Origin of the sequence: Barnesiella sp. An22 (genome assembly GCF_963931395.1) — a bacterium.
Taxonomy (GTDB): Bacteria; Bacteroidota; Bacteroidia; order Bacteroidales; family Barnesiellaceae; genus Barnesiella; species Barnesiella merdigallinarum.
The window spans coordinates 3,357,466-3,443,102 of the sequence record NZ_OZ007014.1 but is presented as its reverse complement, the minus strand read 5'-3'; the positions used below and the strand labels follow the sequence as shown (position 1 = coordinate 3,443,102).

The window sequence follows — 85,637 nt, the reverse complement described above, 5'->3', positions numbered from 1 at the left end:
GGCCTTCTTGCCGTCGCTCACCCTCTCGCCGCAAGGCTCGATAAGCAGCACCGATGGAGCCAAGGCGGTGAAGAGCTACGAGATTCCGGTGCAGGCCAGTTGGGAGATAGACCTATTCGGCAACCTGCTCAACGCCGCGCGGGGTTCCCGCTCCACGCTGTTGCAGCAGGAGGCGTATCGGCAGGCGGTGCAGTCGGAGGTGATAGCCACGATTGCCAACGACTACTACACGCTGCTGATGCTCGACGAGCAGGTCGAGCTGAGCCGGTCGACCCTGGAACTGTGGAAAGAGCAGGTGCGCATCATGGAGTCGCTGTTGAAGGTGGGCGAGGAGACCGAGAATGCTGTCACCCAGGCGCGGGCCAACCTGTATGAACTGGAGGCCACCCACAACGACCTGCTGCGGCAGCAGCGCGAGGCCGAGAATGCCCTTTGTACCGTGCTGGGGGTGACACCCCGGACCATCGAGCGGGGGCAGTTGGCCGGGCAGCAGTTCCCCGAGATTTTCAACGTGGGGGTACCGTTGCGGTTGCTCTCGAAACGGCCCGATGTGCGTGAAGCCGAGATGACCTTGGCCAGTGCCTACTACACGACCAACCAGGCCCGCTCGGCCTTCTATCCCAACCTCACCCTCACGGGCAGTGCGGGGTGGACCAATGCGCTGGGACAGGTGGTGACCAATCCCGGCGGATGGATTCTCTCGGCCGTGGCCTCGCTGACCCAGCCGATTTTCAACCGGGGAAAACTGATTTCGAACCTGCGGGTATCGAAAGACGAGGAGCAGATTGCCTTGCTCAACTACAAGCAGACGCTGCTCGATGCCGGGCAGGAGGTGAGCGACGCGCTCTATGCCGTCGAGTCGGCCCAGCGCAATCTGGAGATTCACCGGAAGCAGTGCCGCGAACTGGAGCGCACGGTCGAAACTTCGGAAGCTCTCTACAAAACGGGCAATGCCACTTACCTCGAACTGCTCACGGCCCAACAGTCGTTGCTGAATGCCCGGCTGAACCTGGTGTCGGACAGTTTCACCCACTGTCAGTCCATCATCACCCTCTACAACGCCTTGGGGGGTGGCAGCAACTGACGGTGACAGACCCGCAGAGGGTTGAGGGGGAGCCTGTTTGAGTGCCCCCGCTTTCGATAGAGCTGTTTTAGTGATGATTGATAAAAAGGTGGTGCAGCGACAAACCGAGACTTGTGCTCTCGTTTGCCGCTGCACTTGTTTTATCGGGAGGTCGCACGCAGGAGCGAGGCCGTCACTTGTTTTTTTCGGTGAGGTATTTCCAGTATCGCACGGGCATGTCTTTCCGCTGTTTGCGGGGATTGAGCCGGTCGCGTATGCAGACGGCCTTGAAGTAGGTGCGCCACAGCTCCTGGAACAGTTTTTCGTCTTCGGCCATGAGCGACTCGTCCAGCTTGCCGGTGACGAAGTGGGGCAGGCTCTCGTCGAAGGTCACCAGGGTGACCTCGTGCTGGTCGTAGTAATAGCCGTAGTGGCGCCTCTTGTCGTAGAGGACAAAGGGTTGGTCGGCAAAGCGGTCCTTGAAGTGGGCTATGGCCAGCGGCAAGACGTTGTATTGCGGCTCCATGATGCCGAAGTAGGTGCCGTCGGCCGCCTTCTGGAAGCGGATGAACTGCATCATGCGCAGACGCTCGTACAGCACCTTGCGGAAGGTGTTGGTGACAAACAGAATGTCGTCGTCGGCCAGGTTGTTCTCGAGGCTTACGGGGCTGTCGATATTCTTGCAGATGTAGCGAAACAGGTGCAGGTCCAGTTCGGGCAGCTCCGAGAGGTAGCTTACGGTGAGGCACGAGAGAGCATCCTTCGACAGCTTCTTCTCGAGCGCCTTCCACACCCGGCCGGCCTTTGCTTCGTCGGTGATGACCGGGTGCACCTCGTCGTAGAAGAGTGGGAGCGGCTCGTCGGTGCCCTGAATCACCTGCGGGAACGAACGGCGGGCGTAGGCGTCGAACACGACGGTGAGCATGCCGTCGAACGTGCGGTCGTATTGAAAGATAATCAGGGGCACGGCGGAGTATCGTTAATCGTGGAACAGGGGTAGTTGCAACTGGTGGTCGTCTCGCCGCTTCGAGGTCGACGGGGTGAGCAGTCGCCTTACGTTCTCGGGGCGGAGTTCGTTGACGGTAGGTGACGTCAGCTCGCCGCAGGTGATGAAGTATTTGGCCTTCTTCATCACTACCCCCATCTTCTTCAGGTGCGAGCTGTTGATGCGATTGAAGCGGCGGGAGTTGACGATGAGCGTGGCCGACTTCACCCCGATGCCGGGAACCCGGAGGATGAGCTCGTAGGGAGCCTTGTTGATGTCGACCGGGAAGACCTCGGGGTGGCGCAAGGCCCACGCCAGCTTGGGGTCAATCTCGAGGTCGAGGTCGGGGTTGGCATCGTCGACAATCTCGTCGACCTTGAACTGGTAGAAGCGCAAGAGCCAGTCGGCCTGGTAGAGGCGGTTTTCGCGTACCAGAGGGGGCTGCTTCAGCATGGGGAGCCGGGTGTCGTAGGTGTTGACATGGATATAGCCCGAGTAGTAGACACGTCGCATGGTGGGACGGGCGTAGAGGGCCGACGACAGCCGCAGGATGTCGCGGTCGTGGTCGGGGGTAGCCCCCACAATCATCTGCGTGCTCTGCCCGGCCGGGACGAAACGAGGGGCGTGCCTGAAGAGTTTGCGCTCCTCTTTCGAGGCGAGGGTCTGTTGCTGGATGTAGGCCATGGGCTCGTAGACGCTCTTGAAATCTTTTTCGGGGGCCAGCAGTTTCAGCGAGCATTCGTTGGGAATCTCGATGTTCACGCTCATGCGGTCGGCATACTTGCCGGCCTCGTTCACCAGTTCGCGGCTGGCTCCGGGAATACTTTTCAGGTGGATGTAGCCGTTGAACCGGTGGATGGTGCGCAAGTCTTTCACGACGGCCACCAGACGCTCCATGGTGTAGTCGGGGTTACGCACCACGCCCGAGCTGAGGAACAGTCCCTCGATGTAGTTGCGTCGGTAAAATTCGATGGTGAGCTCCACCAGCTCCCGCACCGAAAAGGTGGCCCGTGGAATATCGTTGCTCCGCCGGTTGATGCAGTAGGCACAGTCGTACATGCACGAGTTGGTGAGCATCGTTTTCAGCAGCGAGATGCAACGACCGTCGTCGGCAAAACTGTGGCATATACCTATCCCGCCCACCGTATTGCCCAATCCTCCCCGGGTGTTGGACCGCACGGTGCCGCTCGACGAACACGATACATCGTATTTTGCCGATTCGGTAAGTATCTTCAGTTTCTTCAGCGTCTCTTCGGTCATGGCGACAGATGAGTATAAGTTGGTTACATCGTTGTGAATCAATGGGATGACGGTGGTTTTTTAAAAAGAATAAGCCAAACGGCATCGCCCCGATTGCTGCAACTTTCCCGGAGGATAAAGTTGGGACAGTCGTTTAATTCCGTCATTATGAGTCAATCGGCAGACTGTCCCGGTAATTTTTCCGATCGAACTCATCTTTTTATATTTTCGGCTCCGTTTCGGAGCCCCTTTTTTCATTTTTGGACCCAACTGGAGCCAATACTCCAGTGAAAGGGCCGTTTCTCACTCACCTCGAACATCAGGCAGCCTGAGCAATTTCGTTGACTTCCCGCCGGACGAGCTGTACTGCATTCGCCGTGTGGATGCCAAAGAAGATGTACAGGATTTCGGTCAACTTCGTCCTTGCCTTGATGCGTTTCAGGCCATAGTGTTCCTTCTGCGTTCCGAACGAGCCTTCCATCCTCGTTGCCCTCACCCTCGCCAGCTCGTTGCGGATGATGTCGTTCTCTTTCTTTTCCAAGGACGGACGGCCACGCTTGACGAATGACGTCTGTATTCCTCTATCCTTGCAGTACCCCCTGTTGGCGCTGCCGGCATAGCCTGCATCTCCTCCAACCTTCTTCGCGTCCACACCGAAGAGCTTTCGGTGCATCTTCAGGCAGTGCGTAAGCCTGGTTCCCTCGTTGAAGGCATTGAATGACAGCTTCTCGATGAATGAGAGTCCGTCAACCTGGATGTTGTTGCACTTCGCACCGAACTCTACGCTCTTCACTTCCTTGCCTCTCACGATTGGCCTCACATACGGCTTGCTGATGCTCACTATCCTGTCCTTGACACTCTCGCGAGGATTGTTGTTCTCGAAGTGGGCCTTCTGCTGGCGGTACACTCTTGTGATGATTTCAATATCGCTCTTCTGTCTGGCTGTCAGCAATTTCTCCGCGCCTGCATTCTCCCTCTCCAGTGTGCGGGTCTCCTTCAGTATCTTCCCCAAAAGGTTGAGCAGGCGTCTGGTCAGTTTCCTGGTCTGGACTTTCGTATGCCTGCGCCGCTTCCTGTACGACAGGTTGGCCTTCTCTACGTCTACGTACTTCGTCCTCGGACGGTGCACATTCAGCTTGGCACTCAGAGTGCACATTATCTCATATGACTTCTCTATTCCTTCCCACAGAAGCTTCGCATCCGTAGGATAGCGCATCTCGCTCTCGTAGCAGGTCGCATCCGTATACATCGTATCCAGGTCCTTCATGTACGGTTTCCAGGCTCTTGCCAGTATCTCCTGCTGCTGTTGGATCTTCAGCCCGCGGGCCAGCTCCGAAAACACGTCGTCCAGAAGTTTGTAGTTCGTCAGAGGATGCATCGGGTCTATTCTCACATCGCAGAAGAGCTGATAGTGGACGTTGCCGTTAAGATGCTCCATCAACTTCGGGCTGCTCAGACCTGTGTACATCTTCAGGAACATCAGCGCAACCTTGCCCTCCGGGGTGAAGTATGTTTTTCGCCCTTTCTTCGCTCTCATGCTCTTGCTTATCAGTCCAAAGTTCTCTGCCATCTCACCAAGCGGCAGCCTCTTCCTGATTTTTCCCAGCTCGCTAGTCTCGAACGTCCGCCTATACAATTCATAAAAATCGAACTCCGTGAAAGGAAGATCGGGTGATATTTCAGAGAAATTTTGTACCTTAGCCATGCAGATTAATTTTTGCGATACCTCCAAATTTGGCTTTTCTAGGGCAATTGGAGGTATTCTTTTTATCTTTAGCTAAGATACAAATTTTATATTACATTGGCAATCAATTCGTTATAAAGTTTTATTCTTTTTACGACAGTCCCTAAAGTTACACCGTTTTTGCCGTATCGGCGACAATTTTAAGAAAAGAATTTATAATTGGGATGGGGAAAGATAAACGCATGGCTTCTGTCTTGATAGAAGCCTGATTGGCTATCGAAGATTTATGACAGAAGGAAGGTCAGGATGGTTGAGGGGAGTATCGAATAGAATAAAAAAATCCCACCAATCTGGCAGGATTTTCTGTCTATTTCCTTATTTCCAAATTATACGAATTTTATTCCCCCGATTTCGTGGGCAAATTCATGCAGGGATTTCTCAATCTTTTCGATGGTTGTTTTTGAGGGCTTCCTTCGGCCTGTTACATAATGACTCAACTGCCCTTGATTGACACCCGTGATACGAGCCAAACCTGCCAACGAAAAGGCGTAGGCATAGTAATTAAGGAAAGATGCTATGTCATAAGTAAAATTAAACTCTACGTCAGGAAACTTTTTCCCATTCATTTGATAAACTTCTTTCATCTCATCAACGGCTGCCAAAAAATCATTTTTGGTTTCTTCAACGCTTTTTCCTTCTCCAATGCAACCGAATTCGCAGTTGTTGTCAGGAATGAATGCTGAATAGGTGCCGTCAACTCCCCGTTCAATAACAACGCTGATTTCTTTCTTTGCCATATTCTTGTATTTTACCTTGATAACTGACTGATTTATCAAGTATAGTAATTAAAAATAGTAAAATATATATAGTGTAAGATATGGGTTACTCAATCCCCGCATCCCTTTTAATGCTTTTCAATGTACCCGGTTTCACTTCTTCTGATTTATGGTGGCTTGTTTGAAAATATTTTCCTGTTTTGGGGCTATACCATGTTGGGTGAGCTCCATTATTTTTTATCAGTTCACAACCGGCTTTTTTTAGAAGTCGTTCAAGTTCATTGTATTTCACTCCAACCTCCTTTCTTTTGTGATATTGAGCATATAATCGTCATACACAACATGCGATAGTCACAATGCAAAGATACGAATATCAATATCATTTGCAACCTTTTTGATATTATTTTTAATATCATTTTTGACTTTTTCCTTTGTCTCTATTCCGCATAGATTACATTATGTACAAGTAGCAGTGCATTATTCCCGTTTTTCTCATATATATGAGATATGCTTCAGTATAAAAATCAAGTGAGTTTGTTTTTCTATTTTCGACTTTCGTTATATTTGTAACGATGAAACCGACAAGCATAGCCATAGTGGTGCCCGTCTATAATCGGGAGAAGGAGTTGGTGCGGACGTTTGCCTCGATTGTAGCGCAGACCTACCGGCCCCTGCATGTCGTGCTGGTCGATAACGGGTCGACCGACGGGTCGCTGGCGCTGTGCCGGGAGCTGAAAGCCCGTTACGAGAGCGACAACTTCGAAGTGACGGTGACCCAGGAGGCGAAGCGGGGCCCTTCGGCGGCCCGCAACCGGGGGTTGTCGTGCGTGCGGGAGGAGTTTGTCTCGTTCTTCGATAGCGACGATACCTATGTGCCCGAGGCTATTGCCCGGTATATGCAGGCTTTCGACAGCCATCCGCAGGCCGACATCGTGGGGTGTACGGTCGAGATGGTGCCCGAGGCAGGTAGTCCCTATCGGGCCAAGGCGGTCTTTTCCAATCGGGTGGAGCCCCATCTGTTTCATTGCACGCTGGGTACACAGCGTTATGCGGTGCGCACGGCATTGGTGCGGGCCGTAGGCGGATGGCGCGAGGAGTATATGCGTTGGGAAGATTGGGAGCTGGGGCTGCGTCTGTTGCTCGCTACTGACCGGGTGGTGTGGATCGAGCGGCCGCCGCTGGTCCATGTCTATCTGCATGCCGACAGCATTACCGGCTATCGCTATGCCCCCAACAGTGACGATATTTTGCAGGCTATTGCCCATGCCCATGCCGATGTGGAGCAGAGCAACCATCCCGACAAGCGTCGTCTGCACCGGCTCTTGCTCTACAAGCAGATGGTGGTGGCCGGTCTGTGTCGTCGCGAGAAGAGCCCGCGAGGGCCCGAAATTTATCACTGGACCCTCGACCAGGTTCGCGACGACAGCACCTTGCGGTGGTTTCTGCCGCTGGTCTATCGTTATGTGTCGTGGGGAGGACGCGGTTCGGCTATTCTGGCCGAACGGCTGTTACACTGATTTTTTTCGAATTGCAGGTTGTCGAGCAGACAAGTGTAGAGCTCGATGGCTTCGCGTATCTCGTCAAGGAGGATATACTCGTCGGCCGTGTGGGAGCGCGACGATTCGCCCGGTCCTATCTTGACCGAAGGGAAGGGCATGAGCGCCTGGTCCGAGAGGGTAGGCGACCCGAAGGGTTCGCGTCCGGTGAGTACGCACCGTCGCACGAAGGGGTGTCGTGGCGATATGGACGACGAGTTGAGCCGCAGCGAGCGGGGGGTGAAGGTCACGTCGGGGAAGTTCTCGCGCAGGATTTCGACCGCTTGGGCGTTGGTGTAGCAATCGGTAGTGCGCAGGTCGATGACGAAGTTGCAGCGGTCGGGCACCACGTTGTGCTGCGTGCCGGCCTCTATCTGGGTGACGGTGAGTTTCGTCCGTCCCAGCCACTCCGAGACGAGGGGGAACTCGAATCGCCGCAGTCGTTCGATAGCCTCGGTGGCTTTGTAGAGGGCGTTGATTCCCTCTTCGCGGGCAGCGTGTCCCGACCGCCCGTGCGTGGCACAGTCGAGCACCAGCAGCCCCTTTTCGCAGATGGCCGGTTGCATGGCCGTAGGTTCGCCCACGATGGCCAGATCGACAGGGGGCAGCTCCTGCAAGGCCCGGGCGATGCCGTTCGCTCCCGAAACCTCCTCTTCGGCCGAAGCCAGGAAAATCAGGTTGTAGGGTTGCTCGCTGTCGGCCAGGAACAGGAAGGCGGCGAGCAGCGATACCAGACTGGCTCCGGCGTCGTTGCTGCCCAGACCGTAGAGGCGACCTTCCTCTTCGGCAGGTTCAAAAGGGTTGCGGCTCCAGCTGGCCACCGGTTTCACGGTGTCGATGTGCGAGTTGAGCAGGAGGGTCGGTTTCGCCGGGTCGTACTTCCCGGCCAGGGTCCATACGTTGTTGCCGATGCGGTGCGGGGTGAATCGGTTTTTTTCGAGCGTTTCGCACAGGAGTTGGGCTGCCTGTCCCTCCTCCCGGCTGACCGAAGGGGTGGCAATGAGCCGGTGCAGCAGGTCGGTGGCTATGTAGTAGAGTTCGTCTTTCGAATACATGGTGGTTACGAGTTTATGCAAAAGTAGTTTATTTTTATCTCTTTCAGTAACTTCTTGTACAAATTGTAGGGAAAGGTCGAAAAAACGGGGATAAAATATTAACAGTAATTAACTATTTGAATTTGAGGGGATAAATCGTCCGAAATGTTGATAAATAGATAGGAAGTCTTGCGTTTTTGCTATGTCGAGTTGGCAAAATGAAAGTGCCCAATCTGCTTAAAACTTATTAAAATGGTCATAGAGTCAATATAATGCGTAACTTTGCAGCGGATTTATAACTGAATTTATGGTAAATCAACTTACCGCTTTGGTTCGCAAACAGGCTGCCAAATACGGAAACCGTGAGGCGTTCAGCCATAAGGACTATGAGCACAATCAATGGGTTCCTACCTCTTGGAACCGTTTCTCTGAACAGGTATCGTACATAGCGCAAGCTATGGTTCTCTTAGGTATTCGCGAGCAAGAAAACATTTCGACATATACACAAAACAAACCCGAAGGTCTCATCGTGGATTTTGCGGCATTCGACAACCGTGCGGTAGTCGTTCCGCTCTATCCCACCAGTTCGCTCGACCAGATTAAGTACATCATCGACGAAGCCGAGGTGCGCTTTCTGTTTGTGGGCGGGCAGGTGCAGTACGACAATGCCATTGTGGCCCTGCGTGAGTGTCCTACGCTCGAGAAACTCATTCTTTTCGACCCTGCCATCAAGCGGACTGCCGACGACCATACGTCGATCTATTTCGATGACCTCATGGAGCAGGGCCGTCTGGCCGGTGCCGATGTGGTAGCCGAGGTAGAACGCCGTCGCAATGCCGGTACGCCCGACGATTTGGCCACGCTCATCTACACCTCGGGTACGACCGGCGAGCCCAAAGGGGTGATGCTGGCTCACTCGAATTACGACGAGGCCATGCGCATTCACCTGCAACGGTTGGTGACTTGCTCCGACAGCGACGTATCGCTCTGCTTCCTGCCGTTGACCCACGTCTTCGAGCGGGCTTGGTCGTACTACTGCCTGACGGTAGGCATGCGCATTGCCATCAACGTAGACCCCAAGGATATACAGAATACCATTCGCGAGGTGCGTCCTACCATCATGTGCAGCGTGCCCCGTTTCTGGGAGAAGGTCTACTCGGCCATCCAGGACAAACTGTCGAAGACGAAGGGGATGACCCGTCGTCTCACCGAACGGGCTTTTGCCATCGGACGCCGTCGCAATGTGGAGTATCTGCGTGTAGGGAAACGGGTTCCGCTGTGGCTCGAGTGTCAGTACAAATTCTACGACAAGTTCGTATTCTCGAAAATCCGTCGGGCCGTAGGGGTGGAGAACGGCAATATCTTCCCCACCGCCGGGGCTCCGCTCTCCGATACCATCAACGAATTTCTGCACATCTGCGGCATCAATATCGTCTATGGCTATGGTTTGTCGGAGACGACGGCCACGGTGAGCTGCTTCGACCTGACCGGCTACGAGTTCGGTACCGTAGGCTCGCTCATGCCCGATATTCAGGTGAAGTTGGGCGAGAACAACGAGATACTGGTGAAGGGCAAGACCGTGATGAAGGGCTACTATCGCAAGCCCGAGGAGACGGCCCGCGTCTTTACCGAGGACGGCTGGTTCCGCACGGGCGATGCCGGCAAGATAAACGACGAAGGGGCTTTGGCCTTGACCGAGCGTTTGAAAGACCTCTTCAAGACTTCGAACGGGAAATACATTGCCCCGCAGGCTCTGGAGACCCGCCTGGGCGAAGACAAGTATATCGATCAGGTAGCCGTCATCGGCGACCAGCGCAAGTATGTGACGGCCATCATTATCCCGGCCTTCGAGGCCCTGAAGGAGTATGCCGCTCAGAAGCACATACAGTACCGCACCCTCGAGGATCTGGTGAAGAACCAGAAGATTCATGCTCTTATCTCGGAGCGTATCGACGCGCTGCAAAAGAACTTTGCCCGCTTCGAGCAAATCAAGCGTTTCACGCTGCTGCCGAGAGCCTTCAGCATGGAGAAAGGCGAGTTGACCAACACGCTCAAGATACGCCGGTCGGTCATCAACCTGCTCTACAAGGAGGAGATAGAGGCGATGTATGCCTAAAAACGAAAACCGAAATTTGGTAAATAGCACAAGGGTGTATAATTTTGTACACCCTTTTTTCGTATAACAGAAACAAGTGATAAAGATATGATTACACAAGAACAATTAAAAGAGACAGAAGAACGCAAGTTGGCGTTGAGGAGGTATCTTTGACATCGATTCGAAGAAAATCGAGGTAGAAGAAGAGGAGTTGCGCACCCATGTGCCCGACTTCTGGGAAGACCAGAAGAAGGCCGAAGCGCAGATGAAAAAGGTAAAATCGTTGCACTTCTGGATAGACAGCTATACCGAAATCGAGAAATCGGTCGAGGAGTTGAAGCTGGCCTTCGACTTTGTAAAAGAGGGTATCGTTTCGGAAGAGGAGGTCGACGAGATTTATCACCACACGATGACGCTGATTGAGAATCTCGAGTTGCGCAACATGCTGCGTCGCGAAGAGGACAAGTTGGGCGTGGTATTGAAAATCAACTCGGGTGCCGGTGGTACCGAGGCGCAAGACTGGGCTTCGATGCTCATGCGCATGTACTTGCGCTGGTGCGAACAGCACAACTACAAGACCTCCATCTCCAATATTCTCGAGGGCGATGAGGCCGGTATCAAGTCGGTGACGATACAGATCGAGGGCGACTATGTCTACGGTTACCTGAAGAGCGAAAACGGCGTGCACCGTCTGGTGCGGGTATCGCCCTACAACGCTCAGGGCAAGCGCATGACCTCGTTTGCATCGGTATTCGTGACACCGCTGGTCGACGATACCATCGAAATCAACATCAACCCCGCCAACATCTCGTGGGATACTTTCCGTTCGAGCGGTGCCGGTGGACAGAATGTGAACAAGGTGGAGTCGGGCGTGCGGTTGCGTTACCAGTTCAAAGATCCCTATACGGGCGAAGAGGAGGAGATTCTGATCGAGAATACCGAGACCCGCGACCAACCCAAGAACCGAGAGAACGCCATGCGCCAGTTGCGCTCTATCTTGTACGACAAGGAGTTGCAGCACCGTATGGCCGAGCAGGCCAAGATTGAGGCCGGCAAGAAGAAAATCGAGTGGGGGTCGCAGATACGCAGCTATGTGTTTGACGACCGCCGGGTGAAAGACCACCGCACCAACTACCAGACCTCCGACGTGCAAGGCGTGATGGACGGCAAGATCGACGGTTTTATCAAAGCCTATCTGATGGAGTTCGGCGGTGACGAAAGCAACGCATAAACCGGTATGGAGAAACTCACGCTGATAAAAGTGGGCGGTAAGATTGTGGAGGAGCAGGCTACGTTGAGTCGCCTGCTCGCCTCGTTTGCCGCCATACCCGGCCGCAAGGTGCTGGTGCACGGAGGCGGCCGATCGGCCACGGCCATGGCGTCGCGGCTGGGCATCGAGAGCCGCATGGTGGGCGGTCGCCGCATCACCGACAAGGTCATGCTCGAGGTGGTGACCATGGTCTACGCCGGCCTGGTGAACAAGAATATCGTGGCTGGCCTGCAGGCTCTGGGTGTGAATGCGCTGGGCATGACGGGGGCCGACATGAATATCCTGCTGTCGGATAAGCGTCCGGTGGGCGAGGTCGACTATGGTTACGTGGGCGATGTGCGTCGTGTCGACGCTGCCGCCCTGTCGGCTCTCATCGAGATGGGTGTCGTGCCCGTGATTGCACCGCTTACTCACGACGGGCAAGGATCGATGCTCAACACCAATGCCGATACCATGGCCGGCGAAACCGCGAAGGCGCTGGCTTCGCGTTACGAGGTATCTCTGGTCTACTGTTTCGAGAAACGGGGCGTGTTGCGCGACGAGAACGACGACAACAGCGTGATTGCCGAGATGACCCGACAGCAGTTCGAGACCTACCGGGCCGAAGGCGTGGTGCAGGGCGGTATGATACCCAAACTCGAAAATGCCTTCGATGCCATTCGCCACGGGGTGCGCGAGGTCATTATTACCCGGGCCGATGCTATCGGGCAGCCTCACGAGGGTACCCGCATCGTGGAGTAAAAGACGATTTTATTGATAGAGAATAAAATACGAGGGCTGCCCGAGAAAGGGCAGCCCTCGCTGTAGGATAGGTTCGTTTATTTAAATTTGCCCCCTCTGTGCTTGTTATTGACCTATCCAGTTCCATCCGGCTGGGGTATATTCCGACGATAAGATGACGACACCCTTCTGGTTCCCCAAAAATTCGATTACCCGGAAATAACCGCAGTGGTTCTGAATGCGAGTTTCGCTTTCCCAAGCCTGGTGCACGAAATAGAGGTGTCCCAGTTCCGGAACACAGAACGACTCGCCCTCTTCGGGTACGCCGAAGGCACTCAGGTCGATTGTCTCGGTGCGTTGTACTCCCAGGTCGGTGAAGGTGGTCATGCGGCCTGCTACACCTTCGATTTTCCCCTCGTTCCAGGTGATGGCAATGTTTTTGTTGAGAAATTCAAAGCCCTCTTCGTAGTTAACCAGTCCCCTTGTCCATATGGTATCGACATTGGTGGGTTGATCTTCTTCGCAAGCGGCGAATGCGAATACCATGCACATGAGAAGCACGATACGAAATGTTGAATACTTCATAGTATAAAATGTTGATTAAAATCCGACCGGTCCCAAAATCGGAATGTTTATGTGTGTGTTACAGACGAATATAAAAGAGCGCGGACCCAAACTTTTTCATTCTTTAAAACCTTAGAAAATCGTATAAAAACCACGATATTAAGTCGGAACGGGCGCAATAAGTGCACAGAACTTTCTCTCTGCGGTATGCCCGAATTTCTCAGATCTGTAGAAACAAAAAGTTAACGCTGTTTTATAAATGTCTTATTGAATGTTGTCCCCTTGTTTATATGTCCCCTTATATAATCATTTTGGTTTTGTCATTAGTTATTTGCAAATATAAATAAATTCTTTTGACAAATCGAAACTTATGGCAAGATATTTTTCCCTTTCGTGTCAAATAGGTATGTATGGGAGGATAGCGGTTGTCGATTGGGAAAAATTTCCGGGATTGTCGTGAGTCGTGCAAAGGTCCTCGAGTGCGGACCGTAAAGATATGAGAAAGCCTGGGAGGATGGCCCGTTGCCGAGCTCTCTTTCTCCCAGGCTTCCGATAGTGTTATTGCTTGATGAATTTGGCCTTTTCGCAGCCGCCATCGGCATATTGGGCTACGGCAACGTAGATGCCGCTCTCCAGGTCGATGTCGAGCGAGGTCGTTCCGCTTGTCGAGAGGTCGGCAGTAACCAGGTTTATCCCCTGCATGTTGTAGACAGCCAGTTTGCCGGTTCTATTTTGGGCGTGGATAAATTCCAGTTCGCCCGATGTGTTGGCTACATAAAGTCCGCTCAGTATCGAGGCCGAGGTGATACCCGAAACGTTTTTGTCCTGAATGATTTCGATGGTAATCGGGTCGGCATAGAGGGTCTCTACGGTCAGCGTTGTCGTGCGTTGCGAGGTTCCCTCGGGGAGAGCTTCGAATGTAATGGGTATCGAGATTTCGGTTGAGGCACCGTCGACTGGAGTTCCCGGTGTGAGCCACGAATCGGCTGCGGTGCAGTCGATACCGTCGGCCATGAACAAGGTCGAGTAGACCGTGACAGACGAGCTGCCTGCCGTTCCGGGAATCTCGACGGGGCTTTCGCATCCGAGGCTCGACATGGAGGCATTGCACAGCGACATGGCCAGAGAATAGCTGCCCATCGAGGAGATGTCGACCATATCCTCTTCACCCTCTTTGGAAAGGAGACGGTATACATAGGCACCGGCGTCGAAGGTTTGTTCGACGCTGTTCGAAACCACGCCGACAACTACGTCGTCGCGGTCAAATCCGTCGAAAATATAGGCCATAGGTTCGTCGATGAGGAGCCGTTGCGGCATGGGGGTTCCGTTCACCTCTTTGAGAAACTCGAAATGCATGCCATATCCATAGTATCCACCCAGTTCGGTAGCCTCTACGTCGGAGGCTTTGAGCGAAGCGATAGCCAGTGTGTCGCCCAGCTCCCCTGTTTCGGTAAGAGCTACGGCTCTCAGGAAGAACTCGGCATCGTCGGGTGCCTCGAAGGTGGCCAGAATGAGGTCGACACCCGAGATGAGCATCGGGGAGCAAGGTTTCTCAAAGATGTTCATCACGGCCTTGGTGGTGATGTGGTAACCTCGCATATCGAGTTCGCAACTGCCGAAAACGTAGTTTCGGGGAGCCGGCACGTCGTTATAGGAGAGCACGGTGAGCCGGTTGTTATTGACATCGAGATTGCCGATGGTCATGGCCCGGCCTGCCGTTAGAGTGCCGTTCCAGGTGTAGAAACTTTGGCGCGAACCGGACGTAGCGGTGAGAGAGGGCACCGAGTGTGTGCCTATGGAATAGTTGGCCGTGTAGGTCGGGGTGTCGTAGTTTTCGCCGTCGCAATCCCATTGATACGACAAGGCTTCGTTGGAGTAGTTGTTCCACACGAGATCTTTGAATGCGGGTGCAAAAATCGAGGTTGTCGAGAAGGCTTCCCACTTGTAGTTGACACCCGAGAGGAACGTTCCTTGCGGACGGTTGTAGATGGCGGTAGGCAGCATGGGGCGTACATACACTTCGTCGAGTTGCATCGAGTCGCCGTATACTCCTTCGTATTGGAAAGCGATTAATACCGTCTTCCCTGCATAATCGCTGATGTCGATTCTGAACCGGCGGAAATCGGAGATTTCCAGTTCTTCGTCGGTATATTCCAGGTCGGCCACATCGAGCAGCAAATCCCATGATTCACCGCCGTTGTCCGAGATTTTTATCTTCATGGTGGCGGCGATACCGTCGTCTTTGTTATAGAAATTATAGAATACGTAGCAGGGGAGGTAACTCAAATCGAAGAAGAGATAGTCTTCTTCTTTGACGGTGATGGGCTTGGTGATAAGCCACTCGTCCGACTCTTCGTATTCGTCGTATTGGATATAGGCAATGTATTGGCTTTCGGGGTTCAGCGGAAGCCCTTTTGCGATGCTGGGTTCGGTGATGTACCAACTGTACCAGAGTGCATCGGGGTCGTCGTAGTTGGGGTGTGTATTGATGCTGGTCCAGCCTTCGGGCAGCCATTCGAGCGCATCGGGGTCGTCGATATGGTTGGCAAATTCTTCAAAGCCTTCGGCCAAGGTATATTCTTCGTCGGCAGCCGGCATCGCCTCTTTTTGAGCGGTATATACAGGAGCCAGGTTCTCTTTCCGATTGGCAAAGGCCTTGAAGCGGCGTTTGCCGTCGAGAGTCTCTTTTACTGCGATTTTACGCCCGTTTTGCTCATAGGTTTTCAAAGTTCTGGCGGCCTCGGAGCGTATGCTCTTTCTAGCGGTCTGAATTATTTCGACTCTTCGTTGAGCCGGGTTTTCATCGAAAGATTGTGCGGCTGTCGAGGGTAACAGCGTGAGGGAGCACAAGGCTCCGACAAGTAGTAAATTTTTCATGCTTTTCCGATTAAAGGGTTAAAGGTGATATGATTGCTTTGAAAGTTTCGTCGCCGACACGTATGATGAACAGACCGCTCGGCAACGTGAGAGAGAGGGAATCGGCGGTTAATTGCCGTTTCAGGAGAACTTGTCCGGTCATCGATACGATGGTTACCGGGTCGCCGGGTTGACCGTATATATGCAGTATATTCCGATTTGTAGCGATATGGCGCATGCCCGACGTCTCGATCTTGTCGATTGCGGAGGTGTTGCCTACCTTGAATTTTATCGATTCGTCGGAGCGGGTGTAGGTGTTTTGGGCTTGTATCTTGAAGAGGTATTTGCTCTGTCGGTTCAGCCCGGTGAACGAATAGTGATTGTCGGTGACCCCGGTGATGATTGCAGGCTCTGCATGAGAGGCGACCGGTTTTTTGGGCGCTGTCGATTTTTCGCCCGAATAGAGCGAGAGGTTCGACAACGCGAGGTTCGAGAGACTCTCGATTTTGAGGTATCCCGAGTCGATTGACGTGTTGAAAGTTTGGGAGATGAGAGTCTTTGAGGTAGGGCTTTTCAGGGAGAAGATGATTTTTTCTCCTGTGAAATCGGCGTTTTCGCAAAGTGTGATAACGAGCCCGTCGTAGTAGCTGCGGGTGGTTTGGGCCTCAAATTCGAGAGTGAAAGTTCCGTCGCCGCTGAAATCGAGCCGGGGCGAGACCATGTATCCCTTGGCTTTGATACAGCAACGTCCGCCGCATTGGCCTATTCGCTCGCCGGTCCAACCCGGTTGTTGTGTGTAGGAGTCGAGGCTTTGTGAAATTTCGGTCGTGTCGGGCATCAAGTAAGTACCGCTTGCGAAACCCGAGAACGACTCGCCTAACAGCAAGGTATTCAGGGGGTATTGTTCGGACAAAGTTACGGTGTAGGAATCGGCTCCGTCGATTGCGCCCCAAGTAGCCGTGAAACCGTCGTCGGTCACGTCGGTTACGCCCAGTTGGTCGGGGGTGGCCAGTCGGTCGATCATGAAATGGAAATAGACGGTGTCGTTCGATTCGCGAATGTCGATAATCGGTTTGTTCAAAGCTCCTTCGCTATACAATTCGGGTGCGGGATTACTGTCTTCGGTAAAATAGGTATTGTAGGTTGTGCCGGGGAACAGGTCGCCTTCCGGGTTGGTGAAATTGCCGTCGGCCGGTACGATTTGCACCCGTTCGTGTCCTTCGGTGTTGTTGACGGTGTTGTTATCCCAGGCCACAGGGTCATAGTCGATGTGTACAATCATGAGTCCGTGCCCGGCGGCATATCGGTCCCAGCCTGTCTGTTGCCGGTTTTCGAGGGTGAAAAATTCGTTTTCGTTATGGGGCGACCGCATGAGACAGGCCCGATTCGAGCGGTTGAGCGGCGGGAGGGCGATGTGGGCTTGTGGCTCTTGCAGTTCTTGCAGGTCGAGCCAGCCGCAGCTGTATCGTTCGAAAGCCGAGTAGCCTACGGGAGTTTTGCTGTCGTTGTTGTAGCTGCCCATGTCCATGAGGCTCCAGGTTCCCATGCCGAAGGTGTCGCCATACTCGGTGTTGTAGATGTCGGGGAGTCCCAGACAGTGGCTAAATTCGTGGCAGAAGGTTCCTATTCCGCTCAGGATTTCGCCTGTTTCTCCACTTAGTTCCGAGGAACAGGCAAAGGTCGAAATCTTTTTCCCGTCGAGGGTGAGGGAGTGACCAAACTCGTCGAGGGTACCGGCAGCGGGCCAAATGGTGTTCTCGTCGGCTCCGTTCGATTCGGCATGTCCGGCATAGATGACATATACCAAGTCGACTGTACCGTCGTTGTCGAAATCATAATCGGCAAAGTTGACATCGCATTTTTCGTGAGCTTCGGTACAGGCCTCGGTAATCATGGCCGCCAGGTTGAGGTCGTTCCCGTAAAAATCGTTCTCTCCGTAGTATTTCATGTCGTGAGAGAGGGTGACCGGCCCTACCACATCGAACGAGGGCATGAATACACCGTTCGACTGGTCTATAAAGTAGTCGCGGGCGCTGCCGGTGGCTCCGTTTTCGGCATAGCCCTTTTGGTTCATTTGGGCCTCGAAAGCCTCGCGTGTACCCACCGGCGAGAATTTTATGTCGGCATATTGGGCCAAAATGATGAGGCCCCGCACTTCGCCCCGGTTGGGAAAGTCGAATGCCCGGGCTAAACGTTGGCGTCTGTTGATGCGTTTTTGCTGTATAGCCTGGCGATATGAGCTTTTTGTGCGAAGACTGTCGACGAACGCCTTTTCGCGAGGCGTGCGATTCTGTGGATTGCGAGCAATGAAAGTTTGCCGGAGGGTATTCCCCCTCAGGTCGAGGTATCGGTAGAAGCCATCGGCGCTTTTCCCGACAGGGATTTTGTCGAGGGTTTGGTAGTAATGCCCATGCTCGTCGCCTGTGAGCGAGAGGGTGAGTACAGTCCCATCGGGTTGGGTATAGTCGATGGTATGAGGGTAAGCCGGTATCGCTTGTGCGTCGTGAGATAAAAACCAAAACAGTACCCCTAAAATAATCTTGAAGGTTTTACTTTGCATAGATATGATGATTCTATTGCAAAAATATTATTTTCCACGATTATTTGTACAAAGAGGGCACTGTTTTTTATAATTTAAATTGATTCTATTTTGTGAACTGTCATTTCAACTGTTCTGCCTGGTTGTAGATAGCTTCGAAAATAGTCTTGTCGGCTTCGGTGAGCGAGCGTCCCCGACGGGCCATCATTTTCTCGGCAATGGCGTAGAATTTAGGTAGTTGCACGTCGGTGAAGCCGGCCGTGCCGCCCTCGCTGAACGAGGCGACGAAGTTGCGGGGGAACCCGGCACCGTGAATGTTGACTCCCACGCCTATCACCGTAGCGGTGTTGAACATGGTGTTGATGCCGGCCTTGGAGTGGTCGCCCATGATGAGGCCGCAGAATTGCAGGTGGGTGCGCAGGAAGCGGCGGGTGGGGTAGTTCCACAGTTTTATTTCGCTGTAATCGTTCTTGAGGTTCGAGGCTACGGCGCCGGCGCCCAGGTTGCACCATTCGCCGATGACGGCGTTGCCCAGGAATCCGTCGTGTGCCTTGTTGGAGAAGCCGAACATCACCACGTTGTTCAGTTCGCCGCCCACCTTGCAGTAGGGTCCCAGGGTGGTGGCTCCGTAGATTTTGGTACCCATGTTGACAAACACATGTTCGCAGGCGGCGAAGGGGGCCCGTATGCAACTGCCCTCCATCACCTCGCTGTCGGCACCCAGGTAGATGGGGCCGTTGGTCACGTTGAAGATGGCGCACTCGGCCTTGGCTCCGGGCTCGATGAATATCTTGGGGGTTCCGTCGGCAAAGCAGGGGTCGCCGATGACGCGGTTCGACGGGCTGAGCGGCTGGCTGGTGCGGCCGCGGGTGATGAGTTTGAAATCGGCCTCGAGACACTCGCCGTTGAGCAGGAAGATGTCGTAGAGGTGGTGAATGTAGCGGGGCTCTTGCTCGCAAGCGAGCGTGGCGGTGTGACGCCCTTCGCGGAAGTCGGTTTCGCTGCCCCGGAAGGCGATGACCGTATCCTGGTCGACCAGCGCCTCGCCCGGCTGCAACCGGTCTATCTGGGCAACCAGTGTATCGTCGGGGATGAGGTGACCGGCGATGAAGAGGTTGTCGGGGGCGATGACGGCCGGATATTTCCCGGCCATATATTCGGGGGTGATATAGGAGTAGCTGCCGGGCAGCAGGCGTTCCCACTTTTCTCTCAGGGTGAGGATACCCACGCGTATGTCGGCGACGGGGCGGGTGAAGGCCAGGGGCAGCAGCTCGAGATGCTGCTGGGGTGTGTCGAAGAGAATGATATTTTTCATAATCGTGTATAATGGATTGATAGACCAAAGGTAATGTAAATCTTATGGAAAATCAAAATCTGGGGCGAGGTATTGCCTCGAGGATGATGGATTGAACAAATGGACCGGTGTGGTCGTTTATGGAAAAAAAGAAGGATATGGAGAAAAATCGCTTTGTGCAACTGGTCGCCGGTATGCTGTACCGGACGAATCGGGACACGCTGACGTTGGATACCCGTTATAAAGGGTTGAAGGAGTGGAATTTTTTGTTTGAAGTCTCGTTGGCCATGATGCTCGAGGAAGAGTATCATGTGGAGGTGACCCCCGAGGATTTCTCGAGTACGGGAACCCTCGACGAACTGTTTCAACGGGTGTGTGCCCCCGGTCTGGCCGGCAAGGAATAAAACGAGAGCAGGGAGGCGAACGGATATGAGTGGCTTGTCGGGAATTGTAGGAGAGGTAGATCAGTTGGAACAGGTATTGCGACACATGTCGGAGGCCCAGAATCATCGGGGAAGCGAGACGCCGGTGGGGTGGGTCTCCACCTTTGTCGATGCCCGGGTGGGATTGATGCACAATCGCATGAACACCATCGACCCGGCCCGGGCTCCGAGTCAGCCTTACGAAGATGCCGATACGGGGCTGGTGGTGATGCTCGACGGCGAGATATTCAACTACGCCGAGGTGCGTGACCAACTGGCCAACTATTACACTTTTGCCACCGGGTGCATGTGCGAGGTGGTGGCCAAGGCTTACGACCGTTGGGGCGATAGCAGCTTCGATCGCTTCGAGGGCTATTTTGCCCTGGTCGTTTACAATCGGTTTTCCGAAGAGTTGTTGCTGTGTCGCGACCGTTTCGGCATCAAGCCGCTCTACTATGCCACCCGGTGGGGAAATCTTTATTTTGCATCGGAGGTGCGGGCCCTGTTTGCCGGGGGTGTCAGGCCCCTGCTGTCGGCCGAGCGGTGGGCCGGTTATCTGTCCTACTCGACTTATGGTTCGCCCTATGAGACCTTTTGGGAGGGGGTGCACCAGTTGCCGGCCGGTTTTTTGCTGCGCTACAACGGTTATTCGCTGGTCGAAAAGCGTTGGTACGAATTGGAGAATCGGGTCGAAGCCTGGCGCAACGAATCGCCCGAACGTAGAGCCGAAGCCTTTCGAGAGCAGATGCGCCGCAGTGTAGGGTATAGCCTCATGGGCGAGATGCCCAAGGGCCTTTCGCTCGATGGAGGCATGGAGTCGGCCCTCTTTATAGCCTTGATGAAAGGGACGGGGACCCCTCGCTATCTGAAGAGTTACATGCCCTATCGCGGGAAGTTGCACCAGAGCGGAGTGCTGTGGGGGGCCGAGCAACTGTCGGCTACAGCTGTGCCGCTCGAACAGGTTTCCATTACCCCTGCGATGTTGTTGAAGGAGCTCGATTTTCTGTCCCGTTGGCAAGAGGAACCTGTCGACGGAATGGAGATGGTGGCTCGGTCGGCCTTTCTCCGGGTGATGCGCAAGCGGGGGCTGGCGGTGGTCAGTGGCGGTTGGGGGTTGGCCCACTTTCTGGGCGATGCCGTTCTGCCGGGCGACCGATATACGTCGCTGGTACCCTCGGAGGTATTGTCGGCCGACTTTCGGCAACTGGCCCGCAAGCCTCGGTACCGGAGGCTGTTCGAGTCGGAAAACAGCCATTTGAAGTTTTGCGACTTGTGCTATGAGCGCATTCCCCACCTGTTGCGGTGTGTCGACAAGATGAGCATGTATTATGGCGTGCAGATACGCAATGCCTTTTTGAACCACAATCTCATAGAGATAGCCTTTGCCTTGGCCGGCGACGGCCCTTCGGGACGGGCGCGCAGGCAGTGGTTCGACCACGAGGTGGTAACCCCTTTGCTTTCGGGAGAGGTGAGGCTGGCGCCAGAGAGCGAGGCGGAGGAGCCGATGCTGCCTGCCGAGATGAAGCGGTGGGCCGACGAGGTAGTGCTCGACCTGCGTTACGGGCGGGTATCGGAGTGGTTCGACCACACTCGTCTGGAACGGGCCTGGCGACACGAAGAGGATGAACTCTTTGCCGACCCGGCGAAGGTGTGGAAACTGCTTTCGCTCTGCCTGCAGCTGAAGAGTCTGGGCTGACCGATGGCCGGGCGGGCAGGAGAGGCGATTGGCACCGCCGCAGGCGCGCAAAAATAAATGGCTCCGTCGTAACTCTTTTTCTTGACTTTCACTACCTTTGCATCCAAAATCAATCGTGATGAAATTTATAGAGCAAAAGTTAAAGGGAGCCTTCGTCATCGAGCCGCAAGTGTTCGGCGACAGTCGGGGCTATTTTATGGAGAGTTACAAAAAGGAACTTTTCGACCAATATGTAGGACCGGTCGATTTCATACAGGATAACGAGTCGCGGTCGAGTTACGGTGTGTTGCGCGGTCTCCATTTCCAAAAGGGTGAATATTCGCAAGCCAAACTGGTGCGGGTGACTCAAGGTCGTGTGTATGACGTGATTGTCGACCTGCGCCGCTCGTCGCCCACCTTCGGCCAGTACATCGGGGTAGAACTCTCTGACGACAACAAGCGCCAGCTCTTCGTGCCGCGTGGATTTGCCCACGGCTTTACCGTATTGAGCGAGACAGCCCAGTTCTGCTACAAGGTCGACAACGTGTATGCCCCTGAGCATGAGGCTACATTGCTCTACAACGACCCGCATGTGGGTGTGGTGTGGCCGGTGAAGCCCGAAGATATGCTACTCTCGCCGAAAGATATGAAGGGGCTCGGGTTCGATGAAATCGAGACATTCGAGTAACAGGCGGGAATATAAATCACTGTTGTCGGTCGTTTGTGACTTGACTGAAGAATCCAAATCAAAACGCAACGTTTTTCGAGTAAGGAAGGAACAAGAACTATGAAAAACACTGCGGGGGAAGCCATAGCGGCGGGGGCGCAAAGCCCCTGAGAGCGTCCAACAGCAATACAAAAAAGGGAGACCGAAATCTCCCTACGATTAATTAATTTTGTATTGCCATGTCAAATCAACTAATCGAAGCCCAAAGATATGAAATATATCTTGGTCTGAAAAGGAAATGGAGCCGTTCTCGCATAGCAGAGGAAATAGGAGTATCAAAATCGACAGTCAGTCGGGAAATCAGGCGCAACTCAAAGCCGGAAGGAGAGTATATATGGAAATATGCTCAGAGGCAGTGTGATAGCCGCAAGCACGGATTTAAGGGCCATCACAGGAAACCGGAAGATCTATGGTGGCGAATTGAGCGCATGATCGAAGAGGAGGAATGGTCTCCGGCCCAGATAGCGGGAGTACTCAGGAAAGAAGGTATCCACATCGCCAAGCAGACCATCTACAACCATGTCCATGCCGATACGACCGGGAAACTGGCTCTGCATATGCCTCATGGGCTCAAATACAAAAAGCGAGGCAAAATCCTGTGTCCGACAAAAGCGACCAATATACCCAACCGCACAAGCATACACGAGCGCCCCAAGGAGGCAGACGGAACCCGATTCGGCGATTGGGAAATGGACACCATCATCGACTCCTGCGGTCATGCCATCGTCACCCTAACCGAACGTTCGACCAATTTCATACTCATGGAAAAGTTGCCTCAGGGACGGAAAGCCCTACCGACGGCCCGGGCGGTCATCCGACTGCTGTTCCCATATAGGCAAACGATACATACGATTACCACCGACAACGGTTGTGAATTTGCAGCACATCAGGAGATAACCAAACAACTCAGCCTCAAAGGTAGGCCGCCAGTTAAGGTTTATTTTACGGATGCTTATTCAGCCTGGCAGAAAGGAGCCATTGAGAATGCAAACAAGCTTATTCGGAAATATATCCCAAAAAAGGCCAACTTTCAGGATTTCTCCGACTGGAAAATCAAAGAGATACAAAAGAAATTGAATCGAAGACCTCGGGAAAAACTTAATTTTGATTCGCCCAAATACAGATTCTTCATAAACGTTTTGTAGTTTTGCATTTGCTGTTGGACTCTACCGTTTGTGACTTGACGATAAAATGGTGAAAAATAATCCGAATATATTTGGTTTTTAGTGATTTAGTGCTTATCTTTGCACCACTTTTGATGCTGTAAAAGGTCGAAGCGTTTATATAATCGATTGATTATGTGAAAGCTATGACCAATTTTAGCGTCTTGGACAGAGAGAATAAGAAGGAAAATTATAAGTAAAAAGATTTTTAAAAAAAGTTCTAAGAAATGCCTACGATTCAACAATTAGTAAGAAAAGGACGGGTTGTATTGGAAGACAAGAGTAAATCTCCTGCATTGGATTCATGTCCGCAAAGACGTGGTGTATGCGTGAGAGTTTACACGACGACTCCTAAGAAACCTAACTCTGCCATGCGTAAAGTTGCTCGTGTACGTTTAACCAACGGTAAAGAGGTGAACTCTTACATCCCGGGTGAAGGTCACAACCTGCAAGAGCACTCTATCGTACTCGTTCGTGGCGGTCGTGTGAAAGACCTCCCTGGTGTACGTTATCACATCGTACGCGGTACGTTGGATACTGCCGGTGTAGGTGGTCGCACGCAACGTCGCTCGAAATATGGCGCCAAGAGACCTAAAGCAGGAGCTGCACCTGCCGCAAAAGGTAAGAAATAATCGATACCTTTGAGAAAAAGCCAGCAAAGAGATTAAAAAGAATTAGTGTCAAACACTGGTTCGCGTTTATTGGATAGGCTGATTGGGTTGAGTAAATGAAATCGGCGGATTTCGTTGAAGATGTAAAGAACAGCAACCAAAAACAAGAACGACAATTTATTGTAAAAAATGAGAAAAGCAAAACCAAAGAAACGGGTTGTATTACCAGATCCCGTATTCAATGATGTAAGGGTTTCGAAATTTGTGAACCACTTGATGTATGATGGCAAGAAAAATACTGCCTACTCTATTTTCTACAGCGCACTGGAGATTGCGAAATCGAAGTTGCCCAACGAGGAGAAATCGGCCCTCGAAATCTGGAAGAAAGCCCTGGAAAATATTACACCTCAAGTAGAGGTTAAGTCTCGCCGTGTGGGTGGTGCTACTTTCCAAGTACCTACGGAAATCCGCCCCGATCGTAAGGAATCTATTTCAATGAAAAATCTTATTATCTATTCTCGTAAGAGAGGTGGCAAAACGATGGCCGACAAACTGGCTGCCGAAATTGTCGACGCTTTCAACGAGCAGGGTGGTGCATTCAAACGTAAAGAAGACATGCACAAGATGGCCGAGGCCAACCGTGCATTCGCTCATTTTAGATTTTAATTGAATAAAATAAGGAATAAAGAAAATGGCAAAATCTGACGCTCATTTGAAATATACCAGAAATATTGGTATTATGGCACACATCGATGCCGGTAAGACAACGACTTCGGAACGTATTCTGTACTACACGGGGTTGACGCACAAAATCGGCGAGGTGCACGACGGTGCCGCTACCATGGACTGGATGGAGCAGGAGCAGGAGCGCGGTATCACGATTACGTCGGCCGCCACTACCGCTTTCTGGAACTATAAAGGCGAGAAATACAAAATCAACCTGATTGATACTCCGGGGCACGTCGACTTTACCGTAGAGGTAGAGCGTTCGTTGCGTGTGCTCGACGGTGCTGTGGCTACATTCTGTGCAGTAGGTGGTGTTGAGCCCCAATCTGAAACCGTATGGCGCCAGGCCGATAAATACAATGTACCGCGTATCGGTTATGTAAACAAGATGGACCGTTCGGGTGCCAACTTCTTTGAGGTGGTTCGCCAGCTGAAAGATGTACTGGGTGCAAACCCCTGTCCCATCCAAGTACCTATCGGTGCTGAGGAGACTTTCAAAGGCGTAGTCGACCTGATTCGCATGAAAGCCATCTACTGGCACGACGAAACGATGGGTGCCGACTACAGTCTGGAGGAAATTCCCGACAGCTTGAAAGCCGAGTGCGACGAGTGGAGAGACAAGATGCTCGAGAAAATCGCCGAGTGCGACGACGAGCTGATGGAGAAATACTTCGCCGATCCTTCGACGATTACCGAAGACGAAATCATCCGCGCTATCCGCAAAGGTACGCTGGCCATGCAAATCGTTCCTATGATTTGCGGTTCGTCGTTCAAGAACAAAGGTGTACAACCGCTGCTCGATGCCGTTTGCGCATTCTTGCCCAGCCCGGTAGATACGCCGGCCGTGGTAGGTCACGACATGAACGACCCCGAGAAAGAAGTGGTACGTCACCCCTCCTTCTCTGAGCCTATGTGTGCATTGGCCTTCAAGATCGCAACCGACCCCTATGTAGGCCGTCTCTGCTTCTTCCGTGTATATTCGGGCGAAATCGTTGCCGGTTCTTACGTACTCAACTCCCGTTCGGGTAAGAAAGAGCGTGTATCGCGTCTGTTCCAAATGCACTCGAACAAACAGAACCCCAAAGAGTCGATCGACTGCGGCGATATAGGTGCCGGTGTAGGTTTCAAGGATATCCGCACGGGCGATACGCTCTGCGCCGAAGACGCTCCTATCGTACTCGAGGCTATGGACTTCCCCGCACCTGTGATCGGTATCGCTGTTGAGCCCAAGACTCAGAAAGACCTCGACAAGCTGGGTATCGGTCTGCAGAAACTGGCCGAAGAGGATCCTACCTTTACCGTAGCTACCAACGAGGAGACGGGACAAACGGTTATCAGCGGTATGGGTGAGCTCCACCTGGAGATCATTATCGACCGTCTGAAACGTGAGTTCAAGGTAGAATGTAACCAGGGTCGTCCCCAAGTTACCTACAAAGAGGCTATCACCAAACCGGTTGAGCTCCGCGAGGTATTCAAGAAACAGACGGGTGGTCGTGGTAAGTTTGCCGACATCATCGTACGCGTAGAGCCCTCGACTCGCGAAGAGGCCGGTCTCGAATTCGTAGATGAAGTAAAAGGTGGTAACATCCCCAAAGAGTTCATCCCCTCGATTCAGAAAGGTTTCACTACGGCTATGAAGAACGGTGTATTGGCCGGCTTCCCGGTAGACAGCCTGAAGGTAACCGTACTCGATGGTTCGTTCCACCCCGTAGACTCTGACCAGTTGTCGTTCGAACTCTGTGCCATCCAGGCCTTCAAGAAAGCCTGCGAAAAAGCCGGACCCGTATTGCTCGAGCCTATCATGAAGATCGAGGTAGTAACCCCCGAAGAGAGCATGGGTGATGTAATCTCCGACTTGAACAAACGTCGTGGCCAAATCGAAGGTATGGAGTCGAGCCGTTCGGGCGCCCGTATCGTGAAAGCAACGGCACCTCTGGCCGAGATGTTCGGTTATGTAACCGCCCTGCGTACCATCACTTCGGGTCGTGCCACCTCGACGATGTCGTTCTCGCACTATGCCGAGGTAAGCTCGTCGATTGCCAAGAATGTGTTGACCGAAGTAAACGGTAGAGTAGATTTATTGTAATTTGTAATTAAACCATCAAATATCAATATGAGCCAAAAAATCAGAATTAAATTGAAGTCTTACGACCACAACTTGGTTGACAAGTCGGCCGAGAAAATCGTAAAGACGGTGAAAGCTACGGGCGCAGTAGTGAGCGGGCCTATACCTCTACCTACTCACAAACGTATCTTCACGGTAAACCGCTCGACTTTCGTAAACAAGAAATCGAGAGAGCAATTCGAGTTGTCTTCGTTCAAGCGTCTTATCGACATCTACAGCTCGACGGCCAAGACCGTAGACGCCTTGATGAAATTGGAGTTGCCCAGCGGCGTGGATGTAGAAATTAAAGTGTGATTCAACAAAAATTAAGTAGAAATGCCAGGATTATTAGGAAAAAAAATCGGAATGACATCCGTTTTCAGTGCCGAGGGTAAAAATGTACCATGCACTGTTATCGAAGTTGGTCCTTGCGTGGTTACGCAAATCAAAACCGTTGAAAAGGATGGTTACGAGGCAGTACAAGTAGGTTTTATCGACAAGAAAGATAAACACACTACGAAGCCCGAAGCCGGCCATTTCAAGAAAGCAGGCGTAACGCCCAAGAGACACTTGGCCGAGTTCAAATTCGATACCGAATACAAATTGGGCGACACGATTGCCGTCGATTTGTTTGAAGGTGCGGATTACGTAGATGTAATCGGCGTATCAAAAGGTAAAGGTTTCCAAGGTGTAGTTAAGCGTCATGGTTTCGGCGGTGTAGGCCAGACCACTCACGGTCAGCACAACCGCTTGCGTGCCCCCGGTTCTATCGGTGCATGTTCGTATCCTGCCCGTGTGTTCAAGGGTACTCGTATGGCCGGCCAGATGGGTAACAGCCGTGTAACCGTGCAAAACCTTCAAGTGTTAAAAGTAATACCCGAGCACAATCTTTTGCTCATCAAAGGATCGGTACCGGGCAGTAAAGGTTCAATCGTAATAATTGAGAAATAATGGAACTGAGCGTATATAACATTAAAGGTGAGGACACCGGTAAGAAGGTTGTTCTGGACGACTCCGTATTCGGAATCAAGCCCAACGATCACGCCGTATATCTCGATGTGAAACAATACTTGGCCAACCTGCGTCAAGGAACTCACAAATCCAAAGAAAGAAGCGAAGTATCGGGTAGTACCCGCAAACTGAAAAGACAAAAAGGAACGGGCGGCGCTCGTAGCGGTGATATCAACTCGCCGGTTATGATCGGTGGTGGTCGTGTATTCGGTCCCAAACCCCGTGACTACCGTTTCAAACTGAACAAGAAAGTGAAAGAACTCGCCCGCAAGTCGGCATTGACTTACAAGGCTCAGGAGAATGCCATCGTAGTGGTAGAGGACTTCTCTTTCGATGCCCCCAAGACCAAGGAATTCGTAAACTTGCTGAAAAATTTGCAAGTTGCTGATAAAAAGTCACTTTTGGTTTTATCGGAACAAAATAAAAACGTATATTTGTCGGCCCGTAATCTTACGGGAACAAATGTGGTAACGGTTTCGGAGCTCAACACCTACAAAGTATTGGACAACAAGGCTTTGATTTTGACGGAGAGCACGGTAGCCGCTATCAATAACTTTTGATGTAAGGAGGCTTAAATATGGGAATTATTATTAAACCTATCGTAACAGAGAAAATGACGGCCATGGGCGAGAAATACAATCGCTATGGTTTCCGTGTGGACCCGAAGGCCGACAAGTTGCAAATCAAGAAAGCCGTAGAAGCGATGTACAACGTGACGGTCGTATCGGTAAACACGATGAACTATCGTGGCAAAAACAAAAGCCGCTACACCAAGACCGGTCTCATCTCGGGTAAGACGGCCGCTTATAAGAAAGCCTTGGTTACATTGAAAGAAGGAGAAACTATTGATTTTTATAGCAATATCTAATTAAACAATGGCAGTAAGAAAATTAAAGCCCACAACACCGGGGCAAAGACACAAAGTTATTGGTGCATTTGATAATATCACTGCTAGCGCGCCAGAAAAATCTCTTGTAAGAGGTGTCAGAAAATCGGGTGGTCGTAACAATGAAGGGCATCTGACGATGCGCTATATTGGCGGCGGTCACAAGAGAAAATACAGATTGATCGACTTCAAGAGAAACAAAGACGGTGTACCCGCTACTGTAAAGACGATCGAATACGACCCGAACCGTTCGGCCCGTATCGCTCTCTTGTTCTATGCAGACGGTGAAAAACGTTACATTATTGCACCCAACGGCTTGGAAGTTGGAGCAACCTTGATGTCTGGCGAAAATGCAGCTCCTGAGGTAGGAAATGCGTTGCCCTTGAAAAACATACCTATCGGTACTGTTATTCACAACATCGAGTTGCGTCCGGGTCAAGGAGCCTTCCTGGTTCGCTCGGCCGGCACGTTTGCTCAGTTGACTTCGAGAGAAGGCGATTATGCAATTATCAAATTACCTTCTGGAGAAACCAGAAAAATCCTCGCAACCTGTAAAGCCACGATCGGCAGCGTAGGAAACTCGGATCACGCCCTCGAACGCTCGGGTAAAGCCGGACGCTCGCGCTGGTTGGGCCGTCGTCCTCGCAACCGTGGTGTCGTGATGAACCCTGTAGATCACCCGATGGGTGGTGGTGAAGGTCGTGCATCAGGTGGACACCCCAGATCGAGAAAAGGCTTGTATGCAAAAGGTTTGAAGACCAGAGCTCCGAAGAAACACTCTTCGAAGTATATAATTGAAAGAAGGAAAAAGTAATCTGATAAATTGACAACAACATGAGTCGTTCATTAAAAAAAGGCCCATATATCAGTGTGAAGCTGGATAAAAAAGTTGCCGCCATGGAGGCATCAGGCAAAAAGTCTGTGATCAAAACATGGTCGCGTGCATCTATGATTTCACCCGAATTCGTAGGGCATACTTTTGCAGTACACAATGGTAATAAATTTATTCCCGTATACGTTACCGAAAACATGGTAGGCCACAAGCTCGGCGAGTTTGCTCCTACGCGTACATTCCGCGGCCATGCAGGTAACAAGAAAAAATAAGGCCTGAGGGAATGCGAGTTTTAATACAATTAAAGAATTGAAAAATGGGTGCAAGAAAAAGAGAATCAGCCAATAGAAGGAAGGAAGCTCTGAAAACTCAATATTTCGCCAAGTTGAACAATGTTCCTACCTCTCCCCGTAAAATGCGCTTGGTAGCCGATATGGTAAGAGGTATGGAGGTATTCAAAGCCTTGGGCGTATTGAAGTTCTCGAACAAGGAAGCTTCGCAAAGACTGGAAAAACTGTTGCGTTCGGCCATTGCCAACTGGGAGCAAAAGAACGAGCGCAAGGCCGAAAGCGGAGAACTGTACATCTCGACAATCTATGTAGATTGCGCAGCAATGTTGAAGCGTCTTCGTCCGGCTCCGCGAGGACGAGGTTACCGGATTCGCAAACGTTCGAATCACGTAACATTGTTTGTCGATACAATAAATAAAAACAATAACAAAAACTAATTGCTGGATGGGACAGAAAGTAAATCCGATAAGTAACCGTTTGGGAATCATCAGAGGTTGGGATTCCAATTGGTATGGCGGTAAAAACTATGGTGACAGGTTGTTGGAAGACAGCAAGATCCGGAAGTATTTGAATGCCCGTCTTGCAAAAGCCAGCGTTTCACGCATAGTTATAGAACGTACGTTGAAGTTGATCACTATTACCGTGTGCACGGCTCGTCCGGGTCTGATCATCGGTAAAGGCGGTCAAGAGGTAGACAAGCTCAAGGAAGAGTTGAAGAAGATTACCGACAAGGACGTACAGATCAATATCTACGAGGTAAAACGCCCCGAACTCGACGCCGAAATCGTGGCCAGCAACATCGCTCGCCAGATCGAAGGCAAAATCGCTTACCGTCGTGCCGTGAAGATGGCCATCGCTTCGACGATGCGCATGGGCGCCGAGGGTATCAAAGTACAAGTGTCGGGTCGTTTGAACGGTGCCGAAATGGCTCGTTCCGAAATGTACAAAGAGGGAAGAACCCCCCTGCACACATTGCGTGCCGATATTGACTATGCCTTGGTAGAAGCTCTTACGAAAGTAGGCATCATCGGTATCAAGGTTTGGATCTGCCGTGGCGAAATCTACGGAAAGAAAGACCTGGCTCCCGCGTTCACCAACAACGCCAAAGAGGCACGTGGTGGAAACGGAGGACCGAAAAAGGGCTTCAGAAAACCCAAAACTAACCGCTAAACGAAAATTGAACTATGTTACAACCGAAAAAAACTAAATTCAGAAGACAGCAAAAAGGTCGCCAAAATGGCAATGCCCAAAGAGGCAACCAGCTGGCTTTCGGCTCTTTCGGCATCAAGTCGTTAGATACGAAATGGATTACAGGTCGTCAAATCGAGGCCGCTCGTGTTGCTGTAACACGTTACATGCAACGTCAAGGTCAGATTTGGATCCGTATATTTCCCGATAAACCTATTACTAAGAAGCCGGCCGATGTACGTATGGGTAAAGGTAAAGGTAATCCCGAGGGATTCGTATTCCCCATCACGCCGGGTCGTGTTATTATCGAGGTAGAGGGTGTACCTTATGAGATCGCCAAGGAGGCTCTGCGCCTGGGTGCCCAGAAACTCCCGATTACTACTAAGTTCGTTGTTCGTCGTGACTACGACGCCAGTCAAAATGTGTAAGTTATGAAAAAAGCAGAAGTAAAAGAATTAGGCTCCAAGGAATTGCAAGAGAGATTGGATGCAGCCGTAGCCGCACTCAACCAGATGGAGATCAACCACAGCATCTCGCCGTTGGACAGTCCTGCTAAAATAACTCACGAACGCAGGATGATTGCGCGCATGAAAACCGAGTTGCGCAAACGTGAACTTAATAAAAAATAATCAGCCACATATCTAAGATGGAAAGTAGAAATTTAAGAAAAGAGAGAGTCGGTGTGGTTTCCAGCAACAAGATGGAAAAGACGGTTACCGTGACCGTGAAATGGAAAGAGAAACACCCGATCTATGGTAAATTCGTGAACAAGACGAAGAAATACCATGCTCATGACGAGAAGAACGAATGCAACATCGGTGATACCGTGCGGCTGATGGAGACTCGTCCTTTGAGCAAAACAAAGAGATGGAGAGTAGTAGAAATCATCGAAAGAGCTAAGTAATTATGATACAACAAGAATCAAGACTTACAGTAGCTGATAACAGCGGAGCTAAGGAAGCTCTTTGTATTCGCGTGTTGGGTGGTACCGGCCGTCGCTATGCGTCGGTAGGCGACGTGATTGTCGTAGCGATCAAAAGCGCTATCCCCTCGAGCGATGTGAAAAAAGGCGCCGTATCGAAAGCCATTATCGTGCGCACGAAAAAGGAAATCCGTCGTCAAGACGGCTCGTATATCCGCTTCGACGACAATGCCTGTGTATTGTTGAACAATGCGGGTGAGTTGCGCGGTAGCCGTATCTTTGGCCCGGTAGCCCGTGAGCTGCGTGCCGTAAATATGAAAATCGTGTCGTTGGCACCCGAAGTACTTTAATCGAATAAAGCGAAAGATTAAATGAGCAAGTTACATATCAAAAAGGGAGATACAGTCTATGTAAACGCCGGTGAAGACAAAGGCAAGACCGGTCGTGTACTGAGCGTGTTGGTAAAAGAGCAACGTGCCATCGTAGAAGGTATCAACATGGTATCGAAGAGTACCAAACCCAATGCCAAAAACCCCCAGGGAGGTATAGTGAAGAAAGAAGCTCCTATTCATATTTCGAACTTGAATCCTCTGGATCCGAAGAGCGGAAAAGCTACCCGTATCGGCCGGAAGAAAAATGAAGCAGGCGTTTCAGTACGTTATTCCAAAAAATCAGGAGAGGAGATTAAGTAATGAACAACACCGCAAATCTGAAGAAAGAATATCTTGAAAGAATCGTGCCCGCCTTGCAGAAGGAGTTCAACTACTCGTCGATCATGCAGGTGCCTGTTTTGAAAAAGATCGTGATCAATCAAGGTCTTGGCGAAGCAACGGCCGACAAGAAAATCATCGAAACCGCCATCAACGAGTTGACGGCCATCACCGGTCAGAAAGCAGTGGCAACCCTCTCGCGCAAGGATATCTCGAATTTCAAGCTGCGTAAGAAGATGCCCATCGGTGTGATGGTAACCCTCCGTCACGAGCGCATGTACGAGTTCCTGGAGCGTCTGGTACGCGTGTCTCTTCCCCGTATCCGCGACTTCAAAGGTATCGAAAGCAAACTCGATGGACGAGGCAACTACACCCTCGGAATTCAGGAGCAAATCATTTTCCCTGAAATAAATATCGATAGTATTACCAAAATTATGGGAATGAATATTACCTTTGTAACCTCAGCCAAAACCGACGAGGAAGGGTATGCTCTTCTCAAAGCATTTGGCTTACCTTTTAAAAACGCAAAAAAAGACTAAGATATGGCAAAAGAATCGATGAAAGCTCGTGAAGTGAAGAGAGCCAAGCTGGTTGCCAAATATGCCGAAAAGAAAAAACAACTCAAGGCAGAAGGCAATTACGAGGCCCTTCAACTGCTGCCGAAAAACGCATCGCGTGTACGTCTGCACAACCGTTGCAAGATCACCGGTCGTCCCAAAGGATACATCCGTCAGTTTGGGATTTCCCGTATACAATTCCGCGAAATGGCTTCGGCAGGTCTTATCCCGGGTGTAAAGAAAGCAAGCTGGTAATTATTTTTAGTGTTAAATATTGTCCGGAGACTCCGGATCAATTTAAACAAATTTTTATATGACAGATCCAATAGCAGATTATCTGACAAGATTGAGAAACGCCATCAAAGCTCATCACAGAGTAGTTGAAGTGCCTTCCTCGAGATTGAAAAAAGAAATCACGAAAATCCTTTTTGAAAAAGGCTACATTCTCAATTACAAGTTTGTAGAAGACGGTCCCCGAGGCACCATCAAGATTGCCTTGAAGTACGACCCCGTAAACAAAGTGAGCGCAATCCAAAAGCTGATTCGTGTATCGAGTCCGGGTTTGCGCCGTTATACCGGCTACAAAGACATGCCGCGTGTATTGAACGGTTTGGGTATTGCAATTCTCTCCACCTCGAAAGGCGTGATGACCAACAAAGAGGCCAGCGACCTGAAGATCGGCGGTGAGGTATTATGTTACATTTACTAATTAAAAGGAGGTATATATTATGTCAAGAATAGGAAAATTGCCCATAGTAGTACCCGCCGGAGTTACCGTTACTATCTCCGGAAATGAGGTAAAGGTAAAAGGACCCAAAGGGGAGCTGTCGCAGACCGTATCGCCCGAAATTAAAGTTGAAATGGTAGACGGGGCTATCCACGTGACCCGGCCTAATGATGAGAAACAAACCCGTGCCCTCCACGGTCTCTACCGTGCTCTTATCCACAACATGGTGGTAGGTGTTTCCGAAGGGTATAAGAAAGAGATGGAACTGGTGGGCGTAGGCTACCGTGCCCAAAGCCAAGGCCAGGTGCTCGAGCTCTCGCTGGGCTACTCGCACGCCATCTTCTTGAGACTTCCTGCCGAAATCAAGGTAGAAGCCAAATCGGAGAGAAACAAAAACCCGTTGATTATTCTCGAATCGTGCGACAAGCAACTGATCGGCCAGGTATGTGCCAAGATTCGTTCGCTGCGCAAGCCCGAACCTTACAAGGGTAAAGGTATCAAGTTCGTTGGCGAGGTAATCCGTAGAAAATCGGGTAAATCGGCAGGTGCCAAATAATCATTAAACAGGTATTATCATGACAACGAAGATAGAAAGAAGACTCAAAATCAAAACCCGCATACGCGGTAAAGTTTCCGGCACGGCCGAGCGTCCCCGTATGACGGTGTTTAGAAGCAATAAGCAAATATATGTGCAATTGGTCGATGACCTCACCGGCAGAACTCTTGCCGCCGCCTCGTCCAGAGGCATGGAAGCCGCTCCCAAAAAAGAGATGGCTGCCAAGGTAGGTGAAGCTATCGCCAAGAAAGCACAGGAAGCCGGTATTACCACGGTTGTATTTGACCGCAACGGTTACCTGTATCATGGGAGAGTAAAAGAATTAGCTGATGCTGCCCGCAACGGTGGCCTTAAATTTTAATCGTCATGACAGGAAAAATAAATAGAGTAAAATCGACAAACGACATCGAGTTGAAAGACCGTCTGGTTGCCATCAACCGTGTAACGAAAGTAACCAAAGGTGGCCGTACGTTCAGCTTCTCGGCTATTGTCGTAGTGGGCAACGAAGCCGGTATCGTAGGCTGGGGCCTGGGTAAAGCGAGCGAGGTAACTACCGCAATCGCCAAAGGTGTGGAAGCTGCCAAGAAGAACCTGGTGAAAGTACCGGTTCTCAAAGGTACCATCCCCCACGATCAGCTGGCCAAATTCGGCGGTGCCCTCGTATATATCAAACCTGCTTCTCCGGGTACCGGAGTAAAGGCCGGTGGTGCCATGCGTGCCGTGCTTGAGAGCGTAGGTATTACCGACGTGCTGGCCAAATCGAAAGGTTCGTCCAACCCCCACAACCTGGTGAAAGCCACGATTGCTGCCTTGTGCGAACTGAGAGATGCGGCTACCGTAGCTCAAAACAGAGGTATCTCTGTAGAAAAAGTCTTTAAAGGTTAATACGGAGGAGAAGCAATGGAAAAGATAAAGATCAAACAAGTAAAGAGCCGCATCAACTGCCCCGCTGTACAGAAGAAGACACTTGATGCACTGGGCTTGAGAAAACTCAACCATGTCGTAGAACACGACGCTACCCCCCAAATCCTGGGTATGGTAGAGAAGGTAAAACACCTGGTGAAAGTAGTTGAGTAATTTTATCCATCGATTAAAAAAAAGTAACAATATGGACTTGAGTAATTTAAAACCCGCCGAAGGGTCAACCAAAACAAGAAAGAGAATCGGTCGCGGACCGGGTTCGGGTTTGGGTGGAACTTCTACCAGAGGTCATAAAGGAGCAAAGTCGCGTTCGGGTTACAAACGCAAAATCGGTTTCGAGGGTGGTCAGATGCCTCTCCAACGCCGTGTTCCGAAATTTGGCTTCAAGAATATAAATCGTGTAGAATACAAAGACATCAACCTCGAGGCTCTGCAATCGCTGGCCGATAGCCAGAAATTGGAGAAGATCGACATCGAAACACTTGTGGCTGCCGGATTTATTTCTTCGAATCAGTTAGTGAAAATTCTTGGTAAAGGTGCTCTTACGGCCAAATTGGAAGTTTGCGCTCACGCATTCTCCAAAACTGCCGAAGCTGCTATCGTTGCCGCAGGTGGAACAGTAGTCAAACTCTAATACAATGAGAGCAATAGAAACTATAAAAAACATTTGGAAAATCGAAGACCTCCGCAAACGTATCATCACCACTATCCTGCTGGTGCTGGTATACCGCGTGGGGTCATACGTCGTGCTTCCGGGTATCGATCCTGCCAATCTGGATGCCTTGCGCAACCAGACGAGCAAGGGTCTGATGCAGTTGCTCGATATGTTTTCGGGAGGTGCATTCTCCAACGCTTCGATTTTTGCCTTGGGAATTATGCCTTATATCACCGCCTCGATTGTGATTCAATTGCTGGGTATGGTGATGCCCTCGTTCCAGAAGCTGCAACGCGAAGGCGAGAGCGGTCGTACGAAACTTAACCAATACACCCGCTATTTGACCGTTATCATTCTGCTCCTGCAAGGTCCCGCCTACTTGGTGAACCTGAAAGTACAGATGGGTTCGGCCTTATTCCCCTCCGGTTGGTTGTTTATAGTTTCTTCTACAATCGTGCTTGCTGCCGGTAGTATGTTTATCATGTGGCTGGGCGAACGTATCACCGACAAAGGTATCGGTAACGGTATTTCGTTTATCATCCTGGTCGGTATCATCGCCCGTCTGCCGCTGGCTTTCGCCGCCGAGTTTACCAGCCGTCTGGCTTCGAAACAAGGTGGTTTGGTGATGTTTCTGGTCGAGATCGTCTTCCTGCTGGCCGTTATCGCCGCAGCAATTCTGCTCGTACAAGGCACCCGGAAAGTCCCCGTACAATACGCCAAACGTATTGTGGGTAACAAACAGTACGGCGGCGCTCGCCAGTATATCCCCTTGAAGGTCAACACGGCCGGTGTGATGCCTATCATCTTTGCCCAGGCCATCATGTTTATCCCCATCACCATTGCCGGGTTCAGCGTGACCAACGCAAGTTCGTTCTGGCAATCGTTCATGTCGATGACGGGATTCTGGTATAACTTCGTGTTTGCATTCCTTATCATCGTCTTCACCTACTTCTATACGGCAATCACCGTGCAACCCACGCAGATGGCCGAGGATATGAAACGCAACAACGGCTTTATTCCCGGTGTGAAACCCGGTAAGAAGACTGCCGACTACCTCGACTCGATCATGTCGAGAATCACGTTGCCCGGTTCTATCTTCCTGGCTATCGTGGCTATCATGCCGGCCTTTGCCCAGATTTGCGGTGTAAGCGCCGAGTTCTCTCAGTTCTTCGGCGGAACGTCGCTGCTCATTCTGGTAGGTGTAGTGTTGGATACTTTGCAACAAATCGAAAGCCATTTGATGATGCGCCATTACGACGGTCTGATGAAATCGGGCCGCATTAAAGGTCGTAGCGGAGCTTATTAAAACAAGGAGTATAGATAATGATTTATCTTAAAACGGACGAAGAGATAGAGTTGATGCGGGAGAGTAATCTCTTGGTGGGCATGACCCTGGGCGAAATGGCCAAGTGGGTAGCCCCCGGGATTACCACCCTCCGGCTCGACAAGATAGCCGAGGAGTTCATTCGGGATCACGGGGCCGAACCCGGGTTCCTGGGTTACGCCGGCTATCCCAACTCTCTTTGCATCTCGGTCAACGAGGTAATTGTACACGGCATTCCCAACAGCTACGCCCTGCGCGAGGGCGACATCGTGTCGATCGACTGCGGCGTAGTGAAAAACGGCTTCAACGGCGATTCGGCCTATACCTTCTGTGTAGGTGAGGTTGCCCCCGAAGTGAAACAGCTGCTCAAGACCACCAAAGAGTCGCTCTATCTGGGCATCGAGCACGCTGTCGAGGGAAAACGCATAGGCGATATTGGCCATGCCATCCAAACCTATTGCGAAGCTCGTGGTTATTCTGTAGTGAGGGAGTTGTGCGGACACGGTGTAGGCAAGCACCTGCACGAAGAGCCCAATGTCCCCAATTACGGACGTCCCGGTACCGGCCCGCTGCTCAAGAACGGCATGTGTATTGCCATCGAGCCCATGATCAACCTGGGTTCACGCAATATCGTCATCGAGCGCGATGGTTGGACTACCCGCACACGCGATCGCAAACCCGCTGCTCACTTCGAGCACACGATAGCAATCAAAGGAGGGAAGGCCGATATACTCTCTTCGTTTGAATATGTAGAGCAAGTTTTAGGAGACAAATCAATTTAACTATAATTTATGGCGAAGCAAGCTGCAATAGAACAAGATGGTGTAATCGTGGAGGCATTGTCGAATGCCATGTTCCGCGTAGAGTTGGAAAACGGGCATGAGATAACCGCCCATATCTCGGGAAAGATGCGTATGCACTTCATCAAGATACTCCCGGGTGATAAGGTGCGGATCGAAATGTCGCCCTATGATTTGACCAAAGGAAGAATTGCTTTTAGATATAAATAAAAAACAACAATATGAAAGTAAGAGCATCATTGAAAAAACGTACGCCCGATAGCAAGATCGTGAGAAGACACGGCCGTTTGTACGTAATTAACAAGAAAAATCCTAAGTATAAACAACGTCAAGGATAAATTTATTATTATTTTTGCAAATTAAAAGATTCTAATATATGGCAATAAGAATTGTTGGTGTAGACCTGCCGCAAAATAAGAGAGGAGAGATCGCCTTGACCTATATCTATGGTATCGGTCGTAGCGCGGCTAATTCCATTTTGAGTAAAGCCGGCATTGACAAAGACATCAAAGTGAAAGATTGGACCGACGACCAGTCGGCAAAAGTACGTGAAATCATCAGTACCGAGTATAAGGTGGAGGGTGACCTTCGTACCGAAATACAGCTGAACATCAAACGTCTGATGGACATCGGTTGCTACCGGGGTATCCGTCACCGTATCGGTTTGCCTGTGAGAGGCCAGAGCACCAAGAACAACGCTCGTACGCGTAAAGGTAAAAAGAAAACCGTTGCAAATAAGAAAAAAGCTACTAAATAATAAGTAAGTATGGCAAAAAAAACAGTCGCAGCAAAGAAGAGGGTTGTAAAGGTTGATGCCGTTGGCCAGGCCCATATCCATTCTTCGTTCAACAACATTATTGTAACACTTGCCAACAGCGAAGGTCAGGTGATTTCGTGGTCGTCGGCAGGTAAAATGGGCTTCAGAGGCTCTAAGAAAAATACTCCTTACGCCGCTCAAATGGCCGCACAAGATTGTGCAAAAGTGGCTTATGACCTGGGCTTGAGGAAAGTGAAAGCCTATGTAAAAGGCCCCGGAAACGGTCGTGAATCGGCTGTAAGAACTATTCATGGCGCTGGTATCGAAGTAACCGAGATTATCGATGTAACTCCGCTGCCGCACAATGGTTGTCGTCCTCCTAAGAGAAGAAGAGTTTAATTTTTCTTTATTTGTAAACAGAGAATCCCGAACAGTGAATAAGATTGCATAATAATCCTCTCTGCAATCGCGGCTGCACTCTTCTCGGTTCGCAATATTTAATAATTAAAAAATTTTAGAAATGGCAAGATATACCGGACCTAGAACAAAAATCGCTCGTAAATTTGGCGAAGCTATTTTTGGCCCCGATAAAGTTCTTACGAAAAAGAACTATCCCCCGGGACAACACGGCATCAACAAGAGAAGAAAAACTTCCGAGTATGGCGTTCAGCTTCGTGAAAAGCAAAAAGCCAAATACACTTACGGTGTATTGGAAAAACAATTTAGAAACCTCTTCGAGAAGGCTTCTCGTACCAAAGGTGTGAAGGGTGAAGTGCTCCTTCAACTGCTCGAAGCTCGTCTCGACAACGTGGTATTCCGTTTGGGCATCGCCCCCACGCGTGCCGCTGCCCGTCAGCTCGTGCTGCACCGTCACATTGTTGTCGACGGCAAAGTGGTGAATATCCCGTCGTATTCGGTAAAACCGGGTCAAGTAGTTGGCGTTCGTGAGAAAGCCAAATCGCTCGAGGTTATAGCCGATGCACTTGCTGGATTCAATCACAGCAAATATCCTTGGTTAGAGTGGGACGAGAGCTTGAAGAGCGGTAAATTGTTGCATTTGCCCGAAAGAGCCGATATCCCTGAAAACATTAAAGAACAGTTGATCGTTGAGTTGTATTCTAAACAATAATTGATTCCATGGCGATATTAGCATTTCAAAAACCCGATAAAGTATTAATGCTGGAAGCGGACAATTTTTTCGGTAAATTCGAATTTCGTCCGTTGGAGCCCGGCTACGGTGTTACCGTGGGTAACGCCTTGCGCCGTATCCTCCTTTCCTCGCTTGAAGGTTTTGCGATTACGTCGATTCGTATCGATGGCGTAAAGCATGAGTTTTCTACGATTCCCGGTGTGATCGAGGACGTGACAAACGTGATTCTGAATCTCAAAAAGGTTCGTTTCAAACAGGTCGTTGAAGAAATCGAGAATGAAAAAGTAACCATTACTGTTTCGGGTACGGACGTGTTCAAGGCAGGTGACATCGGTAAATCGCTTACCGGTTTCGAAGTTTTGAACCCCGATTTGGTTATTTGCCATTTGGATTCAAGCGCAAGTTTTCAAATAGATATCACCATCAACAAAGGCCGTGGCTATGTTCCCGCCGATGAGAACCGCAACCCCGCCGACGATGTGAATGTAATTCCTATCGATTCGATCTATACCCCGATTCGGAATGTGAAATATTCTGTTGAAAATTTCCGCGTAGAACAGAAAACGGACTACGAAAAACTGATTCTTGAGATTACAACCGATGGTTCCATTCACCCCAAAGAGGCGTTGAAAGAGGCTGCCAAAATCTTGATTTACCACTTCATGTTGTTCTCTGACGAGAAAATCACGCTCGAGACCAACGATGCCGATGGTAATGAAGAGTTCGACGAGGAAGTATTGCACATGCGCCAGTTGCTCAAAACCAAACTGGTCGACATGGACTTGTCGGTACGCGCCCTCAACTGCTTGAAGTCGGCCGATGTCGAGACCCTTGGCGATCTGGTGGTATTCAACAAGACCGATTTGTTGAAGTTCCGCAACTTCGGTAAGAAATCGCTCACCGAGCTCGATGAGCTCTTGGCCAACTTGAACCTTTCGTTCGGAATGGATATCTCGAAATATAAATTAGATAAAGAGTAAAACGATGAGACATAATAAGAAATTCAACCACTTGGGTCGTACCAAAGCTCACCGCGACGCTATGTTGTCCAATATGGCTACTTCTTTGATTCTCCACAAAAGAATCTTCACCACGTTGGCCAAAGCCAAAGCGCTGAGAATGTATGTCGAGCCCCTGATCAATCGTGCCAAAGAAGATACTACCGCTTCGCGTCGTGTAGTATTCCGCTACTTGCAGAGCAAACAGGCTGTTACCGAACTGTTCAAAGAGATCTCGGTTAAGATTGCCGACCGTCCCGGAGGATATACCCGTATCTTGAAAACGGGCAACCGTTTGGGCGACAACGCCGTTACTTGTATGATCGAGCTCGTTGACTACAACGAAAACATGCTCAAAGAGAAAGCCGCTAAGAAAGCAACTCGTACCCGTCGTTCGAAAAAGAGCGCCGCTCCTGCTGCTGCCGAGGCTGCTGCTCCCGCTGCTGAAGCTCCTGCAACTCCGGCCGCCGAGGCCCCTGCTGCCGAGGAAAAAGCTGCAGAATAAGAGGATCGATTTATTGCTATATAGTAAAAAGCTCTCCGAGTGTTCGGGGGGCTTTTTATTTTTCTGTCGGGGTGGTAGTGCTTGTCAGGGAAACGGCTGTAGAGATAGGGGCAGACAGTCTTGTCGGGTTTGGGGAGAGGCTGTTGTATAGGATTATTTGGCGGTCATTCGACGGTTGTATGGGGCATTTGCCGACGTTTGGGTGGCGGCTTTGGGGTGATTGGTCTTACGGATATAGGACTAAAACAAGGGCCATACCACCCCGACGTAACGGTTCGGCAGGTACAGCCCTTTGTGGCGGAATCGGTCTCCGTGAGGGAGACCGATTGCAATCGATTATTTCACGATTACCTTTTGCGTAGTTTGTCCCACACGGGCTATGTAGATGCCCGGTGTCAACGACAGGCGATATTCGGGAGCCGCTATCGTCTGCTGGGTCACGAGGCGGCCGTCGATGGTAAATACCTTTACTTGTTTGTTGTCGGCTCCGGCGATAATCATTTCGCTTTGGCCGCCGGCAATGAATACCGAGGCCGATGTGGCTGTTTCGATAGCACTGGCGCCATAGTTGTCGATGCGCAGGTTGTCGATAAAGATATAGGGATAGAGTGCGTGGAGCGAGGTGAACTCCAGTTGTATGGTCTGGCTTTTGTAAGCCTCGAGCGAAGCCTCTACCTTCAGCCATCCCTCTTGGTCGCCGAGGTCGCAAATCTGGAACGATTTTACCTCCTGTGCAGTTCCGTTGGCGATTGCAGAAACCCTCAACGTATTGATGTCGCGATCTTCACCATCTACGATATTGTAGGTATAGAAGGTAAGTGTCGGAGTTTCGAGACCGCTCAAGTCTATTTTGCCGGTTATGAAGGTAGCCGAGTCTTGCAGGTAGGAGCCCTCCGAGCCGAAAAAGCCGTTGTCGCCATCTTGCGATTCGATGCCCGTTTCGTTGGTAAATCCTTTCCAGGTGGCCAGATTGTCGCTGTAAAGTCCTATGATAGTAGCCGGTGTTCCGTTGGCAAATGATTCGACGAACGGGGTTGCATAGGCCGGACCGAGAGGCAGCAACGGGGAGTTCATAAAGTCTGAGATACCGCCTCGGGTCTCGGCTACGAGGGCATATTGCACAAACGATTGTGTCGACACGTCGTCGGTCGCCTGGAAGGTATAGGAGTCGCCGGTAATACCGTCGAACAGGAGTGTGGCCAGGCCGTCGCCGCCGTAGATGCGGTAGGTCACGAAGGCCGGGTCGAGTGTGTTGTTGCGGATGTCGGTGGTAACGGGTGTCCATTTCAGAATCACCTCACCCGGTTTGCTCCCTTCGGTCAGGCTGATTCCGGTGGGATTGGAGGGTTCCAGCACTCCTACGAAGGCGCTTGTTTCGATGGCGGGACTTTCGCCCGAACCGTTCACGGCAATGGCCGAGTAGGTGTAGCGCGAGCATTCGGGCACTTCGTCGACATAGGTAAGTTCTGCTCCGGGAGCCGGGGAGTCAAAGGTGTGTATGAGGCTGTCGTTGCGCATGAGGCGAACACTCTCGAGGCTCTCGAGGGCATCGCCGTTCAGGTCGAGGGTGGGGGCGGTGAGGGCGATGTCGGCCTTTAACTCACCATTGGTGCGGGTAGTTGCTGTCAAGTCCGACGGAGCAGCCGGAGCCGAGGCCCCTTTGGCTTCGCCCACACTCAGGTTTTTCAGACTGATCGAGAGCATATCGGCATCGCTGCACCCGTGTATGCCGATATAGTAGGTACCGCTTTCGCTCGGTGAGAGGGTGCCGCTGTAACTCTTGTAGACGGTGTGTGCGACCTGCATTTTTTCGATGATGGTCTCGGTCATGGATTCGGGAGTATTCTCTTTGCCATACATCACCTCAAAGCTCTCGTTGTAAGAGCCGCTTCCGGTCATTACTTCAATCGAGAAGTTGTAGATTTTTCCCCCTTCGAGGGCCAGAGCCGGGGTTATCAGCCAGTCATTCATGGCCTCATTCGAGTTGTACGAGATTTGAACCGATCCCAGATAGGGGCCCCAGGTTACTCCGTCGTTGTTTACATCGACAATGGTGTAGTCGTTTACGAAAGCATCGTTAGCGAAACTCTCCGCGTAGGGCGGTGTTATTGGTTCGGTTGCGGCTTGCGGTTGAGCAACTGTTGCCAGCGAGAAGGTAGCACATAGCAAAAGTGTAGAAATTTTCATGCGATGAATTTTCATACAGTTTACGGTTTAAGGGTTAGTATTAAGATATTTTGGTTTAGTGTATAATGGATTTGAAGCCTATCTGCACATCTTTTCTACAAATGTATACACATGCAGAGGCAAACGGTTTTGTCGTATAGTTAATAATTGTCAAACAATCCTCCTCCGATAGGGAAAAGTAGAGTAAGGAATGTTCTGTATAAATCACCAATTAAATCAAATGGATATGGAAAAGATTGCAAACATTCAAGCTCGGGAGATTCTCGATTCACGAGGTAACCCCACGGTCGAAGTCGATGTAGTGCTTGATTCGGGTGTTAGAGGCCGTGCCGCTGTTCCTTCGGGCGCATCGACCGGGGCACATGAGGCCCTCGAATTGCGCGACGGCGATAAATCGCGCTATGGTGGAAAAGGTGTGCAGAAGGCTGTGCATCATGTCAACGATGTGATTGCAAAAGCTCTCAAAGGGGCCGACCCTTTCGAGCAGAGTCGTATCGACCGGCAGCTGATCGACCTCGACGGTACCCCCTCGAAGTCGAAGCTGGGAGCCAATGCCATCCTGGGTGTCTCCCTGGCTGTGGCCAAAGCGGCTGCCGCTCAATTGGGTATCCCTCTGTATCGTTATATCGGTGGGGCCGATACCTATGTGATGCCCGTCCCCATGATGAATATCATCAACGGCGGCTCGCATTCCGATGCTCCTATTGCTTTTCAAGAGTTTATGATTCGTCCCGTAGGGGCATCCTCTTTTAAGGAGGGGTTGCGCATGGGGGCCGAGGTGTTCCAGGCCTTGAAGAAGGTGCTGCATGGCAAAGGGTTGAGTACCGCCGTGGGCGACGAAGGAGGCTTTGCCCCTGCCTTGCCGGGTACCGAGGCTGCCATCGAGACCATACTCGATGCCGTGAACCAGGCCGGCTATATGCCGGGGCGCGATGTGCGCATTGCTCTCGACTGTGCGTCGTCCGAGTTTTATGTCGATGGACTCTACGACTATACGCGTTTCGAGGGACCCGGAGGTGTCAAGCGCACGACTCAACAGCAGGCCGAATACCTGCAAGACCTTATCATGCGCTATCCTATCGACTCGATCGAGGACGGCATGAGCGAAGACGATTGGGAAGGTTGGCGTCTCCTCACCGATTTGATTGGCGACAAGTGTCAGCTCGTAGGCGACGACCTCTTTGTGACCAATGTCGACTACCTGGCCGAGGGTATTCGCAAGCATTGCGCCAACTCCATATTGGTAAAACTTAATCAGATAGGCACCCTTACCGAGACGCTTCGGGCCGTACAGTTGGCGCAGCGCAACGGGTACACGGCTGTCATCTCGCACCGTTCGGGCGAGACCGAAGATGCCACTATTGCCGATATTGCCGTAGCGACCAATGCCGGGCAGATAAAAACCGGGTCGCTCAGCCGTTCCGACCGCATGGCCAAATACAATCAACTGCTCCGTATCGAGGAGGAGCTGGGTAGCGTAGCCCAATATGGTTATAAAACGATTGTCTAATTCCGCTCTGTTTTCGTTCCGGGGAGGCAGGCTTTTGGCATAGTCGCAAAAATCGCGAAAAAAAAGTTTGTTTATAACGGAGTGAAAATGGGGAAGTTGAGAGAAAAGTATGTTTTATAGCATAAAAAAGTCCTCAAAAAATTTGGAGGGAATATATAAAAACGCCTACCTTTGCATCGCTTTTCGAAAGAACACCGGGTCAACCGGAGCGAAAACGGAGGGCACAGTTCATTGACAAGACTGAAAAGAAGCAAGTGTAGTACAAGAGAAAAGAGAGAACGAAGTCAATTCGGCCAGGAGTCCTTCGAAGGTATAAAATAAGAAAAACAAGATATACAACGAAGAGTTTGATCCTGGCTCAGGATGAACGCTAGCGACAGGCCTAACACATGCAAGTCGAGGGGCAGCGCGGAGGTAGCAATACTTCTGGCGGCGACCGGCGCACGGGTGAGTAACACGTATGCAATCTGCCTGTAACAGGGGGATAACCCGGAGAAATCCGGCCTAATACCCCATAACGACGAGATCTCGCATGGGGATTCGTCTAAAGAGAGCAATCTTGGTTACAGATGAGCATGCGGTCCATTAGCCAGTTGGCGGGGTAACGGCCCACCAAAGCGACGATGGATAGGGGTTCTGAGAGGAAGGTCCCCCACATTGGAACTGAGACACGGTCCAAACTCCTACGGGAGGCAGCAGTGAGGAATATTGGTCAATGGTCGGCAGACTGAACCAGCCAAGTCGCGTGAAGGAAGACGGCCCTAAGGGTTGTAAACTTCTTTTGTCGGAGAGTAAAGGTCTTCACGAGTGGAGATTTGCAAGTATCCGAAGAAAAAGCATCGGCTAACTCCGTGCCAGCAGCCGCGGTAATACGGAGGATGCGAGCGTTATCCGGATTTATTGGGTTTAAAGGGTGCGTAGGCGGCATGACAAGTCAGCGGTGAAATGCCCGGGCTTAACCCGGGAGCTGCCGTTGAAACTGTCGAGCTAGCGTGCACAAGAGGTAGGCGGAATGCGTGGTGTAGCGGTGAAATGCATAGATATCACGCAGAACCCCGATTGCGAAGGCAGCCTACTAGGGTGCAACGGACGCTGAAGCACGAAAGCGTGGGTATCGAACAGGATTAGATACCCTGGTAGTCCACGCAGTAAACGATGAATACTAACTGTTTGCGATATAATGTAAGTGGTACAGCGAAAGCGTTAAGTATTCCACCTGGGGAGTACGCCGGCAACGGTGAAACTCAAAGGAATTGACGGGGGCCCGCACAAGCGGAGGAACATGTGGTTTAATTCGATGATACGCGAGGAACCTTACCCGGGCTCAAACGCAGGGGGAATATGGGTGAAAGCCCATAGCCGGCAACGGCCGCCTGCGAGGTGCTGCATGGTTGTCGTCAGCTCGTGCCGTGAGGTGTCGGCTTAAGTGCCATAACGAGCGCAACCCCTATTGACAGTTACTAACGGGTCAAGCCGAGGACTCTGTCGAGACTGCCGGCGCAAGCCGCGAGGAAGGTGGGGATGACGTCAAATCAGCACGGCCCTTACGTCCGGGGCGACACACGTGTTACAATGGCAGGTACAGAAGGCAGCCAACCAGCAATGGTGAGCGAATCCCAAAAACCTGTCTCAGTTCGGATTGGAGTCTGCAACTCGACTCCATGAAGCTGGATTCGCTAGTAATCGCGCATCAGCCATGGCGCGGTGAATACGTTCCCGGGCCTTGTACACACCGCCCGTCAAGCCATGGAAGCCGGGAGTACCTGAAGCATGCAACCGCAAGGAGCGTACGAAGGTAATACCGGTAACTGGGGCTAAGTCGTAACAAGGTAGCCGTACCGGAAGGTGCGGCTGGAACACCTCCTTTCTGGAGAAGAGACACCAAAAAGAGGCCGAAGAGAAAGGTTCTCGACTCTTGAACGCACTGCTTCTTTTCATTCATATATAAAAGGAAACAGAGACACCCGCCAGGGCACGATTTGAGACAGTCCTATAGCTCAGTTGGTTAGAGCGCTACACTGATAATGTAGAGGTCGGCAGTTCAAATCTGCCTGGGACTACACCGACTCTCAAGCGAAAGCAACCGAAAAGGAAGCTGAACAGAAAGAAGAGAGTAAAGTGGTAGCGGGGGGATTAGCTCAGCTGGCTAGAGCACCTGCTTTGCAAGCAGGGGGTCAACGGTTCGAATCCGTTATTCTCCACAGAAGATCCTTGACATGTTGGGAAAAAAGAGAACAAGAGCACGAAGCAAACCATATCAACCCAAAACGACAGCTCTTCATTAGTGAAGAGAAGCCGCAAGAAAGTAAGAAAGGGCGCATGGGGGATGCCTAGGCTCTCGGAGGCGAAGAAGGACGTGATAAGCTGCGAAAAGTTACGGAGAGGCGCAAATAGCCCGTGACCCGTAAATCTCCGAATGGGGCAACCCAGTCAGCAATGACTATACCGCATGGCGGTAGGCAAACGCGGGGAACTGAAACATCTAAGTACCCGCAGGAAGAGAAAATAACAATGATTCCGCAAGTAGTGGCGAGCGAACGCGGAAGAGCCCAAACCGACGATGTTACGGCACCGTCGGGGTAGAAGGATCCATGACAAAGACAAGACCGAGCATAGCAGAATACGATGGAAATCGTAGCCATAGAGGGTGACAGTCCCGTAAGCGAAATGCGAAGGAAGTCGAATGGACACCTGAGTAACCCAGGACACGAGAAATCCGGGGCGAATCTGCGGGGACCATCCCGTAAGGCTAAATACTCCCGAGAGACCGATAGCGAACCAGTACTGTGAAGGAAAGGTGAAAAGAACCTCGAACAGAGGAGTGAAAAAGACCCTGAAACCATGCGCCTACAAGCGGTCGGAGCACGAAAGTGTGACGGCGTGCCTTTTGCATAATGAACCTACGAGTTACTGTTGCTGGCGAGGTTAAGCGATTCAGTCGCGGAGCCGAAGCGAAAGCAAGTCCGAACAAGGCGTACAGTCAACAGCAGTAGACGCGAAACCAAGTGATCTACCCTTGGTCAGGTTGAAGGTTGGGTAACACCAACTGGAGGACCGCACTGATAAGCGTTGAAAAGCTTACGGATGAACTGAGGGTAGGAGTGAAAGGCCAATCAAACTTGGAGATAGCTCGTACTCCCCGAAATGCATTTAGGTGCAGCCTCGGGCAAGAATGGCAGAGGTAGAGCGACTGATAAGATGCGAGGGCTTCACCGCCTATCAAGTCTTGACAAACTCCGAATACTGCCATTTGTTACCCGGGAGTGAGGGCATGGGTGCTAAGGTCCATGTCCGAAAGAGGAACAACTCAGACCACCAGCTAAGGTCCCGAAATAAGGGCTAAGTTGAACAAACGAAGTAAAACTGCAGAGACAGCTAGGATGTTGGCTTGGAAGCAGCCATTCATTTAAAGAGTGCGTAACAGCTCACTAGTCGAGGAGTTTTGCATGGATAATAATCGGGCATAAGCCCTTTACCGAAGCTGTGGATGTCGTAAGACGTGGTAGGGGAGCATTCCGTCGGCGGCGAAGGTCAGCCTCGAGGCTGGCTGGAGCTTACGGAAAAGCAAATGTAGGTATAAGTAACGATAAAGGGGGCGAGAAACCCCCTCGCCATAAGACTAAGGATTCCTGATCAACGCTAATCGGATCAGGGTAAGTCGGGACCTAAGGCAAAGCCGAACGGCGCAGCCGATGGAAGAAACGGTCAAGATTCCGTTACTGGTATAAGGAGCGACGTGGAGACGGAGAAGTGACACACCCGCCTGCTGACGGAATAGCAGGTTAAAGGAGGTAGGTATACGTGACCCAGGCAAATCCGGGTCGTGTGCCGAAACTGACAGTATCGAGAGCCCCCGGGCAATCGAATAGCGGTGGTAAGCAGGCTCCCGAGAAAATCCGCTAAGCATATTCTTATATCACCCGTACTCCAAACGGACACACGTAGTCGGGTAGAATATACCAAGGCGCTCGAAAGATTCACGGTTAAGGAACTAGGCAAATTGACCCTGTAACTTCGGGAAAAAGGGTCCCCAGTAAGATGGGGCGCAGAGAATAGGTCCAGGCAACTGTTTAACAAAAACACAGGGCTGTGCAAAATTTAAAGATGAAGTATACAGCCTGACACCTGCCCGGTGCCGGAAGGTTAAGAGGAGACGTCATCGCAAGAGAAGCGTTGAATTGAAGCCCCGGTAAACGGCGGCCGTAACTATAACGGTCCTAAGGTAGCGAAATTCCTTGTCGGGTAAGTTCCGACCTGCACGAATGGTGTAATGATCCGGACACTGTCTCAACCGTGAGTTCGGTGAAATTGTAGTATCGGTGAAGATGCCGATTACCCGCAACGGGACGAAAAGACCCCGTGAACCTTTACTGCAACTTAACATTGCGTTTGGGCATTCGATGTGTAGGATAGTCCGGAGGCTGAGAAGCGGTGACGCCAGTCATCGTGGAGCCGCTGTTGAAATACGGACCTTTGAATGTTTGAACGCTAACTCGCAGGAGCGAGGACACTGTTTGGTGGGTAGTTTGACTGGGGTGGTCGCCTCCAAAAGCGTAACGGAGGCTTCTAAAGGTACCCTCAGGCCGATTGGTAACCGGCCGCAGAGTGTAATGGCACAAGGGTGCTTGACTGAGAGACAGACAAGTCGACCAGGTAGGAAACTAGAGCATAGTGATCCGGTGGTTCCGCATGGAAGGGCCATCGCTCAAAGGATAAAAGGTACTCCGGGGATAACAGGCTGATCCCTCCCAAGAGCTCATATCGACGGAGTGGTTTGGCACCTCGATGTCGGCTCGTCACATCCTGGGGCTGGAGAAGGTCCCAAGGGTTGGGCTGTTCGCCCATTAAAGTGGCACGCGAGCTGGGTTCAGAACGTCGTGAGACAGTTCGGTCTCTATCTGTTGTGGGCGTAGGAAATTTGCGGGGGTCCGACACTAGTACGAGAGGACCGTGTTGGACAGACCCCTGGTGTATCGGTTGTTCCGCCAGGAGCACAGCCGAGTAGCTAAGTCTGGAAGGGATAAGCGCTGAAAGCATCTAAGTGCGAAGCCCGCCCCAAGATAAGATTTCCATGAGGGACGTCAAAGACGATGACGTAGATAGGTCGCAGGTGTAAAGGCAGCAATGCCAAAGCCGAGCGAAACTAATCTCCCGAAACTTTGCAGCGGCGGATAGTCGGGAAGGGCCGATAAGGTAAGTGAAAGTGTAGTAAATTCGAATTTTTTCAAACGTCAAGGATCGAGATATTCAAGGCGGTTATAGCACGGGGGATCCACCTCTATCCATTCCGAACAGAGAAGTTAAGCCCCGTCACGCCGATGGTACTGCGCAAGTGGGAGAGTAGGTAGCCGCCACCTTAAAAGATGAGCCGGAAGGAAGTCGAAGAGACAACCCTCCGGCTCTTTTTTTATGCCCTCCCCAATTCCCCGGAGGGCATGCCGAGTCATCCCGCACTCCGACGCGGGATCCAGGGAATACCCGCTTTTGTCATTCCGCACCTTTGGTAAACATATCCTACACCTTTTTATAATCACCTTTTTTAGTTTACCCAATCGCCTCCGGTGTGGTCACCCAGTCATCCCGCACTCCGATGCGGAATTCAGGAATATCGGCAAAGGTCATCCCGTACCTTTGGTAAACTTATACCGCACTTTTTTATAATCACCTTTTTAGTTTGCTCAATCGCCCCTGATGCGGTCTCCCAGTCATCCCGTACTTTGATGCGGTATCCAGAAATACCGGCCTTGGTCAGCCGCACTTTTGGTAAACACATCCCGCACTTTTTTATAATCACCTTTTTAGTTTGCTCAATCGCCCCCGATGCGGTCACCCAGTCATCCCGCACTTGATGCGGAATCCAGGGAATACCGGCCTTGGTCAGCCGACCTTTTTATAATCACCTTTTTTAGTTTACCCAATCGCCTCCGATGCGGTCACCCAGTCATCCCGCACTCCGATGTGGTTGCCCAGTCATCCCGCGCTCCGACGCGGGATCCAGAGAATACCGGCAAGTTTACTCGTAAGATTCTCTTTCCTGGACCCCGCATCACGTGCGGGGTGACACGGTTCTCGACGCGGTATCCAGGATATACCCGCTGTTTATACCCAAAGAAAACTGCCGGCAGTACCGTCCGGGCCACTGGGGAGCACGGCCTCCCCTTTTCTTTTCCCGCAAAAGAAAAGGGAAAATCAAAAGAAAGCTTCCGGCTGATGTCCGAAAGCTGAAAAATGGCTGCGAGGTCCGGGGAAAAAGAACTCGCCGGGCTCGCTCCGTAGCAGCCGTTCGGCAGGCTATACAGCTCTGGGCTTCCTTTACCGATTCACCTCGGCTCAAACATCTTTTCCCTTGTTCGTCCTTCTCCGCTATTTTTCTTTACGCTTTCTCCCATAGGCCGGACTGGGCTGCGAGCTTCGGTCATCGCCCCCGATGCGGTTATCTGGTCATCCCGCACTCCGATGCGGGATCCAGGAATACCCGCTTTTGTCATTCCGCACATTGATGTGGAATCCAGGAAATACCGGCAGAAGCACTTGCAAAATACACTCCCCTTACGGCCCCTTTCTGGACCCCGCATCGCTGTGCGGGGTGACACGGTTCTCGACGCGGTATCCAAGATATACCCGCTGTTTATACCGAAAGAAAACCGCCGGCAGTACCGTCCGGGCCAAAAGAAAGCTCCCATAGGCCGGACTGGGCTGCGCGCTCTGCTCATTCTGTACGGTAATTCGGTATTCAAGAGGTTCCCGCGTTGTAGTACCCATAAGCAACACTTATCTGTACCCCGCATCATGTGCGGGGTGACACCCTTGGTCATGCGCTCTGACGCTGTATCCATAAATATCTGGGGGGAGAGTCACTGTTGCTATTCCTCTTATGTCATGAACTGGGACCCCGCATCGAGTGCGGGGTGACACGGTGTGCATCACGTGTGGGGAGGAGACATCCTTTGTTATACCGCGCTCTGACGCGGTATCCAGAAAATCCAGGAGAGGGGCCTCGATTTTGCATGGTGGGTGATATGTTTTATCTAATATTGTGATGGTGAAAGTCTTTTACGAAGAAAAAAATCAAAATCTTTTGTTTTTCAAATAAAAAGCGTGTACCTTTGCAGTCCGATTATTACCCAAATTTGAGAAAATTTGAATGGCAGTCGTTATTCCTTTGGCCGGGAATGTATGCACTGCTGTTATTTAAGTGTTTAATTATTAAAACAATAAACGGTGGATACTTTAAGTTATAAGACCATTTCTGCAAACAAAGAGACCGCTAAGAAAGAGTGGGTTGTAGTAGATGCAACCGACCAAGTTTTGGGTCGTCTGTGTGCAAAAGTTGCTAAGATATTGCGTGGTAAATACAAACCGTGCTATACTCCTCATGTAGATTGCGGTGATAACGTGATTATCATCAACGCTGACAAAGTGCAATTGACGGGTAAAAAATGGACTGATCGGGTTTATCTGAACTTTACGGGCTATCCCGGTGGTCAGAGAGAGCTCTCTCCTGCTGTTCTGATGAAAAAAGGAGAATCGAAATTATTCAAACGTGTGCTGAAAGGTATGCTTCCCAAAAACAAACTGGGCGCTCAACTGCTGAGAAATGTATATATCTATGCAGGTAGCGAGCATCCCCACGCTGCACAAACCCCCAAAACAATTGATATTAACACCCTTAAATAAGTAATATGGAAGTAGTTAATGCATTAGGCAGACGTAAAGCCGCAGTAGCACGAGTATTTGTGAGCGAAGGTACGGGTGTAGTAACCATAAACAAAAGAGAGTTGGCCGTTTACTTCCCCTCTTCGATACTTCAATACATTGTAAAGCAACCGCTCGAAAAACTGGGCGTTGCCGAGAAATATGATATCAAAGTAAACCTGAACGGTGGTGGTTTCAAAGGCCAGGCCGAGGCTCTGCGCTTGGCTATCTCGCGTGCTTTGGTAAAAATCAACCCCGAAGACAAGTCGGCCCTCAAAGCCGAAGGCTTCATGACTCGCGACCCGCGTGCTGTTGAGCGTAAGAAACCGGGACGTCCCAAAGCTCGTAAGAGATTCCAGTTCAGTAAACGTTAATATGCGACGGCCCTGTGCCGAAGATATATTTGTGTTTAGTATCCAAATCGCAAGGACTTTACCCTATTGTGGGGTAAGCTACCTTGAGGTTGTATAAGTAGAATGTAAACAAATTAAAATCAAACCAATGTCTATTACAACTTTTGACCAATTATTGGAAGCCGGTGTTCACTTCGGACACTTGAAAAGAAAATGGAATCCCGCTATGGCTCCTTACATCTTCATGGAGCGTAACGGTATCCACATCATCGACTTGTACAAAACCGTAGCCAAAATCGACGAGGCCGCTGCTGCCTTGAAATCGATTGCCAAATCGGGCAAGAAAATCCTGTTCGTAGCTACGAAGAAACAAGCTAAACAAGTGGTTGCCGACAAGGCTTCTGCCGTAAATATGCCGTATGTGATCGAGCGTTGGCCGGGTGGTATGTTGACCAACTTCCCCACAATCCGCAAGGCTGTGAAGAAGATGTCGACCATCGACAAGATGGAAAAAGACGGTACGTTTGACAACCTGTCGAAACGTGAGAAACTGCAAATCTCTCGTCAACGTGCCAAATTGGAGAAGACGCTGGGTAGCATTGCCGACCTGAACCGTCTGCCGTCGGCCCTGTTTGTTGTCGATGTTCTCAAAGAGCATATCGCCGTACGCGAGGCCAACCGTCTGGGTATCCCCGTATTTGCCATGGTCGATACCAACTCCAACCCCAATGACGTAGATTTCGTAATTCCTGCCAACGACGATGCTTCGAAATCGATCGAAGTTATCCTCGACGCCGTTTGCGGTGCTATTGCCGAGGGTCTGGAAGAGCGTAAAGCTATGAAAGAAGATGCTCCTGCCGAAGGCGAGGAGGCTCCTGTAAAGAAAGAGCGCAAAGCTCGTATCTCGCGCAAGAAAGCCGATGATGCCGAGGTTGCCGATGCCGAGGAAGCTCCTGAAGCCGAAGCTAAAGAAGTAGAAGAATAAAAATAATCAAAAGACAAAGAGTGAAGTCAAAGAACCGACTCCACTCTTTGTTTGTTTCTAATTTAAAGAATAGGAGATTAAGTATATGGCTGTTACAATGGCTGAAATCAGCAAGCTGCGTAAACTGACGGGTGCCGGTATGATGGATTGCAAAAATGCATTGACCGAGACCAACGGTGATATTGAAGCTGCAAAAGAGATTATTCGTAAAAAAGGTCAGGCCGTCGCTGCAAAACGCGAAGACCGCGAAGCCTCTGAAGGTTGTGTTTTGGCTGCCGCTAAAGGCGATTTCGCTGCTATCGTTGCCTTGAAGTGCGAAACGGATTTCGTGGCTAAGAACGAATCGTTCGTAGAGTTGACCCGTGCTATCCTCAACGCTGCCATCGATGCAAAAGCTGCCAATATGGACGCTGTAAAGGCTTTGGAAATCAACGGTACTCCCGTTGCCAACCTGATTGTTGACGAGATTGGTAAAACGGGCGAGAAGATGGAACTCGGTTACTACGAGGCTATCTCGGCTCCCTATACCACGGCATACGTTCACCCGGGTAACAAACTGGCTACCATCGTAGGTTTCAATTTGGCCGATACCGACTATCAAGTTGCTCACGACGTAGCCATGCAGGCTGCCGCTATGAGTCCTCTGGCTGTTCGTCGCGAGGATGTTCCTGCCGACGTGGTAGCTAAAGAGCTCGAAATCGCTAAAGAGAAAGCTCGTCAAGAGGGTAAGAAAGAAGAGATGCTCGACAAGATTGCCCAAGGCCGTCTGAACAAATTCTATCAAGAGGTTTGTCTACTCGAGCAATCGTTCGTAAAAGATCCGAAGCACAACATTCAACAATATCTCCAAACCAGCAACAAAGAGCTTACGGCTGTTGCCTTCAAGCGTGTTACTCTGAACGAGGAGTAATCAAGAGATAGGGTTACCGAATATAGAAAACGCCACATCATGCGATGTGGCGTTTTTTTTGTTGTACACAAGTGTACAAGACCGATCAGATTGGATATCTTTATTTATTTCGTTATCTTTGCTTATCATGCGATAGCGGTCTGTATATGGGAATAATGCTGCAAAGCCTCTTGTGGAATCAAAAAAGATAAAAGAGATATAGATGAATTTGTTTTTTGACATGGGGATAAGTAACGGTTATAAAAGTGCTTCGCAAGTTGCGCGTGTCGTTACAGAAAACTGGGTGGTAAGAAATATGTTTTGCCCAGTATGCGGTGCGCCTCTATTGCAGCAATATACGGCGAATAGACCTGTTGCCGATTTTTACTGTGAATCGTGTATGTCCGACTTTGAACTAAAGAGTTATGAGTCGAAAACTGCGAAGGTTAAATCTAAGATTTCAGATGGCGCTTACCACACTATGATAGAACGAATCACGTCGTTTAATAATCCGCATTTGTTTGTGATGTCATACGCGGATATGAGGGTGAATAATCTGATATTGATTCCCAATTTCTTTTTTACTCCTAACATTATAGAACAGCGTGCTCCGTTGAAAGATACGGCTCGCCGGGCTGGATGGATAGGATGTAATATAGAGATAGGCAATATCCCTGAAATAGGGAGAATCATGATTGTGAAAGAGGGTGTGGAGAGAGCTAAATCGGAAATTGTAGAGCAATATCAACAAGTCTCAAGTTTACAAACTTCGGCCCTGAAAAAGCGTGGGTGGATGTTTGATATTATACAGTGTATAGAGCGTATTCAAGAACCGGAATTTTGTTTGAATGACATTTATGCGTTTTCGGAAGAGCTGAAAGACAAACATCCTGAGAATAATTTTGTAAAAGATAAAATTCGACAACAATTGCAATATTTAAGGGATAGAGGTTTTATTGAGTTTACTACACGAGGACATTATAAAAAGATTTGTTTGTGAGCCAGTTTATTTTTTATACAAGTGAAGGGTATACCGAGAGTCCAAGCGGTAAATGTGTTGAGAACTGTCAGCTGCTGGGTGTGGCTGACGGTGAAACCGTAAAAGAGGCATTTGACAATCTGTTAAGAGAGAACTCTTGGATATCAGAGTCGGGCTTCAGTATTGAAGTCGGAGCTATTATAGCCCGTGAGTTATTGAATAAGACGCGATATTCGTTTTAATTGGTAATCTGTTAAGCCTCAGTAGGTTAATCGAATAGACCTGTGGGGCTTTTTATTGTTATCTTTTACTGCTTTCTTGTGAGTGTGACTATCGCACCACCACCTTCACGGTACTGGTCGGTGTCGATACCAGGTAGAAGCCCGCAGGGAGTGGCAGGGAACCGTGGCCGGCGATATGTTGCTCGCTTACGAGAGTGCCGTCGAGGGTATGGATGCGGAGGTTGACAGGCTGTGAGGCTTCGAAACAGAGAGTGCCTTGGATACCCCACAGGCGAGTTGTGGCCTCGGTAGAGGTAGCTGTAACGGCCGACAGGGTGTAGTAGTCGCTGATGTGTATGTTGTCGATGTCTATGCCGTTGGCCGACGGGTCGGTCTTGGCAATCTTGATGCGCCAGGTGCCGGGGCGCATAATCTTGAACTGGTATTCGGTGAGTTCTTTTTCAATGGCAATGCCGGTTTGCACGGTTTCCCAGCTCTCCCCTTGGTCGTTGGAGAGGAAGATGCCGAACGAGGCGGCTCCTTTGTCCTCTTTGTAGCGGGCGGCCCACAGTCGTATGTAGCCTATGCCGTCGGTCTTGTCGTCGAGCATGCAGATATAGCCCGGTTCGCCGCTGGTCGATTGGGTGAGGCGCAGGTGAGCAGCGGCGTTGTCCCACTTCATGTCGTTGGAACTGTCGCCGTAGGTAGCACCCGTGAATTTCCATCGGCAGGTCTCGCTGCTGGTGTAGGTGCCGCCGCTGTACATTTGCTCTCCGGCGGAGATATAGGCTTTTTTCGTCTCGAAAGTCTCGTAGAAATTCCAGTACTGCGACTCGTCGTCGAGCGGTTCGGCCGGGGCAATCCAGTCGGTAAGGTTCTTGATGCCCGGCAGTGTGAAGTAGTCGGTGAGCGTACCTTTCACGGTGAGCTGCTTGCGCCAGTATTGCGGGTTTTCGTCGAGGTTGTAGTTGTCGACATAGTCTTTTATCTGTACGGGCATCATTCGGCTCAGGTCCATCTCGTCTACATCGTCGGCAATCAGGTAGGCCGAAGTACCGTCGAAGGGCGGAGCCAGGTAGTAGAAATGCTTGTTGTTGGAGTAGTCGCGATATTCGCCTACGATATATCCGCTCACGTAGTAGCTTTTCTGGTCGTTTTTCTTGGCGAGGGCCTGCGATACGGTGAGGGGCGATTGGGCCGAACTGCCGTCACCGGCCATAACCGGGAGAATAGAAACGAGTAAGATGATAAACGATAATAGACGAAGTTTCATGGGAAATCGAGTTTTGGTTTAGGTGGGGCAAAGGTACGAAAACCCCTCGATTCCGGCGCAAAAGGTTTAAAACAAAAAAAATTGATTGTCATCACGACAACCAATCTTTGTTAACCTTAATTCTAATACCATGAAAAACACATTGCAAATGTACGCATATAATTTTATATGCAAGCAAAAAGTAGAAAAAAATCGCTGGTATTTAACATTATTTTTACAATCAGGGGTTTTTGTGGCAATATGACAGGCGATTGTTACAAACGTGTTACAAAATGCTTTGCTCTTTGTGCTCTTTCGAGCTAAAATTTTGCATAAAAAGATGACCCATTACCCTCTAATATTGTTATGATGCTGTATAGTCATTCATTCAAAAAAGAGTCTTATGAAGAAAATCTTGTGCAGTTTTATGGTTTTGTTCGCTTGGGTAGCGATGAGTTCTTGCGACGATGACAAGCGGGTAGACTATCAGTATCTGCCGGCTGCCATTCACCAGTTTGTCGACAATTACTTTGCCGATGTGCAGGTGCTCAAGGCCGAGGAGGACGACGATGAGCCCCGCTATAAATTGTGGTTGAGCAACGGTTTTGAGTTGAAGTTTTACCGCGACGGTGGTTGGCAAGAGGTCGACGGCAATCTGCAGGTGTTGCCTTCGGCGTTGCAGATAGGCATCCTGCCGGGCAATCTGCTCACCTATACGGCTACGCAGTACCCCGATGCCGGCATCGTAGAGGTGTCGCGCTACAGTTGGGGATACCAGATTGAACTGAATACGGCGCCCGTCACCGAAGTGAAGTTCAACAACGACGGCGAGGTGACCACGACCGGCGGAGGGCGTTGACCCCCTCTCTTTCGGGCAATTCCTTTGCAGGTTTACCGTTTGCGTCGATAAGTGACAAAGGTGTAGGGGTAGGCGTGCCGTTCGTCGGCAGGCATCTCCTGCACCTCTTCTTTTGTCCAGAGGGCCTCGTCGATTGGGGGGAAGAAGGTATCGGCGTCGGCAAAGGTGTGGTGTATGTGGGTGATGTAGAGGGTGTCGGCCCGATTGATCGTCTCGTTGTAGAGGGTGGCCCCGCCGATGATGAAGATACGTTCGTCGGGCGACAGGGGAGCCACCTCGTCGAGGCTGTGCACCACCTCGACCCCCGGCCACGAGAGCCCGGGATTGTGGGTGAGCACGATGTTGCGTCGGTTGGGCAGAGCCCCTTTGGGCAGCGATTCGAAGGTGCGGCGCCCCATCACCACGGTGTGGCCCGAGGTGAGGGTCTTGAAATGTTTCAGGTCGTTGGGCAGATGGCACAGCAACTGCTGGTTGCGACCGATGGCACCGTTGTCGGCTACGGCGGCGATGAGGGCTATCGGAGTCATGGGCGTCATACAGATACTTTTCCCGCAATGTGGGGGTGCGGATTATAATCGGTAAGTTCGAAATCTTCGTATTTGAAATCAAAAATGCTCTTCACGTCGGGGTTCAGCTTCATCTTGGGGAGCGGACGCGGCTCGCGGGTGAGCTGCTCGTGTACCTGCTCCAGATGGTTGTTGTAGATGTGGGCATCGCCCAGCGTGTGGACAAACTCGCCCGGCTCGAGCCCCGTAACCTGGGCTACCATCAGAAGCAGCAGGGCATACGAGGCGATGTTGAAGGGTACACCCAGGAAGATGTCGGCGCTGCGCTGGTAGAGTTGCAGGCTCAGTTTGCCGCCGGCCACGTAGAACTGGAAGAAGGCGTGGCAGGGGGGCAGATTCATCTGGGGCAGGTCGGCGACGTTCCAGGCGCTCACGATGATGCGTCGCGAGTCGGGATTGTGCTTGATGGTCTCGATGGCCTCGGTTATCTGGTCGATGTGCCCGCCGTTATAGTCGGGCCACGAACGCCACTGGTAACCGTAGATGTGGCCCAGGTCGCCGTTCTCGTCGGCCCATTCGTTCCAGATGCGTACGCCGTGCTCCTGCAGATATTTCACATTGGTGTCGCCTTTGAGAAACCACAGCAGTTCGTAAATAATCGACTTGAGGTGCAGTTTCTTGGTGGTGAGCAGGGGGAACCCGTCGTGCAGGTCGAATCGCATCTGGTAGCCGAATACGCTATGGGTGCCGGTGCCGGTGCGGTCCTCCTTGAGCAGGCCGTGGTCGAGCACATGTTGCAGTAGGTCGAGGTATTGTTTCATGTCGTGTATCTATGCTTATTTGATTTGCAGCAAGCGGCTGAAGCCGAGGCACGAGATGGAGAATCCCAGTTTGCAGCCCCGAATCATGTCGCCCTGTATGGCATTGAAATTCTTGAATTGTTCGCGGTTGATAAAGATTTTGGTCCGAATCGACGCAGTGAATATCTCGCGGTGTCCGCGCCAGAACGAGGGAACCATCGATATGGTGTTGGAGAAGCGGTAGTCGAAGCAGATGCCCGCCGTCCAGTTGAAGTTGGCGTAGGCCAGCGTAGCCCGTTCGTTGCTCCCTTCGGGGATTTTCACCTGATCGGAGTAGCCCGACCAGATGCAGCCGGCGTAGGGCATGAGGGCGAAGTATTTGGTCGAAATCAGTTGCTGGCCCAGACTGAGCGAAATCGAGGTGTAGGAGTTGTGTCCGTTGCGCAGCCACACGTCGTGGATGTTGCCCTTTTGTACCCGTATGTCGCGACGCGTGCGGGCCATACCGGCCGAGAAGTCGCACAACAGGTGGGTATTGATGTAGCCCAGGTCGAAGCCGAAGTGTATCTGCCAGGCGGGGTCCCAATAGTGTTCGATGTCGCCCACGGGCCACGATGCTCCCGTACCCAGGTAGAAGCCGTAGCCGAACCGGCGGGGCGAGATGCGAGGTATCGACGGGGCGGGATTCTCGATGAGCTCTTTGGTTACGTAAAACTCCCACTCTTGCAGTTTCTCCTCGTTTTGTCCGTGCTCGGTCTCCTCTTCGGCCTTCTGGCTTTGCTCCTTGTAGAGGTCCATATACTGGCGGGTGCGGTTGTCGGCCTCAATGCCCACCACGCCCAGGTTCAGCTCGGTCTGCAACCGGCGGCGATAAAACTCGAGCAGGTCGTATTTGAGCTGGAAGAAACGCAGTTGATTGTCGGTGCGCATCGTCGAGTCGGCAAAGGAGTGCCGACGGTCGAAACAGGCTTGGGCCTCGTTGCGTACCGTGCTGGTGTTTCCGTCGCGGTTTTTGGTCTTCTCGATGCGCAGGAAAGCGGTGAAAGCCGCGGGTACGCTTTTGAGACTGAGCGTATCCTGAAAGTCGTCCCAGGTCAGCTTGCCCTCGTTCCAGAACTTATAGTCGGCAAATTCTTCGGCCCGGGTGTATGCCGGGAGCAAGAGTGCTATCAAAAGGAGAATCAAAAACCGTTTCATAGGAGTAGAATTTATTGATTAAAGAGATTCGAGCATGCGTTTCAAAACGACCTCGGCCGAGATTTCGCGGTTGGCCGCTTCGGGGATAACCAGCGACTGCGGGCTCTCGATGACGTCGTCGGTCACGATCATGTTGCGCCGCACCGGCAGGCAGTGCATGAAGTAGGCATGGTTCGTGAGGGCCATCTTTTCGCTGTCGACCGTCCAACTGCGGTCGGTGCTCAGCACCTCGCCGTAGTGCGGGTCGGCATAGGCCGCCCAGTTTTTGGCGTAGATGAAGTCGGCACCTTCGAAGGCTTTGCGCTGGTCATACTCCACGCGGGCCTTCCCCACGAAGCGCGGGTCGAGTTCGTATCCCTTGGGATGGGTGATGACAAACTCGTAGTCGGTCTCGTTCATCCACTCGGCAAACGAGTTGGGTACTGCTTGCGGTAGCGCCTTGGGGTGAGGCGCCCAGGTCAGCACCACCTTGGGGCGTTCGGTCTGCTTGTGCTCCTCGATGGTGATGAGGTCGGCAAAGCTCTGCAACGGGTGGCGGGTAGCCGCCTCCATGCTGAAGACGGGGCGTCCCGAGTATTGGATAAACTGGTTGAGAATCTTCTCTTCGTAGTCGTCGCGCTTGTTTTCGAAGCGGGCAAAGGAGCGTACCCCGATGACGTCGCAGTAGCAGCCCATCACGGGGATAGCCTCGAGCAGATGCTCGGGTTTGTCGCCGTCCATCACCACGCCGCGTTCGGTCTCGAGCTTCCAGGCGCCCTGGTTCACGTCGAGCACCATCACGTTCATGCCCAGATTCATCGCAGCCTTCTGGGTACTCAACCGGGTGCGGAGGCTCGAGTTGAAGAAGATCATCATCAGGGCCTTGTCCTGTCCCAGGTGTTTGTAGGCGAAGCGGTTGGCCTTCACTTCGAGGGCCTCGCGGACGGCGGTTTTCAAATCGCCTATGTCGTGTACGTTGGTGAAGTGTCTCATAATCGTAGTTTATTCGCGGGTTTGTCCGTTGCCGGAAATGATGTATTTATAAGTCGTCAGCTCGGGCAGCGCCATGGGCCCCCGGGCGTGCAGTTTCTGGGTGCTGATACCTATCTCGGCGCCGAAGCCGAATTGACCGCCGTCGGTGAAGGCCGTGGATACGTTGGTGTAGACGCAGGCGGCATCGACCTGCCGGGTAAAGCGGCGCTTGTGTTCCTCGTCCTCGGTTACGATGCACTCGCTGTGTTTCGACGAGTAGCGGGCAATGTGTGCCAGAGCTTCGTCGAACGAGGCGACGGTCTTGATGGCCATTTTGTAATCGAGAAATTCGGTGCCGAAGCTCTCGGCCGTAGCCGGTTGCAACAGTTCGTCGGGGTATCGTCCGGCGAGGGCCTCGTAGGCCTGCGGGTCGGCATAGATGATGACGTGCTTCCCGGCCAGCGGAGCGCAGAGCGCGGGCAGGTCGGACAGCCGCTTTTGATGGACGATGAGGCAGTCGAGGGCGTTGCACACGCTCACCCGGCGGGTCTTGGCGTTGCACACGATGCGGCGTCCCTTCTCCAGGTCGCCCGCCTCGTCGAAGTAGGTGTGGCATATCCCTGCCCCGGTCTCGATGACCGGCACGAGGGCATGTTCGCGCACATAGTTGATAAGTCGGCCGCTGCCCCGGGGGATAACCAGGTCGACTTTACCCACAGCTGTTAACAACTGGTCGGTATAACGGTGGTCGTTGGGTAGTAAAACGGCTGTATTAGAGTCTATTCCATGACTTATCAACACCCTGTTGATAATGTTGATAAGTGCGGTGTTGGAATCGTGGGCGTCGCTGCCACCCTTCAGGACGCAGACGTTTCCCGACTTCATGCAGAGGGCGAAGACGTCGAACGTCACGTTGGGCCGGGCCTCGTAGATGATGCCGATGACGCCGAACGGAACGGACACCTTGTCGATGTGCATGCCGTTGGGCCGGTCGTACGAGGCCAGCGTGCGTCCCAGCGGCGAGGGCAGCGAGGCCACGCGTCGCATATCGGCAGTGATGCCTGCCAGCCGTTCGCGGGTCAGCATCAGCCGGTCGTACTTGGGGTCACTCTCCGACATCCGTTCCAGATCGCGGCGGTTTGCCTGCAGAATGTAGTCGACCTGCCGATCGGCCTCGTCGGCCACGGCACAGAGCACACGGGCTATCGTGGCATCGTCGATGAGGTTCAGCTTGTTGGCGGCCACCCGGGCATTGTCGAGAATATGTGACAGATCGGTAGTCATGGCTGTGATATGTGTATTTGAACAAAAGTAATCTTTTTTTTCGAGTACGGGAATAAGATTGCCGTTAAAGTTGCTCGAGGTAGAGATAATCGCAGTGGACGAGCGGTCGGGCTCCCTGCTTGCCGATGAGCTGGCGGGCCGACTCGCTGTCGAACGCGACACGTCCCACCCCTATGGTGTGGCCGTCGGCATCGACAATGCGCACGATGTCGTCGCGCTCGAAGTCGCCTTCGACCCGGGTCACCCCGATGGGCAGAATGCTGGTCGCCTGTTGTGAGTGAATGGCCTCGACGGCCCCCGCGTTGAGGTGCAGCCGCCCTTTGGCAAACCCCTCGGAGTGGGCTATCCACCGCTTGATGCTCGAGATGGGCGTGGGCGAGGGGATGAATCGGGTGCACACCTCGGTGCTCCCCTCACACAGCAGGAGGGGCAGGATGTTCTCGCGCTTGCCGTTGGCGATGATTACCTCGATACCCTCGTCGGCTACCTTGCGGGCAATGTGGCTTTTGGTCGTCATGCCGCCCCGCCCGAACGACGAGCGGCCCGACTGGATGTATTGCGACAGCTCCTCGCCCGGTCGCACCTCGGTGATGACCCGGCTGCCCGGCTCGCCCGGTGTGCCGTTGTAGATGCCATCGATGTTGCTGAGGATGACGAGCGTCTCGACGTCCATCATGGCCGAGATGAGGCCCGACAGTTCGTCGTTGTCGGTAAACATGAGTTCGGTCACCGATATGGTGTCGTTCTCGTTGACGATGGGGATGACGCGGTTTTCGAGCATCACCTCCATGCACTGCTTTTGGGTGAGGTACTGTTGCCGGGTCGAGAAGTTCTCCTTGGTGGTGAGCACCTGTCCGCAGGCGATGTGATGCTCGCGGAAGAGCTCGTAGTAGCGGTTGATGAGCTTTGCCTGCCCCACGGCCGAGAAGAGCTGCCGGGCCGATACCGAGTCGAGCTTGCGGTCGATGTGCAGCTCGCTGCGGCCCGAGGCCACGGCACCCGACGAGACGACAATCACCTCGAGGCCGGCCTTGTGCAGGTCGGCAATCTGGTCGGTGAGGGCCGACATGCGGGTGATGTCGAGCGTGCCGTCGGGGCGGGTGAGCACGTTGCTGCCTATCTTCACGGCAATGCGTTTGCGGTTGTACCTCATGGCTGTATGGCAAATTGTTGTACGGTCTCGATATAGCTCTTCCACTCGGGGTCGCTCTCGGCTCCTATCCGTATGGGCAGGGGCGGATATTGGGCGAAGGTCTCTTCGACGATGCGGCCGAACTCCTCGGCCGACGTGCCGTAGTATTCGTAACGGGCAGCCCGGTTGCCGATGAAGATGGCGGTGAGTATGGCCGCCTCTTCATCTTCGAGCTTCTGGCGCAACTGCTCGTTGAGCAGGTCGAGCCCCCGGGTCTCCTTGTCGGTCGGCAGCCCCTTGCCGTCGCCGCCGTATGGCCACACGAGGGCGATGCGGGTGGTATACCGCCCCGACTGCCTGAGGGCGTCGAGAAACAGCCGGCCCCGTACGATGAGGGGCATCCCCTCGCTTTCGGCATCGGCCACGAACCATTCGTTGCTTGCTTGCATGGTCTCGGTTTTTATGGGGTTATTGAGCTTTTTCCTTATTGTCCTTGTCGCGAATCTCTACCCGGCGTATCTTGCCGCTGATGGTCTTGGGCAACTCGTCGACAAACTCGATCACACGGGGATACTTGTAGGGAGCAGTCACCCGTTTTACGTGGTCCTGTATCTCCTTGACGAGGGCCTCGCCGGCCTTCTCCTTATAGGCGGCCGAGAGCACGATGGTGGCCTTGACCACCTGTCCGCGTATCTCGTCGGGTACACCGGTGACGGCGCACTCCACTACGGCGGGGTGTGTCATCAGGGCACTCTCTACCTCGAACGGGCCGATGCGGTAGCCCGACGATTTGATAACATCGTCGGCACGGCCTACGAACCAGAAGTAGCCGTCCTCGTCGCGCCAGGCCACATCGCCCGTGTAGTAGATGTTGTCGTGATAGACCTCGCGAGTTTTTTCGGGGTCGCGGTAATACTCCTTGAAGAGGCCCAGCGGCTTGCCGTGGTCGGTACGGATAACGATTTGTCCCTGCTCTCCATCCTCGGCGGGGCGACCGTCGGCCGTGAGCAGGTCGATGTCGTACTGCGGGTTGCGTATGCCCATCGAGCCCGGTTTGGGTTCTACCCAGGGGTAGGTGGCAATGGTAAGGGTGGTCTCGGTCTGGCCGAATCCCTCCATCAGCTTGATGCCCGTGAGGCGCAGCCACTCTTCGTATACCTTGGGGTTGAGGGCTTCGCCGGCGATGGTGCAGTATTGCAGCGACGAGAGGTCGTATTTCGTAAGGTCTTCGCGGATGAGGAAGCGGAAGACGGTGGGCGGCGCGCAGAACGAGGTGATGTGGTAGTTGTGTATCATGTCGAGCACGTCGGCCGGTTTGAACTTCTCGAAATCATAGACGAAGACGTTGGCTCCGGCAATCCACTGTCCGTAGAGCTTGCCCCACACGGCCTTGCCCCAACCCGTATCGGCCAGGGTGAGGTGCAGGCTGCCTTCGTGCAGGTTGTGCCAGAAGGAGCCGGTGATGATGTGACCCAGCGGATAGGTGAAGTCGTGGGCTACCATTTTGGGTTCGCCGGTGGTTCCCGAGGTGAAGTAGAGCAGCGAGATGTCGTCGTTGCTGTTGGGGTGCTCGGGGCGCACGAAGGGGGCAGCCGCCTCGATACCCTTGTGGAAGTCGTCCCACCCTTCGGGGATAATCGGGCCTATCGAGATGCGGTGCTGCAACGAGGGCGAAGCAGGAAGTGCCCGGTCGATATGGCCGAGTACAATCTCGTCGCCGCAGGCTACGATGGCCTTGATGTCGGCGGCGTTGCAACGGTAGATGATGTCTTTTTCGGTCAACAGGTGGGTAGCCGGTATACACACCGCACCCAGCTTGTGGAGGGCGATAATCGAGAACCAAAACTCGAAACGGCGTTTGAGGATGAGCATCACCATGTCGCCGTGGCCGATGCCCAGCGATTGGAAGTAGGCGGCCGTTTTGTCGCTCTCGCGTTTGATGTCGGCAAAGGTAAAGTCGATGCGTTCGCCCCGGTCGTTGGTCCAGAGCAGGGCCTGCTTGTCGGGCTCGATGCGGGCCCATTCGTCTACGACGTCATACCCGAAGTTGAAATTCTTGGGTACCTTTACCTTGAAATTCTGCATGAAGTCTTCCTGCGATGAGAAAGAGGTCTTATCTAAAAAGCGTTCTAACATAATCGTGTATATGAGAGAGGAATGTCCCCTTCGATTTCGTTTTGATGTTTATAAATAAATAGGTCGTTTCGTGGACCGTCAGAAGATGATGGCCAGAAACTTGACCGGCTTTTCGCCAATAGCTTTCATGCCGTGTGGCCGGGTGGAGTCGAAAATGATGCTGTCGCCCTCGTGGAGTACCAGCTCTTTTTCACCGATGCGCAGGTGCATGCTCCCCTCCATCACGATGTTGAACTCCTGTCCCGGGTGGGTGTTGAGGGTGAAAGGCGCTTCGGGAGCCGTAGGCTCTACGGTCACCATGAAGGGGTCGGCCTTGCGGTTGGCAAACCCGGCTGCCAGCGACTGGTACTTGTAGGCTTTGGTGCGCTCGATGGCTACCCCTTTGTCTTTACGGGTGAGGAAATAGGCGTTCATGCGGGGCTCGTATCCAAACATGAGTGCCGGCAATTCCACGCCGTAGTGGCGGGCTATCTGGTGCAGAAAACTCACGGGAATATCTTTTTCGCCCGACTCGTAACCACGGTAGGTCTCCACGTCGACGTGGCAGGCGGCGGCTATCTCTTCGGGCGTGAGGTCGAGTGCATCTCGCAGCCCTACCAGCCGTTCGGCTATCTGTTTTATCTCTTCGCTCATAGTGCAAATGTTTAAAAGAGGATTAAATAACTCTTACAAAATTAGCAAAATGAGAGAGCAAAAAAGAAAAATGCAACAAAAAATAGAAAAGACGATTCTATTTTGTAACTTTTATTAAGAAAAGGTATACAAGGTAATAACCTGGGTTGCGCATTTGCAAAACCGGTGTGCAGGTTCTACTCCTGAGGCTCGGCCTGGGGCACATACTGGTAGGCTCCGATGTCGACCCGGGCGGTACGAAGGTTGCCATACATGTCTTTGTCGAGGGGGGGTACGGCAAATGCCGGGTCGCCCTTGCCGATAGCCTGCGACTCTTCGGAGCCTATCTCGTAGTTGTAGTAATAATGTTCCTCGCCGAGCGCCTTGAAGAGAGGCATGCCGCCCCACACGGTGTTGATGAAGTTGTCGTCGTCGGTACCCATGGAGTTGAAGAGGCACGAGCGGAAGAAGACGTGGCTGCCCATGAAGTCGATGCCCGACACCTCGGAGGTCTTGCCGCAGAGAATCGAGTTGTTGAAGCGGGCCCGCAGCAGGGGCAGACCGCCGTCGATCGAGTCGGCTGCGGCGCAGTAGTTCACCGTGACGATGGGCGAGGAGATGACGTCGTAGAAGTAGTAGTTGACGATGGTGCAGTGGGTGAAGTCGGCTATGCCGCCCGTGAGCGAGAGTACAGCCCCGGCAGCATCGGACAGCTCGCTGTTCCAGCAGTAGAGGCGGCTGTAGTTCGAGGTGATGAGGTTGCCCGACGAGTTGCGTATGCGCGAGTTGGCAATCTCGAGGCGCATCTCTTCGGTGGCACACGAGTCGAGCACGATGCCCGAACTCATGCCCCTCACATAGGCATGGGAGATGACATTGCCCGTGCTTTCGGGGTAGAAGTGTATGCCGCCCCACTGTCCGCCCAGATTGTCGTAGGGCAGGTCGGCAAAGAGGCGGTCGAGCCGGTCGCCCCGTATCTGTATGGGAGCCTGCTGAGTACCCTCGGCCTGCAGGCGTCCCTGCACCAGCAGCGAGGCCCGGTTGTGGAAGTGCAGCCGGGTGCCCGGGTCGAGTTGCAGCGTGGCACCGGGAGCCACCACCAGACTGTCGTAGATGAGGTAGGGGCGGTCGGCCGTGAGCCGGGTGTCGGTAGTGAGGGTCTCACCCCGCTTGATGATGACGTCCTGTCCGTAGGCGGTGAGCTTCACATCCTGCTGCACGCCGTTGGTGAGGAAGACGATGGAGTCGACGATAAAGATGGGGTTGTCCTGGTTGGTGGGGTCAATGTTGGCCTCGACAAAGACATAGAGGCTGTCCTTGCCTCGGATTTCGACATCGGTAAAGTAGTCGCCCGACATGCCGTCGACATTGATGTGGAATCCCGAGTGTTCGGCGTCGGCCAGCTTGATGCTCGAGATGTTGAGCGATTTCTTGTTGGGGTTGTAGATGCGGAACGAGCGGGTCGAGGTACCTATCGTGGTGAATACGGTGTCGAAGGCGACCGTGTCGGTCGAGAACGCAAGCACGTGCGACGGGCTCGTGGTGAAGTCGTCGTCGATGCAGCCGGTCAGCAGCATGGCCGCCAGCAGGCATAACGAAGTGATGGCAACGGTTATCGCTCTCATAGTATTATAAAAACGGGCTTTGTGCGGCTTTATTGCAGGGGCCGGCCTATTTCTTTGAATGGCTCCTGTTTTCGGCCGTAGGCAAAATTCAAATTCGGAAACTTGGTTTCCTGCTGTTTTTTCGCTATATTTACCACATGGATATTTCTGTTTCGAAACAGAGGGGATAAGGGAAAAATCATTTCTATTTTACGGACTGGTTGCACAAGGAGCATAGGAGATAACAGGCTTTGGCAAGAAGGGGCGCGAGACGCTCCGCTGTGGCATTCGGTGTGTGGCTGCAAGGGGGAATCGGGGAGAGGACGAAACGGATAGCCGGTGTAAAATGTAAAACGAATATGTGATGAAAAGTGTATGTTATGGAGCGACCGATGTGGGGCGTTGTCGACAGAACAACGAGGATACCTATCTTCTTCAGCCTGTGGGTGACGACAGTCATCTGTTGGCTGTCGTGGTCGATGGCCTGGGTGGGCACGAAGGGGGCGAAATAGCCGCAGCTCTGGCCGCCAAGTGTATGGTAGACTATCTGGAGGGGCTGTCGGTCGAGGAGTTGGGACTCGATGCATTGAAGCAATCGGTGATATATGCCAATAATTCGATTGTGTCGCAACAGGTCAATCCCCGGTGGTATAACATGGGGTGTGTGCTTACGGCCCTCCTGTTCGACTTCGGGCAGGCGGTCGCCTACCTGTGCCATGTGGGGGATACGCGTTGTTACCAATTCAGAGAGGGGGCATTGACCAAACTGTCGCGTGACCATTCGCTGGTGGGTATCGAGGAGGACGAGGGCCGCCTGACCGAAGAGGAGGCCATGCACCATCCCCGGCGCAATGTGATTACGCGGGCCTTGGGACTGGGGCGGCTGGACTGGACGACCGACTACTTCTGGACGGCCACTATTCCCGTAGAGCCGGACGCGCAATATCTGCTCTGTTCCGACGGGCTGTACGACATGCTCCCTACCAGGGCCATCGCACAGGTGCTTGCCGAACAGCCCACCGCGAAGCAGCGGGTCGAGACCCTGATACGGCAGGCCAACGAGGCCGGCGGGAAGGACAACGTCACCGTGGTTCTGGTAGAGACTCGCCCGTGAGGCGAGGATGGATGCTTGCCGAAACTTGTACATTGTATATCCATGTTCCCGCAATCAGATAACCGGCACGTCCTGCCCGAGAGTTCTCTTTTTCATATCTGCGGGTGTTTTGTTTGTGTTGTTGCAAAAGAGCACTATTTTTGTAGAAGATAATTCTAAAAACAGAGATTATGCTACTGACGACAACGCCCACGGTAGAGGGGCGGCGAATTGTGACCTATTACGGGGTGGTAACCGGCGAGACCATTATCGGTGCCAATGTGATGCGTGACTTCCTGGCCGGCATACGCGACTTTTTCGGCGGCCGCTCGGGCGCCTATGAAGAGGTGCTGCGCGAGGCCAAGAACACGGCGCTCGAGGAGATGTCGCGCGAGGCGCAGAGACTGGGAGCCAATGCCGTGGTGGGTATCGACCTCGACTACGAAACGGTGGGCGGTTCGGGCAGCATGCTGATGGTGACGTGCAGCGGTACGGCCGTGCGCATCGAGTAGAAACAATTATGCTATCGGTTTGTCTATGAAATACTATCTGATTGCCGGTGAGGCTTCGGGCGACTTGCATGCCTCGAACTTGATGAAGGCGTTGAAACGGGAGGACCCCGACGCCGAGTTCCGTTACTTCGGGGGTGACCTCATGGCCGCTTGCGGGGGTACGCTGGTGAAGCACTACCGCGACATGGCCTACATGGGTTTTATCCCGGTGCTGATGAATCTCGACAAGGTGCTGGCCAACATGCGCCTGTGCAAACAGGATATTGCCGCCTGGCGTCCCGATGTGGTGATCCTGGTCGACTACCCGGGTTTCAACCTGAAGATTGCCAAGTATGTAAAGACTCACTTGAATATCCCTGTCTATTACTATATCTCACCCAAGATATGGGCCTGGAAGGAGTGGCGGGTGAAGAGCATCCGCCGCTATGTCGACCGGCTCTACTCCATCTTGCCCTTCGAGGTCGATTTCTATGCCCGCCACCACTATGCGGTGGAGTATGTGGGCAACCCCACGGTCGACGAGCTGGCGGCTCGTCCTCAGGCCGACGAGACGTTCGACGACTTTGTGACCGAGTGCGGGCTGGAGCGCAAACCCATTATCGCCTTGCTGGCCGGTAGTCGGGTCTCTGAAATCAAGGACAACCTGCCTATGATGATCGAGGCGGCCGAGGCTTATCCCGAATACCAGCTGGTGGTGGCGGGGGCTCCCGGTATCGCACCCGAGCTGTATGCGCCCTATGTGCAGGGTCATCGGGTGAAGGTGGTGCAGGGCAAGACCTACCGGCTGTTGCAACAGAGCCGGGCGGCACTGGTCACCTCGGGCACGGCTACGCTCGAGACCGCCTTGCTGCGGGTGCCGCAGGTGGTCTGCTATTGGGTAGGTGGCGGCAAACTGTTCTACAAGACGTTCGAGAAGATTTTGCGGGTGCCCTACGTGTCGCTGGTCAACCTCATTGCCGATGCTCCCGTGGTGTGCGAGCTGCTGGGCTACCGGGCTACGGTCGAGAATCTGCGTCGCGAGTTGGCTTGCCTGTTCGACGAAGAGAATCGCGAGCGCATGCTGGCCGGCTACGATCTGGTGGCCCGTCGGTTGGGTGCGCCGGGTGCGCCCGAGCAGGCTGCCCGCTCCATGGTCTCGGCTCTGCGAGGCTAAATCAATCTTGTTTTTTCAGCCCTTCGATGAGGGCGTCAAAGGTGGTGAACGGCTGCACTCCGGCAGCGGTGCGCAGGGTGAGCGTGTGCGCGTCGCTTACCGTCAGGCGGGGGAGTGAAGAGGTGTCTTCGTCGGGAGCGATGCGGCAGCCGTAGCTGTTGCGGTTGAGGGCGTTGACCGTCCAGTGGAGCAGGGTCTCGTCGGATGCTTCGACCACAATCTCCTTTTCCCATTGTACCGAGGGGTAGTAACTGCCGTGTGCGCGGTCGAAACAGATGTCGCGGCGGTCGAACAGCGTGTCGAGATCGCCGTTGAGGATGAGGTCTTCGGTCACACCGCTGCACAAGCCTTGCCCCTTGCGCAGCAACCACAGCCGGTCGGCCAGCACGAGCGCCTGCTCGATGTCGTGAGTCGACAGCAGTATCGCTTTGTGTTGCGTAGTGGCGATGCGGTGCAGCAAGGTCATGGTCTCGATGCGGCTCACGGCGTCGAGAAAGGCGGTGGGCTCGTCGAGAATCACCAGCGGGCACTCCTGGGCCAGCACCTTGGCAATCATTGCTTTTTGTCTTTCACCGTCGGAGAGTTGCGCCATGTAGGTGTCGGCCTTGTGGGCGATACCTGCGGCCTCGATGGCCTCGTCGACCACCTGGCGGTCGTGGCGGTCGAGCCGTCCGAAGAATCCGGTGTGAGGCTGCCGCCCCAGCGATACCATTTCGTAGACGGTGAGTCCGCCGGTCTGGGTCTTGTCGGTGAGCACCACCCCGATGAGGCGCGAGAGTTCCCGCTCCGAGAGTGTCGACAGGTCGCGCCCCTCGAGTGTGATTGTGCCGGCCAGAGGCGGTTGTGCCGCGGCCAGGGTGCGCAGCAGCGTCGACTTGCCCGACCCGTTGGCACCCAGCAGGCAGGTGAGCTCGCCCCGATGCAGCGCAAAGGAGAGGTCGTGGTGAATCTGCTTCACCCCGTGGTGCCCCGTGCGGTAGCCGATGCTCAACGCTTGAGCCGATAGTATGGCGGTCGTGCTCTCCATCAGTTGAAATATTGTATTTTACGTTGGTTGATAATCACATAGATGATGACCGGGGCCCCCAGCACCGGCGTAATGGCGTTGATGGGCAGGATGCCCGACTCGCCGGGCAGGATGCAGATGAGGTTGCACAGCAGCGTGGTGACGGCCCCGCAGAGCAGCGTGACGGGCAGCAGGGTGTTGTGGTTCGAGGTGCCCAGCAGCAGGCGGGCGATGTGCGGCACGGCCAGCCCGATGAACGAGATGGGCCCGCAGAAGGCGGTGGTCGATGCTGTGAGCAGTCCCGTGACGATGAGCAGCAGGTTGCGGGTGAGCTTGATGTTCACCCCCAGGTTGGCGGCGTAGCGGTCGCCCAGCAGCAGGGCGTTGAGCGGTTTGATGAGTAGGATGGCGATGGCCAGCCCCACCCCCACCGAGAGGGCGAAGTAGGGCAGTTGTTCGCCGGTGACGCCGCTGAAGTTGCCCATGCCCCAGATGGTGTAGGAGTGTACCCCCTCGGCTGTGGAGAAGTAGTTGAGCAGCGAGATGACCGACGAGGTGACGTATCCCACCATGATGCCCACGATGAGTAGCATGATGTTGTTTTTGACCAGAGTCGAAAAGAAGAGTATCGTGCCCAGCACGATGATGGACCCGACGAAGGCCCCCGCGATGATGGCGGTAAAGCCCGTGAGGGTAGTCGATTGGGTGAGCCCCAGGCTTCCTCCGAAGAGGAGCATGACCAGTGCCACGCCCAGACTGGCCCCCGTGTCGATGCCCAGTATCGAGGGCCCCGCCAGCGGGTTGTTGAAGGCCGTTTGCAGCAGCAGGCCCGCCACGGCCAGCGCGGCTCCCGAGAGCAGGGCGGCCACCATTTGCGGCAGGCGCGACTCGAGTACGATGAAGCGCCACACCTCTTTTTCGCTCTCCCGGCCGCAGAGAATATCCCACACCGCCGAGGCCGGTATCTGCACCGACCCGAACCACAGGTTGGCGGCACACAGGGCGACCAGCAGTACGATGAGCAGCCCGATGAGGCGCTTGGCACGTGAGGTATGGCGAGGCTTGTTCATTCGGCTAAGGGTTGGAAGTAACGAAGTTGATAGTGGGGGAAGCGATCGGGGTGGAAGAGGGCCGCCAGCTCCTGCAAGAGCAGGTCGGGACGGAAGGGTGTCTCTTCGTAGTAGTTGCATTCGGCCGTGTTGCACCCGTAGATATTATGATTGCGGAAGGCCTTGAAACGGGCATAGGGAGCATACTCCTTCTGCAGGGCGCGGTAGGAGAGTTGTCCCACGTTGAACGACTTGATGAGCCAGATGTCGGCCTCGCCCGCCCGGTTGAATACCGTTTCGAACGAGAGGGGGATGGAGCCCGACTCGCCGTTGTCGCTCCAGGGGTACGCGCCGCCGGCGTCGGCAAAGAGGCGCGCCATGTAGCTTTTGCCGCCCGGCATGTACCAGGCCGAGCCGCTTTTCAGTTCGCTGATGACCATCGGTCTCGAGCCGCTTTGTTCCAGTTGCTCCTTCAGGGCGTTGTATCGCTGTTCGATTTGGGCAAAGAGCGAATCGGCCTCGGCCTCTTTTCCGTAGAGCAGCCCCAGCAGCTTTATCCACTCGGCGCGGCCCAGCGGAGAAGTTTCCAGATAGTCGGCACACTCGATGATGGGGATGCCCATCTTGCCGATGCGTCCATAGCCCGCATTTTCGAAGGGCGAGAGCAGAATGGCGTCGGGCGAGAGTTCCATCACCCGCTCGATGTCGGGGCTCATGGAGTTGCCGGCGTCGACCAGTTTGCCCTGGCTGGCCCGGTCGAGCAGGGCCGGAGTCTTGATGTAGGCGAGGTCGCACACACCGCCTATCCGGTCGAGCGCACCCAGCAGCTCGAGGGCACTGGCGTGAACCGACGAGTAGACCAGTGTCTTTTCGAGGGGAGTCCTCACCACCGTACCTTGCGGCAGGTTGGCAGGCAGCTCTTCGTCGCGGGGCACGAGCAGATAGCGGTGCAGCAGTCGGGTGGTGTCCCAGGGGTTGGTCACGGCCACGTCGGTAAAGCCGTCGTGACGGGTAATCGACAGCAGGTCGGCGTAGTGCACGAGGGTATCGTTGGCCGCCTCCCCGCCCGACTTTTGAGTCTTGGGGTTGTGGCACTGCACCGTGAGGAGCAGCAGGGTGGCGAGAGAAATCAGTCGAAACAGTCGGTTCATGGCGGGTATCGGTTTTTAACGGGGTTGATAACCTATGTATTTGCCGGTAAGGCCGTTGCTCATCAGGTATTGAGCCGTTTGCAATATCGAGAAGGAGTAGTCGCGCAGCGATTGGCGGGCCGCCGGGTCGGCTATGTCGCCGCTCTGTTCGATGGTCTGTTTGTGGGCGAGCAGCCACTCCTGGTTATCCTTGGGTTTATAGATGTAGAAGAGCGAATCGTTCACGCAGCCTACGGCATCGTCGGAGGTGAAGACCACCGCCGGACGCTTCTCGCGCAGCAGGTCTACGCCGAAACCGTTGTTGACGTAGTCGATTTGCAGCAGCCCCAGCAGCGTAGGAGCTATGTCGGTCTGTCCGCCCAGGTCGTCGATCTGGCGCGGCTCGATGGTCGAGGGGGCATAGATGAGCAGCGGCACGTGGTTGAAACTGAGGGGCATGTCGCTGCGAGGTGTCCCTACCAGCTTCCCGTGGTCGCCCACAAAGACAAAGATGGTGTTGTCGAACCACTCCTCCCGGCTGGCCTGGGTGATGAACTGCTCCAGAGCGTGGTCGGCAAACTCGACGATGCGCAGCTCGTCGGTGTTGTTGCGGGCCTTGAAATCTTTGGGCACCACATAGGGCGGGTGGTTGCTGATGCTCAGCAGGGCGGCAAAGAAGGGTTTACCCTCGCGGGCCGTCTGGGTGAGTACCGGCAGGGCATACTGGTAGAGGAAGTCGTCCTGCACGCCGAAGCTGTTGACCACCTTCTCCTTGGGGTAATCTTCCTGGGCAAAGATGCGGTCGAAGCCGTTGGTGCGCAGGTAGCCGTTCATGTTGTCGTATTGCGACTCGTGCGTCATGAAGAAGAGGGTGCTGTATCCGTTGTCCTGCAGGATGGTGGGCAATCCGGCAAAGAAGGGGATGACGGCCCCCTTCATCGAGTTGCGTTTCATCAGAGCCGGGTAGGAGTACAGCGTGGAGTGGATGGCGTGGTTGGTGTGCGTGCCGGCCGAGAAAAATCGGTTGAAGCAGAGCGATTTCGTAGCGATGGTGTCGAGGAAGGGGGTCAGCTGCCACGGATTGCCGAAGTGCCCCATCAGCTCGGCCGACATCGATTCCATGAAGATAAGCACCACATTCTGGCGGGTCGGTTCGCCCGGGTTCTCTACCCGGCGGGCAATGGGCGACACCTCGGGCAGCGAGTCGGCGATGTGGTATTCCCGGCGCACGCGGGCGATGGCTTCCCGGTCGTCCATGAGCTCAATCTCGCGGTTCTCCGATTTCGAAGCCTCCAGCGAGCTGCGCAGCAGATTGAAGGCCGGGCTCACACCCAACTGATTCAAAAACGTATTGTTGCAATAGTAGGCCGCACTCACCTTGATGGGGTTGTAGCCCACCCGGCCCCGGATGCCGAACATGCAGCCGCCTATCAGCACGATAGAGCCCAGCAGCATGAGCAGCTCGTTGGGCCAGTGAAATTTCTCGTCCGATACCCGATGGATGTCGAGGCAGGTGCGTTGCCGCAACCAGCGGAGCAGAAAGACAAAGAGAATCGAGAGGGCGAGGAAGAGCACGAAGGCGACGATGTAGGAAAACTCGCCGAACATCAGCCCCAACGTGGTACCCGCGTAGCCGAACCAGTTGAATATCGAGGCGTTAATATGCTTGAAGAAGTAGGCAAAGTAGGGTATGTCGGCCGCCGATATGGCAAAGGCCAGCACGTAGAAGAGGGAGAAGAAGATGCCCACGCCCCGGAACAGCGCCTTCCCGTAGTACCCCAGCAGGGCACATATCGATACCACCGTGAGCGGCAGTATCATGATGTAGCAGGCCACCACATTGTCGAGCCACACGCCCCGGGCGAAAGCCTCGGCACGGGTGAGTACCGACAGGTTTTCACCCGCCAGGTAGTCGTAGCCTTGCATGAACAATATCAGGCGGAACGCGGCAAAGAAAAGAAGCCCCAGCAGATGTATCGAAACCAGATAGCGCAGGGCGTACAAATATCGTTTCATCGGTCGTATTGCTTAAACAACGCTGTAAAGATAGTGAAAGGAGAAAGCCGAGGCAAATGAAAACGGAAATTCCTGTGGTTTGTGCCGCCCCCGCACTGGCTGCAGAGCCAGCTTGGGGCGTGGGGAGAAGTCTCTTTTGTTGGCACGATTCCGCATCGTAGCGTGGAACAACCGCACCCACATCCGCGTGGAATATTCGGGCAGCGGAGTCCGGCTCGGAGAGATATGCCGGTCTTACCGGGCCGTAATGTGGAAACAGCCCTGCCGAACCTCGTACTTCACATAGCATTTGTGGTTTTTGCGCAGATCGTAGAGCACCTCGCCCAGCAGCAGGCGCAGGCGGTCGGAGGGGACGAAGCAGGTCGAGTCGGTCACGTTGTAGCGGTTGTAGGCAATGTCGAAGGTGGTGCCGTAGCGGTGGGCCGAGTTTTCGCTGGCGTTGGTGTTGCGCCGGCGCAGCGAGCGGATGGACTCGTCGGAGCGGAGGGCACTGGTGAGGATGATTTGCCGTCCGCCGGCACCGCGGCTCTCGAGCGAATCGTTGAAGTTCTTCCCGATGGTCATCAGCAGCCACTTGGTTCTGGGGGTGAGGTAGGGAATCGAGTGGGTGAGCTTGTCGACCGAGTAGTATTCGCAACTGTCTATTTTGGCCAGCTTCCAGAAGCCCATGCTGCGGGCCTCGTCGAGCGACTCGAGCGGGGCGATGCCGTTTTTGCGGGCAATGGCCAGGTGCTGGTCGTTGAGGTCGTTGAAGAGTTTGCGGAAACTGGTGTACTGGATGGGGCTCTTCGGCCAACCGGTGGGGCGGGGCTGGGTCTGCTGCTTCACCTCGAAGGTGTCGATAAAGGAACTGTCGGGGTAGTCGGGCTCGACCTGCTTGCCTTTGCAGCCGGTGATGAGGAGGGCGAAGATGACGAATATCGGTAGTAAGGTGTGACGCATGAGGTGGGGCTTTTCCGGGGGATTATCGAGCCGGATAGCCGACTGTCTGTGTCAATATTACTTTTTGGCGTTCATTCAGTTTCAGTACCTGGGCCAGATCGGCGGCATCGAACGAGCCGCGCACCACGCTGCCCAGTCCGGCCGAGGCACAATAGAGATAGACGTTCTGGGCTATGAAACCGCAATCGACAAACATCATGTCGTTGCCCGGAGCCTTGTCGAGGTCGGCCACAAAAACGATGTTGAGCGGAGCCGTCTGGGCAAAAGGCTGTTTGCCGGCACTCTTGCGGAAGTCGCCGGCGGCTACCTGAGTCAGCACGTTTTGACGGGCATCGTAGCAGTAAGCCCCTTGGGCGGTGATGACATAGAGCGAAATCTCCTGCCGGTTGAGGGCCGAAGGTGCCGTGCGTTTATCCTCCCGGTTGTATCCCCAGGCGGCCCACAGGAGGTCGGCCATGGTTTGCGGCTCGATGGCCCGGGTGGTATCGAACTGGCGGGTAGAGGCCCGTTGGGCGAGTACCTGCATGAGCGGTTGGCCTCCCTGTTTCTGGGGGGCGGGGAGCTCGATGTTCTGGGCCATGGCCATCATCGGGCTCGCTATGAGGAGCGACAAAAGTAAACCTTTGATTTTCATACTGCTTGGTTTTGAGTGCGACGAACAAAGATAACGATTTATTCGGTAGAGCCCTAAAATAAAAATGTAAAAATTATCAAAGTCGAAGAAAATAAAAGAGTTACCCTTCGGGTGAATCGAGCGGAAAGTTGTACTTTTACACCACATTTTTTCAGGCGATGAAATCGAGCATGTTGATAAAGGTACGATTATTCGTGGCTGCGCTGGTGGCCGCGCTGGCAATGAGTGTACAGGCCCAGGTCGAGAACCGCGACTCCCTGCAGGTGAGTCTGCTCACGTGCGGCCCCGGTACCGAGGTGTACGAGCTTTTCGGGCACACGGCCTTGCGGGTCAGGCAGTTGACTCCCGGCGGATTTGACTATGTGTTCAACTATGGCATGTTCGACTTCAATGCCCCGGCCTTTGTGTGGCGGTTTACCAAGGGCGAGACCGACTATTGCCTGGGTGTGAACGACTTCCGCACCTTCCTGTTCAACTATGTGATGCGCGAGTCGCGGGTCGACGAGCAGATTCTCAACCTCACGCCCGAGCAGAGCCAGGCACTCTTCTACGCCCTGCTGGAGAATGCCCAGCCCCAGAACCGCGTCTACCGCTATAACTTCCTCTTCGACAACTGCGCCACCCGGCCCCGCAACATGGTCGAGGCGACCCTCGGCAATCGGGTGCGCTACCACGAACCCGAGGGCGAGTTGCCCACCTTCCGCGAGGAGATCGACAGCTACGCCGAGCGTTGCCCCTGGCTCATCTTCGGCATCGACCTGGCCCTGGGTGGCAGTCTGGACCGCCCCATGACTTACCGCGAACAGATGTTCGGCCCCGAAGTGCTGAAAGAGGCCTTCGCCCGGGCCGAGATTCAACTCGCGCCCGACTCGGCTGCCGTGCCGCTGGTGAGCCGCACCGAGGTGCTCTACGACCCCGAAGTCCCGGCCCGTCCCGGTGTGACCCCCTTCTACCTCACCCCCCTCTTCGTGGCCTGGTTGCTGGCGGCGATTGTGGCGGTGTGGTCGCTCTGCGACATCCGGCGGGGACGTTGCTCGCGGGTACTCGATACTGTGCTCTTTACCGCCTACGGATTGGGAGGAGTGATTGTCTTTTTCCTCATGTTCGTCTCGGTGCATCCGGCCACCTGGCCCAACTATTCGGCCTTTTGGCTTCATCCCCTGTGGTTGTTGATGGCCCTCTTCATTTGGTTTAAATCTCTTAAAAATATCGTTAGATACTATCATTTTGCTAACTTTGCGGGGCTGTTGATTTTTCTGGTGCTGTGGCACTGGATTCCCCAGCAGTTCAACCCGGCATTCATTCCGCTGGTGCTGGTGTTGATGATGCGTTCGCTCACCTGGCTGTGGGTGGAGCACGGCAAGAAGCGGAATTGAACAGATATGAAAAAAAAGGTATTAGCAACACTTCTGCTCTCTTTGCTGGTTGTACCGCTGGTACAGTCGGCCGACCAGGCACCGCGTCTGGTGGTGGGTATTACGGTCGACCAGTTGCGCACCGACTACCTGATGGCCTTGCAGCATCTTTTCGGAGAGAAGGGCTTCAAGCGATTGATGAAGGAGGGGGTGGTTTGCGAAAACTTGGTCTACGACTATCCCAATGTCGACAAAGCCTCGGCTACGGCCACGCTCTACACGGGCACGATGCCCTTTTTCCATGGCATCCCCTCGGAGCGGTTTTTCAATACCGCATTCCAGCGCGAAGAGTTTATCCTGAACGATCCCTCCAAGATAGGCAACTATACGCAAGAGACCTTCTCGCCCGAGCGGCTCAAGACCTCGACCATCAGCGACGAGGTAAAGATTGTGAGCGGCGGCCTGGGGCGCGTCTATGCCGTGGCTCCCGATGCCCAGCAGGCCATCATCAGTGCGGGTCATGCTGGTAACTGTGCTTTCTGGATAAACGACCGTAACGGCAAGTGGGCCACCACGACCTACTACCGCGATGTGCCGGCCTATATCGAGCAGTTCAACTACGGACGTTCGCTGTCGGCTCGCATCGATACGCTGGCCTGGACGCCGGTCTATACCCCCGACCTCTATACGGCCATACCCTACCTGACCAACGATTTTTCGTTCAAGCGCACCTTCTCGCACGACAACCGCGACCGCTTTGCCCAGTTCAAGACAACGGCGCTGGTCAACCGCGAGATTACCGATGTGGCCGTGGAGTTCCTCGACAAGGGGCTTCTGGGACGCCGGGGCGTGCTCGACATGCTCAACGTCGGCTATACGGCCGGGGTCTACCTGAACAAGACCGTGCAGGAGTACGGCCTGGAGTTGCAGGACACCTACGTGCGCCTCGATCGTGATCTGGCCCGGCTGCTCGACGAGATAGACAAGAAGGTGGGGCTCGACCATACCGTCATCTTCGTGGCCTCGACCGGCTACTTCAAGGGCGAAGCCAAGGAGTCGCCCATCTACAACATACCCTCGGGCGAGTTCTATCCGCGCCGTGCCGTGTCGCTGCTGAATGTCTACCTGATGGCTCTTTATGGCCAGGGCGACTGGGTCATCGGATACCAGAACCGACAGATATTTCTGAATCGCAAACTCATCAAGGAGCGCGACCTCGATGCCGACGAGATGCGCGACAAGGCCGCTTCGTTCCTGATACAGATGGCCGGTGTACAGGATGTGTACACCATGCAACGTCTGTTGCTGAGCTACGGTACCGACCGGCTCGCCGCCATGCGCAACGGCTACTGCCCCAAGCTGTCGGGCGACCTCGTGCTCGATCTTTGCCCCGGGTGGGAGGTGGTGTATGAGGACAATGCCGACACCCGCGAGTATGTGCGCATCAATGCCATACCGGCCCCCTGCTTTATCCTCGCTCCCGATGTGAAGCCGGTACACATTGCCACGCCGGTGCGGGCTACGGCCATTGCACCCACCGTTTCGCGCCTGCTGCGCATCCGTTCGCCCAACGGTTCTTCGTCCACTCCGCTCTCCGAAATTCAATACTAATTTCTTCCTTTTTGTGGAGTTAGCAAAATTTGCACTATTTTTGCAGGGGTTCTATGGGACTCCCTGCGGGGAAGAACCTTTTATTAACGAATAAAACAGACACTTTATATGGGATTTAACGATTTATTGAAAAAGCTGTTCGGCAACAAGTCGCAGCGCGACTTGAAAGAGATAGAGCCTTATATCCAGAAGATTAAGGCCATATCGCCCGAACTCGAAAAACTGACGAACGACGAGTTGCGTCATCGCGTCGATGTGGTGAAGCAGCATATCCAGGATACGGTTGCTCCCGACCGTCAACGCATTGCCGAGCTCAAGGAGCATGTCGAGACGCTCGACTACGACAAGCGTGAATCGACTTGGGAAGAGATTGACAAAATCGAGAAAAACATTCTGAAGAAAATCGAAGATGTGCTCGACGAGTCGCTCCCCGAGGTTTTTGCCATCGTGAAGGAGACCGCCCGCCGTTTCTGCAACAACGAGACTATCGAGGTGACCGCCAACGACTTCGACCGCAACCTGGCCGTAGACCACGACTTCGTGCATATCGAGGGCGACAAGGCCATCTATGTGAACCACTGGATGGCCGGTGGCAACGAAGTGGTGTGGGACATGGTACACTACGACGTGCAGCTCATCGGTGGTGTGGTACTGCACAAGGGTAAGATTGCCGAGATGGCTACCGGTGAAGGTAAAACGCTGGTGGCCACGCTGCCGGTATTCCTCAACGCCCTGCCGGGCAACGGCGTGCACGTGGTGACGGTCAACGACTACCTGTCGAAACGTGACTCGGAGTGGATGGGCCCGCTCTACATGTTCCACGGCCTGTCGGTCGACTGTATCGACAAGCACGAGCCCAACTCCGAAGCTCGACGCAACGCCTACAATGCCGATATTACCTTCGGTACCAACAACGAATTCGGTTTCGACTACCTGCGTGACAACATGGCCAGCTCGCCCCTCGACCTGGTACAGCGCATGCACAACTACGCCATTGTCGACGAGGTCGACTCGGTGTTGATCGACGATGCCCGTACGCCGTTGATCATTTCGGGTCCCACCCCCAAGGGCGACGACCAGATGTTCGAGCAGTTCCAGCCCAAAGTCGAGGAGCTGGTGAAGATGCAGCGTACCCTGGTAACCAAGCTGCTGGCCGAGGCCAAGACCAAAATCGCCTCGGACGACAAGAAGACCCACGACGAGGGTGCCGTGCTGCTCTACCGCTGCTTCAAGGGTCTGCCCAAGAACGGAGCTTTGATTAAATACCTCAGTGAGCCCGGTATCAAACCCCTGATGCTCGAGACCGAGGCTATCTATATGGCCGACAACAACCGCCGTATGCCCGAGATTACCGACGACCTCTACTTCGTAATCGACGAGAAGAACAACAGCATCGACCTTACCGATAAGGGTATCGATGTGATGACCGGCAAGTCGGACGACCCCAACTTCTTCGTGCTGCCCAACATCAGCGAAGAGCTCTCGGACCTCGAGAATCAAAACCTCACGCCCGAGGAGAAACAGAACCGCAAGGACGAGCTGCTGCAAAACTACGCCATCAAGGCCGAGCGGGTTCACACCGTGCATCAGTTGTTGAAAGCCTATACCCTCTTCGAGCTCAACGACCAGTATGTGGTCATCGACAACAAGGTGAAAATCGTCGACGAGCAGACCGGCCGTATCATGGAGGGGCGTCGCTACTCCGACGGTCTGCACCAGGCCATCGAGGCCAAGGAGCACGTGAAGGTCGAGGCCGCCACGCAAACCTTTGCCACCATCACGTTGCAGAACTACTTCCGCATGTATCACAAGCTGGCCGGTATGACCGGTACCGCCGAGACCGAAGCCGGTGAGTTCTGGGACATCTATAAGCTCGATGTGGTGACTATCCCCACCAACAAGCCGGTAGCCCGTATCGATATGGACGACCGGGTATACAAGACCAAGCGTGCCAAGTACAACGCCGTAATCGAAGAGATTGTGAAGATGGTCGAGGCCGGACGCCCGGTACTGGTAGGTACCACGTCGGTCGAGATTTCGGAGTTGTTGAGCCGTATGCTCACCATGCGCAAGATCAAGCACAATGTGTTGAATGCCAAATATCACCAGCGCGAGGCCGAAATCGTGGCCCAGGCCGGACAGACGGGTACCGTGACCATCGCTACCAACATGGCCGGTCGTGGTACCGATATCAAGCTGTCGCCCGCCGTGCGCGAGGCCGGAGGTTTGGCCATCATCGGTACCGAGCGTCACGAGTCGCGTCGTGTCGACCGTCAGTTGCGTGGTCGTGCCGGACGTCAGGGCGACCCGGGTTCGTCGGTATTCTTCGTATCGTTCGAAGATACGGTGATGCGTCTGTTTGCCACCGACCGCGTGGTGAAGATGCTCGACCGTCTGGGTCTCAAGGAAGACGAGATGATCGAACACCGCATGGTATCCAAGTCGATCGAGAACGCCCAGCGTCGCGTCGAAGAGAACAACTACGGTATCCGCAAGCGGTTGCTCGAATACGACGACGTGATGAACGCCCAGCGTAACGTTATCTACACCAAGCGTCACCACGCCTTGATGGGCGAGCGTATCGGTATCGACATCATGAACATGTTTTACGATACCATCGAGTCGCTGGTCGAGGCCTACAACGGCTCCAACGACTACGAACCGCTGTCGATGGAGATGTTCAAGATATTTGCCGTAGAGATGCCTTTCGACGAAGAGAAATTCCGCTCGATGCGCAAGAACGAGATTATCGACAGCCTCTACGAGGCCGTGGTCGCCACCTTCAAGCGCAAGGGCGAACGCATGGCCGAGATTGCTCACATGAATATCAAGCCCTTCGTAGAGATGCGCGGTCTGTCGACCGGCATGATACGGGTGCCCATCACCGATGGCAAACGGGTGTTTGGTATCGCCTGCGACATCAACGAGGCCTACAAGAGCGAGTCGCAGTCGGTGGTTAAGCAGTTCCAGAAAGCCGTATTGCTGATGACTATCGACGAGGCTTGGAAAGAGCACTTGCGCGAACTCGACCAGTTGCGCCAGTCGGTACAGAATGCCAGCTACGAGCAGAAAGACCCGCTGTTGATCTACAAGCTCGAGTCGTTCAACCTCTTCAAGTCGATGGTCGAGGCGATGAACCGCAAGGCTATCGCCATCCTCATGCGGGGTCAGATATACATCCAGGAGCCGCAGGATGTGCGCGAGGCCGCTCCCGAACGTCGCGAGGATTACAGCAAGTACCGCACCCAGAAGGACGACTACCCCGGTCAGGCCCAACAGCCGGCCCAGCAGGGTCAAGCCCAAGCTCAGGCACAGGCCGCCGCTGCACCGCAACAGCCGCGGGTTACCGAGCCTATCAAGGCTGCTCCCCGCGTAGGCCGCAACGATCCCTGTCCTTGCGGTAGCGGCAAGAAATACAAAAACTGTCACGGGAGAGGACTTTAATCTCCCTTTTGCCATACGCACGCAGCAGGCGACTCTCTTCGGAGAGCCGCCTGTTGTATTTTTGTTGAATAGCTTTTAAGGTCGGGGGGAATACCTTAGAAGGGGTAGCCGATAGCCAGGTGGAAGGCGAGGCTGTTTTTGAATGAGGTCATGTTGTAGTACCCTTTGCGGCCGGTCTCGTAGGGGGCGTGGATGCCGATACCCAGATCACCGCGTATCACCAGCATCCCGATGTCGTAGCGCAGCCCCACGCCGGTACCCAGGGCGATGTCTTTGAGGAAGGTGCGACCGTCCAGCTCGCCACCCGGGCGGTTGGGGTCGCGCTTCAGCAGCCAGATGTTACCGGCATCGACAAAGGCGGCGCCGTGCAGGTCGCCCCAGATGGGGAATCGGTATTCGAGGTTGGCCTCGAACTTGAAGGTACCCGTCTGGTCGAAGTATCCGTCTACATCGTCCTGCGGCGGCAGGTAGCTGCCGGGGCCCAGCGAGCGGATGGTGAAGGCGCGTATGCTGTTGGCTCCACCGATGTAGAACTGTTCGCTGTACGGAACCTCCTGCGAGTTGCCGTAGGCATGTTCGGCCCCGATGAACAGGCGGCCTACCAGCCAGTGGTCGGGGCGGAAACGGTGGTAGTAGACCATCTCGGCGCTCCCCTTGACAAACTGGGAG

At 53.1% G+C, this 85,637-nt stretch carries 84 protein-coding genes, 2 tRNA genes, 3 rRNA genes and 1 pseudogene (1 of these 90 running past the window's edge); 61 read left to right on the top strand and 29 right to left on the bottom strand.

All coding sequences use genetic code 11. The features are described from left to right. A partial coding sequence (locus tag ABGT88_RS14460; protein ID WP_346702787.1) for an efflux transporter outer membrane subunit occupies nucleotides 1-1,084 on the top strand: 1,084 nt, incomplete at its 5' end. A 172-nt stretch (nucleotides 1,085-1,256) separates the two neighbouring features. On the opposite strand, the gene ABGT88_RS14455 is transcribed toward ABGT88_RS14460, so the two are convergent. From ABGT88_RS14455 to ABGT88_RS14435, 5 genes are all read right to left on the bottom strand, one after another. Continuing rightward, the gene (locus ABGT88_RS14455) at nucleotides 1,257-2,024 is read right to left on the bottom strand and encodes a TIGR03915 family putative DNA repair protein (protein ID WP_346702896.1); all 768 of its coding nucleotides are present in this window, start codon (nucleotides 2,022-2,024) and stop codon (nucleotides 1,257-1,259) included. Nucleotides 2,025-2,042: 18 nt separating this feature from the next. After that, nucleotides 2,043-3,308, bottom strand: a complete 1,266-nt coding sequence (locus ABGT88_RS14450) for a putative DNA modification/repair radical SAM protein (protein WP_300131906.1) — start codon at nucleotides 3,306-3,308, stop codon at nucleotides 2,043-2,045. 298 nt (nucleotides 3,309-3,606) lie between these two features. After that, on the bottom strand, nucleotides 3,607-4,992 hold the full coding sequence (locus tag ABGT88_RS14445; protein ID WP_346699851.1) for a transposase: 1,386 nt from the start codon (nucleotides 4,990-4,992) through the stop codon (nucleotides 3,607-3,609). Between the two features lie 365 nt (nucleotides 4,993-5,357). Beyond that, a complete protein-coding gene (locus ABGT88_RS14440) occupies nucleotides 5,358-5,768 on the bottom strand; it encodes a type II toxin-antitoxin system HicB family antitoxin (RefSeq protein ID WP_258326822.1) in 411 nt (136 codons plus the stop codon). A gap of 85 nt (nucleotides 5,769-5,853) precedes the next feature. Beyond that, nucleotides 5,854-6,039, bottom strand: a complete 186-nt coding sequence (locus tag ABGT88_RS14435) for a type II toxin-antitoxin system HicA family toxin (RefSeq protein WP_258326821.1) — start codon at nucleotides 6,037-6,039, stop codon at nucleotides 5,854-5,856. A 280-nt stretch (nucleotides 6,040-6,319) separates the two neighbouring features. Between ABGT88_RS14435 and ABGT88_RS14430 the strand changes: the two genes are divergently transcribed. Continuing rightward, nucleotides 6,320-7,264, top strand: coding sequence for a glycosyltransferase family A protein (locus ABGT88_RS14430; RefSeq protein ID WP_346702785.1), 945 nt, complete (start codon nucleotides 6,320-6,322; stop codon nucleotides 7,262-7,264). Here the strand turns inward: ABGT88_RS14430 and ABGT88_RS14425 are convergent. Then, nucleotides 7,207-8,337, bottom strand: coding sequence for a M20 family metallo-hydrolase (locus ABGT88_RS14425; RefSeq protein WP_346702894.1), 1,131 nt, complete (start codon nucleotides 8,335-8,337; stop codon nucleotides 7,207-7,209). The genes ABGT88_RS14430 and ABGT88_RS14425 overlap by 58 nt on opposite strands. 286 nt (nucleotides 8,338-8,623) lie before the next feature. Between ABGT88_RS14425 and ABGT88_RS14420 the strand changes: the two genes are divergently transcribed. From ABGT88_RS14420 to argB, 3 genes are all read left to right on the top strand, one after another. Beyond that, a complete protein-coding gene (locus tag ABGT88_RS14420; RefSeq protein WP_087408008.1) occupies nucleotides 8,624-10,432 on the top strand; it encodes a long-chain fatty acid--CoA ligase in 1,809 nt (602 codons plus the stop codon). 87 nt (nucleotides 10,433-10,519) lie between these two features. After that, nucleotides 10,520-11,642, top strand: a protein-coding gene (gene prfB, locus ABGT88_RS14415; protein ID WP_143240896.1) for a peptide chain release factor 2 whose coding sequence is annotated in 2 segments (ribosomal slippage) — nucleotides 10,520-10,582 and nucleotides 10,584-11,642 — 1,122 coding nt in all. Because the reading frame shifts where the segments join, the coding sequence is not laid out codon by codon here. Between the two features lie 6 nt (nucleotides 11,643-11,648). After that, on the top strand, nucleotides 11,649-12,422 hold the full coding sequence (gene argB / locus ABGT88_RS14410; protein WP_346702782.1) for an acetylglutamate kinase: 774 nt from the start codon (nucleotides 11,649-11,651) through the stop codon (nucleotides 12,420-12,422). A gap of 105 nt (nucleotides 12,423-12,527) precedes the next feature. Here argB and ABGT88_RS14405 read toward each other — a convergent pair whose 3' ends face one another. From ABGT88_RS14405 to ABGT88_RS14390, 4 genes are all read right to left on the bottom strand, one after another. Further along, nucleotides 12,528-12,986 carry a hypothetical protein gene (locus ABGT88_RS14405; RefSeq protein WP_143240897.1) on the bottom strand — a complete coding sequence of 153 codons (459 nt, stop codon included), beginning with the start codon at nucleotides 12,984-12,986 and terminating at the stop codon, nucleotides 12,528-12,530. A 537-nt stretch (nucleotides 12,987-13,523) separates the two neighbouring features. Further along, nucleotides 13,524-15,842, bottom strand: coding sequence for a T9SS-dependent choice-of-anchor J family protein (locus ABGT88_RS14400; RefSeq protein ID WP_143240898.1), 2,319 nt, complete (start codon nucleotides 15,840-15,842; stop codon nucleotides 13,524-13,526). A gap of 10 nt (nucleotides 15,843-15,852) precedes the next feature. Further along, nucleotides 15,853-18,381, bottom strand: coding sequence for a M6 family metalloprotease domain-containing protein (locus tag ABGT88_RS14395; protein ID WP_346702779.1), 2,529 nt, complete (start codon nucleotides 18,379-18,381; stop codon nucleotides 15,853-15,855). 100 nt (nucleotides 18,382-18,481) lie between these two features. Continuing rightward, the gene (locus ABGT88_RS14390) at nucleotides 18,482-19,675 is read right to left on the bottom strand and encodes a putative sugar nucleotidyl transferase (protein ID WP_258326814.1); all 1,194 of its coding nucleotides are present in this window, start codon (nucleotides 19,673-19,675) and stop codon (nucleotides 18,482-18,484) included. 137 nt (nucleotides 19,676-19,812) lie between these two features. Here ABGT88_RS14390 and ABGT88_RS14385 point away from each other — a divergent pair, with 137 nt between their 5' ends. The 37 genes from ABGT88_RS14385 (at nucleotide 19,813) to rplQ (ending at nucleotide 41,871) form a co-directional block, all read left to right on the top strand. Beyond that, entirely contained in the window at nucleotides 19,813-20,058 is a 246-nt protein-coding gene (locus tag ABGT88_RS14385; protein ID WP_087408014.1) for a hypothetical protein, read from the top strand. Between the two features lie 25 nt (nucleotides 20,059-20,083). After that, a complete protein-coding gene (locus ABGT88_RS14380; RefSeq protein WP_346702777.1) occupies nucleotides 20,084-21,772 on the top strand; it encodes an asparagine synthase-related protein in 1,689 nt (562 codons plus the stop codon). Between the two features lie 118 nt (nucleotides 21,773-21,890). Then, the gene (gene rfbC, locus ABGT88_RS14375; RefSeq protein ID WP_087408016.1) at nucleotides 21,891-22,439 is read left to right on the top strand and encodes a dTDP-4-dehydrorhamnose 3,5-epimerase; all 549 of its coding nucleotides are present in this window, start codon (nucleotides 21,891-21,893) and stop codon (nucleotides 22,437-22,439) included. A gap of 218 nt (nucleotides 22,440-22,657) precedes the next feature. Next, the gene (locus ABGT88_RS14370) at nucleotides 22,658-23,623 is read left to right on the top strand and encodes an IS30 family transposase (RefSeq protein ID WP_346699950.1); all 966 of its coding nucleotides are present in this window, start codon (nucleotides 22,658-22,660) and stop codon (nucleotides 23,621-23,623) included. A gap of 245 nt (nucleotides 23,624-23,868) precedes the next feature. Continuing rightward, nucleotides 23,869-24,273: a 30S ribosomal protein S12 gene (gene rpsL, locus ABGT88_RS14365; RefSeq protein ID WP_008862863.1), complete on the top strand. Its 405-nt coding sequence runs from the start codon at nucleotides 23,869-23,871 to the stop codon at nucleotides 24,271-24,273. A gap of 168 nt (nucleotides 24,274-24,441) precedes the next feature. Next, entirely contained in the window at nucleotides 24,442-24,918 is a 477-nt protein-coding gene (gene rpsG, locus ABGT88_RS14360) for a 30S ribosomal protein S7 (RefSeq protein WP_087408017.1), read from the top strand. Nucleotides 24,919-24,943: 25 nt separating this feature from the next. Then, nucleotides 24,944-27,064, top strand: coding sequence for an elongation factor G (fusA, locus tag ABGT88_RS14355; protein WP_346702774.1), 2,121 nt, complete (start codon nucleotides 24,944-24,946; stop codon nucleotides 27,062-27,064). Between the two features lie 27 nt (nucleotides 27,065-27,091). Next, nucleotides 27,092-27,397 (top strand): 30S ribosomal protein S10, encoded by a 306-nt coding sequence (gene rpsJ / locus ABGT88_RS14350; RefSeq protein WP_008862860.1) that lies wholly within the window; start codon nucleotides 27,092-27,094, stop codon nucleotides 27,395-27,397. Between the two features lie 21 nt (nucleotides 27,398-27,418). Continuing rightward, entirely contained in the window at nucleotides 27,419-28,033 is a 615-nt protein-coding gene (rplC, locus tag ABGT88_RS14345; RefSeq protein WP_025278737.1) for a 50S ribosomal protein L3, read from the top strand. Then, the gene (gene rplD, locus ABGT88_RS14340) at nucleotides 28,033-28,653 is read left to right on the top strand and encodes a 50S ribosomal protein L4 (RefSeq protein ID WP_087408019.1); all 621 of its coding nucleotides are present in this window, start codon (nucleotides 28,033-28,035) and stop codon (nucleotides 28,651-28,653) included. Before rplC ends, rplD begins: the two co-directional genes overlap by 1 nt. Nucleotides 28,654-28,670: 17 nt before the next feature. Further along, nucleotides 28,671-28,961: a 50S ribosomal protein L23 gene (rplW, locus tag ABGT88_RS14335; RefSeq protein WP_087408020.1), complete on the top strand. Its 291-nt coding sequence runs from the start codon at nucleotides 28,671-28,673 to the stop codon at nucleotides 28,959-28,961. A gap of 7 nt (nucleotides 28,962-28,968) precedes the next feature. After that, a complete protein-coding gene (rplB, locus tag ABGT88_RS14330; protein WP_087408021.1) occupies nucleotides 28,969-29,793 on the top strand; it encodes a 50S ribosomal protein L2 in 825 nt (274 codons plus the stop codon). Nucleotides 29,794-29,813: 20 nt separating this feature from the next. Beyond that, on the top strand, nucleotides 29,814-30,083 hold the full coding sequence (gene rpsS, locus ABGT88_RS14325) for a 30S ribosomal protein S19 (protein ID WP_025278741.1): 270 nt from the start codon (nucleotides 29,814-29,816) through the stop codon (nucleotides 30,081-30,083). A gap of 44 nt (nucleotides 30,084-30,127) precedes the next feature. Continuing rightward, the gene (gene rplV / locus ABGT88_RS14320) at nucleotides 30,128-30,538 is read left to right on the top strand and encodes a 50S ribosomal protein L22 (RefSeq protein ID WP_346702772.1); all 411 of its coding nucleotides are present in this window, start codon (nucleotides 30,128-30,130) and stop codon (nucleotides 30,536-30,538) included. A 7-nt stretch (nucleotides 30,539-30,545) separates the two neighbouring features. Further along, the gene (gene rpsC, locus ABGT88_RS14315) at nucleotides 30,546-31,271 is read left to right on the top strand and encodes a 30S ribosomal protein S3 (protein WP_087408023.1); all 726 of its coding nucleotides are present in this window, start codon (nucleotides 30,546-30,548) and stop codon (nucleotides 31,269-31,271) included. 14 nt (nucleotides 31,272-31,285) lie between these two features. Next, nucleotides 31,286-31,717 carry a 50S ribosomal protein L16 gene (gene rplP, locus ABGT88_RS14310; RefSeq protein WP_346702771.1) on the top strand — a complete coding sequence of 144 codons (432 nt, stop codon included), beginning with the start codon at nucleotides 31,286-31,288 and terminating at the stop codon, nucleotides 31,715-31,717. 3 nt (nucleotides 31,718-31,720) lie between these two features. After that, entirely contained in the window at nucleotides 31,721-31,918 is a 198-nt protein-coding gene (gene rpmC / locus ABGT88_RS14305) for a 50S ribosomal protein L29 (protein ID WP_087408025.1), read from the top strand. A gap of 17 nt (nucleotides 31,919-31,935) precedes the next feature. Continuing rightward, the gene (rpsQ, locus tag ABGT88_RS14300; RefSeq protein WP_087408026.1) at nucleotides 31,936-32,193 is read left to right on the top strand and encodes a 30S ribosomal protein S17; all 258 of its coding nucleotides are present in this window, start codon (nucleotides 31,936-31,938) and stop codon (nucleotides 32,191-32,193) included. 2 nt (nucleotides 32,194-32,195) lie between these two features. Further along, nucleotides 32,196-32,561, top strand: coding sequence for a 50S ribosomal protein L14 (gene rplN / locus ABGT88_RS14295; RefSeq protein WP_008862849.1), 366 nt, complete (start codon nucleotides 32,196-32,198; stop codon nucleotides 32,559-32,561). Between the two features lie 21 nt (nucleotides 32,562-32,582). After that, nucleotides 32,583-32,903 carry a 50S ribosomal protein L24 gene (gene rplX / locus ABGT88_RS14290; RefSeq protein ID WP_025278746.1) on the top strand — a complete coding sequence of 107 codons (321 nt, stop codon included), beginning with the start codon at nucleotides 32,583-32,585 and terminating at the stop codon, nucleotides 32,901-32,903. Continuing rightward, nucleotides 32,903-33,460 (top strand): 50S ribosomal protein L5, encoded by a 558-nt coding sequence (gene rplE / locus ABGT88_RS14285; RefSeq protein WP_025278747.1) that lies wholly within the window; start codon nucleotides 32,903-32,905, stop codon nucleotides 33,458-33,460. The genes rplX and rplE overlap by 1 nt, the downstream gene beginning before the upstream one ends. Before the next feature lie 3 nt (nucleotides 33,461-33,463). Next, a complete protein-coding gene (gene rpsN, locus ABGT88_RS14280; RefSeq protein WP_008862846.1) occupies nucleotides 33,464-33,733 on the top strand; it encodes a 30S ribosomal protein S14 in 270 nt (89 codons plus the stop codon). 58 nt (nucleotides 33,734-33,791) lie between these two features. Next, on the top strand, nucleotides 33,792-34,187 hold the full coding sequence (gene rpsH / locus ABGT88_RS14275) for a 30S ribosomal protein S8 (protein ID WP_087408027.1): 396 nt from the start codon (nucleotides 33,792-33,794) through the stop codon (nucleotides 34,185-34,187). A 19-nt stretch (nucleotides 34,188-34,206) separates the two neighbouring features. Continuing rightward, the gene (gene rplF, locus ABGT88_RS14270) at nucleotides 34,207-34,761 is read left to right on the top strand and encodes a 50S ribosomal protein L6 (protein ID WP_025278749.1); all 555 of its coding nucleotides are present in this window, start codon (nucleotides 34,207-34,209) and stop codon (nucleotides 34,759-34,761) included. 19 nt (nucleotides 34,762-34,780) lie between these two features. Continuing rightward, nucleotides 34,781-35,122 (top strand): 50S ribosomal protein L18, encoded by a 342-nt coding sequence (rplR, locus tag ABGT88_RS14265; RefSeq protein ID WP_087408028.1) that lies wholly within the window; start codon nucleotides 34,781-34,783, stop codon nucleotides 35,120-35,122. A gap of 5 nt (nucleotides 35,123-35,127) precedes the next feature. Beyond that, on the top strand, nucleotides 35,128-35,646 hold the full coding sequence (gene rpsE, locus ABGT88_RS14260) for a 30S ribosomal protein S5 (RefSeq protein WP_025278751.1): 519 nt from the start codon (nucleotides 35,128-35,130) through the stop codon (nucleotides 35,644-35,646). Nucleotides 35,647-35,661: 15 nt separating this feature from the next. After that, nucleotides 35,662-35,838 carry a 50S ribosomal protein L30 gene (gene rpmD / locus ABGT88_RS14255; protein ID WP_025278752.1) on the top strand — a complete coding sequence of 59 codons (177 nt, stop codon included), beginning with the start codon at nucleotides 35,662-35,664 and terminating at the stop codon, nucleotides 35,836-35,838. Nucleotides 35,839-35,869: 31 nt separating this feature from the next. Beyond that, on the top strand, nucleotides 35,870-36,316 hold the full coding sequence (gene rplO, locus ABGT88_RS14250; protein WP_346702769.1) for a 50S ribosomal protein L15: 447 nt from the start codon (nucleotides 35,870-35,872) through the stop codon (nucleotides 36,314-36,316). Nucleotides 36,317-36,320: 4 nt separating this feature from the next. Beyond that, nucleotides 36,321-37,643: a preprotein translocase subunit SecY gene (secY, locus tag ABGT88_RS14245; protein WP_087408030.1), complete on the top strand. Its 1,323-nt coding sequence runs from the start codon at nucleotides 36,321-36,323 to the stop codon at nucleotides 37,641-37,643. A 17-nt stretch (nucleotides 37,644-37,660) separates the two neighbouring features. Beyond that, nucleotides 37,661-38,443 (top strand): type I methionyl aminopeptidase, encoded by a 783-nt coding sequence (map, locus tag ABGT88_RS14240; RefSeq protein WP_258326810.1) that lies wholly within the window; start codon nucleotides 37,661-37,663, stop codon nucleotides 38,441-38,443. A 9-nt stretch (nucleotides 38,444-38,452) separates the two neighbouring features. Then, on the top strand, nucleotides 38,453-38,671 hold the full coding sequence (infA, locus tag ABGT88_RS14235; protein ID WP_025278756.1) for a translation initiation factor IF-1: 219 nt from the start codon (nucleotides 38,453-38,455) through the stop codon (nucleotides 38,669-38,671). A gap of 11 nt (nucleotides 38,672-38,682) precedes the next feature. Next, entirely contained in the window at nucleotides 38,683-38,799 is a 117-nt protein-coding gene (gene ykgO, locus ABGT88_RS14230; protein WP_008862836.1) for a type B 50S ribosomal protein L36, read from the top strand. Between the two features lie 38 nt (nucleotides 38,800-38,837). Then, the gene (gene rpsM, locus ABGT88_RS14225) at nucleotides 38,838-39,218 is read left to right on the top strand and encodes a 30S ribosomal protein S13 (RefSeq protein WP_087408032.1); all 381 of its coding nucleotides are present in this window, start codon (nucleotides 38,838-38,840) and stop codon (nucleotides 39,216-39,218) included. Nucleotides 39,219-39,227: 9 nt separating this feature from the next. After that, nucleotides 39,228-39,617 (top strand): 30S ribosomal protein S11, encoded by a 390-nt coding sequence (gene rpsK / locus ABGT88_RS14220; RefSeq protein WP_087408033.1) that lies wholly within the window; start codon nucleotides 39,228-39,230, stop codon nucleotides 39,615-39,617. Between the two features lie 121 nt (nucleotides 39,618-39,738). Further along, nucleotides 39,739-40,347, top strand: a complete 609-nt coding sequence (rpsD, locus tag ABGT88_RS14215; protein ID WP_087408034.1) for a 30S ribosomal protein S4 — start codon at nucleotides 39,739-39,741, stop codon at nucleotides 40,345-40,347. 8 nt (nucleotides 40,348-40,355) lie between these two features. Further along, nucleotides 40,356-41,348 (top strand): DNA-directed RNA polymerase subunit alpha, encoded by a 993-nt coding sequence (locus ABGT88_RS14210; protein ID WP_087408035.1) that lies wholly within the window; start codon nucleotides 40,356-40,358, stop codon nucleotides 41,346-41,348. A gap of 4 nt (nucleotides 41,349-41,352) precedes the next feature. Beyond that, nucleotides 41,353-41,871, top strand: coding sequence for a 50S ribosomal protein L17 (gene rplQ, locus ABGT88_RS14205; protein WP_087408036.1), 519 nt, complete (start codon nucleotides 41,353-41,355; stop codon nucleotides 41,869-41,871). 336 nt (nucleotides 41,872-42,207) lie between these two features. On the opposite strand, the gene ABGT88_RS14200 is transcribed toward rplQ, so the two are convergent. Continuing rightward, nucleotides 42,208-44,058, bottom strand: coding sequence for a T9SS-dependent choice-of-anchor J family protein (locus ABGT88_RS14200; RefSeq protein WP_346702764.1), 1,851 nt, complete (start codon nucleotides 44,056-44,058; stop codon nucleotides 42,208-42,210). Nucleotides 44,059-44,284: 226 nt separating this feature from the next. Between ABGT88_RS14200 and eno the strand changes: the two genes are divergently transcribed. The 12 genes and pseudogenes from eno (at nucleotide 44,285) to ABGT88_RS14140 (ending at nucleotide 56,711) form a co-directional block, all read left to right on the top strand. After that, nucleotides 44,285-45,568 (top strand): phosphopyruvate hydratase, encoded by a 1,284-nt coding sequence (gene eno / locus ABGT88_RS14195; protein ID WP_087408050.1) that lies wholly within the window; start codon nucleotides 44,285-44,287, stop codon nucleotides 45,566-45,568. A 335-nt stretch (nucleotides 45,569-45,903) separates the two neighbouring features. After that, nucleotides 45,904-47,435, top strand: a 16S ribosomal RNA gene (locus ABGT88_RS14190). Between the two features lie 119 nt (nucleotides 47,436-47,554). Beyond that, nucleotides 47,555-47,628: transfer RNA gene (locus tag ABGT88_RS14185), tRNA-Ile, on the top strand. 67 nt (nucleotides 47,629-47,695) lie between these two features. After that, nucleotides 47,696-47,769 (top strand) — tRNA-Ala (locus tag ABGT88_RS14180). Between the two features lie 98 nt (nucleotides 47,770-47,867). Beyond that, a 23S ribosomal RNA gene (locus ABGT88_RS14175) occupies nucleotides 47,868-50,734 on the top strand. An 82-nt stretch (nucleotides 50,735-50,816) separates the two neighbouring features. Then, nucleotides 50,817-50,925, top strand: a 5S ribosomal RNA gene (rrf, locus tag ABGT88_RS14170). The 16S, 23S and 5S rRNA genes sit together here with 2 tRNA genes alongside, the layout of an rRNA operon. A 1,864-nt stretch (nucleotides 50,926-52,789) precedes the next feature. Then, a complete protein-coding gene (gene rplM / locus ABGT88_RS14165; protein ID WP_087409122.1) occupies nucleotides 52,790-53,245 on the top strand; it encodes a 50S ribosomal protein L13 in 456 nt (151 codons plus the stop codon). Nucleotides 53,246-53,250: 5 nt separating this feature from the next. After that, the gene (rpsI, locus tag ABGT88_RS14160; protein WP_087409121.1) at nucleotides 53,251-53,637 is read left to right on the top strand and encodes a 30S ribosomal protein S9; all 387 of its coding nucleotides are present in this window, start codon (nucleotides 53,251-53,253) and stop codon (nucleotides 53,635-53,637) included. A 127-nt stretch (nucleotides 53,638-53,764) separates the two neighbouring features. Next, a pseudogene (gene rpsB / locus ABGT88_RS14155) lies at nucleotides 53,765-54,523 on the top strand (30S ribosomal protein S2); the annotation flags it as partial. Between the two features lie 163 nt (nucleotides 54,524-54,686). After that, complete coding sequence (gene tsf, locus ABGT88_RS14150; protein ID WP_087409119.1) at nucleotides 54,687-55,511, top strand: translation elongation factor Ts; 825 nt, start codon at nucleotides 54,687-54,689, stop codon at nucleotides 55,509-55,511. A gap of 202 nt (nucleotides 55,512-55,713) precedes the next feature. Beyond that, nucleotides 55,714-56,490: a DpnI domain-containing protein gene (locus tag ABGT88_RS14145; RefSeq protein ID WP_346702761.1), complete on the top strand. Its 777-nt coding sequence runs from the start codon at nucleotides 55,714-55,716 to the stop codon at nucleotides 56,488-56,490. Further along, on the top strand, nucleotides 56,487-56,711 hold the full coding sequence (locus tag ABGT88_RS14140; protein WP_346702759.1) for a hypothetical protein: 225 nt from the start codon (nucleotides 56,487-56,489) through the stop codon (nucleotides 56,709-56,711). The genes ABGT88_RS14145 and ABGT88_RS14140 overlap by 4 nt, the downstream gene beginning before the upstream one ends. 88 nt (nucleotides 56,712-56,799) lie before the next feature. Here ABGT88_RS14140 and ABGT88_RS14135 read toward each other — a convergent pair whose 3' ends face one another. Beyond that, on the bottom strand, nucleotides 56,800-57,963 hold the full coding sequence (locus tag ABGT88_RS14135) for a DUF6359 domain-containing protein (RefSeq protein ID WP_346702757.1): 1,164 nt from the start codon (nucleotides 57,961-57,963) through the stop codon (nucleotides 56,800-56,802). 382 nt (nucleotides 57,964-58,345) lie between these two features. On the opposite strand from ABGT88_RS14135, the gene ABGT88_RS14130 reads away from it, so the two are divergent. Beyond that, nucleotides 58,346-58,801, top strand: a complete 456-nt coding sequence (locus ABGT88_RS14130; protein WP_346702755.1) for a PepSY-like domain-containing protein — start codon at nucleotides 58,346-58,348, stop codon at nucleotides 58,799-58,801. Between the two features lie 32 nt (nucleotides 58,802-58,833). On the opposite strand, the gene ABGT88_RS14125 is transcribed toward ABGT88_RS14130, so the two are convergent. The 10 genes from ABGT88_RS14125 to ABGT88_RS14080 form a co-directional block, all read right to left on the bottom strand. After that, complete coding sequence (locus ABGT88_RS14125; RefSeq protein ID WP_298662937.1) at nucleotides 58,834-59,328, bottom strand: dihydrofolate reductase; 495 nt, start codon at nucleotides 59,326-59,328, stop codon at nucleotides 58,834-58,836. 5 nt (nucleotides 59,329-59,333) lie between these two features. Then, complete coding sequence (locus ABGT88_RS14120) at nucleotides 59,334-60,128, bottom strand: thymidylate synthase (protein WP_087409116.1); 795 nt, start codon at nucleotides 60,126-60,128, stop codon at nucleotides 59,334-59,336. Nucleotides 60,129-60,143: 15 nt separating this feature from the next. Further along, a complete protein-coding gene (locus ABGT88_RS14115) occupies nucleotides 60,144-61,304 on the bottom strand; it encodes a hypothetical protein (protein ID WP_258326798.1) in 1,161 nt (386 codons plus the stop codon). 18 nt (nucleotides 61,305-61,322) lie between these two features. Further along, on the bottom strand, nucleotides 61,323-62,276 hold the full coding sequence (locus ABGT88_RS14110; RefSeq protein WP_346702752.1) for an N-acetylornithine carbamoyltransferase: 954 nt from the start codon (nucleotides 62,274-62,276) through the stop codon (nucleotides 61,323-61,325). A gap of 9 nt (nucleotides 62,277-62,285) precedes the next feature. Then, nucleotides 62,286-63,539: a glutamate-5-semialdehyde dehydrogenase gene (locus tag ABGT88_RS14105; protein WP_346702750.1), complete on the bottom strand. Its 1,254-nt coding sequence runs from the start codon at nucleotides 63,537-63,539 to the stop codon at nucleotides 62,286-62,288. A gap of 64 nt (nucleotides 63,540-63,603) precedes the next feature. Further along, nucleotides 63,604-64,692 carry a glutamate 5-kinase gene (gene proB, locus ABGT88_RS14100; RefSeq protein WP_258326795.1) on the bottom strand — a complete coding sequence of 363 codons (1,089 nt, stop codon included), beginning with the start codon at nucleotides 64,690-64,692 and terminating at the stop codon, nucleotides 63,604-63,606. Then, the gene (locus ABGT88_RS14095; RefSeq protein ID WP_087409111.1) at nucleotides 64,689-65,120 is read right to left on the bottom strand and encodes a DUF695 domain-containing protein; all 432 of its coding nucleotides are present in this window, start codon (nucleotides 65,118-65,120) and stop codon (nucleotides 64,689-64,691) included. The genes proB and ABGT88_RS14095 overlap by 4 nt, the downstream gene beginning before the upstream one ends. 19 nt (nucleotides 65,121-65,139) lie before the next feature. Next, complete coding sequence (locus ABGT88_RS14090) at nucleotides 65,140-66,807, bottom strand: AMP-binding protein (RefSeq protein ID WP_346702747.1); 1,668 nt, start codon at nucleotides 66,805-66,807, stop codon at nucleotides 65,140-65,142. A gap of 78 nt (nucleotides 66,808-66,885) precedes the next feature. Continuing rightward, entirely contained in the window at nucleotides 66,886-67,440 is a 555-nt protein-coding gene (locus tag ABGT88_RS14085; protein ID WP_087409109.1) for a helix-turn-helix domain-containing protein, read from the bottom strand. Nucleotides 67,441-67,616: 176 nt separating this feature from the next. Next, complete coding sequence (locus ABGT88_RS14080) at nucleotides 67,617-69,044, bottom strand: hypothetical protein (RefSeq protein WP_346702745.1); 1,428 nt, start codon at nucleotides 69,042-69,044, stop codon at nucleotides 67,617-67,619. Between the two features lie 343 nt (nucleotides 69,045-69,387). On the opposite strand from ABGT88_RS14080, the gene ABGT88_RS14075 reads away from it, so the two are divergent. The 3 genes from ABGT88_RS14075 to lpxB all read left to right on the top strand — a co-directional run bounded on the left by ABGT88_RS14075 (nucleotide 69,388) and on the right by lpxB (nucleotide 71,781). Beyond that, entirely contained in the window at nucleotides 69,388-70,137 is a 750-nt protein-coding gene (locus ABGT88_RS14075) for a protein phosphatase 2C domain-containing protein (protein ID WP_300132033.1), read from the top strand. Nucleotides 70,138-70,307: 170 nt separating this feature from the next. Then, nucleotides 70,308-70,628, top strand: a complete 321-nt coding sequence (locus ABGT88_RS14070; protein ID WP_087409106.1) for a heavy metal-binding domain-containing protein — start codon at nucleotides 70,308-70,310, stop codon at nucleotides 70,626-70,628. 25 nt (nucleotides 70,629-70,653) lie between these two features. Continuing rightward, complete coding sequence (gene lpxB / locus ABGT88_RS14065; protein WP_087409105.1) at nucleotides 70,654-71,781, top strand: lipid-A-disaccharide synthase; 1,128 nt, start codon at nucleotides 70,654-70,656, stop codon at nucleotides 71,779-71,781. 1 nt (nucleotide 71,782) lies between these two features. On the opposite strand, the gene ABGT88_RS14060 is transcribed toward lpxB, so the two are convergent. The 6 genes from ABGT88_RS14060 to ABGT88_RS14035 all read right to left on the bottom strand — a co-directional run bounded on the left by ABGT88_RS14060 (nucleotide 71,783) and on the right by ABGT88_RS14035 (nucleotide 78,558). After that, nucleotides 71,783-72,808 (bottom strand): ABC transporter ATP-binding protein, encoded by a 1,026-nt coding sequence (locus ABGT88_RS14060; RefSeq protein WP_346702742.1) that lies wholly within the window; start codon nucleotides 72,806-72,808, stop codon nucleotides 71,783-71,785. Further along, nucleotides 72,808-73,857 (bottom strand): iron ABC transporter permease, encoded by a 1,050-nt coding sequence (locus ABGT88_RS14055; protein ID WP_298662837.1) that lies wholly within the window; start codon nucleotides 73,855-73,857, stop codon nucleotides 72,808-72,810. Before ABGT88_RS14055 ends, ABGT88_RS14060 begins: the two co-directional genes overlap by 1 nt. Beyond that, nucleotides 73,854-74,987 (bottom strand): ABC transporter substrate-binding protein, encoded by a 1,134-nt coding sequence (locus ABGT88_RS14050; RefSeq protein WP_289540105.1) that lies wholly within the window; start codon nucleotides 74,985-74,987, stop codon nucleotides 73,854-73,856. The genes ABGT88_RS14055 and ABGT88_RS14050 overlap by 4 nt, the downstream gene beginning before the upstream one ends. Nucleotides 74,988-75,002: 15 nt before the next feature. Then, nucleotides 75,003-76,982, bottom strand: a complete 1,980-nt coding sequence (locus ABGT88_RS14045) for a sulfatase-like hydrolase/transferase (RefSeq protein ID WP_346702739.1) — start codon at nucleotides 76,980-76,982, stop codon at nucleotides 75,003-75,005. Nucleotides 76,983-77,216: 234 nt separating this feature from the next. Then, a complete protein-coding gene (locus ABGT88_RS14040; RefSeq protein ID WP_258326785.1) occupies nucleotides 77,217-77,924 on the bottom strand; it encodes a DUF5715 family protein in 708 nt (235 codons plus the stop codon). 22 nt (nucleotides 77,925-77,946) lie between these two features. Then, nucleotides 77,947-78,558 (bottom strand): SagB/ThcOx family dehydrogenase, encoded by a 612-nt coding sequence (locus ABGT88_RS14035; RefSeq protein ID WP_346702736.1) that lies wholly within the window; start codon nucleotides 78,556-78,558, stop codon nucleotides 77,947-77,949. A 170-nt stretch (nucleotides 78,559-78,728) separates the two neighbouring features. Here ABGT88_RS14035 and ABGT88_RS14030 point away from each other — a divergent pair, with 170 nt between their 5' ends. The 3 genes from ABGT88_RS14030 to secA all read left to right on the top strand — a co-directional run bounded on the left by ABGT88_RS14030 (nucleotide 78,729) and on the right by secA (nucleotide 84,968). After that, nucleotides 78,729-79,934, top strand: coding sequence for a DUF4105 domain-containing protein (locus tag ABGT88_RS14030; RefSeq protein ID WP_158096870.1), 1,206 nt, complete (start codon nucleotides 78,729-78,731; stop codon nucleotides 79,932-79,934). Nucleotides 79,935-79,940: 6 nt separating this feature from the next. Then, nucleotides 79,941-81,524, top strand: coding sequence for an alkaline phosphatase family protein (locus ABGT88_RS14025; RefSeq protein ID WP_346702734.1), 1,584 nt, complete (start codon nucleotides 79,941-79,943; stop codon nucleotides 81,522-81,524). Nucleotides 81,525-81,632: 108 nt separating this feature from the next. Beyond that, entirely contained in the window at nucleotides 81,633-84,968 is a 3,336-nt protein-coding gene (secA, locus tag ABGT88_RS14020; protein WP_346702732.1) for a preprotein translocase subunit SecA, read from the top strand. A gap of 95 nt (nucleotides 84,969-85,063) precedes the next feature. Here secA and ABGT88_RS14015 read toward each other — a convergent pair whose 3' ends face one another. After that, a protein-coding gene (locus ABGT88_RS14015) for a BamA/TamA family outer membrane protein (protein ID WP_346702730.1) crosses the window boundary here: on the bottom strand, nucleotides 85,064-85,637 show its final stretch. The gene runs 1,742 nt beyond the window's last position; only the last 574 of its 2,316 coding nucleotides appear in the window; its start codon lies off the right edge, out of view; it ends in the stop codon at nucleotides 85,064-85,066.

Excerpts from the sequence above, each read along its gene's own strand:
- ABGT88_RS14450 (WP_300131906.1), bottom strand. The coding sequence starts at position 3,308 with ATGACCGAAGAGACGCTGAAGAAACTGAAGATACTTACCGAATCGGCA.
- ABGT88_RS14445 (WP_346699851.1), bottom strand. The coding sequence starts at position 4,992 with ATGGCTAAGGTACAAAATTTCTCTGAAATATCACCCGATCTTCCTTTC.
- ABGT88_RS14440 (WP_258326822.1), bottom strand. The coding sequence starts at position 5,768 with ATGGCAAAGAAAGAAATCAGCGTTGTTATTGAACGGGGAGTTGACGGC.
- ABGT88_RS14430 (WP_346702785.1), top strand. The coding sequence starts at position 6,320 with ATGAAACCGACAAGCATAGCCATAGTGGTGCCCGTCTATAATCGGGAG.
- ABGT88_RS14425 (WP_346702894.1), bottom strand. The coding sequence starts at position 8,337 with ATGTATTCGAAAGACGAACTCTACTACATAGCCACCGACCTGCTGCAC.
- ABGT88_RS14420 (WP_087408008.1), top strand. The coding sequence starts at position 8,624 with ATGGTAAATCAACTTACCGCTTTGGTTCGCAAACAGGCTGCCAAATAC.
- argB (WP_346702782.1), top strand. The coding sequence starts at position 11,649 with ATGGAGAAACTCACGCTGATAAAAGTGGGCGGTAAGATTGTGGAGGAG.
- ABGT88_RS14405 (WP_143240897.1), bottom strand. The coding sequence starts at position 12,986 with ATGAAGTATTCAACATTTCGTATCGTGCTTCTCATGTGCATGGTATTC.
- ABGT88_RS14400 (WP_143240898.1), bottom strand. The coding sequence starts at position 15,842 with ATGAAAAATTTACTACTTGTCGGAGCCTTGTGCTCCCTCACGCTGTTA.
- ABGT88_RS14395 (WP_346702779.1), bottom strand. The coding sequence starts at position 18,381 with ATGCAAAGTAAAACCTTCAAGATTATTTTAGGGGTACTGTTTTGGTTT.
- ABGT88_RS14390 (WP_258326814.1), bottom strand. The coding sequence starts at position 19,675 with ATGAAAAATATCATTCTCTTCGACACACCCCAGCAGCATCTCGAGCTG.
- ABGT88_RS14385 (WP_087408014.1), top strand. The coding sequence starts at position 19,813 with ATGGAGAAAAATCGCTTTGTGCAACTGGTCGCCGGTATGCTGTACCGG.
- ABGT88_RS14380 (WP_346702777.1), top strand. The coding sequence starts at position 20,084 with ATGAGTGGCTTGTCGGGAATTGTAGGAGAGGTAGATCAGTTGGAACAG.
- rfbC (WP_087408016.1), top strand. The coding sequence starts at position 21,891 with ATGAAATTTATAGAGCAAAAGTTAAAGGGAGCCTTCGTCATCGAGCCG.
- ABGT88_RS14370 (WP_346699950.1), top strand. The coding sequence starts at position 22,658 with ATGTCAAATCAACTAATCGAAGCCCAAAGATATGAAATATATCTTGGT.
- rpsL (WP_008862863.1), top strand. The coding sequence starts at position 23,869 with ATGCCTACGATTCAACAATTAGTAAGAAAAGGACGGGTTGTATTGGAA.
- rpsG (WP_087408017.1), top strand. The coding sequence starts at position 24,442 with ATGAGAAAAGCAAAACCAAAGAAACGGGTTGTATTACCAGATCCCGTA.
- fusA (WP_346702774.1), top strand. The coding sequence starts at position 24,944 with ATGGCAAAATCTGACGCTCATTTGAAATATACCAGAAATATTGGTATT.
- rpsJ (WP_008862860.1), top strand. The coding sequence starts at position 27,092 with ATGAGCCAAAAAATCAGAATTAAATTGAAGTCTTACGACCACAACTTG.
- rplC (WP_025278737.1), top strand. The coding sequence starts at position 27,419 with ATGCCAGGATTATTAGGAAAAAAAATCGGAATGACATCCGTTTTCAGT.
- rplD (WP_087408019.1), top strand. The coding sequence starts at position 28,033 with ATGGAACTGAGCGTATATAACATTAAAGGTGAGGACACCGGTAAGAAG.
- rplW (WP_087408020.1), top strand. The coding sequence starts at position 28,671 with ATGGGAATTATTATTAAACCTATCGTAACAGAGAAAATGACGGCCATG.
- rplB (WP_087408021.1), top strand. The coding sequence starts at position 28,969 with ATGGCAGTAAGAAAATTAAAGCCCACAACACCGGGGCAAAGACACAAA.
- rpsS (WP_025278741.1), top strand. The coding sequence starts at position 29,814 with ATGAGTCGTTCATTAAAAAAAGGCCCATATATCAGTGTGAAGCTGGAT.
- rplV (WP_346702772.1), top strand. The coding sequence starts at position 30,128 with ATGGGTGCAAGAAAAAGAGAATCAGCCAATAGAAGGAAGGAAGCTCTG.
- rpsC (WP_087408023.1), top strand. The coding sequence starts at position 30,546 with ATGGGACAGAAAGTAAATCCGATAAGTAACCGTTTGGGAATCATCAGA.
- rplP (WP_346702771.1), top strand. The coding sequence starts at position 31,286 with ATGTTACAACCGAAAAAAACTAAATTCAGAAGACAGCAAAAAGGTCGC.
- rpmC (WP_087408025.1), top strand. The coding sequence starts at position 31,721 with ATGAAAAAAGCAGAAGTAAAAGAATTAGGCTCCAAGGAATTGCAAGAG.
- rpsQ (WP_087408026.1), top strand. The coding sequence starts at position 31,936 with ATGGAAAGTAGAAATTTAAGAAAAGAGAGAGTCGGTGTGGTTTCCAGC.
- rplN (WP_008862849.1), top strand. The coding sequence starts at position 32,196 with ATGATACAACAAGAATCAAGACTTACAGTAGCTGATAACAGCGGAGCT.
- rplX (WP_025278746.1), top strand. The coding sequence starts at position 32,583 with ATGAGCAAGTTACATATCAAAAAGGGAGATACAGTCTATGTAAACGCC.
- rplE (WP_025278747.1), top strand. The coding sequence starts at position 32,903 with ATGAACAACACCGCAAATCTGAAGAAAGAATATCTTGAAAGAATCGTG.
- rpsN (WP_008862846.1), top strand. The coding sequence starts at position 33,464 with ATGGCAAAAGAATCGATGAAAGCTCGTGAAGTGAAGAGAGCCAAGCTG.
- rpsH (WP_087408027.1), top strand. The coding sequence starts at position 33,792 with ATGACAGATCCAATAGCAGATTATCTGACAAGATTGAGAAACGCCATC.
- rplF (WP_025278749.1), top strand. The coding sequence starts at position 34,207 with ATGTCAAGAATAGGAAAATTGCCCATAGTAGTACCCGCCGGAGTTACC.
- rplR (WP_087408028.1), top strand. The coding sequence starts at position 34,781 with ATGACAACGAAGATAGAAAGAAGACTCAAAATCAAAACCCGCATACGC.
- rpsE (WP_025278751.1), top strand. The coding sequence starts at position 35,128 with ATGACAGGAAAAATAAATAGAGTAAAATCGACAAACGACATCGAGTTG.
- rpmD (WP_025278752.1), top strand. The coding sequence starts at position 35,662 with ATGGAAAAGATAAAGATCAAACAAGTAAAGAGCCGCATCAACTGCCCC.
- rplO (WP_346702769.1), top strand. The coding sequence starts at position 35,870 with ATGGACTTGAGTAATTTAAAACCCGCCGAAGGGTCAACCAAAACAAGA.
- secY (WP_087408030.1), top strand. The coding sequence starts at position 36,321 with ATGAGAGCAATAGAAACTATAAAAAACATTTGGAAAATCGAAGACCTC.
- map (WP_258326810.1), top strand. The coding sequence starts at position 37,661 with ATGATTTATCTTAAAACGGACGAAGAGATAGAGTTGATGCGGGAGAGT.
- infA (WP_025278756.1), top strand. The coding sequence starts at position 38,453 with ATGGCGAAGCAAGCTGCAATAGAACAAGATGGTGTAATCGTGGAGGCA.
- ykgO (WP_008862836.1), top strand. The coding sequence starts at position 38,683 with ATGAAAGTAAGAGCATCATTGAAAAAACGTACGCCCGATAGCAAGATC.
- rpsM (WP_087408032.1), top strand. The coding sequence starts at position 38,838 with ATGGCAATAAGAATTGTTGGTGTAGACCTGCCGCAAAATAAGAGAGGA.
- rpsK (WP_087408033.1), top strand. The coding sequence starts at position 39,228 with ATGGCAAAAAAAACAGTCGCAGCAAAGAAGAGGGTTGTAAAGGTTGAT.
- rpsD (WP_087408034.1), top strand. The coding sequence starts at position 39,739 with ATGGCAAGATATACCGGACCTAGAACAAAAATCGCTCGTAAATTTGGC.
- ABGT88_RS14210 (WP_087408035.1), top strand. The coding sequence starts at position 40,356 with ATGGCGATATTAGCATTTCAAAAACCCGATAAAGTATTAATGCTGGAA.
- rplQ (WP_087408036.1), top strand. The coding sequence starts at position 41,353 with ATGAGACATAATAAGAAATTCAACCACTTGGGTCGTACCAAAGCTCAC.
- ABGT88_RS14200 (WP_346702764.1), bottom strand. The coding sequence starts at position 44,058 with ATGAAAATTTCTACACTTTTGCTATGTGCTACCTTCTCGCTGGCAACA.
- eno (WP_087408050.1), top strand. The coding sequence starts at position 44,285 with ATGGAAAAGATTGCAAACATTCAAGCTCGGGAGATTCTCGATTCACGA.
- rpsI (WP_087409121.1), top strand. The coding sequence starts at position 53,251 with ATGGAAGTAGTTAATGCATTAGGCAGACGTAAAGCCGCAGTAGCACGA.
- tsf (WP_087409119.1), top strand. The coding sequence starts at position 54,687 with ATGGCTGTTACAATGGCTGAAATCAGCAAGCTGCGTAAACTGACGGGT.
- ABGT88_RS14145 (WP_346702761.1), top strand. The coding sequence starts at position 55,714 with ATGAATTTGTTTTTTGACATGGGGATAAGTAACGGTTATAAAAGTGCT.
- ABGT88_RS14135 (WP_346702757.1), bottom strand. The coding sequence starts at position 57,963 with ATGAAACTTCGTCTATTATCGTTTATCATCTTACTCGTTTCTATTCTC.
- ABGT88_RS14130 (WP_346702755.1), top strand. The coding sequence starts at position 58,346 with ATGAAGAAAATCTTGTGCAGTTTTATGGTTTTGTTCGCTTGGGTAGCG.
- ABGT88_RS14125 (WP_298662937.1), bottom strand. The coding sequence starts at position 59,328 with ATGACTCCGATAGCCCTCATCGCCGCCGTAGCCGACAACGGTGCCATC.
- ABGT88_RS14120 (WP_087409116.1), bottom strand. The coding sequence starts at position 60,128 with ATGAAACAATACCTCGACCTACTGCAACATGTGCTCGACCACGGCCTG.
- ABGT88_RS14115 (WP_258326798.1), bottom strand. The coding sequence starts at position 61,304 with ATGAAACGGTTTTTGATTCTCCTTTTGATAGCACTCTTGCTCCCGGCA.
- ABGT88_RS14110 (WP_346702752.1), bottom strand. The coding sequence starts at position 62,276 with ATGAGACACTTCACCAACGTACACGACATAGGCGATTTGAAAACCGCC.
- ABGT88_RS14105 (WP_346702750.1), bottom strand. The coding sequence starts at position 63,539 with ATGACTACCGATCTGTCACATATTCTCGACAATGCCCGGGTGGCCGCC.
- proB (WP_258326795.1), bottom strand. The coding sequence starts at position 64,692 with ATGAGGTACAACCGCAAACGCATTGCCGTGAAGATAGGCAGCAACGTG.
- ABGT88_RS14095 (WP_087409111.1), bottom strand. The coding sequence starts at position 65,120 with ATGCAAGCAAGCAACGAATGGTTCGTGGCCGATGCCGAAAGCGAGGGG.
- ABGT88_RS14090 (WP_346702747.1), bottom strand. The coding sequence starts at position 66,807 with ATGTTAGAACGCTTTTTAGATAAGACCTCTTTCTCATCGCAGGAAGAC.
- ABGT88_RS14085 (WP_087409109.1), bottom strand. The coding sequence starts at position 67,440 with ATGAGCGAAGAGATAAAACAGATAGCCGAACGGCTGGTAGGGCTGCGA.
- ABGT88_RS14080 (WP_346702745.1), bottom strand. The coding sequence starts at position 69,044 with ATGAGAGCGATAACCGTTGCCATCACTTCGTTATGCCTGCTGGCGGCC.
- ABGT88_RS14075 (WP_300132033.1), top strand. The coding sequence starts at position 69,388 with ATGAAAAGTGTATGTTATGGAGCGACCGATGTGGGGCGTTGTCGACAG.
- ABGT88_RS14070 (WP_087409106.1), top strand. The coding sequence starts at position 70,308 with ATGCTACTGACGACAACGCCCACGGTAGAGGGGCGGCGAATTGTGACC.
- lpxB (WP_087409105.1), top strand. The coding sequence starts at position 70,654 with ATGAAATACTATCTGATTGCCGGTGAGGCTTCGGGCGACTTGCATGCC.
- ABGT88_RS14060 (WP_346702742.1), bottom strand. The coding sequence starts at position 72,808 with ATGGAGAGCACGACCGCCATACTATCGGCTCAAGCGTTGAGCATCGGC.
- ABGT88_RS14055 (WP_298662837.1), bottom strand. The coding sequence starts at position 73,857 with ATGAACAAGCCTCGCCATACCTCACGTGCCAAGCGCCTCATCGGGCTG.
- ABGT88_RS14050 (WP_289540105.1), bottom strand. The coding sequence starts at position 74,987 with ATGAACCGACTGTTTCGACTGATTTCTCTCGCCACCCTGCTGCTCCTC.
- ABGT88_RS14045 (WP_346702739.1), bottom strand. The coding sequence starts at position 76,982 with ATGAAACGATATTTGTACGCCCTGCGCTATCTGGTTTCGATACATCTG.
- ABGT88_RS14040 (WP_258326785.1), bottom strand. The coding sequence starts at position 77,924 with ATGCGTCACACCTTACTACCGATATTCGTCATCTTCGCCCTCCTCATC.
- ABGT88_RS14035 (WP_346702736.1), bottom strand. The coding sequence starts at position 78,558 with ATGAAAATCAAAGGTTTACTTTTGTCGCTCCTCATAGCGAGCCCGATG.
- ABGT88_RS14030 (WP_158096870.1), top strand. The coding sequence starts at position 78,729 with ATGTTGATAAAGGTACGATTATTCGTGGCTGCGCTGGTGGCCGCGCTG.
- ABGT88_RS14025 (WP_346702734.1), top strand. The coding sequence starts at position 79,941 with ATGAAAAAAAAGGTATTAGCAACACTTCTGCTCTCTTTGCTGGTTGTA.
- secA (WP_346702732.1), top strand. The coding sequence starts at position 81,633 with ATGGGATTTAACGATTTATTGAAAAAGCTGTTCGGCAACAAGTCGCAG.